At 44.7% G+C, this 115343-nt stretch carries 85 protein-coding genes and 9 pseudogenes (2 of these 94 cut by a window edge); 28 read left to right on the top strand and 66 right to left on the bottom strand.

The window, feature by feature from the left end; translation table 11 throughout:
• Nucleotides 1–585: the 5' portion of a 3-oxo-tetronate kinase gene (otnK, locus tag GKR74_RS00705; protein WP_154602099.1), read on the bottom strand. It extends 693 nt beyond the left edge of the window; the window shows 585 of its 1278 coding nt (coding positions 1–585); its start codon is at nucleotides 583–585; its stop codon lies beyond the left edge, outside the window.
• A 2-nt stretch (nucleotides 586–587) separates the two neighbouring features.
• A pseudogene (gene ltnD / locus GKR74_RS00700) lies at nucleotides 588–1490 on the bottom strand (L-threonate dehydrogenase); the annotation flags it as partial.
• 421 nt (nucleotides 1491–1911) lie between these two features.
• On the opposite strand from ltnD, the gene GKR74_RS00695 reads away from it, so the two are divergent.
• Nucleotides 1912–2301 carry a YidB family protein gene (locus GKR74_RS00695; RefSeq protein WP_154602097.1) on the top strand — a complete coding sequence of 130 codons (390 nt, stop codon included), beginning with the start codon at nucleotides 1912–1914 and terminating at the stop codon, nucleotides 2299–2301.
• A 64-nt stretch (nucleotides 2302–2365) separates the two neighbouring features.
• Here the strand turns inward: GKR74_RS00695 and metE are convergent, their stop codons facing one another.
• Nucleotides 2366–4645, bottom strand: coding sequence for a 5-methyltetrahydropteroyltriglutamate--homocysteine S-methyltransferase (gene metE, locus GKR74_RS00690; RefSeq protein WP_154602096.1), 2280 nt, complete (start codon nucleotides 4643–4645; stop codon nucleotides 2366–2368).
• A gap of 108 nt (nucleotides 4646–4753) precedes the next feature.
• Here metE and metR point away from each other — a divergent pair, with 108 nt between their 5' ends.
• Entirely contained in the window at nucleotides 4754–5710 is a 957-nt protein-coding gene (gene metR, locus GKR74_RS00685) for an HTH-type transcriptional regulator MetR (protein WP_154602095.1), read from the top strand.
• Here the strand turns inward: metR and GKR74_RS00680 are convergent.
• From GKR74_RS00680 to GKR74_RS00670, 3 genes are all read right to left on the bottom strand, one after another.
• A complete protein-coding gene (locus tag GKR74_RS00680) occupies nucleotides 5607–6494 on the bottom strand; it encodes a carboxylate/amino acid/amine transporter (protein WP_154602094.1) in 888 nt (295 codons plus the stop codon). The genes metR and GKR74_RS00680 overlap by 104 nt on opposite strands.
• Nucleotides 6495–6560: 66 nt before the next feature.
• Nucleotides 6561–8210 carry a Na+/H+ antiporter gene (locus GKR74_RS00675; protein ID WP_036955001.1) on the bottom strand — a complete coding sequence of 550 codons (1650 nt, stop codon included), beginning with the start codon at nucleotides 8208–8210 and terminating at the stop codon, nucleotides 6561–6563.
• A gap of 292 nt (nucleotides 8211–8502) precedes the next feature.
• On the bottom strand, nucleotides 8503–9849 hold the full coding sequence (locus GKR74_RS00670) for an NCS2 family permease (protein WP_154602093.1): 1347 nt from the start codon (nucleotides 9847–9849) through the stop codon (nucleotides 8503–8505).
• Nucleotides 9850–10404: 555 nt separating this feature from the next.
• Here GKR74_RS00670 and GKR74_RS00665 point away from each other — a divergent pair.
• The gene (locus GKR74_RS00665; RefSeq protein ID WP_154602092.1) at nucleotides 10405–12090 is read left to right on the top strand and encodes an ArnT family glycosyltransferase; all 1686 of its coding nucleotides are present in this window, start codon (nucleotides 10405–10407) and stop codon (nucleotides 12088–12090) included.
• 72 nt (nucleotides 12091–12162) lie between these two features.
• Here the strand turns inward: GKR74_RS00665 and GKR74_RS00660 are convergent, their stop codons facing one another.
• Nucleotides 12163–13359 carry an MFS transporter gene (locus GKR74_RS00660; RefSeq protein ID WP_154602091.1) on the bottom strand — a complete coding sequence of 399 codons (1197 nt, stop codon included), beginning with the start codon at nucleotides 13357–13359 and terminating at the stop codon, nucleotides 12163–12165.
• Nucleotides 13360–13700: 341 nt separating this feature from the next.
• Here GKR74_RS00660 and GKR74_RS00655 point away from each other — a divergent pair, with 341 nt between their 5' ends.
• Nucleotides 13701–14258, top strand: coding sequence for a helix-turn-helix domain-containing protein (locus tag GKR74_RS00655; protein WP_272522383.1), 558 nt, complete (start codon nucleotides 13701–13703; stop codon nucleotides 14256–14258).
• A gap of 45 nt (nucleotides 14259–14303) precedes the next feature.
• Here GKR74_RS00655 and ilvN read toward each other — a convergent pair whose 3' ends face one another.
• The 6 genes from ilvN to GKR74_RS00625 all read right to left on the bottom strand — a co-directional run bounded on the left by ilvN (nucleotide 14304) and on the right by GKR74_RS00625 (nucleotide 18353).
• Nucleotides 14304–14588 carry an acetolactate synthase small subunit gene (ilvN, locus tag GKR74_RS00650; RefSeq protein WP_132497153.1) on the bottom strand — a complete coding sequence of 95 codons (285 nt, stop codon included), beginning with the start codon at nucleotides 14586–14588 and terminating at the stop codon, nucleotides 14304–14306.
• Nucleotides 14589–14590: 2 nt separating this feature from the next.
• Entirely contained in the window at nucleotides 14591–16288 is a 1698-nt protein-coding gene (gene ilvB / locus GKR74_RS00645) for an acetolactate synthase large subunit (RefSeq protein ID WP_154602089.1), read from the bottom strand.
• A gap of 104 nt (nucleotides 16289–16392) precedes the next feature.
• Nucleotides 16393–16482, bottom strand: coding sequence for an ilvB operon leader peptide IvbL (ivbL, locus tag GKR74_RS00640; protein ID WP_108479355.1), 90 nt, complete (start codon nucleotides 16480–16482; stop codon nucleotides 16393–16395).
• Nucleotides 16483–16712: 230 nt separating this feature from the next.
• The gene (locus GKR74_RS00635) at nucleotides 16713–17324 is read right to left on the bottom strand and encodes a hypothetical protein (RefSeq protein WP_154602088.1); all 612 of its coding nucleotides are present in this window, start codon (nucleotides 17322–17324) and stop codon (nucleotides 16713–16715) included.
• Between the two features lie 15 nt (nucleotides 17325–17339).
• The gene (locus tag GKR74_RS00630; RefSeq protein ID WP_154602087.1) at nucleotides 17340–17630 is read right to left on the bottom strand and encodes a hypothetical protein; all 291 of its coding nucleotides are present in this window, start codon (nucleotides 17628–17630) and stop codon (nucleotides 17340–17342) included.
• Nucleotides 17631–17834: 204 nt separating this feature from the next.
• Entirely contained in the window at nucleotides 17835–18353 is a 519-nt protein-coding gene (locus GKR74_RS00625) for a single-stranded DNA-binding protein (RefSeq protein WP_036955024.1), read from the bottom strand.
• Between the two features lie 343 nt (nucleotides 18354–18696).
• Between GKR74_RS00625 and uvrA the strand changes: the two genes are divergently transcribed.
• Nucleotides 18697–21531 carry an excinuclease ABC subunit UvrA gene (uvrA, locus tag GKR74_RS00620; RefSeq protein ID WP_154602086.1) on the top strand — a complete coding sequence of 945 codons (2835 nt, stop codon included), beginning with the start codon at nucleotides 18697–18699 and terminating at the stop codon, nucleotides 21529–21531.
• Between the two features lie 60 nt (nucleotides 21532–21591).
• Here uvrA and GKR74_RS00615 read toward each other — a convergent pair whose 3' ends face one another.
• From GKR74_RS00615 to dnaB, 3 genes are all read right to left on the bottom strand, one after another.
• Nucleotides 21592–22788: an amino acid aminotransferase gene (locus tag GKR74_RS00615; RefSeq protein ID WP_036955033.1), complete on the bottom strand. Its 1197-nt coding sequence runs from the start codon at nucleotides 22786–22788 to the stop codon at nucleotides 21592–21594.
• A gap of 64 nt (nucleotides 22789–22852) precedes the next feature.
• Nucleotides 22853–23935, bottom strand: a complete 1083-nt coding sequence (gene alr, locus GKR74_RS00610; protein ID WP_154602085.1) for an alanine racemase — start codon at nucleotides 23933–23935, stop codon at nucleotides 22853–22855.
• A gap of 385 nt (nucleotides 23936–24320) precedes the next feature.
• Nucleotides 24321–25730: a replicative DNA helicase gene (dnaB, locus tag GKR74_RS00605; protein WP_036955040.1), complete on the bottom strand. Its 1410-nt coding sequence runs from the start codon at nucleotides 25728–25730 to the stop codon at nucleotides 24321–24323.
• A gap of 212 nt (nucleotides 25731–25942) precedes the next feature.
• Between dnaB and GKR74_RS00600 the strand changes: the two genes are divergently transcribed.
• On the top strand, nucleotides 25943–26926 hold the full coding sequence (locus GKR74_RS00600) for a quinone oxidoreductase (protein WP_154602084.1): 984 nt from the start codon (nucleotides 25943–25945) through the stop codon (nucleotides 26924–26926).
• A gap of 82 nt (nucleotides 26927–27008) precedes the next feature.
• Here the strand turns inward: GKR74_RS00600 and GKR74_RS17885 are convergent, their stop codons facing one another.
• The 6 genes from GKR74_RS17885 to GKR74_RS00575 all read right to left on the bottom strand — a co-directional run bounded on the left by GKR74_RS17885 (nucleotide 27009) and on the right by GKR74_RS00575 (nucleotide 33457).
• Complete coding sequence (locus tag GKR74_RS17885) at nucleotides 27009–27179, bottom strand: hypothetical protein (protein WP_195848743.1); 171 nt, start codon at nucleotides 27177–27179, stop codon at nucleotides 27009–27011.
• 97 nt (nucleotides 27180–27276) lie between these two features.
• Nucleotides 27277–28302, bottom strand: a complete 1026-nt coding sequence (dusA, locus tag GKR74_RS00595) for a tRNA dihydrouridine(20/20a) synthase DusA (protein WP_154602083.1) — start codon at nucleotides 28300–28302, stop codon at nucleotides 27277–27279.
• 184 nt (nucleotides 28303–28486) lie between these two features.
• Nucleotides 28487–28960 (bottom strand): DUF6882 domain-containing protein, encoded by a 474-nt coding sequence (locus tag GKR74_RS00590; protein WP_154602082.1) that lies wholly within the window; start codon nucleotides 28958–28960, stop codon nucleotides 28487–28489.
• A gap of 16 nt (nucleotides 28961–28976) precedes the next feature.
• Nucleotides 28977–29912 carry a uridine-preferring nucleoside hydrolase UriH gene (gene uriH / locus GKR74_RS00585; protein ID WP_154602081.1) on the bottom strand — a complete coding sequence of 312 codons (936 nt, stop codon included), beginning with the start codon at nucleotides 29910–29912 and terminating at the stop codon, nucleotides 28977–28979.
• Between the two features lie 99 nt (nucleotides 29913–30011).
• Nucleotides 30012–32171, bottom strand: a complete 2160-nt coding sequence (locus GKR74_RS00580; RefSeq protein WP_154602080.1) for an ornithine decarboxylase — start codon at nucleotides 32169–32171, stop codon at nucleotides 30012–30014.
• A gap of 272 nt (nucleotides 32172–32443) precedes the next feature.
• The gene (locus GKR74_RS00575) at nucleotides 32444–33457 is read right to left on the bottom strand and encodes a mechanosensitive ion channel family protein (protein ID WP_154602079.1); all 1014 of its coding nucleotides are present in this window, start codon (nucleotides 33455–33457) and stop codon (nucleotides 32444–32446) included.
• Nucleotides 33458–33599: 142 nt separating this feature from the next.
• On the opposite strand from GKR74_RS00575, the gene GKR74_RS00570 reads away from it, so the two are divergent.
• A complete protein-coding gene (locus tag GKR74_RS00570; RefSeq protein ID WP_154602078.1) occupies nucleotides 33600–34007 on the top strand; it encodes a DUF2750 domain-containing protein in 408 nt (135 codons plus the stop codon).
• 43 nt (nucleotides 34008–34050) lie between these two features.
• Here GKR74_RS00570 and GKR74_RS00565 read toward each other — a convergent pair whose 3' ends face one another.
• The 3 genes from GKR74_RS00565 to rbsK form a co-directional block, all read right to left on the bottom strand.
• Entirely contained in the window at nucleotides 34051–35067 is a 1017-nt protein-coding gene (locus GKR74_RS00565) for an aldose 1-epimerase family protein (protein ID WP_195848742.1), read from the bottom strand.
• Between the two features lie 63 nt (nucleotides 35068–35130).
• Nucleotides 35131–36438 carry an L-fucose:H+ symporter permease gene (gene fucP, locus GKR74_RS00560; protein ID WP_154602076.1) on the bottom strand — a complete coding sequence of 436 codons (1308 nt, stop codon included), beginning with the start codon at nucleotides 36436–36438 and terminating at the stop codon, nucleotides 35131–35133.
• A gap of 161 nt (nucleotides 36439–36599) precedes the next feature.
• Entirely contained in the window at nucleotides 36600–37520 is a 921-nt protein-coding gene (rbsK, locus tag GKR74_RS00555; protein ID WP_154601062.1) for a ribokinase, read from the bottom strand.
• A gap of 182 nt (nucleotides 37521–37702) precedes the next feature.
• On the opposite strand from rbsK, the gene deoC reads away from it, so the two are divergent.
• A complete protein-coding gene (deoC, locus tag GKR74_RS00550; RefSeq protein WP_154602075.1) occupies nucleotides 37703–38371 on the top strand; it encodes a deoxyribose-phosphate aldolase in 669 nt (222 codons plus the stop codon).
• A gap of 46 nt (nucleotides 38372–38417) precedes the next feature.
• Entirely contained in the window at nucleotides 38418–39197 is a 780-nt protein-coding gene (locus GKR74_RS00545; protein ID WP_181477949.1) for a DeoR family transcriptional regulator, read from the top strand.
• A 61-nt stretch (nucleotides 39198–39258) separates the two neighbouring features.
• Here the strand turns inward: GKR74_RS00545 and rnz are convergent, their stop codons facing one another.
• Nucleotides 39259–40173, bottom strand: coding sequence for a ribonuclease Z (rnz, locus tag GKR74_RS00540; RefSeq protein ID WP_154602073.1), 915 nt, complete (start codon nucleotides 40171–40173; stop codon nucleotides 39259–39261).
• A 257-nt stretch (nucleotides 40174–40430) separates the two neighbouring features.
• Here rnz and GKR74_RS00535 point away from each other — a divergent pair, with 257 nt between their 5' ends.
• Nucleotides 40431–48623, top strand: a complete 8193-nt coding sequence (locus GKR74_RS00535; RefSeq protein ID WP_154602072.1) for an invasin domain 3-containing protein — start codon at nucleotides 40431–40433, stop codon at nucleotides 48621–48623.
• Between the two features lie 80 nt (nucleotides 48624–48703).
• On the opposite strand, the pseudogene rtcR reads toward GKR74_RS00535, so the two are convergent.
• A pseudogene (rtcR, locus tag GKR74_RS00530) lies at nucleotides 48704–50275 on the bottom strand (RNA repair transcriptional activator RtcR); the annotation flags it as partial.
• 480 nt (nucleotides 50276–50755) lie between these two features.
• On the opposite strand from rtcR, the gene GKR74_RS00525 reads away from it, so the two are divergent.
• Genes GKR74_RS00525 through GKR74_RS00515 form a run of 3 tightly spaced genes read left to right on the top strand, consistent with a single transcriptional unit; the run spans nucleotide 50756 to nucleotide 53941 of the window.
• Nucleotides 50756–51874 carry a slipin family protein gene (locus tag GKR74_RS00525; protein WP_154602070.1) on the top strand — a complete coding sequence of 373 codons (1119 nt, stop codon included), beginning with the start codon at nucleotides 50756–50758 and terminating at the stop codon, nucleotides 51872–51874.
• Between the two features lie 2 nt (nucleotides 51875–51876).
• Nucleotides 51877–53103 (top strand): RtcB family protein, encoded by a 1227-nt coding sequence (locus GKR74_RS00520; protein WP_154602069.1) that lies wholly within the window; start codon nucleotides 51877–51879, stop codon nucleotides 53101–53103.
• Between the two features lie 22 nt (nucleotides 53104–53125).
• Nucleotides 53126–53941, top strand: a complete 816-nt coding sequence (locus GKR74_RS00515) for a nucleotidyltransferase domain-containing protein (RefSeq protein WP_442959335.1) — start codon at nucleotides 53126–53128, stop codon at nucleotides 53939–53941.
• Nucleotides 53942–54005: 64 nt separating this feature from the next.
• Here the strand turns inward: GKR74_RS00515 and GKR74_RS00510 are convergent, their stop codons facing one another.
• Nucleotides 54006–54428, bottom strand: coding sequence for a DoxX family protein (locus GKR74_RS00510; protein WP_154602068.1), 423 nt, complete (start codon nucleotides 54426–54428; stop codon nucleotides 54006–54008).
• A gap of 647 nt (nucleotides 54429–55075) precedes the next feature.
• On the opposite strand from GKR74_RS00510, the gene GKR74_RS00505 reads away from it, so the two are divergent.
• From GKR74_RS00505 to GKR74_RS00485, 5 genes are read left to right on the top strand one after another with little or no spacing between them, the layout of a single operon-like run.
• Nucleotides 55076–55669: a fimbrial protein gene (locus GKR74_RS00505; protein WP_154602067.1), complete on the top strand. Its 594-nt coding sequence runs from the start codon at nucleotides 55076–55078 to the stop codon at nucleotides 55667–55669.
• A 52-nt stretch (nucleotides 55670–55721) separates the two neighbouring features.
• Nucleotides 55722–56414 carry a fimbrial biogenesis chaperone gene (locus GKR74_RS00500; protein ID WP_154602066.1) on the top strand — a complete coding sequence of 231 codons (693 nt, stop codon included), beginning with the start codon at nucleotides 55722–55724 and terminating at the stop codon, nucleotides 56412–56414.
• A 14-nt stretch (nucleotides 56415–56428) separates the two neighbouring features.
• Nucleotides 56429–58936: a fimbria/pilus outer membrane usher protein gene (locus tag GKR74_RS00495; RefSeq protein WP_154602065.1), complete on the top strand. Its 2508-nt coding sequence runs from the start codon at nucleotides 56429–56431 to the stop codon at nucleotides 58934–58936.
• 11 nt (nucleotides 58937–58947) lie between these two features.
• Entirely contained in the window at nucleotides 58948–60024 is a 1077-nt protein-coding gene (locus GKR74_RS00490; protein ID WP_154602064.1) for a fimbrial protein, read from the top strand.
• Nucleotides 60025–60036: 12 nt separating this feature from the next.
• Entirely contained in the window at nucleotides 60037–60738 is a 702-nt protein-coding gene (locus GKR74_RS00485) for a fimbrial biogenesis chaperone (protein WP_154602063.1), read from the top strand.
• 33 nt (nucleotides 60739–60771) lie between these two features.
• On the opposite strand, the gene GKR74_RS00480 is transcribed toward GKR74_RS00485, so the two are convergent.
• From GKR74_RS00480 to GKR74_RS00470, 3 genes and pseudogenes are all read right to left on the bottom strand, one after another.
• A complete protein-coding gene (locus GKR74_RS00480) occupies nucleotides 60772–61647 on the bottom strand; it encodes a dimethyl sulfoxide reductase anchor subunit family protein (RefSeq protein ID WP_154602062.1) in 876 nt (291 codons plus the stop codon).
• Nucleotides 61626–62282: pseudogene (locus GKR74_RS00475) on the bottom strand (DMSO/selenate family reductase complex B subunit). The gene GKR74_RS00480 and the pseudogene GKR74_RS00475 overlap by 22 nt, the downstream one beginning before the upstream one ends.
• Nucleotides 62282–64690: pseudogene (locus tag GKR74_RS00470) on the bottom strand (DMSO/selenate family reductase complex A subunit); the annotation flags it as partial. The pseudogenes GKR74_RS00470 and GKR74_RS00475, both read right to left, overlap by 1 nt.
• A 205-nt stretch (nucleotides 64691–64895) precedes the next feature.
• Here GKR74_RS00470 and GKR74_RS00465 point away from each other — a divergent pair.
• Nucleotides 64896–65669 (top strand): AraC family transcriptional regulator, encoded by a 774-nt coding sequence (locus GKR74_RS00465; RefSeq protein ID WP_154602059.1) that lies wholly within the window; start codon nucleotides 64896–64898, stop codon nucleotides 65667–65669.
• A 2-nt stretch (nucleotides 65670–65671) separates the two neighbouring features.
• Here GKR74_RS00465 and GKR74_RS00460 read toward each other — a convergent pair whose 3' ends face one another.
• From GKR74_RS00460 to GKR74_RS00420, 9 genes are all read right to left on the bottom strand, one after another.
• Nucleotides 65672–66736: an adhesin gene (locus GKR74_RS00460; protein ID WP_154602058.1), complete on the bottom strand. Its 1065-nt coding sequence runs from the start codon at nucleotides 66734–66736 to the stop codon at nucleotides 65672–65674.
• 13 nt (nucleotides 66737–66749) lie between these two features.
• Nucleotides 66750–67283: a fimbrial protein gene (locus GKR74_RS00455; protein WP_336431283.1), complete on the bottom strand. Its 534-nt coding sequence runs from the start codon at nucleotides 67281–67283 to the stop codon at nucleotides 66750–66752.
• Nucleotides 67283–67813, bottom strand: coding sequence for a fimbrial protein (locus GKR74_RS00450; protein WP_154602057.1), 531 nt, complete (start codon nucleotides 67811–67813; stop codon nucleotides 67283–67285). Before GKR74_RS00450 ends, GKR74_RS00455 begins: the two co-directional genes overlap by 1 nt.
• Nucleotides 67806–68198, bottom strand: a complete 393-nt coding sequence (locus GKR74_RS00445; RefSeq protein ID WP_154602056.1) for a hypothetical protein — start codon at nucleotides 68196–68198, stop codon at nucleotides 67806–67808. The genes GKR74_RS00450 and GKR74_RS00445 overlap by 8 nt, the downstream gene beginning before the upstream one ends.
• 31 nt (nucleotides 68199–68229) lie before the next feature.
• Complete coding sequence (locus tag GKR74_RS00440; protein ID WP_154602055.1) at nucleotides 68230–68958, bottom strand: fimbria/pilus periplasmic chaperone; 729 nt, start codon at nucleotides 68956–68958, stop codon at nucleotides 68230–68232.
• A 54-nt stretch (nucleotides 68959–69012) separates the two neighbouring features.
• Nucleotides 69013–71517 carry a fimbria/pilus outer membrane usher protein gene (locus GKR74_RS00435; protein WP_154602054.1) on the bottom strand — a complete coding sequence of 835 codons (2505 nt, stop codon included), beginning with the start codon at nucleotides 71515–71517 and terminating at the stop codon, nucleotides 69013–69015.
• Nucleotides 71518–71621: 104 nt separating this feature from the next.
• Nucleotides 71622–72203 carry a fimbrial protein gene (locus GKR74_RS00430; protein ID WP_181478662.1) on the bottom strand — a complete coding sequence of 194 codons (582 nt, stop codon included), beginning with the start codon at nucleotides 72201–72203 and terminating at the stop codon, nucleotides 71622–71624.
• A gap of 74 nt (nucleotides 72204–72277) precedes the next feature.
• A complete protein-coding gene (locus tag GKR74_RS00425) occupies nucleotides 72278–72829 on the bottom strand; it encodes a fimbrial protein (protein ID WP_154602053.1) in 552 nt (183 codons plus the stop codon).
• A gap of 131 nt (nucleotides 72830–72960) precedes the next feature.
• Nucleotides 72961–73302: a helix-turn-helix domain-containing protein gene (locus tag GKR74_RS00420; protein ID WP_154602052.1), complete on the bottom strand. Its 342-nt coding sequence runs from the start codon at nucleotides 73300–73302 to the stop codon at nucleotides 72961–72963.
• A gap of 685 nt (nucleotides 73303–73987) precedes the next feature.
• Here GKR74_RS00420 and GKR74_RS00415 point away from each other — a divergent pair.
• On the top strand, nucleotides 73988–74608 hold the full coding sequence (locus GKR74_RS00415) for a flavin reductase family protein (RefSeq protein ID WP_154602051.1): 621 nt from the start codon (nucleotides 73988–73990) through the stop codon (nucleotides 74606–74608).
• A 46-nt stretch (nucleotides 74609–74654) separates the two neighbouring features.
• Here GKR74_RS00415 and GKR74_RS00410 read toward each other — a convergent pair whose 3' ends face one another.
• The 3 genes from GKR74_RS00410 to GKR74_RS00400 form a co-directional block, all read right to left on the bottom strand.
• On the bottom strand, nucleotides 74655–75212 hold the full coding sequence (locus GKR74_RS00410) for a class I SAM-dependent methyltransferase (RefSeq protein WP_154602050.1): 558 nt from the start codon (nucleotides 75210–75212) through the stop codon (nucleotides 74655–74657).
• A 36-nt stretch (nucleotides 75213–75248) separates the two neighbouring features.
• Nucleotides 75249–75536: a zinc ribbon domain-containing protein gene (locus GKR74_RS00405; protein WP_154602049.1), complete on the bottom strand. Its 288-nt coding sequence runs from the start codon at nucleotides 75534–75536 to the stop codon at nucleotides 75249–75251.
• Between the two features lie 161 nt (nucleotides 75537–75697).
• A complete protein-coding gene (locus GKR74_RS00400; protein WP_154602048.1) occupies nucleotides 75698–76114 on the bottom strand; it encodes a YybH family protein in 417 nt (138 codons plus the stop codon).
• Nucleotides 76115–76444: 330 nt separating this feature from the next.
• Here GKR74_RS00400 and GKR74_RS00395 point away from each other — a divergent pair.
• Nucleotides 76445–76936: pseudogene (locus tag GKR74_RS00395) on the top strand (helix-turn-helix domain-containing protein).
• Nucleotides 76906–77235: pseudogene (locus tag GKR74_RS18130) on the top strand (PIN domain-containing protein); the annotation flags it as partial. The pseudogenes GKR74_RS00395 and GKR74_RS18130, both read left to right, overlap by 31 nt.
• Before the next feature lie 265 nt (nucleotides 77236–77500).
• On the opposite strand, the gene GKR74_RS00385 reads toward GKR74_RS18130, so the two are convergent.
• From GKR74_RS00385 to GKR74_RS00340, 10 genes and pseudogenes are all read right to left on the bottom strand, one after another.
• Nucleotides 77501–79147: a Na+/H+ antiporter gene (locus GKR74_RS00385; protein WP_154602045.1), complete on the bottom strand. Its 1647-nt coding sequence runs from the start codon at nucleotides 79145–79147 to the stop codon at nucleotides 77501–77503.
• Between the two features lie 274 nt (nucleotides 79148–79421).
• Nucleotides 79422–79874: a MarR family winged helix-turn-helix transcriptional regulator gene (locus GKR74_RS00380; protein ID WP_036955244.1), complete on the bottom strand. Its 453-nt coding sequence runs from the start codon at nucleotides 79872–79874 to the stop codon at nucleotides 79422–79424.
• Between the two features lie 85 nt (nucleotides 79875–79959).
• On the bottom strand, nucleotides 79960–80715 hold the full coding sequence (locus tag GKR74_RS00375) for a maleate cis-trans isomerase family protein (protein ID WP_154602044.1): 756 nt from the start codon (nucleotides 80713–80715) through the stop codon (nucleotides 79960–79962).
• Nucleotides 80706–81743 (bottom strand): annotated as a pseudogene (locus GKR74_RS00370) (carbon-nitrogen hydrolase family protein). Before GKR74_RS00370 ends, GKR74_RS00375 begins: the two are co-directional and overlap by 10 nt.
• Before the next feature lie 18 nt (nucleotides 81744–81761).
• A complete protein-coding gene (locus GKR74_RS00365; RefSeq protein WP_154602042.1) occupies nucleotides 81762–82673 on the bottom strand; it encodes a fumarylacetoacetate hydrolase family protein in 912 nt (303 codons plus the stop codon).
• 110 nt (nucleotides 82674–82783) lie between these two features.
• A complete protein-coding gene (locus GKR74_RS00360; RefSeq protein WP_154602041.1) occupies nucleotides 82784–83926 on the bottom strand; it encodes a cupin domain-containing protein in 1143 nt (380 codons plus the stop codon).
• A gap of 28 nt (nucleotides 83927–83954) precedes the next feature.
• Nucleotides 83955–86270, bottom strand: coding sequence for a bifunctional salicylyl-CoA 5-hydroxylase/oxidoreductase (locus tag GKR74_RS00355; RefSeq protein ID WP_154602040.1), 2316 nt, complete (start codon nucleotides 86268–86270; stop codon nucleotides 83955–83957).
• A 28-nt stretch (nucleotides 86271–86298) separates the two neighbouring features.
• A complete protein-coding gene (locus GKR74_RS00350; RefSeq protein WP_154602039.1) occupies nucleotides 86299–86721 on the bottom strand; it encodes an acyl-CoA thioesterase in 423 nt (140 codons plus the stop codon).
• Nucleotides 86722–86731: 10 nt separating this feature from the next.
• Nucleotides 86732–88276, bottom strand: a complete 1545-nt coding sequence (locus tag GKR74_RS00345; RefSeq protein ID WP_230089105.1) for an indolepyruvate oxidoreductase subunit beta family protein — start codon at nucleotides 88274–88276, stop codon at nucleotides 86732–86734.
• An 8-nt stretch (nucleotides 88277–88284) separates the two neighbouring features.
• Nucleotides 88285–90483: a thiamine pyrophosphate-dependent enzyme gene (locus GKR74_RS00340; protein WP_154602117.1), complete on the bottom strand. Its 2199-nt coding sequence runs from the start codon at nucleotides 90481–90483 to the stop codon at nucleotides 88285–88287.
• Between the two features lie 715 nt (nucleotides 90484–91198).
• On the opposite strand from GKR74_RS00340, the gene GKR74_RS00335 reads away from it, so the two are divergent.
• Nucleotides 91199–92206 (top strand): AraC family transcriptional regulator, encoded by a 1008-nt coding sequence (locus GKR74_RS00335; RefSeq protein WP_154602038.1) that lies wholly within the window; start codon nucleotides 91199–91201, stop codon nucleotides 92204–92206.
• Between the two features lie 176 nt (nucleotides 92207–92382).
• Here the strand turns inward: GKR74_RS00335 and GKR74_RS00330 are convergent, their stop codons facing one another.
• From GKR74_RS00330 to soxR, 7 genes and pseudogenes are all read right to left on the bottom strand, one after another.
• Entirely contained in the window at nucleotides 92383–93279 is an 897-nt protein-coding gene (locus GKR74_RS00330) for a SphA family protein (protein ID WP_036955277.1), read from the bottom strand.
• A 98-nt stretch (nucleotides 93280–93377) separates the two neighbouring features.
• The gene (locus GKR74_RS00325; RefSeq protein ID WP_154602037.1) at nucleotides 93378–94991 is read right to left on the bottom strand and encodes a phytoene desaturase family protein; all 1614 of its coding nucleotides are present in this window, start codon (nucleotides 94989–94991) and stop codon (nucleotides 93378–93380) included.
• 6 nt (nucleotides 94992–94997) lie between these two features.
• Nucleotides 94998–95777 (bottom strand): annotated as a pseudogene (locus GKR74_RS00320) (cyclase family protein); the annotation flags it as partial.
• Nucleotides 95778–95791: 14 nt separating this feature from the next.
• Nucleotides 95792–96328 (bottom strand): flavin reductase family protein, encoded by a 537-nt coding sequence (locus GKR74_RS00315; protein WP_225577094.1) that lies wholly within the window; start codon nucleotides 96326–96328, stop codon nucleotides 95792–95794.
• Between the two features lie 11 nt (nucleotides 96329–96339).
• Complete coding sequence (locus tag GKR74_RS00310) at nucleotides 96340–97587, bottom strand: styrene monooxygenase/indole monooxygenase family protein (protein ID WP_154602035.1); 1248 nt, start codon at nucleotides 97585–97587, stop codon at nucleotides 96340–96342.
• A gap of 35 nt (nucleotides 97588–97622) precedes the next feature.
• Nucleotides 97623–98408, bottom strand: coding sequence for an SDR family oxidoreductase (locus GKR74_RS00305; protein ID WP_154602034.1), 786 nt, complete (start codon nucleotides 98406–98408; stop codon nucleotides 97623–97625).
• Nucleotides 98409–98602: 194 nt separating this feature from the next.
• Nucleotides 98603–99085: a redox-sensitive transcriptional activator SoxR gene (gene soxR / locus GKR74_RS00300; protein WP_181477930.1), complete on the bottom strand. Its 483-nt coding sequence runs from the start codon at nucleotides 99083–99085 to the stop codon at nucleotides 98603–98605.
• 101 nt (nucleotides 99086–99186) lie between these two features.
• Here soxR and GKR74_RS00295 point away from each other — a divergent pair, with 101 nt between their 5' ends.
• Both GKR74_RS00295 and GKR74_RS00290 read left to right on the top strand, forming a co-directional pair.
• Nucleotides 99187–100284, top strand: coding sequence for an efflux RND transporter periplasmic adaptor subunit (locus GKR74_RS00295; protein ID WP_154602032.1), 1098 nt, complete (start codon nucleotides 99187–99189; stop codon nucleotides 100282–100284).
• Between the two features lie 9 nt (nucleotides 100285–100293).
• Nucleotides 100294–103413: pseudogene (locus GKR74_RS00290) on the top strand (MexW/MexI family multidrug efflux RND transporter permease subunit).
• Nucleotides 103414–103674: 261 nt separating this feature from the next.
• Here GKR74_RS00290 and arnT read toward each other — a convergent pair.
• The 6 genes from arnT to GKR74_RS00260 form a co-directional block, all read right to left on the bottom strand.
• A complete protein-coding gene (gene arnT / locus GKR74_RS00285; RefSeq protein WP_154602030.1) occupies nucleotides 103675–105321 on the bottom strand; it encodes a lipid IV(A) 4-amino-4-deoxy-L-arabinosyltransferase in 1647 nt (548 codons plus the stop codon).
• A gap of 434 nt (nucleotides 105322–105755) precedes the next feature.
• A complete protein-coding gene (locus GKR74_RS00280; protein WP_154602029.1) occupies nucleotides 105756–107030 on the bottom strand; it encodes a bifunctional O-acetylhomoserine aminocarboxypropyltransferase/cysteine synthase in 1275 nt (424 codons plus the stop codon).
• A 234-nt stretch (nucleotides 107031–107264) separates the two neighbouring features.
• The gene (locus GKR74_RS00275) at nucleotides 107265–108524 is read right to left on the bottom strand and encodes an aromatic amino acid transport family protein (protein ID WP_036955312.1); all 1260 of its coding nucleotides are present in this window, start codon (nucleotides 108522–108524) and stop codon (nucleotides 107265–107267) included.
• Nucleotides 108525–108837: 313 nt separating this feature from the next.
• On the bottom strand, nucleotides 108838–110196 hold the full coding sequence (gene dcuC, locus GKR74_RS00270) for an anaerobic C4-dicarboxylate transporter DcuC (RefSeq protein ID WP_036955315.1): 1359 nt from the start codon (nucleotides 110194–110196) through the stop codon (nucleotides 108838–108840).
• Nucleotides 110197–110476: 280 nt separating this feature from the next.
• Complete coding sequence (locus tag GKR74_RS00265) at nucleotides 110477–110935, bottom strand: regulatory protein RecX (protein ID WP_154602028.1); 459 nt, start codon at nucleotides 110933–110935, stop codon at nucleotides 110477–110479.
• Between the two features lie 69 nt (nucleotides 110936–111004).
• Nucleotides 111005–112453, bottom strand: coding sequence for a DUF4026 domain-containing protein (locus GKR74_RS00260; protein ID WP_336431282.1), 1449 nt, complete (start codon nucleotides 112451–112453; stop codon nucleotides 111005–111007).
• A 265-nt stretch (nucleotides 112454–112718) separates the two neighbouring features.
• Between GKR74_RS00260 and GKR74_RS00255 the strand changes: the two genes are divergently transcribed.
• From GKR74_RS00255 to GKR74_RS00245, 3 genes are all read left to right on the top strand, one after another.
• Nucleotides 112719–112901: a hypothetical protein gene (locus GKR74_RS00255; RefSeq protein ID WP_154602027.1), complete on the top strand. Its 183-nt coding sequence runs from the start codon at nucleotides 112719–112721 to the stop codon at nucleotides 112899–112901.
• A gap of 266 nt (nucleotides 112902–113167) precedes the next feature.
• On the top strand, nucleotides 113168–114205 hold the full coding sequence (locus GKR74_RS00250) for a hypothetical protein (RefSeq protein WP_154602026.1): 1038 nt from the start codon (nucleotides 113168–113170) through the stop codon (nucleotides 114203–114205).
• Nucleotides 114205–115343, top strand: the 5' portion of a protein-coding gene (locus GKR74_RS00245; RefSeq protein WP_154602025.1) for a BamA/TamA family outer membrane protein. The gene runs 7 nt beyond the window's last position; the window shows 1139 of its 1146 coding nt (coding positions 1–1139); it begins with the start codon at nucleotides 114205–114207; its stop codon lies beyond the right edge, outside the window. The genes GKR74_RS00250 and GKR74_RS00245 overlap by 1 nt, the downstream gene beginning before the upstream one ends.

Genomic DNA, 115343 nt, shown 5'->3' with positions numbered 1-115343 from the left:
TTGCTGGCTTAGCTGTTCTAACTGCTCTGTGATAGCGGCGCTACCCTTTTGTACGGTTGCCAAGTTAATCAGCCCCGCTTTACCTGCGGACTGTTTTTCCATGACGCGCATCAGGTTGGCATCGGTCATTGGGGTGACTGGGTGATGCTGCATTCCACTTTCATTGAGCAATTGACCATTCACAAACAGGTGCCCATGTACCACGGTTCGACCGTTAATAGGCAATGCAGGGCACACTAATGATAATGACGTACCCAGTTGCTTCATCAGCGCATCAGTCACTGGGCCAATGTTGCCTTTCTCGGTTGAATCAAATGTGGAGCAATATTTAAAGAAAATTTGCCGGCACTGCGCCGATTCCTTCAGCCAGCGGCAGGCATTAACCGAGGCACTAATGGCTTCATCCACAGGGCAAGAACGACTTTTCAAGCTCACCACAATGGCATCCACATCTTGAGGGATTGGAGTATTTTCATTCGGCTCATTCAGTAGCTGCACCACTTTCCAGCCGTTTTGTACCATAAAGCCTGCAATATCTGTCGCGCCGGTAAAATCATCAGCAATCACGCCTAATTTCACTGTCATGCCTTTTTCTCCGGTAAAGTAATTCCCTTAAAGGTTTTGATAACGGCACTATCATCCTGTAAGCCAAAACCTTCATTACTGGCTGAGATAAACATTTGATGCGCTGTTGCCGCCAGAGGTAGCGGGAAATTCAGCGCTTTTCCGGTTTGCATCACCAAACCGAGATCTTTCACAAAAATATCGACTGACGATTTAGGGGTATAGTCTCCGTCAAGTACATGCTGCATGCGGTTCTCAAACATCCATGAGTTACCAGCCGCATGGGTGACGATGTCATACATCACATCTAAATCGATGCCCGCTTTTGCCGCCAGCGCCATACTTTCCGCAGCAACCGCAATATGCACCCCCGCCAGTAGCTGGTGGATAGTTTTCACGGTTGAGCCAAGGCCGATTTCATCCCCCACACGATAAAGGCGCTCTGAAATTGCTTCAAATACCGTCGCAAGCTGAGTGAATAGCTCGGGGGAACCCGATGCCATGACGGTCAGTTTGCCTTCTGCCGCTTTAATCGCGCCGCCAGATATCGGCGCATCGACTAATAGAAGCTGGTATTCGGCAAGGCGCTGAGCTATCTGTTTTGTCTGCTCCGCCGCCAGTGTGCTGTGCAATACAATAATCGTATTTGGACGAAGCTGCTCTACCAGTGGTTTCTCACCACCAAACAAAATCGCCTCAACCTGCTGGCCATTGACGACGACCATAAGTAGCGCATCTAGCTGTTGCGCATACTGCGCGGCATCTTGCCCTGTGGCTTGTGCCCCATATTCGAGTAGCGTCTCACACGCTTGTGGATTTAAATCAAACCCATAGGTTGGGATCTTATTTCTTATTAGTGATTGCGCGATCCCCATCCCCATCGAACCCAGACCAATAACGCCAACATGGTTAACGGTATTTTTCATCTAGCCCCCTGATGTTGTCAGTTCCAACAAATGATAAATTCTGGTTAATACGGTTAGTTTTGGTAAATACTGTGAATTCTGGTGAATGTTGTGAATTTTCACATAACCAAATTCACAAACACATGACTATCATCACACTAAAGATAATATAAATTTTAAACAATTATTGATTATTTTATTGATATTTAAGTGTTTTTATATTTGACAATCTGATACTACCCTTCACAAGAAAGTGTGATAAAAACTGTGAGTAATTTGGTTGTTTTTTAATCCATTGGTTTTTATACCGATTAAATTCCCTCTTTGTCTCTGATTTTCATTGACCTGTTGAGTAAATTCCCCAAAATAGCCGCCTATTATTTTTTGTAAAATGTTCCATACTTGGTATTGAACGCATCAATTACGTTATCGAGGAGTCAAAATGGGTCTGTTTGATCAAGTGTTAAGCATGGTTGCAGGTGATAAAATGCAACAGTTTCAATCTGTTATTGATTGGGTTGAAAAGCAAGGCGGGCTCTCCGGTGTCGTCGATAAATTTAACACTGAAGGCTTAGGCGGGATCGTTTCATCATGGATTGCTGAAGGTGAAAATTTGCCAGTTAATGCTAGCCAGCTAATGCAAGTTTTCGGTGATTCAGGGATCCAAGAACTCGCTCAACGCGTTGGTTTAGATCCACAACAAGCAACAGATATGGTCGCGAAATATTTACCGACTATCGTGGATAGCGCGAGCCCGAATGGTGTGCTGCCAGAAAATATCGATTTAGCGTCAATTGGCATGAACTTACTGAAACAAAAACTGTTCGGTTAAGTCCAGTCTTTGGCACAAATAAAAGCCCACTTTAAAGTGGGCTTTTTACTAAACTAACTTGTTACTAGCTTTGATACTCATTTCGCAGTTTTTTCGCCGCTTCCACCATGTTAGCCAGTGCTTGGCGAGTCTCGGTCCATCCGCGGGTTTTTAAACCGCAGTCTGGATTCACCCATAAACGCTCCACCGGCACGCGCTGTGCAGCCTTACGTAATAGCGCCACAATCCACTCTACATTTGGGACGTTAGGCGAGTGAATATCATAAACCCCCGGACCAATTTCATTTGGGTAATCAAAATCTTCGAATGCATCTAATAAATCCATATCCGAGCGCGAGGTTTCAATGGTGATAACATCAGCATCCAGCGCAGCAATCGAATCCATGATGTCATTGAACTCGCAATAACACATATGGGTGTGAATCTGTGTCTCATCATCGGCGATAGCGGCACTTAATTTAAAGGCATCTACCGCCCAAGTCAGATAGTCATTCCATTCATCGCGACGCAGCGGCAGCCCTTCACGTAATGCAGGCTCATCAATCTGAATGATGCCAATACCCGCTTTTTGTAAATCATCCACTTCGTCACGCAATGCCAGCGCAATTTGCTTGGCTATTGTTTCACGACTGACATCTTCCCGAGGGAATGACCAGCACAGGATTGTTACCGGGCCTGTCAGCATTCCTTTCACCGGTTTATCCGTCAACGACTGCGCATACTTGGCCCACTCCACTGTAATGGCTTCTGGGCGGCTAATATCACCGATAATCACTGGTGGCTTCACGCAGCGAGAACCGTAACTCTGTACCCAACCATTTTGCGTAAAGACATAGCCATCAAAGTGTTCACCGAAATATTCCACCATGTCATTTCGCTCAGCTTCACCATGTACGAGGACGTCAATATCCAGTAACTCCTGCTCCTTGATAGCTTGTTTGATGTGCTCACTGATACTGGTACGGTAATTCAGTTGATCCACATTGCCTTTTTTGAAATCAAGACGCAAAGAACGAATTTCACTGGTTTGCGGGAAAGAGCCAATCGTCGTGGTTGGCCACAATGGCAGATTAAATCGTTGGCGCTGAAGTTCAGCACGCTCTACATAAGGGCGAGTACGCTCGGTATCTTTCGCGTTAATTGCCGCCAAGCGCTGAGCGACCTGCGTATTATTGACTCGAGAAGAGGTGCGGCGAGCACGAATTGGCGCTCTATAGGTTTCTAGCGCTGCGATGTTTTCTGCCGTTGGTTGATTGAGTGTTTTCGTCAATAGCGCCAGTTCTTCACATTTTTGCAGCGCAAATGCAAACCAGCTTTTCACTTCGGCATCCAGACGCGTTTCATCATTTAAATCAATTGGGCTATGCAGTAACGAGCAAGATGAACCGACCCACAGAGTACGCTCCCCTAGCAGCGGTTTCACCCGTTGGAATTTCTCGCCTAAATCCCCTTTCCATACGTTGCGGCCGTTAATTAACCCTAGCGAAAGCACCCAGTCCTTAGGAAGCGCTTGATGTAGTGCCGCAATATCATCCTTGCCCGCAACCACATCCACATGCAGTCCTTGCACTGGCAGTTGTTTAATCACATCCAAGTGATGGCTAATACCGTCAAAATAGGTGGTTAACAATAAGTTAGTTTTACCTGCTAAGGATTGATACGCTTGTTGATACGCGTTCTGCCATTCGAGAGGTAAATCGAGTACCAATGCGGGCTCGTCAATTTGCAACCACTCCACGCCTTTTTCAGCCAGTCTAGTTAGAATTTCTTGGTAAACAGGCAGTAAATCTTTCAGTAACGATAGGCGATCGAAGGCAGGTCCCTTCACTTTTCCTAACCACAAATAGGTAATCGGGCCAATGACGACAGGCTTAACGTTATGACCGAGTTTTAACGCTTCGTCGACTTCGTCAAACAGTTGATTCCACGACAGTTTAAATTGTTGTCCTTGCTGAAATTCCGGCACGATATAGTGATAGTTAGTATTAAACCATTTCGTCATTTCTCCCGCTGCCGCTGGCTTGCCTGTTGGCGCACGACCCCGAGCTACACGGAATAAGGTATCTAAATCAACAGAGCCATCTTCATTTTGATGACGCGGCGGAACGTTTCCTAGTAATAAACTAGTGGTTAACACTTGGTCATACCACGCAAAGTCACCGACGGGTAGCAGGTCTACACCTGCATTTTTTTGTTGTTCCCAGTGACGAACACGTAATTGGTAACCTGTTTCAAGAAGTGCAGATTGGTCAATTTTGCCTGCCCAATAATCTTCTTGTGCACGTTTGAGTTCTCTTTTCAGACCGACACGTGGAAAACCAAGTGTATGATTTATAACAGACATATTGACCCCTTAAAATATTTAGCCGTCTAGATGTTTACACATCTATAATCAACAGGTACTGTATAAAGCACAAGCGCAAATTATTCATCGTCTACTTGAAGGTTTCTCATGATCGAATTAAAACATTTAAAAACGTTGCAGGCGCTCAGCCAATACGGATCATTAGCTGCCACTGCGACGCACCTGCACCAGACTCAGTCTGCGCTATCTCACCAATTTAGTGATTTAGAGCATCGCTTAGGCTACAAACTGTTTGTTCGTAAAACTCAGCCCGTCCATTTCACGCCGCAAGGGGAAGTTCTGCTGCAACTAGCGCAACGTATTTTGCCAATGGTGAAAGATGCCATTCGTGTCTGCAATGAACCGACGGTCAGTACTCTACGTATCGCGATTGAATGCCACAGCTGTATTCAGTGGCTAACCCCTGCATTGCAACAGTTTAGGCAAGCATGGCCACAAGTGACCGTTGATTTTAAATCTGGCGTGACCTTTGACCCGCAGCCTGAATTACTTTCGCGGGAATTAGATATCGTGATGACCTCTGATATTCTGGCGGATCAAGATTTGCACTACACGCCGATGTTTGATTATGAAGTGAAACTGGTGGTAGCGAATGACCACCCTTTAGCTAAAAAACCGTTAATTGAGCCTCATGATCTTGCCAAAGAGACATTGCTGATTTATCCAGTTCAGCGTCAACGTTTTGATATCTGGCGTCATTTTTTACAGCCAGCCGGTATTTCACCCAATATCAAAACCGTCGACAATACGCTGATTTTAATTCAGATGGTGGCAGCTAAAATGGGGATTGCGGCACTGCCACACTGGGCGGTAGATTCCTTTGAAAAGCAAGGTTTGATTACAACGAAAACTTTAGGAAGTGGGTTATGGAGCCGACTGTACGCTGCATGTCGTGAAGGGGAACAGCGCCAGCCAGCCATTGAAACATTTACCAATACCGCTACTGATCACGCGGTGGAGAATTTGTCTTACGTGAAGCCGGTGCGAGGATCCAGCGCTTATGCACCCACAGAGACGCAATTATCAGGCTCGACCCAATGGTAAAACTGAGCCAATTAGGATGTTGCTGCCAAATGGCAAAATTCACTAATAAACCTGCTGGAACCATCATGTTATTCATTATCGCGAGGGTTCCGGCATCCACTTTTGTGGCGCCATAATTCCACAGAAAATAACCAATCCCCGACGCAACCACGCCCAACCAGAGTAAAACTATCCATTGAGCTTGGCTTGTCGGCACCATCGCCTTATTTCCAAACAGTAGCCATCCCACCAAGGCAATCAACGTCGCACCGAGGTAGAACCATGAAAAGGCTTGATGCTGGGGGATCGGATGCACTTCCATTAAGCGCTTATAGCCCACTTGTCCAAGTGCAAAGAAGATGTTGGCAAGCTGCACAAACATCAATCCAATCCAGAATGATTCGCTAAGGTGATCATAACGAATAATGGCAGCACCAATCACGGCTAATATCGAGCTAAACAGGTAGCCTTTACGTAGTCGCTGGCGCTCTAAAAGATCGTAAATCAACGTGACATATAGCGGAGTTAATACCGTAAATAGCAAAAATTCTGCCACGCTCAGGTATTTATAGGCTTGGAAAACAAAGTAATACATGATCCCCAGCTGGCAAGCGCCCACTAGCATATACAGTGAGATCACTTTGGCACTGAAGTTGCGCCAACGCAGGAAAGGTAGGAATACCAAAGAGGCTAAACTCACACGGATAAGCACAGATAGCCAGCTATCCACCTGCCCTGCGAGGTATTCCCCCATTAAACTAAAAGACGCTGCCCAGAGCAGCGTCGTGAAAACGAGTAACCACATTGTTGTTCACTCTCAAGCACAATGATTTAACAAACAAGATGCCCGTAGAATACTCGTTTTTTCGTTTTAATGCTCTTTTTCGATCAGTACGGCTTCTAATAAATCCAGGTCCACCAGCAAACTTTGCAAGGTTTCATTGCTAATTTTTCGTGTTGCGCGTAAGTGATAGAGCTCACCGCGTTCTGCACGTAGCGCCGTTAAGCGAAAACGCCGTTCAAGGTCTTCAATCTGCAAGTTGTGTTCCATCTCGTCTTGGTCGGCAGTTCGACGACGTAAATGACCAATCACCCTTGTCGCGACTTCGTTGATGTCTTCCGAGTCTAATTGCTCTTCCACATCCGCCGATAAACGCTCTTGCATCTTGTTCAAGCTGACAATCGCCACTTCGGCCATTGCGGCTTTCGCCATACGGATCTCGTTGATATCCGCCTCTTTATCCCCCACTTTAAAATTGCGCAGCAGAAGCGGTAACGCCACAACGCCCGCAAAAATGGAGAATAAAATGACCCCTGCGGCGATAAACACTAGCTGGTACCTTGCAGGGAACGGAGAACCATCGGTGAGAAACAGTGGCACCGAGAGCACACCGGCTAAGGTAATTGCCCCACGAACCCCGGCAAACGACGCTAACCACAATTCACGGACGGTATAACTCGCGAACTGTAATGGGCGTTTTTTCAGGAACAGGCGGCTGAATCTCTTCATCAACCATAGCCAGCAGAAACGCAAAATCAGTAAGGCAAAATAGATAATAACGACGGCGGTAAACAACATCCAAGTTTCAACGCTTGGGTCGAGTTCTGCTTGAATAACTGACGTTTCCCAAATCCCCGGTAATTGCAAACCGAGCATAATGAACACTAAGCCGTTAAAGACAAACTCTAACATCGACCAGACGCTATCAGCACGTAAACGCATCGCCAAAGGCGCATTACGGATAACACCGGATTTGGTGATAGTCATACCCGCAGCAACCGCCGCCAGAATCCCTGAGAAACCGATATGTTCCGCAATCATGTAGGAAGCGAATGGTAACAACAGCATGAAGACGATTTGTGTTGCGGGATCATCCCCACTCCAGCGGCTCATTAAGCGCAGAGACTTACTGTATAACCACGTCACAGCAACACCTGCCAACAGGCCACCGACTGCGACTTTAAAGAATTCGATTGTAACGCCCGATACGCTGAAGACCATCGTTCCCATGGCAATCGCCACGGCGAACTTCAACGCCACCAGACCGGAAGCATCGTTCATCAACGCTTCCCCTTCGAGTACGCTCATCATGCGCTTGGGAATTCGCCCTTTCCCGACGATAGAGGACAATGCCACCGCATCTGTTGGGGAAAGTACCGCAGCCAGCGCAAAGGCGGCAATAAGTGGAATACCAGGCATCAACCAGTAAATCAGATAACCAATCCCGATAACGGTTACTAACACTAGCACTAATACCAGAATGAAAATTTCTCGTCCATTCTGGAAAAATTCACGGGTAGGGGTTTTCCAACCATCGACGAATAACAGCGGTGGAATCAAAAGAACCATAAAGAGTTCGGGGTCAAAAGAGACATGCAACCCAAATTGAGGCCACGCTAATAATGCACCGATAGCAATTTGAATAAGAGGAAGGGGAATACGGATGGGAATGACTTTCGTCACCACACCAGAAACAGAGACAGCCAAGATCAAAATCAGAATAGTAAAGAAAATTTCCATGTTGCCCTTACTTATTAACTAATGCATACCCTAAATATCGCAGCTTAAAGTATAACGGGAGAACCCAAAATTTGCCTGCCGCCGCATAGTAAGAGATAGCACCGTCCAGACCATGAGATTTTCAGTCAAGGCAGCCAGTGGTTGAAAATAGGCATTTTCACTTCATTTACCGCCTTAGCACTATTCTATCCTTAACAGGCTATCTGACGGGAAAATAATTTGGAGTTTAGAACGAATCGCAACAATCCGTTAAAGGGCGACAACAGGTGCCGCCCTATCATTAGAATTACCTTTAGATAGCGAGGTCGGCAGCATAAAACGCTACCAATAGAACCGCGATAACCACGCTACCAATATTCAGTTTACGCCATTCACCCGCACAGATACGCCCGATAACCAGTGAAGCGAAACCTAGCATGATACCGGTGACGATATTACAGGTTAATACGATGAATACCGCGCACAGTAAACCTGACATCGAATCCACAAAATCATCGAAATCTAATTTCGAGACATTGCTCAACATCAACAGACCCACATACATCAGTGCTGGCGCCGTTGCATAGGCAGGTACCAGATAAGACAATGGCGATAAGAACAAGATAAATAAGAATAAAACACCAACAACTACAGCGGTTAAACCTGTACGACCGCCTGCTGCGGTTCCTGCTGCAGATTCGATATATACCGCGGCTGGTGATGCGCCGATCGCCCCAGCAAAAATGCTGCTGACAGAGTCAGCGGTTAACGCTTTTCCACCATCGATAATCTGACCGTCTTTATCCAGCAAGTTCGCTTGACCCGCAACAGCGCGGATAGTCCCCGTTGCATCAAAAACTGCCGTCATCACTAATGCCAGAACACTTGGCAGAACCGCTGCTTGAAGGGCGCCCATGATATCCATGCTGAACATCAGCGCTAAACCATCTTCACCGAATGAAGGCAGTTTAAAGAAACCTTGGTATTTAACGGCAGGGTCGAAAATCAAACCAATAATCGAAATCGCGATAATGACTAATAACACTCCGCCCGGTACACGGCGTTTTTCTAAACCGAAAATTACAGCTAAACCAATCAGAGACATTAAAACAGGGAATGAAGTAAATTCACCCAGCGCAACGGGTAAGCCTGCATTTGGATTTTTAACCACTAAGCCAACGCCCGTTGCTGCAATCAAGAGTAAAAACAGGCCGATACCAATACCCGTACCGTGAGCCACGCCCATTGGCATGTTACGTAAAATCCAACTACGAATACCTGTTACAGAGATAATGGTGAATAAACACCCCATTAAGAACACGGCACCCAGCGCAACTGGAATACTAATGTGTTGCCCTAACACCAAACTAAAGGCGGTAAACGCCGTTAATGAGATTGCACAGCCAATTGCCATTGGCAGATTCGCCCATAACCCCATTAATAAAGAACCGAAACCCGCGACTAAACAGGTTGCGATAAATACTGCAGTAGGGGGGAAGCCTGCTTGTCCTAACATACCCGGCACCACGATGACAGAATAAACCATCGCTAAGAATATCGTTAATCCCGCAATGATTTCGCGACGCACTGATGAGCCACGCGCTGTGATCTTAAAATATGAATCCAATTTGCAATTGGATGAAGCCTGTTGGCCTGCCATGGTATACCTCTGCTATTAATTTTAGAAAATTCTATGTCACTATTTTTGCTAAGCTTTTCATAAGCATTTATTCATTTTTTGCTTGGTGACTTAGCGAATATCGCCTCAAACTGAAACTCACGTAAACGATTACCTTTTTGAAAAAATGTTTACTGAACCGAGATAACTGGTAAACAGAATGACTCTCTAGGGACAGTGCGCAAACGTTTGGCTTTCAGAACAAAGTGAGGCGAATTGTGAAGAGCGTAATTATCGTTCGAAAGGGGGGAATTGATCAAGTGTTTTATGATTGGCGGCTTTTTAGCCAAAAAACCATAAAAACTACGCCGTATTTTTACAATCCTCCATAAAAGTCAGTCATATTTCGTTCTATATACCCTTTGTTTAAATACATGCGGAAGAGTGTTGCTAAAATCCCCACTAATATTGAGTTTTTAATAAATAATCTGTTTATGAAAGTATTTATTCTCTAATACTAATTAAATAACTCATTTCTCTGGTGATTATTTTTATAAATATATTTTTTAATAATACTTAACACTCGCTATAAATATTATGTCAACCATTACAGCCTCAATTAAAACAATGCCAAAAAGTGCCTTAATACTTTTTGCTGTATTTTTACTGATTTATCTCCTTCCCGGGATTTATGGGCATAGCCCATGGAAGCAAGATGAAAACTACAGTTTCGGTATTATTCAAACCATGTATGAAACTGGAAATTGGCTGGTACCGACCAATGCGGGCGAGCCTTTTATGGAAAAACCGCCATTCTATTATTGGACGGCGACGATTTTCTCTCATTTATTATCGGGAGTGATGCCGCTATACGATGCCGCACGCAGCGCCAGTTTATTTTTCTCTATTATTAATTTTTATTTTTTTGTTTTATTAGCTCGCCGCTTTTTTAAATCTGACAGTTTTTCTGATGCCCGTATTTGGACAGCCTTTGCACTGTACGTTTGTGCGCCGGGAATATTGCGACACACCCATGAAATGTTCACGGATGTTTCGTTAATTACAGGGGCTACCATCGGCTTATATGGCTTATTAGGGTTAATTCAGCAACAGAAAATTGCTACGTCCGCCTTCTGGCTCTGCCTTGGAACCATTATCACCACCTTATCTAAAGGCGTATTTATTCCTGGCGTTCTGTGGATCAGCCTATTTTTGGCGCCTGTATTTCTTGTTCAATGCCGCTCTAAACAGTTTTGGCTACCCGCGCTATTCGCAGGCTTAGTCTCTCTCATCGCTATCCTGCCTTGGCCAATTATGCTGTATGTGCAGCATCCCGAGCTGTTCGTGACTTGGTTTTGGGAAAATAATATTGGCCGTTTCCTTGGATTTTCCGTTGAAAAGTTAGGAGCTAAAGCCAATTTCACGCGAATTCCTTCCGCTATTGCATTCTTTGCCCTTCCTGCAGGGCTACTAGCGACAACCTATTTTTTACGTCATCCACTCAAACGCCTGCGCGATCATAATGAATATTTGATTGCCATATTTCCTGTCCTTGGCGTCGCATTCTTGCAAATGTCTGCCAGTGGGCGAGCGCTCTATTTGCTGCCCTTTATTGCTCCGATGGCGATCCTCGGCGTGCAGGCTCTTGGCTGGTTTTCAGAGAAAACCTTGAACGCATTTGCACGCTTCGCTGCTTTTTTCTGGTCTGGGTTAATTCTCTTTCTGTGGGCTTGCTACGTTATCGTATTAACGGGTCATCATGCCCAATGGTTACCTGTTTTTGGTCGTTGGTTACCGCTTGATTACCAAATGCATTTTTCTGTGTTTGCGTTGATAGCGGGCATTTTTATTACCTGTTTTTGGTTCTTCCGCAATCGTCTTATTTCCTCTTCAGACAGCGCTTTCCAAGCGATAAGAAACTGGTCTCTGGGGATGGTGAGCGTGTGGAGCATTATTCTCACATTGTTTGTTGGTTGGATTGATTATTCAAAAGGCTACGAAGGCGTTTTTGTAGACCTTCGTCATCATTTAGAAGGGCAATTTACCCAGAATGACTGTATGGCTTCCGAAAACCTTGGGGAATCCGAAGCGCCGATGCTCTACTACTACACGGGTATTTTGCATCAAAGGCAGCTGGAATTTGAGAAGCCGCAACAGTGCCGCTGGCTGATTGTGTTATCCAAAGAAATTCAACCTGCGCCTGAAGGCATGAAATTGTTTTGGTCAAATCATCGTCCTGATGAATTCCGCGAGAATTTAGTGGTTTATCGAGTGACAGAATAGTTGATAGCGAATAAAAATCCCCGAGCCAGAACTGAACTCGGGGATTTTTTTATATATTGAGGATAAAAAATGTTACTGAGCTTGTTGCTCAATGGCTTGAGCGCCATATTTTTCACGGGTAAACCATAAAAATAGTCCCGCTATTCCAATCAATAATATCGGCAGACCTGATGGCGAAATCGCCGTTGCAGCGCCAGCCAACAATGGACCAGAAAGGTTACCAATTCCCCATAACATTGCCGCTGCGGCGTTGGCTATAATCAGCTCATTCCCTCTGAAGTATTGGCCAATCTGTACTAAAGCAATAGTGTAAATGGCCCCGGCCGTCGCCCCCAACACAAACAGTAAAACCCAAATAAAGTAAGTGTGCGTAATTAAGAACGGTAGCAACATACTTGCCCCTAACGTCACCACGCCGCAAATTCGGTACAGTTTTTCGCGATTCATATGGTCAGCTAACCAACCAAATGGCATTTGCATAATCGCATCTCCCGCCAAAATTGCGCTGATCATCATCGCCGCAACCGCCTCGGTATGCCCCATGCCCATCCCGTAAATTGGGAACATTGACAAGATAGTGCCATCGAAAAAAGCAAAAAATAGAATTCCGGCACAAATTCCAGGAGCAACTTTCACGAACTGCACAATTGAAAAGTTAGATTCTGACGCCGTTTCTGCGAGCCTATCTCCCACTTTTTGATCCATAAGTAGGAATAAAGCCACAGAAATTAAGTGAATCAAGGTACAAATAAACAGCGGCGATTTATCTTCCACACCATAATAGGCAATAAATGACGGACCTAATAATTGGCTAACGGTAAATACCGTCGTGTAAATCGCCAATATACGCCCTCGCTTGTTTTCAGGGGATAATTCGTTGATCCATGTTTCCCCCAAACAAATCATCACCCCGCTCGCGAGTCCCGTAATCAACCGCAAAGGGAAAAGCAGCCATAAAGGTAGGGAACTTAATAGTGGCAGTAAGCTAATAGCGGAGATCACCGTCGCGATTAACATCGCTTTGCGCTTTCCACACCACTTCACAATGCGCTGTACCACTGGGGCAATCAAAAACATCCCCAAGGCTGGAGCCGCAGAGATAATGCCAATGTACAGCTCACCCACACCAAAATTATTCAGTCGCAGCGCCACCATAGGGATGCTGAGACCAATCACAATGCCGATAACGGCGATGCTGGTTGTAATCGTAAAAATAGCAAAAGAAGCAGAACGTCGAAAATGTTGAAAACTCGAATTAGCAGGGCTCATTTTTGTATTAATCTGCTCAATTAGGATTAATTGTCAGATATAAACTCCGAAAAGATATTATTTATTTGAAATAAAACGCTGTAACATATTCAGTCATTAGAATAATACAAATTAAATTATATCATGAATTTATTCAACAAAATAACACACTGAAAGAACAATAAATCTTATTTTTATAACTGTGTATTTAAAAAATAATTTTTTAGATTATTTTTCCATTTATTCTCATTCGGCAAAATATTATTTTCATAATATCGGGTTTCTGACATTTCATATTTAAGATGTTAGAATTGGCAGCAGAAATGAGAATTTATAAAAATAATATTGTGGAAGACAGTGTCGTGGAAAATAAAATAAATATAAAAATTGGCCAGAAAGTGCGTCTGCTACGTCAGGCGAGAAACCTTTCTCTGAGTGAGCTTTCTCATTTATCAGGGATCTCTAAAGCCGCCCTCTCTAAGTTGGAATCAGGGGATTCAAATCCGCGCATCGATACTTTGGAGTCCATTGCGGCAGCTCTGCGTTTTCCGCTCAGCGATTTATTTACACGTCAAAATGAATCTTATCCCTATTTGGTGAAGGCCACGCCACTCGAAGGCGATTATTTAGAGCAATTTAAATTCCGCATCAGTATGGGTAACGTCTCTGAAATTTGGCAACTTAGTATGAAAAGAGGCGCCATTATTAATAGCCCCGCGCATATGGTCGGTACCCATGAACACATTATGGTACACGCGGGCTCCCTAATGCTACGCTTAGAAAATGAACAAAATGTCGTTCTTGAGGCTGGGGATTTTTACGCGTTCAGCGGAGACTTTCCTCATGCTTACTTATGCATTGAGGGGGATGTGCATGCCACCGTCGTGATGACCTATTCACACTTAAGTGATGGCGTGTAATTCGTCAGCCTACGCTCCTTGTAAGCCGACCTTATTTATTCAGAATTACTGCAAATAATCCTGCATGGTTTCAAACACGCGCAGGTCATCGCTAAAGCGAACTTCACGGACGTCTTCTAGTTTTTCAACTTGGTTAACCATCTGCGATAAACGCTCATCTTTCTGAACTAATAACCAAATGCGGCTTTCGTCCCTATCTTTAATTGGCATACATAGGATGCCGTCCACGTTAAATGCTCGACGCGCAAACAGCCCGCAAATATGTGACATGACGCCCGGATGGTTGCGAACAATTAATTCTAAGGCGATTGGGTGATGTTCAAATACCATAATTACGCTCCGATCATATCAATATTAGCGGCACCAGGAGGAACCATTGGATATACCTTCTGATTTACATCAATCAAGGCATGAATTAAGCAAGGTCCTTTAGTATTCATAATCGCTTCCAGCGCCATTTCAGGGTCAGCTTCATTATTTAAATCACACGTTTGGAAACCAAACCCAGAGGCAATTTTAATAAAGTCGGTCTGATAAGGATAAGCCGCAGCAAAGATACGATTCTCAAAAAATAAATCTTGCTGCTGATGCACCATGCCCAGCGCTTGGTTGTTCATTAAAATGATTTTAATGTTTAATTGATGCTCCGCCGCTGTTGCCAGTTCCTGAATATTCATCATTAAGCTGCCATCACCTGAAAAACAAACGATGGTTTTATCGGGGTGAGCCAATGCAGCGCCAATCGCTGCCGGTAAACCAAAGCCCATGGTGCCCAAACCACCGGATGTTAACCACTGGCGAGGACGTGACAATGGATAAGCTTGCGCCGCCCACATTTGATGTTGTCCAACGTCCGTTGTAACAATCGCCTCTTCCCCTGCAGCACGTGCGGTGGCTAATACCAAACCGTAGTGATCTAATGGATCATCCGCATTCGCTAAGTTCAGCGGGTAATTATTTTTCAGATCATTAACTTGCTGAACCCACTCTTGACGATCATTGCGCTCAACTAACGGTAACAGTAATTCTAAGATTTGCCCTGCATCCGCATGGATAGCAATGTCTGGACGTTTGATTTTACTGATTTCTGCTTTATCAATATCAACGTGAATGATTTTGGCATTCGGGCAGAATTTTTCCGCTTTACCAATGGCGCGGTCATCAAAGCGAGCACCAATAACAATCAGCAAATCAGACTCTTCCATGATCATGTTCGTGCTACGTGCCGCATGCATACCCAACATGCCCAAATACAGCGGATGACGCATCGGAATGGTACCCAATGCCATCAAGGTCATTGTCGTTGGTAAAGAGGCTTTTTCGGCAAAAGCGATAGCCGTCGCGGTTGAATCTGAGCTAATCACCCCGCCCCCGAAATAAAGTACTGGACGCTTCGCGCGGTTGATCATTTCCGCCGCTTGGATCACTTTTTCCATATCGAAACTTGGGGCTTTATCTTTCGGTAAAACCTCTGGCAGCGCATCTAATTCAATGGTTGCAGTCTGAACATCTTTTGGAATATCAATCCAAACAGGCCCCGGACGTCCAGATTCAGCGATACGGAATGCTTCGCAGATAACGCGAGGCAGGTCTTCAATGCTGCGTACCAAATAGTTGTGTTTCGTAATTGGAATTGAAATACCGTAAGTATCAACTTCCTGAAATGCATCGGTACCAATCATCGAAGATGGCACTTGCGCAGTGATGCATACCAGTGGAATTGAATCCAACTTAGCATCCGCAATGGCTGTCACTAAGTTAGTGGCACCGGGACCGCTCGAGGAAATACATACCGCCGCTTTGCCTGTGCTACGCGCAATTCCCTGTGCAATAAAACCCGCACCTTGCTCGTGACGCGCCAGTATGTGGCGAATTTTTTTGCTCTGTCCCAGTGCATCATAGAATGGCAATGCTGCCCCGCCCGGGATACCAGAAACGATGGTAATACCATGTTTTTCCAATAAATGGACGATTAATTCTGCACCTGTAAAACAGTTTTTTTGTGGTGATGTTGTGCCCGACTCGCTCATAATTTTTTATTCCTTCACTAGCCTGCGGATCCGAGTTTTAGGTCATAAAAAAACCCCGCTCGGTTTGCGCCGGCGGGGTTTCTAAATCGCGTGATTTGTTCCCGTTACGGCGCTAAGCCCACGACCACCACCACACGCACGACTACCGCGGCTAGTGGCGCGGTAAGTAGTAGGTTTGAACGGTTAGCGGTCATTTTCACGAGAGTTTCCTGTCATTTAATTCTGTCTGATTTAGCAAAAATCCATAATTAATGAATTTCCTGTTTAGCTAAAGTCTGTCTGATTTTTCATTTTTGTGTTTGCTGCATTTAAGAAACCATAAAATCCTAACCTTCACAACCCTTTTTTTCGTTTTTCTTAGTTGTGGATTTCAAATGAGAGGCATATCACAGAATGTTGTTGAGGCGTGATAATTCCATTCTAATCAGCACACGCACAGAGAATGGATTTTTCTGAGCTCATCAATCATAAAAGAATTTTCATTATCAATAAGATCTTTTTTTATTGAAGCGATAATGATTTTAATTGTTTCCGTTCTATTTCTATCTAGAGATTGCGTTAAATCATTAAGTTCATTTGCAAAATTTGATGAAACTTTCATTGATAATCTTTTTCTCGGCATTGATGGCATTATTGGAATTACCTTTAATAATGCTTCATAATTATCAATGTAAGTCTTTATTGATTCATCATTTTTATTATTTTGAACATACAAAAATAATAGTCGCTTATTCATATCTTGACTGCTACTCGAATCTATTTTCAAACAAGCTAAATTAAGTATTTCGATATAAATAGACGGTAGTATGGCTTCAATAGATATAACGTCCTTTTCTCTTTCTCTTTTTATCTCCAGCGTTGATTGTGCTGGTGTACTAACCGTTCTTCCACAGCAGTCACAAACCCCAACAAGGATATTTTTAACAATTTTACTGGTTTCTTTAATTTCAAGATTTCTATAATCGAATGTTGTCGTCACTAAGCCACAATCCTGACAAATCGCCTTGCTTTTATCGCCTTGAATATACAGTTTCATATTTTCCCTTATCATTTACTGATGGACGCTAATAAATATCCCCATTTCACCATCATCAATTAAATAATATTTAATATACCAGCCTTCTCTTTTTATTATATGTACATCTATTTCATTAGCTTGGTGATGTGAACTTTTTGAATAATCATTTCCTGTACTACGATGAATGATCTCTATAACCGTCTCTACGTCAATTTCACCCGTTTGCAGCTTATTTTTATCAATATAATTATTACGTACTTCGTGTTGATAACAACCATGGACTAGCGCTGTTAAAATATCCTTTTTGACTTGCTTAAATCCCATAGAACACCCTTAATTTACGAAAAATTTCGTAAATGTCAAATGTTAGATAATAAGCTCAAATTGCATTTTATTTTTATATAATCAAATTGTTACATGCACATAAAATTAATTTCATAATAATTTTATGGCTAACTAATCTCCAAAAAATTAAAGCCCTTAAAATTAAGGGCTTTAATCGATGATTTTGATTTTCTAATGTAGAAATTAGAATGGGATATCGTCATCAAAATCCATTGGTGGTTCATTGGTTTGTGGAGCTGGTGAACGCGCTGGTGCTGCGCCGCCGCCACTGAATTGTTGTGCTGCTTGTGGCTGTTGTGGTTGACCCCAACCGCCTTGCCCACCGCTTTGACCTTGTGATGGTGCATCACCGCCGCGACCACCAAGCATCTGCATTGAACCGCCGATATTTACCACAACTTCGGTGGTGTAGCGATCTTGACCGCTTTGGTCTTGCCATTTACGGGTTTGCAGTGAACCTTCGATATAAACTTGTGAACCTTTTTTCAGATATTCACCAGCAACTTCGGCTAATTTGCCGAAAATCACAACACGGTGCCATTCGGTTTTTTCACGCATTTCACCGGTTTGCTTGTCACGCCAACTTTCAGAAGTTGCCAGAGTCAGGTTAGCGACAGCTCCGCCGTTAGGCATATAACGGATTTCTGGATCTTGTCCTAAGTTACCGATAAGAATTACTTTATTTACGCCTCTGGTGGCCATTTATTACTCCTGATGCATTGAATTTTTAATCTCTGGACTGACCGTGAAGTTTACCACGACCTATCTGTATTGCACCATAAATTGAGATTGCTGATGAGAAGTTGCGAAGCGCTTTCCAAATTTAAGTGAAATCTGCATTACTGATTTTTAGTATAGACGCTAATTATTGGCGTCACAGATAAGTTGCCATCAGCCCCCTATGAAATGATATAGAAAGAGCACATATACTGTATATCCATTCAGCAAATTTTGTGCAATACTAAATCGTTTATTAGTACTGGCTCATTAATTAAGACGACCAAGTTCATTTTTGTTCACTATCAATTCATTCGGGAAGTGGTAAATGGAGAATATCGAAGTCCGCGGCGCACGCACGCATAACCTAAAAAATATCAATCTCATCATCCCCCGAGACAAGCTGATAGTTATTACAGGGCTATCTGGTTCAGGGAAATCCTCCCTCGCCTTTGATACCCTCTATGCTGAAGGTCAGCGTCGTTATGTTGAATCACTATCCGCGTATGCTCGTCAATTCCTGTCTTTAATGGAAAAACCGGATGTTGACCATATCGAAGGGCTGTCGCCTGCTATTTCCATTGAACAGAAATCCACTTCCCATAACCCGCGTTCAACGGTCGGGACCATTACCGAAATCCATGATTACCTGCGCCTATTGTTTGCCCGTGTGGGTGAGCCTCGCTGCCCTGATCATGATATTCCGCTTGCGGCACAAACCGTTAGCCAGATGGTGGATAACGTCCTCGCACAGCCGACCGATCGCCGTATGATGCTGCTGGCACCAGTCGTGAAAGAGCGTAAAGGTGAGCACGTTAAGTTACTCGATAACTTAGCGAGCCAAGGGTATATTCGCGCCCGTATTGATGGTGAAGTTTGTGATTTATCCGACCCACCAAAACTCGAATTACAGAAAAAACATACCATTGAGGTGGTGGTTGACCGCTTCAAAGTACGCGACGATATCGCCCAGCGTCTTGCTGAATCCTTTGAAACTGCACTGGAACTGTCTGGCGGCACCGCTGTTGTCGCAGATATGGATGATCCGAAAGCTGAAGAATTAGTGTTCTCCGCTAACTTTGCATGCCCCGTTTGTGGCTATAGCATGATGGAATTAGAGCCTCGCCTGTTCTCATTCAACAACCCAGCAGGGGCCTGCCCAAGCTGCGACGGCTTAGGGGTTCAGCAATTTTTTGACCCTGAGCGCGTGATTCAAAATCCCGAAATTTCCCTTGCAGGCGGAGCTATCCGCGGCTGGGATCGTCGTAATTTCTATTATTTTCAGATGTTAATGTCATTGGGCGAACACTATAAGTTTGATGTTGAAGCCCCTTATGACTCACTCAGCCCTGCCATTCAAAAAGTCATTTTGTATGGTTCTGGCAAAGAAACTATTGAATTCAAATACCGTAATGATCGCGGAGATATTACCGTACGCCACCATCCGTTCGAAGGTGTGCTTAACAATATGGAACGCCGTTATAAAGAAACGGAATCCACCGCGGTGCGCGAAGAGTTAGCAAAATACATTAGCAACCGCCCTTGCGTGACTTGCGCAGGAACCCGTCTGCGTAAAGAAGCCCGTTTTGTATTTGTGGAAAATACCACGCTGCCTGAAATTGCAGATTATAGCATCGGTCATGCGATGGAATTTTTCCAAAACTTAAAACTCAGCGGACAACGAGCCAAGATTGCCGAAAAAATCCTGAAAGAGATCAGCGACCGCCTGAAATTTTTAGTGAATGTGGGGCTGAATTACCTAAGTCTTTCACGCTCCGCAGAAACCTTATCCGGTGGTGAGGCGCAGCGTATCCGCCTAGCAAGCCAAATTGGAGCGGGTCTGGTTGGGGTAATGTATGTGTTGGATGAACCGTCTATAGGGCTCCATCAGCGCGATAATGACCGATTACTGGAAACCTTGATTCACTTACGTAATTTGGGGAACACCGTCATTGTAGTTGAGCATGATGAAGATGCGATCCGCGCAGCCGACCATGTGATTGATATTGGCCCAGGAGCCGGTGTTCACGGTGGGCAAATTGTAGCGCAAGGCACATTGGAAGATATTGTTGCTAACCCTGAATCGTTAACCGGTAAGTTCTTAAGTGGCGAGCGCAAGATTGATATTCCACAAACTCGTGTTCCGTTTAATAAAGACAAAGTACTGACTGTCTCTGGCGCAACAGGCAACAACCTGAAGAATGTTACCCTGAATATTCCGGTTGGTTTATTTACGTGTATTACCGGGGTTTCTGGTTCCGGTAAATCGACGCTTATCAACGATACGTTATTCCCAATCGCTCAGCGTCAATTAAATGGCGCTACAGTGATTAACCCTGCGCCGTATACCAATGTCGAAGGTTTAGAGCATTTCGATAAAGTGATCGATATCGACCAAAGCCCTATTGGACGTACTCCACGTTCGAACCCAGCCACTTACACGGGTATCTTTACACCAATTCGTGAGCTGTTCGCAGGTGTACCCGAGTCACGGACTCGTGGCTATAACCCAGGGCGTTTCAGTTTTAACGTGAAAGGCGGTCGTTGTGAAGCCTGCCAAGGGGATGGGGTGATTAAAGTCGAAATGCACTTCCTACCCGATGTCTATGTGCCGTGTGACCAATGTAAAGGCAAGCGCTATAACCGCGAAACCTTAGAGATCAAATACAAAGGCAAAAGCATCCATGAAGTGTTGGATATGACCATCGAAGAATCCCGTGAATTCTTTGATGCCGTGCCTGCGCTAGCGCGTAAGCTGCAAACGCTGATGGATGTGGGTCTGTCTTATATTCGCTTAGGTCAATCTGCAACAACCTTGTCAGGTGGTGAAGCTCAGCGCGTGAAATTAGCTCGCGAGTTGTCTAAACGCGGCACCGGACAAACCATCTATATCTTAGATGAACCAACCACTGGATTGCATTTTGCCGATATCCAGCAACTGCTTGTGGTCTTGCATCAGCTACGTGACCAAGGCAATACCATCGTCGTCATCGAGCATAACTTGGATGTTATCAAAACGGCAGACTGGATTGTCGACTTAGGCCCTGAAGGCGGTAGCGGTGGCGGTGAAATTTTAATTTCAGGCACCCCAGAACAAGTGGCTGAATGTAAAAAATCCCATACTGCACGTTTCTTGAAGCCTATCTTAGCGCGTGGATACTAAATGACGTTAAAGAAAAAAGGGAAGCTCAGCTTCCCTTTTTTATGCTTGAATAACAATTTGTTATTGGCTAACTGCTGCAAATGCTTCCACAATGCGCTTCACATTATGGCGGTTCACCCCTGCCATACACACACGACCTGTTCCAACTAAATAAACCGCAAACTCATCTTTCAAACGGTCAACTTGTTGTTGAGAAAATCCGGTGTAGCTGAACATACCGCGCTGTTTTAACAGGTGGTCGAAGTTTTTGTTTGGCAGCGCTTTTTTCAGCTCATCCACCAAAACAGTACGCATATCTAAAATACGCAGACGCATCTCTTCCACTTCGTCTAGCCATTTGGCTTTTTGTTGGCTATCAGTCAGTACTGCCGCAACAATTTTTGCGCCGTTAGACGGTGGGCTTGAATACAGACGGCGAACGCCCGCTTTCAATTGCCCCAGCACGCGATCGCGCTCATCTTTATCTTTACAGATAACAGATAAACCACCCGCACGTTCACCGTAGATACCAAAGATTTTCGAGAATGAATTGCTGACGAATACTGGCAGACCCGCTTTTACCATCGTGCGAATTGCATAAGCATCTTCATCGATACCTTCCGCAAAACCTTGATATGCGATATCTAAGAATGGGATCAATTTGTGTTCAAGTGCCACTTTCGTCACTTCATCCCACTGAGCTGGCGTTAAATCGGAGCCTGTTGGATTATGGCAGCATGGGTGCATTAAGATGATGCTATTTTCTGGTAACTTCTTGAAAGTTTCTAGCATTTCATCAAATTTAACCCCTTTGGTTTTTTCATCAAAATAAGGGTAATAATGCACTTTTGTGCCAGCGCCAGAGAAAATAGAAGCGTGGTTTTCCCATGTTGGGTTACTGCACCAGACTTCTGAATTCGGGAAATAGTGGTGTAAAAAATCAGCCCCAATTTTCAGTGCGCCAGAACCACCGATGGTTTGTACGGTAGCAATGCGCTCTTGAGCAATTAGCGGGCAATCTTCACCAAACACCAATTTTTGTAATTCAGTACGGTAATCTTTCAAACCTTCCATTGGCAGATAAAGCGATGCACTTGCCGGAAGTTTTCTCAGTGCAGCTTTCGCTGTGCCGACGGTTTCCAGCTCAGGGGTTTTCCCCTCTGCATCATAATAAAGACCAATACTCAGGTTAATTTTGCCTTCACGAGTATCTTTATTAAATTCATCCATCAGCGATAAAATTGGGTCGCCCGGATAAGCATCAACATGTTGGTACACAGGATATCTCCTACTTGTAGGTTTTCTTTATTACTTTTGTCTTGTGAAAATAACCCTTTAAAACCTATTCGTCTACATATTCCATTGCGACTCGTGAGGTCAATTTCGTCAAAAGCTCATAGTTAATGATGCCTGTTTGTGTGGCAATTTCTTCCACTGGCAGAGCATTTCCCCACAGAATGACGTCATCCCCCACTTTATCGGTGGCATCTGGCCCTAAATCCACGACAGTCATATCCATGGAAATTCGTCCAATAATCGGCACTTTTCGTCCATTTACTAGAACTGGCGTTCCTGATGGTACGTTACGCGGATAACCATCGCCATAACCAATCGCTACCACCCCAAGGCGGGTATTACGTTCACTGCACCATGTTTCGCCGTAGCCAACACACTGCCCTGCTGAATGTTCTCTCACCGCAATCAGGCTGGATTTTAAGGTCATGACGGGTAATAAACCGAAGCTTGCAGCGCTTTTGCCTTCCTGTGGTGAGGCGCCATACATCATAATACCGGGGCGAACCCAGTCATAATGAGCTTCTGGCCATAAGAGGATCCCCGCGGATGCTGCGATGGATTTTTCACCTGGTTTGTCAGACACAAACTGTTGGAAACATTCGATTTGTTTTTTGGTGGTTGGGAGTTCAGGCGCATCGGCCTGACAGAAGTGGCTAACAATATTGATAGGTAAATCAACGTTGCTACAGCTTTTAAGGCGTTGGTAAAAACTTTCCGCATGCTGAGGAAGTACGCCAAGGCGATGCATGCCAGTATCGAGTTTCATCCATACTTTGATTTTTTTGGCGAGTTGGACATTTTCCAGCATTTCCAGTTGTTCAATACAGTGGATCACCGTATCGATGTTGTATTCCACCATCAACTGCAAATCGGATTTTTCGAAGAAACCTTCTAATAAAACAATCGGTTTTGTCACGCCTTGATGTCGAAGCAGTAGGGCTTCATTTAAACGCGCCACCCCAAAACCGTCGACAATTCCTTGAATTTCGGTGCCAACTCCAATTAATCCATGACCATAAGCGTTTGCTTTAACAACTGCAATCAGACGGCTATTTGGCGCCAATTCTCTCACGCGTTGCAGGTTGTGTCGCAGAGCGCGGCGGTTTATTAATGCGGTTGCCGCTTTCATTTCTTCCTCTTAATTATTCATTTTAAAATTTAATTTATTTAGTCTTCAATCTTCAATTTTCTATAAGCTCAAAATATGACGAGCTTACCAATCTCTAAATAATTCGCACTGTGAAGTATGACGAGGCTTACCAATCTCTAAATAGTTTGAACTGTAGCAAGGCGGTAAACGAAGCCATCCCTAGGAGCATACACAAGTATGTGACTAGGGTGGTTGAGAGCAACCAACACAGCTACAGCTCAAAATATGACGAGCCTTACCAGCCTCTAAATAATTCGCACTGGGGCTAGGCGGCAAGAGAAGCTAAGCCTGGGGAGCATACATAAGTATGTGACTCAGGTTAGCGAACGCAGCCAACAACGCCACAGTGTGAAGTATGACGAGATTATTCGTCGTCGTAAGCTGGCCCCGCATAATTATCAAACCTCGACCACTGCCCATTAAACGTCAGCCTCACCGTCCCTATCGGGCCGTTACGCTGTTTACCTAAAATAATTTCTGCGACCCCTTTGAGGTCGCTGTTATCGTGATAAACCTCGTCACGATAGATAAACATAATTAAATCGGCGTCTTGCTCGATGGAGCCTGATTCACGTAAGTCGGAGTTGACTGGACGTTTGTCTGCACGTTGCTCCAAGCTACGGTTTAACTGGGAAAGCGCCACCACTGGCACGTTTAATTCTTTCGCTAACGCTTTAAGAGAACGAGAAATTTCAGCGATTTCCAATGTACGGTTATCGGACAACGCAGGCACGCGCATTAACTGAAGGTAGTCGATCATAATCAGGCTTAACCCGCCGTGTTCGCGATAAATTCGGCGAGCACGAGAACGGACTTCTGTTGGCGTTAACCCCGATGAGTCATCGATGTACATATTGCGTTTTTCCATCAATATGCCCATGGTGCTCGAAATTCGTGCCCAATCCTCATCATCAAGCTGCCCCGTACGGATACGGGTTTGGTCAACGCGAGACAGTGATGCAAGCATACGCATCATGATCTGGTTGCCGGGCATCTCCAAACTGAAGATAAGGACTGGTTTTTCTTCGGTCATTGCCGCATTTTCACACAAGTTCATCGCAAAGGTGGTTTTACCCATGGATGGACGCGCGGCAACAATAATTAAATCTGAGCCTTGTAACCCTGCGGTTTTCTTATCTAAATCTTGATAGCCCGTGGAAACCCCGGTGACACCATCATGAGGCTGCTGATAAAGCTGTTCAATTTTTTCAACGGTTTCCGACAAAATCGCTTCGATCCCTTTCGGACCTTCATCTTTATTTGCGCGCGATTCTGCAATTTGGAAAACTTTGGTTTCCGCGAAATCGAGGAGATCTTCACTGCTGCGGCCTTGTGGGTCATACCCAGCATCAGCAATATCATTGGCGACGGAAATCATATCTCGCACAATGGCACGTTCACGGACGATATCCGCATAAGCATTGATGTTCGCCGCACTTGGGGTGTTTTTCGATAATTCAGCTAAGTAAGCAAAGCCCCCAACACTGTCCAATTCACCTTGCTGTTCAAGGGATTCTGACAAGGTGATCAAGTCAATAGGCTTGCCCTGCTCAAGCAGGATTTGCATTTGTGCAAAGATAGTGCGGTGAGGACGACTAAAAAAATCCGCTGATGTGACACGCTCGGAGACCGTGTCCCAGCGTTCGTTGTCTAACATCAGTCCCCCCAATACAGACTGTTCCGCTTCGATAGAGTGCGGCGGAAGTTTTAAGCCTTCCATTTGCTGATCGCGCGGTGGGTTTGTCTTGTAATCTGAGGAGGGTTTTTTAGCCATACTTGAAATATCCACGTCTATAATTAACCAACAGTTAGTATACGCCAATCTTAGGTGTCATGTGGCGTCTTTATTGTTATCTGCACAAGATATTATTGCAGGCACAATCTTAACGCAGCGCACAAACCGATAATTCTTCTCATTAAAGCATCGCGTTATGATGGAGCAATTGATACTGTTAATAAAAACAAACTCACTCATTGGAGATGATCATGGCAAAACGTATTGAATTTTCGCAACATGGTGGTCCTGAAGTTCTCAATTTTGTCGACTATTCCCCGAATGCGCCGGCTGAAAATGAAATCCAAATCGAAAACCGTGCAATTGGTATTAACTTTATTGATACCTACGTACGCAGTGGACTGTATCCAGTAGCAAGTTTGCCATGTGGACTAGGCACAGAAGCGGCCGGTGTAGTGGTTAAAACTGGCTCCCAAGTCACCGGTTTCAAACCGGGTGATCGCGTCGTTTACGCACAAGGCCCTCTCGGTGCATACAGTGAAGTTCATAATGTGCCCGTCAATGCTGTGGCACACTTACCCGATGGCATCACCTTCGAACAAGCGGCAGCCTGTTCGCTTAAGGGGATGACAGTTTACTATCTGCTCAATCAAACCTACCAAGTTCAAAAAGATGAAGTTTTCTTATTCCACGCTGCAGCAGGTGGTGTTGGTCTAATTGCTTGCCAATGGGCAAAAGCGTTAGGTGCGAAAATGATTGGTACCGTTGGCTCTGAAGAGAAAGCGCAGCGTGCGAAAGCAGCAGGCGCATGGGAAGTTATCAATTACCAAACCGAAAACATCGCTGAACGCGTAAAAGAAATCACTCATGGCGAAAAAGTGAATGTGGTGTATGACTCTGTAGGTCAAGCGACTTGGCTGGCTTCTTTAGATTCACTGAAACGTCGCGGTTTAATGGTGAGCTTTGGTAACGCGTCTGGCGCCGTAACTGGGGTTAACTTAGGGATCTTAAATCAAAAAGGCTCCCTGTACGTGACCCGCCCATCATTAGGTGGCTATGTCACTAACAGACAAGAGTTAGACCAAGCCAGCAAAGCCCTGTTTGACATGATTTTAAGTGGCAAAGTGAATGTGGATGTGCCGGCATCTCAAATTTTTGCGCTAAAAGATGCCCAAAAAGCCCATCAAACACTGGAACAACGTAAAACCCAAGGCTCAAGCTTGCTCATTCCTTAATTCATAAAAAAGCGCCAGCTATCAATAACTGGCGCTTTTAAAATTCTAACAACGGCAATTTTACTCACTTCAGTTGCACTAATTAATAATGCCCTTTGCGTGCTTGCTGCTCTTTGTAGATCTGCTGGTTCTCTTTAATGGTGTTTAGCACCGTTCCTTCATAGGGATCTTGCTTTGGTGGTTCTCGCATCTGCCCACCTGACCCCGAACATCCAGCAACTAGCAGCAAAGAAGTTACTATTAATATTTTCATCTGCTTTTCCCCCATTCATTCATGAGTTTTATCATAGCATGCAGATAATCCTATTCAGCCCGCATCAACCAAAATTGCAGTTTCATTTAAGTAATGTTTACTCGCCGCGAGTTACAAACGCGAGCGCTTGTTCGACCACAGATAAGTCAGCACCTTGTTTATGGGCATTTTCGCTTAAGTGGCGACGCCATTGACGAGCCCCCGGAATTCCTTGAAAAATTCCTAACATATGACGAGTCATGTGCCCTAAATAAGCCCCGTTAGACAGCTCTTTTTCGATGTATGGATACATACTGCGAACAGCAGCAACGCTATCGACAATTGGCATTGTTTCATCAAACAATTGATTATCTACCGCGGTTAAAATTGACGGATTTTGATACGCTTCACGACCCACCATCACGCCATCTAAATATTTTAAATGCTCTTTGGCTTCTTCGAGGGTTTTAACGCCCCCATTAATCGCCATGGTGAGATGCGGAAAATCGCGTTTTAATTGGTATACGCGAGGGTAATCCAGAGGGGGAATTTCACGGTTTTCTTTTGGGCTTAATCCAGATAACCACGCTTTGCGAGCATGGATAATAAACATGTCACAGTCCCCTTTTGTGGAGACCGTATCAATGAATTCGCATAAAAATTCGTAGCTATCTTGCTCATCAATCCCAATACGCGTTTTCACCGTCACAGGGATAGATACCACATCACGCATCGCTTTGACACAATCTGCGACCAGTTGAGCATCTGCCATTAAACACGCACCAAAGCGTCCGTTCTGCACGCGGTCTGATGGGCAACCGACGTTCAGGTTGATTTCATCGTAGCCACGTTCTTGCGCTAATTTTGCACATTGCGCTAGAGCCGCAGGGTCACTGCCGCCCAATTGCAAGGAAACTGGGTGCTCTTCTTCGCTATAAGCAAGGTAGTCGCCTTTGCCATAAATGATCGCACCCGTCGTCACCATTTCGGTGTACAGCAACGTATTTTTCGTTAATAAGCGATGGAAATAACGGCAATGACGGTCGGTCCAATCAAGCATAGGCGCAACCGAGAAGCGGTTAAGATTTTTGTAACCATCTGTTGTTGATGGTGTATTTTGTTCTATCGTTTGATTTTGTTGCATGTTGGTCTTTTGGCGTTGATATCGAATTTAAGGCTTATGCTGTTGTGAAATAGCAAAAGAAAGCCGCATTTTAACAGCTGGCTTTCTTTTGTCATAATAAACTATTGCCATAATAAACTGTGCAAGTCGTTTTTGAGGAGTTAGTGACGCCCTTTTTATCAACAATAAAAAAGGCGTTTATGGCTTAGATTTTTTGAAGGGAAATTTGGCCGAATGTCATAAAAATCAGTGTACTACCTGCAACGCCACGATAAACACCTTGTTGCTCATTTAACTCACAAGCCAATGCCGCCAACTGCCATGCATCATACTCTTCGATATCACTCACTCGGGAAGTTAGCAAGCTATTATCTTGGCGCTCGCCGTAGGATTTAACCGCAATCGCATCCTGCATTAATGATGGGTCAATAGAGCTATTCGCCCAGCCCCACATCCAGCTCCCCACATTTTGGTCATAAGTACCAACGATTTGCACGGGTGCCGTCACCATTATATTGTCCGGTGCATGGAAAATAATGGTGCCTTCATCTTGATCCACTGACCAACTGGCTTCATCCAGTTTCCAATTATCGCAATGGAACTGGTTTTTCAATTGCAGGGAATTCATGCTGCGTTCAATTAATGCCTCGTAAGGCATCTGTTCTAATTCACTATTCATGTTAAATACGATTCCATTAACCAATATTCTTCAGTGCGTCGATGACCATCTGCCAAAACTTATCGCGGTCTAATTTCACGGCAACCTGCGTATGGCAATCCGCTGGGGCTGGATGGCGAAAATCGGCCACCGTCATACCGAGAGTCAACGTTCCCGTTAATTCGATGTCCACAGGGACTTTCTGGGTAGTCATCACTGACGGGTCAATCACGTAGGCAACGGCACAAGGATCATGCACCGGAGGCGCATCAAAACCCTGAGCCTGTTTATACATTTTGCCGAAGAAATCCAGCAATTCGACGACAAATTTTGAGCATTTCGTGTCTATTTCAGCAATTTTCGCCACCACATCTGGCGTTGCCAGTGCTTGGTGAGTGAGATCCAAACCGACCATGGTTAACGGCCACTTTTCATTAAAAACGATATGCGCCGCTTCTGGGTCAATCTTGATATTAAATTCCGCGACTGGGCTCCAATTTCCCACATGGTAGCCACCGCCCATCAACACCACTTCCTTCACGCGCTCCACAATCCGAGGTTCTAACCTTGCGGCTAATGCGATATTGGTCAGCGCCCCCGTAGGCACTAAGGTAACGGTTTTTGGTGGGTGGGACATGATCGTATCGATGATCAAATTCACCCCATGGCGTTCATCCAACGCTAACGTTGGTGTTGGAAGCTCAGGGCCATCCAACCCAGAATCTCCATGGATATCGGGTGCCACTTCCACTTCACGCACTAATGGGCGCGCAGAGCCTGCTGCAAAAGGAATACCGCGAATATTCGCCATTTCAGCAATGGCACGGGCATTACGGGTGACTTTTTCGAGAGTTTGGTTGCCTGCAACCGTGGTGACGGCGAGTAAATCGATGTCTGGATTACCGTAAGCCAGTAGCATAGCGATGGCATCGTCATGCCCTGGGTCACAGTCTAAAATAATCTTTTTCGTCATAGGGTTGCCTTATCGTCAATCGGGATCCACATTTCGCGGATCCCAATTTAGCTATCTCATTCGGCAAAATCTATGCTTGATGTCTGAATACGAGGAAATTTATTTCAAAACATGCGCATACACGCGTTTTGGCCCATTTTCATTTTTCGAAATATAGACCCCTTGCAGCTCAGGTGCAAAACCCGGCAAGGCATTAATTCCCGCTTCCAGCGCTTTAAAATACTGAAGAACAGGCCCTGACCACACTTCACCCGGCACCACACACAGCACGCCCGGCGGATAAGGCAACGCCCCTTCTGCGGCAATACGCCCTTCTAGTTCATCCAGCGGCAGTAACTCTACATTGCCACGAATAAACTCTAGGTGTGCCTGTTGTGGATTCATTTTCACCACAGGGAAATGTGCCTTTCGGAACATCTCTTTTTGCAGCTGTTTAATATTAAAATCCACGCTTAATTGATGCATTTCTTGGCATAATCGACGCAGAGTATACCCTTGATACTGTTCCTGATAACGCTGATACACTGACGGCAATACGTCTTCAAATAACGCATCTTCATCCAGAAGCTGCTCGAAACGCACTAAATGAGAAACCAGCAGTTCGAGCTTTTCACGTGATTCCGCTGGGGTTAACAAGAACAAGATGGAGTTCAAATCGCATTTTTCTGGGATCACGCCGTGCTCACGCAGAAAATGCGCCAAAATCGTGGCAGGAACCCCGAAAGACTCATACTCCCCGCTTTCAACATCAATCCCCGGCGTCGTCAACATCAGCTTGCAAGGGTCAACGAAATATTGATCCTGCGCGTAGCCATCAAACGCATGCCAACGCTCTTTCGGAATAAAATTAAAGAAACGCTGTTCCGACGCAATTTGCTCGGTTGGGTATTCATGCCACGGCTTGCCATCCACTAACTCTGGCACAAACGGTCTAAAGTGACGGCAGTGTTTAATAATGGATTTTCTAACTTCAATCCCTTGCCTCACACACTCCATCCACATCATTTCCCCCGCTTCCCCTTGGTGCATACGCGCATTCACATCCAATGAAGCAAACAGCGGGTAAAACGGGCTGGTAGAGGCGTGCATCATAAACGCATTATTCAGTTTCTTATGGGAAACAAAGCGCTCTTGGCCTTTGATATGATTATCTTTTTTATGGATCTGTGACGCTTGGGAAAAGCCCGCTAACTGTTTGTGAACCGATTGAGTCACCATAATACCGGGGTCATTCTCGTTCAGTTCCAGCAGTAACGGCGAGCATTGGCGCATCATCGGAATAAACTGTTCGTAACCCACCCACGCGGAATCAAACAGAATGTATTCGCAAAGATGCCCTATCTTATCCACCACTTGTCTCGCGTTGTAGACCGTGCCGTCATATGTCCCGAGCTGGATCACAGCAAGGCGGAACGGTTTTTCTGCCTGTGCTTTTTCAGGCATCACTTCGCTCACCGCGTTTCTTAAGTATTCTTCAGTAAAACAGTGGGCATCAATCCCGCCAATAAAACCAAATGGGTTACGTGCCGTTTCTAGATAAACGGGTGTTGCCCCCGCTTGGATCAGGGCGCCATGATGGTTAGATTTATGATTATTGCGGTCAAACAACACTAAATCACCGGGTGTTAATAAGGCATTCAGCACCACTTTATTGGATGACGACGTACCATTAAGCACAAAGTAGGTTTTATCTGCATTGAACACTTTCGCCGCAAATTTTTGCGCTTCTTTGGCTGCCCCTTCGTGGATCAGCAAATCCCCCATCGCCACATCGGCGTTACACAAATCGGTGCGAAAGAGGTTTTCACCGTAGAATTGGTAGAACTGTTCGCCCGTTGGATGACGACGGAAAAATTGTCCGCCTTGGTGCCCGGGGCAGGCAAACGTCACATTATGACCCGCAGCATAATCCATCATTCGCGCAAAGAATGGCGGTAATAACTGTTCAAGGTATTGGTTTGCAGCATCCCGTAATTGGCGGCTATTCTCTTCACGCGCAGCAGGCGCTGGCGGTAATAATGCGGTCAAATAGTCAGGCGTTGGTGCATTGTCTGGTAGCTGCTTGTCACTAATGACAAACAGCGGAATATTGAGTTTACTGTCTGCAACTCTCTTCCACAGCCCTTGGTTGGCATCTTGTTCTGAGAGCACAACCGCAGCGATATTATTTAACTGTGCATCGCGAATATCTACCCACTGGAATTGACCCGTAAAATAGATAGCGACCCCCTGGCTACATGCCACATTGATTTTCTTCATAGCAGTCTGGCTCTTGGTTAGCTGAGGTAAAGAGGGGCTCAATATACTTGATAGATACTGAGATTGAAATAGTCAGAATTAATGCAAAATTATTCAGTTTTGCCTAGGGTGAATATTTTTTATAACTCACTGGTTAATAGTATAAAAATTTCCGGATAACCTCACCGGCTTTTTAGTCATAAACCATAAAAAATAGATTATTTGCAGATTAACCGACCGAAACAGACAATAATGACAGTGGATCAGTCGGTTAATTTTCGAGGACGACGAGGTTACTTGTTTCTTTCCACATACAGGGTTTGAGATGGATATGCAAAGTCCGCATTGTGACGCTTAACTATCTCAATAATTTTCAAATAGACCGCTTGCTGTGCATCCAGCCATTCAGCCCATACGGTGGTTTTCGTAAAGCAGTACACCATAATATTCAGGGAGGAATCCGCAAACGCATCGAAATAGACCAGCAAGGTTTGCCCTGTATCGATATTTTCATCTTGCTTCAGCATGGTGCGAATATCTTCCACAATCGCGCTAACTTTGTCGGAATCTTCATAGCGTAAACCGATTTCCGTTTTAATTCGTCGGTTGGTCATGCGCCCTGGATTTTCAACGCTAATGGAAGAAAACAGTGAGTTAGGAATATAGAGCGGGCGATGGTCAAACGTGACAATCTTGGTGATCCGCCAGCCAATCTCGACGACTGTCCCTTCAATATTTCTATCTGGCGAACTGACCCAATCTCCAATATTAAACGGGCGGTCGAAATAGAGCATGATCCCTGAGAAAAAGTTACTCAGAATATCTTTACCCGCCATACCGATGGCGATACCGCCAATGCCGCCAAAGGCCATTAAACCTGACAAACTCATGCCAAAATGTTCGCCAAATAACAGCATAATGATGACGATGACCGCGGTCTTAAATACGCGAGCAATAATCCTAGCAGAAGTTGGATCGCTGCCTTTTTTAATCTGTTTCTTCTCTAGGCGGTTAACCAATTGGAAGAATTTTCGCGTGATGATCAATGCGATCACCGATATGGCGACTAAATTAATCAGTGGTGTTGAAATAAAGGTTAAATCAAAGTCACTGGCTGCCATATCCACCGATTGAGCCGCCACTAACACCATCACGCACAGCACCATGGTTTGGATCACATGCACCAAAATGCTTTTTCGCTTATGTTTATGCCGCTTGTGTAAAACTTCAAAAAGCAAATACAACGCTAAACAGACGGCAATGATGGTCATGCCAATGGCATATTTTTCAAGTAATGCTTCTATCATGTCTATTGCCCTAAACTGACATTGAAAACTAATTTGCTGTGTAAAATATAACACTCTAAATAGTGAGTGAATAACTGCTAAGATATCAATTATTCATTTAATTTTCTCAATAATTATCAATTACTTTTCAGGTAGTCTAATAATGAACAGTGTCTATTTCTCACCTAAAAAACAAGAAATCCAAAATGTTCTACTACTGAATCCTCATCAACGATATGACTATTTTATCGGCAAGGTTGCGGATTGGGAGCAAGTATGGACATTGGGTAATCATGAGGGTTTAGTCACGGCTCAAGATGATAGCCCGTGTTTGTTTTTACCGTTATGGGTCGCAAAAGAGTATGCCGAATTATGCTTAACCGATGAATGGGCCGGATGTTCCCCGCTTCCTATGACATTGGAACATTTAATGACGGAAATATTACCTGACATGGCGAGCGCCAATATTAAAACGGCCATTATGATGCTACCCAATGGCAAGGGTACCCCAATATTTGATGCTCAGAGCGTGCTCGATGACCTACAAGAAGAGTGCCAGCAATATGAATAAAAGGCTGCACATTGGCAGCCTCATAAAAACTCAAAAACAAAATTTACTGTTCGACGCCTGTCGTCACAGTAAATTGGCGATTTTCTCCCGCCGCCAACCAAATCAGTGTTTGGTTATTTTTAGCAGCAATAAACCCTTCTGGGCGGCAGGTTGCTGGTAACACAAATGCCCCCACTTTTTGATCGCCATTATATAAAATCCAGCGAGTCGCATAATTCAGCTCATTGGCTTTAAAACGAGTCACAAAGGTATTACCTGCTGGTGAAGTCATCTTAAATTCAGGATTTGCAGTATATTGGCTCAGATTGTCCATAAAGAAGACAATTTCAGGGTCACACATTTGCGGTTGATTTAGCTGATTCAGCGTCACCTCGCCTGACTTGAGCGCTTGATTAAAATCGAGCCATTTTTGGGTTGGATGCACATGCCCAGGAATGGATTCACGCAGCTTAATCGCCTGCTCTGGGATATTCTGCGTTAACGTGGTGTCGTCCACATAGGCGTAGTTCATGTGGCACATATATTGAAGCGGCATTGGTACGGATGCCAAGTTAGTGACGGACATATGGATATCAAACAGTGCACTATCCGCATTTAATTGTACTGATGGCGCGGCACGATAATGGTGGCCAAAGCCCATCACATACTCATATTCACCGCACACTTTAAGGCTAGTTTCAGTCAATTCAAGCCATGCGCTATCCATTGGTGCGCAGGGCATTTCCCCGTGTAATGGGTGATTATCTTCTGGCGATGGGCAACCATTACTGATTATTCCAGAATGGAAGGCGAAGCAACCATAGGTTTCTATCACGGTTGGAACAGGCTTAGGTTCTGAAAACATATTTTCCATTTTCAGATTTTGCCCGCAAAACTCAGCATCCCAAATCATCTGCCCTAAAAATGGCAAAATGGTTAAATGCCCCTGCGAGTTTTCAATACGCAGCCCTTGCACGCCTGATTGATAGACAAATGCGGAAACGGAAAACTGGCTATTTTTCAAAACTAAGGTCGGTTTTTCCGTAAATAAGCGTTTATGTAACGGGATAATTGTGTTCATTGTCATACTCACGGTTTGAGGTAAAGAGGGGTAGGCGTAGCGCCTACCCTGAATTGCAATCTATTATTTGGCTTCTTGTTTCGCTTTAAAGCGACGTTCGCCAACGAAGTAAATGCCTACGTACACAAAGCACAGCATGGAAACTAAGAAAGAGAGTTGCAGGGAGTGAGTGATATCCGCGACATAGCCTTGGATTGCAGGTACAACAGCCGCACCAACAATCGCCATGACAATCACCGCACCCGCCATTTCAGTATGCTCGTTGTCGACGGTTTCCAAAGTGCCCGCATAGATAGTTGCCCAGCATGGTCCAAACAGAATACTGACTAATACTGCCGCATACACTGCGGTGAAGCTTGGCATAAAAGCCACATACACTAAGAACAGCACACCGATAATGGAATAGATAATCAGGACTTTATCGGCGTTAAAACGGGTCATTAAGATGTTGGCAATAAATTTACCGATAAAGAAACAAGCAAAGCTGTACACCATGAAGTTAGAGGCATCACGCTCGTTGATATCCCCCATTTCCAGTGCTAAACGGATGGTGAACGACCAAACGGCAACCTGCATTCCCACATAGAGGAACTGAGCGATGATCCCTTTTCTAAAGCGGCTGTTTTTAGCTAAGTATTTTAAGGTATCCAGTGCAGAAGGACGTTTATGATCCACCGTTTCTGCCACTTTACATTTCGGGAATTTAGTCAGTAAAAACAGGATCATCACAACAACCAATACCATGATCATATAACGGTAGGGTTCAAGAGTGTTTTCCAGCATCGCTAAACGGAATTCATGGATTTGAGTCGCATCCATAGTCGCCATTTGGTTTTGCAGGCTTTCCCCTTCGGAGAAGACCAAATATTTACCTAATAAGATCCCGCCAGCGGCACCGATTGGGTAGAAGGTTTGGCTGATGTTTAGGCGCAGAGTCGCGTACTGTTTTGGACCAATCATCGAACTGTAGGTATTGGCTGCGGTTTCAAGGAAGCTTAAACCAATCGCGATAGCAAAAATCGCCGCCAAGAACATGGTGTAAGTCGCCATATGAGACGCAGGGAAGAACATAGAACAACCCGCGATATACAAAATAAGCCCGATCATAATCGCGTATTTATAACTGGTTTTTTTGATAACCAAAGAAGCAGGAATGGCAATCAAGAAGTAACCACCGTAGAACGCACTTTGCACTAATGCAGAAGCAAAGTTACTGAGTTCAAAAACGCTTTTAAACTGTGTGATTAAAATATCGTTCAATGCTGCTGCGCATCCCCAAAGCGGGAATAAGCAGGAAAGTAGGATAAATTGGAATATAGGTGTCTTATTCAGGTACCCATCAGGTAACTGAGTTATATTTTTGATGTTCATATTAACCCTTAATAGTTTTTATAATATTTTTAACCGGTTAAACGGGCTTTTTTGCTCTAATGGCAACCTTCATTTCAACCGGTCATGCTCAACATCGTTCAAATTCAGAGCAAATATTGTGGGTACAGGTAATGCTTCTGGCGCTTGAAAGATGGTTAATACTAATTATTCAACTGCACAAACTCACTGAACTGCTCGATACTTGGGTAAGAAGATTGTGTGCCTTTTCCGGTAACGCTAAAGGCTGAAAACAGAACGGCTTTTTTCATCGCCTCTTCAATATTGCCGGTGTGAACATAGTAATGAGAGAAGCAACCAATAAACGCATCGCCAGCCCCGCTGGTATCAATCGCGTTCACTTTGATAGCAGGAATGAACAGTTCGCTTTCACGAGTCATCCATAACGCACCTTTATCACCTAAAGTCACAATCAGGTTTTTCAGGCCTTTGTCTAACAGGGATTGTGCAGCACGACGCACGTTATCCATGGTATCTACTGGCATATTGGTCAGAATTTCTAACTCAGTTTCATTCGGTACAAAGAAATCACAGCGGCATGCGTAATCTAAATCCAGTGCGCGTTGTGCTGGCGCTGGATTAAGTAACACAGGAATGTTGTGCTTATTACCAAAGGCAATCGCGTGGTAAACCGTTTCCAGCTGCACTTCCAGCTGCAATACGATCAATTTGCACTTTTTCAGATCTTCCGCGGCGCGGTCGATATCTTCAGGGGATAAAAACTTATTCGCCCCTTTGACAATCAAAATGCTGTTCGATGAGTTTTGATTCACAAAAATCGGCGCAACACCACTGGAGGTACACGGTACCTTTTCCACATAGCGAGTATTGATGCCATAAGACTCAAGATTACGAATGGTGTTATCCGCAAAAATATCGTCGCCTACTTTAGTGAGCATAATGACTTTGGAGTTTAATTTTGCTGCGGCAACAGCTTGGTTTGCCCCTTTACCGCCACAACCGATTTTGAAGGCTGGGGCTTCGAGGGTTTCCCCTTCTTTAGGCATTTGATCAATGTAGGTGATCAAATCGACCATGTTTGAACCGATAACTGCTATATCCATAATGTCCCTCGTGTTAAATAAATCACATAATGATATAATCCTAACATTATCATGTTGCAAAAATATCATTTGTGATTAGGATCTCGAATAACGAATGATCAAGTGTTATATCTGCCACATTTCCTCATTCTTTGTTACCTATTCCACATCTATTCTGAAAAACTTCATATAGGAAGGTTTAAATGCAAGATTTAGCGAAATATATTGATCACACTTTATTGGCTGCCAACGCAACAGTTAACGATATCAAAACGTTATGTGCAGAAGCGGCTCAACATCACTTTGCTTCAGTGTGTGTTAACACTGGTTATGTCCCATTGGCAAGCGAATGTTTAAAAGATAGCGATGTGATGGTGTGCTGTGTTGTTGGTTTCCCATTAGGCGCATGTTTAACAGAGGCTAAAGCGTTTGAAGCCGCTGAAGCTGTTCGCCGTGGTGCCGATGAAGTGGATATGGTCATCAACGTAGGTATGCTGAAAAGCGGTGATTTAGACTTCGTTCGTCAAGATATCGAAGCCGTTTTTGCGGCCTGTGGTAAAGCAACACTGAAGGTGATCCTCGAAACTTGCCTGTTAACTGATGAAGAAATTACACAGGTTTGTGAAATTTGCCGCACAATTAACGTTGGATTTGTGAAAACTTCAACAGGATTCAGTACAATGGGTGCCACTGAGCATCATGTGGCATTAATGCGTAAAGTGGTTGGTAATGAAATTGGCGTCAAAGCATCCGGTGGCGTACGTACGCGTGAAACCGCAATTAAGATGATTGAAGCGGGTGCTAACCGCGTTGGTGCAAGCGCGAGTGTCGCTATTGTGACTGGAGAAAATACCACTCCAAGTGACTACTAAACAACGGGGCGCGGTTCGTCCGCGCCATTATAAAAAGGATTGCAGGGTGATAGAAACTAAACAAAAAGAACGCCTTCGCCGATTAAGTGAATGTATTAAACGTTCAGGACGCATTCATCTTAAAGAAGCCGCGAGAATACTTGAAGTCTCTGAAATGACCATTCGCCGAGATCTCAATGCGGACACCGAAGGCCCTATCCCCATGTCACTGCTTGGTGGCTATATTGTTTCTGTCACTCAACCTACTGCTTTAGCTCCGCACGAACCCCATGCCGATGTTTTCACACCCGATCAAACTGAAGAGCTGTATATCCCTAATTTAGCCGCCAGTATGGTCAGTGAAGATGATGTAATCTTTTTCGACAATGGCATCGAAATGGCCACCTTGATAGCGTTGATCCCTGAAGAAATCAGCTTTACTGGCATTTGTTATTCCCATAACGTTTTTCTCGCCTTGAGCCAGAAAAAAAATGCCACAGCGCTACTGTGTGGTGGGGAATATCGCCCCAAAAGTGATTCGTTTTACAGCCCTACGCTGCCTTCATTATTAGATTCCATTAACCCCAAAAAAGCGTTTATGTCCGCCACTGGCGTTCACAGTGCGTATGGGGTGACTTGCTATAATCTCGATGATTTACCGATGAAAAAGAAAGGTATGGAAAAATCTATCCGTAAGATTTTATTAGCGCCTTATAACCTGTTTGATGAAGTGGCGACCGCCAATATGGGCGAATTGTCTCAGTTTGATGTGATTGTGACAAACCGACAGCTAAGTGATGAATACGAAGCTTACTGCCGCAATGGGTTTGTGAAAGTGATTTACTAACCTGATACTATTCATTCGAACAAAATCGACACGTTTGAAATCGTGTCGATTTGTTTTCTCACTAAATTTTAACCGTCAAATAATCTTCCGCTATCTGCGTTTCAAGAAATTCGGCTTGGCACTCCGCCAATAAACGAGGAATATCCTCTGCGCCATAGCGCCCGCTGAGATGCGTCGCGATAAATCGTTTTACCCCCGCTTGCTTGGCAAGCTGCGCCGCTTGGCGAGTTGAAGAGTGCCCGTGCTCATTAGCTTTCGCTTCTAGCGCCACTTCTAACGTAGTTTCGTGCACCATGACATCGGCATTTTTAGCCAACAACAACGCTTCTGGTGTTGGGATAGTATCCCCAAAAATCGCGACCACTTTACCTGTAACTGGCTCACCAAGGTAGTCGGCTCCATTCACGGTGCGACCATCTTCTAACTCAATAACTTCGCCCTTCTTCAGCGCCTGCATCCAAGGCCCACGAGGGATCCCATCTTGCTCCAGTTTTTGCACATTTAGCGACCCCGGTTTTGGATGTTCTTCAATACGATAGCCATAACATTCTACGCGGTGATCCAACCGATACGCAGTGACAATTAGCTCCCCATCATCAAATAACTTACCCGCTTCAATTTCTACAATTTCAAGAGGATAGGTCATGTAGGAGTCGCTCACTGATAAAACAGTTTCCACATACTGCTTCAGCCCCTTTGGCCCATATAACGTCAAGGGATCCATCGTTCCCCCCATAGAGCGGCTACAGAGCAATCCCGGTAACCCAAAAATATGGTCACCGTGTAAATGGGTAATAAAAATCTTCTCGATTTTGGGTGTTTTAAAGGGGCTATTTAAAATTCGGTGCTGAGTCCCTTCGCCACAGTCAAAGAGCCAGTAGCTTTTACGGATACCGACTAAATTTAATATCATGCTGGTGACATTGCGATCTTTTGTTGGCACACCTGCACTAGTTCCGAGAAAAGTCAGTTCCATCCCATTTTTTCCTATCTTTTTGTTTTTAATTGATTAAACCGAAATTCCAAACTTTTCCAAAATCGCTAACCTTCATTTTTACGTCACGATTTTTATCTTGTAATTTTCGTCGCTGAAATTTCCGTTCTATTAATGGAATTCTCAGCTTTTCCAACAGGCAAATCCGGCTTCACTTTAAGTCCAATTAATTCACAAGCGCTTACTTTCTCACATCTCCAGAATAGCCGCGTTAATTTTTACTATTAGGAATAGATTGAATGAGCTCCGCGTCTTTAACGGTTAAAAAAAAGCTAGCTAACGGTTTTGTTATCTTCACGGCTATCTGGTCATCAGCCATTATGCCTGTTATCCCAAGTTATGCAAAAATGTTGGATAACAACGACCTACCATCATTGGCCAGTGAAAATAACGTCACAGAAGATAATACTGAACGTTTGGTCGCCGAATACAGTAAGACACTTGGTTCATTCCTATCCCAAAACAAAAACGAGCAAAACTTGTCGGATAAAGCGCAAAACTATGTTCGCAATAAAGTGGCGAGTGAAGCTACTAAAGAAATTGAAAATTGGTTATCCAAAGCGGGTAATGCCAGGCTCAATATTAATATAGATAAAAATTTCTCCATTAAGAATTCAAAGCTAGACTGGCTGATCCCTTGGTATGACCATCCCAAAGCCCTGCTATTTACCCAGCACAGTATTCACCGTAGTGATGAGCGATTGCATACAAACAATGGGATCGGTCTACGCCACTTCGATGAAAAAAATACCATTGGAATTAACGCTTTTATCGACCACGACATCTCACACGCACACACTCGCGCGGGATTAGGCGTGGAATACTGGCAAGACTACCTAAAATTTAATGCCAATGGCTATTTGGGCTTAACCTCGTGGAAAAGCGCTCCAGAACTCAACCATGATTATAACGCGAAACCCGCTCATGGCTGGGATGTCCAAATCGAAAGCTGGCTTCCTGCTTATCCACAACTGGGCGGAAACCTAAAATATGAACAATATTATGGTGATAGCGTTGCTCTATTTGGAAAAAATCAACGCCAGAAAAACCCGAGCGCTGCAACTATCGGCGCTCACTGGACACCATTCCCATTATTCACATTGAATGCTAATCATAAGTTTGGCAGTAAAAACCGATCCGAAACTCAAGCCAAACTTCAATTTACGTGGATTTTTGGTAAGAGCCTAGCCCATCATGTAGATCCAACCAAAGTAGCAGAAGCGCGTCGCCTCTCGGGGAATCGTTATGACTTTGTGGAGCGTAATAACAGCATTATTCTTGATTACCAAAAGAAAACGCTGCTGAGCCTGTCATTACCAACCAAAATTCAAGGTGAAACCGGGCAATCTATCCCATTGGTCAAATCCTTCACCAGCCAATATCCACTCAAACATATTGAATGGAACGCCCCTGAACTTCTGGCTTCGGGAGGTTCAATTAGCTCAACCGATCACACTGCAGTTCTGATCTTACCGTCCTATAAGACCGCCAAAACCACACAAGATGCCCAAAAAGCAAACCGCTATCGCTTGCGTGCAATAGCCTATGACGTAAACGGAAATGCCTCTCCAGTGGCTGAAACATTGGTTGAAGTAACCGATTCTGGCGTCCTCAGCATTAACCCTCGCGATATCACATTTTATGGAAAAGGCTTAGCCAATGGTAATGACATCAACGGTCTCACCGCCATTGTCAGAGATTCCCACGGTAATACCGCACCCAACGCAAAAGTCGTCTTTGTCTTACCCAACACACTCGCGCTAATTGCTCAAAAAGCCAATACAGCAGCCCATCCAGACATCCAACGCGAACTGCGTAAAAAAATGCAGGCGATGAAAGTGGCTAAACCGGTGGAATACACCACAACAACCAATGCGAAAGGCGAAGCACAGGTGCAATTTACCTCACAAATTGCAGGCGCCTATGAAATCGCTGTCTACACAGGCAATCATCCGCCAGTGAAAACCCAAGTCACTTTCATACCAGATGTAGCGGAGGCCTATATCCATAATTTTACCGTCTCCCGTCCCGCGGTAATTGCAGATGGTATCTCGGCCCATTCAGTAAAAGCGCTGATTACAGATAAGAATAAAAATCCTATCCCCAACCACGAAGTCAATTTTTCTGCCACAAATGCAAAAATCGTCGATAAAGCCACAACAAACGAAAACGGCCTTGTGGAAGTCACATTAACCAGCGTAAAAGCGGGAGCCAGTGAAGTGACTCTCTCTATCAACGGTCACAGTGAAACAAAAGTTGTTGAGTTTATAAGTGGCAAAGCGCATCAAATCGCCATTTTAGAAATACCTGAAGTGTACGCAGGCAGAGAAAGCCAAGTGGTCTTCCAGATACGTGATAATCAAGGCAATCCGATTATTGATGCCAATAATGACGCAACCATCACCATCGATCAAAAGGTGAGTTCAACACCAATTTGGGGCATTGATGTCGATAACGGTACCTATGCTGCGAAAGTTTATGGACTGCAATCCGGCGAGCACACTATCCAAGTCGCGATGGACAATATCGTCTCCCTTGAACGAAACTTCACGACACGCGAAGCGGGTACCATACAATCAAGTTCGACAGATGGCAGCGGCCCTGATGGTGCTTTAGGTGTTATTGCCAGCATTGACATAGACATCAATCCTAACCGTACGAACTTTAAATCTGGCGACAATCCACTCATTATCGTCACGTTAAAAGATAGCTTTGGTAACGCAATTGAGAATGTGGATTTCAACCATCTTCATCTTGGCAATATGAAAGGAAAAGATCTGGCTTGGCGCGATGAAGGGCACAGTGACTATATGGTCAACCTCCCCTTAACCACCATTGGCGATCTTGATATCACCGCAAATATTAACGGTATATATAGCCCTAAAACCGTTTTGACTGTCTCTCACAATAGCGGTATTTCAAAAATTGACCACGTGGCGTTAAGCGTCATCAATCCGACATTAAATGCCGGCGATAAGCCAACACTAAAAGTGGAACTGGCCGACGGAAACGGTAATACCGTCACTGGCGTTCAACAACTTGATATTACTATCGATAATCAAACGCATACCCTGCCAGTGACACAAAATCTGGATGGCAGCTACACGGTCGAACTTCCCGCGCAGCATAGCGGCAGCAAAAATATTCAGGTGACTGCCAACGGTAAAGACTCCAACCAAGCGACCTTAACCGTCCAAGCACCAACGCCGATGCCAACGAATATCCATGGCAATGCGGGTGAGCAAGGGGTGCTGGCAACGGTCGAACTGACAACGAGCTCGCAGGCCGACCTTAAATCCGGTGACACACTGGCATTAACCGTCACTGCACAAGATACCTTTAAAAACCCATTAACTGGTCTGGTGTCGGCGATCGCACTCACCCACGCTCAAACGGGCAAAGTGACATGGGTCGATAACCAAGACGGCACATATTCTGGAACATTAGCGTTCTCGAAACTGGGTATTGATACCCTGACAGCCTCCGTCAATACCGTGAGCAGCAAGGCGATCTCCGTTAACGTCGCGAACCTAACGGGTCACTCGGGCGTGCAAAACGTGGTGATCACCCCAATCAATACAACCCCGAATGCCGGCGATAAGCCAACACTAAAAGTGGAACTGACCGATGGCAACGGCAATACCATCACTGGCGTTCAACAACTTGATATTACTATCGATAATCAAACGCATACCCTGCCAGTGACTCAAAATCCGAATGGCAGCTACACAGTCGAACTTCCCGCGCAGCATAGCGGCAGCAAAAATATTCAGGTCACCGTCAACGGTAAAGATTCCAACCAAGCGACCTTAACCGTCCAAGCACCAACGCCGATTCCAACGAATATCCATGGCAACGCAGGTGAGCAAGGGGTGCTGGCAACGGTCGAACTGACAACGGGCTCGCTGGTCAACCTTAAATCTGGCGATACCTTGGCATTAACCGTCACCGCCAAAGATAGCTTTAAAAACCCATTAACTGGTCTGGCTTCGGCAATCACATTGGGCCATAACCAAGCGGGCGCTGTAGCCTGGACTGATAACCAAGACGGGACTTATTCGGCGTCGCTTCCGCTAACCAAATTAGGCAGTGATACCCTGAATGCCGCCGTCAACACTATCACTAGCCAAGCTATTTCAATCACAGTAGCACCACAGCAGAACAGAGCATCAATCACCATCGTTGAGTTGCAAACTCAGCATCCTCAAGTATCTGCGGGGCAAAGCACAACGCTCACACTGATTTTACGTGATAAGTACAATAATGGCGTCGTGCAACTCTCTTCAAACGATATCAAGCTAGAAAATAACAAATTGGCGCTGTCGAATATTCAATGGCAAGAGCAAGGCAATGGCGTTTACACCACAGAGCTTCCATTCAATCAATTAGGTCGCCATAAGCTCATTAGCACGGTTAATTTTATTGATAGCCCTACCGTTGATGTTGATGTCACAGCATTAAAAGGGGCGATTCGTGTTCATCAAGTCCGCCTCAATGCTACCCCTAAACAATTTGTTGTGGGTGAACAAATCCAATTAACCCTCACCTTGCTCGACCAATTTGATAATGGGGTGTTAGACGTATTAGCCAGCGACATCAATATCAATGATGATAATACACGAAACTCACTGAATGGCTTGCAATGGCACCATCAACAAAATGGTGTTTACATCGCCGATACCATCATCACTAAAGGGGGTGTTCACTCATTAAAAGCCACCGTTAACCATAAACAACATAGTGTGCTGGTTCATGCCATTACCTCTGTTGGCCATAACCAAGTGAGTGATGCGCAGCTCACCACCAACACCGCAAGTCTTACTGCAGGTTCATCTGCCACACTGACCTTAGAGCTGAAAGACCAGCATGGTAATCCTGTCTCTCAAGTCGATAACGCCGATATTGCCTTAACTGATAATTCCGGCGCATCCATTCCAGCCACTTGGGTTGAAATGAGTAACTTGGGTGTTTATACCGCACAAGTTCAATTAAATACCGTCGGGGATCACGCACTCACCATGGCGGTCAATTCTATTTCTCGCCATATTGATTTTCACGTCACACCGCCTCATGGAGCATCCTCGGTGACGCAATTGGAGATCTCCCCAATAACGACTGTCGAAGCGGGGCAGGCCTCGTCTCTTATCGTTGCCATGAAAGATCGGTACGGAAATGTCGTGAATAATGTGCTTAATCGCGATATTGCCATTGAAATTGATGGTGTGGCTCACCCGATTCAATTAACTGAACTCGGTGATACTGGCCAATATGCAGGGCAACTTCCTGCCCAGTCAAAAGGTCTGCATACGGTTAAAATCACCGTAAATGGCCAAGTTGAAACCTCAAATTGGATTATTAATAATCCGATAGCAATTTCGCTGAGTTCCTTTGATAGAACGGGGCAACGAGGCGCATTAGAAAAAATGACGCTACACAGCAGTAAAAAATCAGTGAGATCAGGAGATAGTGTGACCTTAACACTGAATTTAATGGATAAATTTGACAACCCACTCACAGGGGCTGGCTCCCATTTAAGCTTATTAACGGACTTAAAAGAGCTGTCTAACTGGCAGGATAACCGTGATGGAAGCTATTCCATTGAATTACTGATGAACCGATTAGGTTCACAAGCCGCGCAAGCGATTGTGAAAAATGTACTGAGTAATGACGTGGATCTTGATATTTCAGCTTTGAGTGGAGCTAGCAGCGTCAATACCGCCGCACTGACGATCAAAGATGCCGTCATCGAAGCTGGAGATACCACCGAGTTAACATTATCGCTAAAAGACTTGGTCGATAATGGCGTCATCAATATTCAAGATAACGATATTCACTTAGCACAGCAAAATGCCAAACTTGATAAAGCCTGGTCATCAGCCATCGATGGCCTCTATACCACGCAATTGCAAATTAATCAGGTTGGTGTTTACCCGCTACGCGCAACCGTCAACCAGCAAAATAGCCGCATTGAAACCATTGAGGTCACCGCACCCACGGGTCACACTAAGGTCGCTCACGCCCAATTAACCACGAATACCACCGCGTTAGAAGCTGGTGAGAGCATTGAACTAACCTTAGAACTCAAAGACCAATACGGTAACCTCGTTACAGGTGTCAATGGCGCCAACATTTCATTGAATGATAGCCATACCGCTGAAACCATTGATAACCGCCGGATAGCTTGGCGCATGGATACTGTCGGTATTTATAAAGCGTCCCTGCCGTTGTCACGCATAGGAAAACATACGTTAAGAGCCGTGGTGAACCAGCAGCAGGCCCAAGCGCCTGAAATGACTGTCAATGCCCTCAAAGGTGCGGCTAATGTCAGCAAAATCATCCTAACGTCGTCAAAAAATATAGTTTCTGCTGGAGAAACAACTGCACTGACCTTAAAAGTGCAAGATCGCTTTGGTAACGAAGTCGATAATATATCCGTCTCAGATATTGAACTAACGAATACTGATACACAAATCCCAACCCAAGCAACATGGGTAAAAGTACCAACAACATTAGGTACCTACGTCACGGATATACAGCTCAATAATGTGAAACCACACACCTTAGTCGCCAAGGTCAATGGACAAACTCAAACGGCACAAATTAACGTAACCCCGCTGAAAGGGTATTTCCATGTGGCCTCCGTTACACTGCAAGCTCCAGCAACATCTGAAGTGGCAGAACAAACCAAATTAGTTCTAGCTCTCGTGGATCAATTTGGGAATAACGTCATGGCAGTTGAAAATCAACATATTGAGTTAATGCTAGGTTCAACACGTCAAACTGTCACTTGGATTGAGAACCAAGATGGAACATATCAAACCAACCTCACATTAAACCAGGTTGGGGACTACACCATGACTGTCAACGTGAATACCATTATTGGAACGAAAAGCCTTCGTGTGAATTCACCAAGTGGTAAAGATAACGTCGCATCCATTCAACTTTCAGCCAGTGCAAACCAATTCTTACCTAATGAATCAACCACACTGACACTAATACTGAAAGACACCTATGGGAACGCCGTGAAAGACATTCGCAATACCGATATTTCATTGTCTGATAGCCATTCACCTGAAAACTTTGTCTCTCCAAATTGGGCTGAAGACGGTAGCCAAACGGGTGTATATACCGCGTTGGTTAACTTGAAAAAAGTTGCCGAGCATACACTAACGGCAAACGTGAATAGCATTGATAACGCTATAAAAGTTACCGTTCAACCCTTCACAGAGATACAGCACATTAATAGCGTTGAGTTATCTGTTGATAACAATGATATCTCGATGGATGAACAAGTGAATTTTACATTGGCGGCTAAAGATATTTATGGAAACAACGTCATCATAAACTCGGCGGATATCTCTATGCAGAATGCTAATGGTGCTTTGAGTCAACCGACATGGCAATTACAAGGTGCGCAACACAAAGGAGCGCTCACCTTATCTGCTAGCGGTAATTATGTCATTACAGCAAAAGTCGGCACAAAAACCAGCTCACCAATTAGCATCTCTGTACAAAGCGGTATCCCTGTTTTTGCCACAGGAAAGAGTGAATTCTCGGTTAACTCTGATCAAATCGATGAAGGCAGTAATGCCAACGTTGTTGTTAAATTAGTCTTAAAAGATGCTAATGGAAACCCAATTAAAGGGAAAAAACCGCAGGTTTCTGCGAGTGCGGGAACGGTTACAGCTGCCATGAATGAAACCCATGATGGTGTGTATGTCAGTAACTTTAATAATCCACAGGTGGGCAAATCAACCATTACCCTTGATAGCCAGTCCATTGATTATGCAGGAGCAGTACCACCTATCACTGTGATTACCTATGGTCAAATTGAAGTAAAAACCATTGATAATCCTAAGAAATTCCCTATTAATGAAGGATTCCCTAATACTGGATTTGAAGGCGCTAGATTCCAAATCACCGTGCCTATTGGCCAGCAGGAGGATTACGACTGGAGTGTGGACATTGATTGGCTATCTATTGATGAAAAAGGTGTTGTCACTATGCACCGCCAACCAACAGCAATCGCACAAGGTAATGCAATGATCCCAATATTTAAAGGCGCTCCTAAAGCTCATACAGGATATAAACGTACTGTTGATTACCGTTTTACACTGAAAAAGTGGTATTCCCTTCAGGGTAAAATCAGTGCATACGGTTCAAAATCGATTTGCCAAGCTCCAAGTCGATTAATTAAATATAAGGATCTCCAAACTGTTGGTATGCACCAACGCCTAGTTGGAGAAGCCCTTATCCATGAATGGGGAAGCCAATATATTTCTGGTAAATTTGGCTTTGGGGAATTCCTCTGGTTGGCTGATAATCAAACCTCTACGCACAATAGCATCTACAACCCATTTGGTGGACTCATTGTTGATGTAGAGATTAAAAATCAAATACTTAATGCCGTCTGTGTTGAAGACCTTAACTAAGCAAGGAAAGTTTCTTTAAAGCGTTTATTTTCACCATTGATAACCCCACGCTTTAGCGTGGGGTTTTTATTTCATCACTCCTTCACCCCATCCCAATCCAACCCAAATTTGGCTAAATACTTTCGCAGCCTATCTGCATCATTCGGTTGCTTTTTCTGTTGGCGAGAAACCGCAAATAGTGTGCGTCCCGCTTCAGACAAGGAAGAAGATTTCCTGCACACATCCAGTACTGTGGCCAACTGCTGCTGCTCAAATAGGTCGATTTCCCCCACTTGTTCAGGAAGTTGTAGCTTAGATTTTGGCTGCCACTGCTGGCTTAAGCGCTGAATTTCTTCCTCTACCACTGACTGGGTGATACGCCCATGTTCCGCGAAGGTTGCCATACGGGAAATTGAAGCACCTAATTCACGGAAATTACCACGCCATGCGGCTTGAGGGGAGCAAGCAAACTGAACATAGTGTTGACGAGCTTCTCTATCAAAGCGGATTTGGCTCTGCTCCGCTTGGCAGAATTTTGCCAATTCATAATCGATATTCGGCTCAATATCTTCACGGCGATCCGCCAGCCCCGGCAACGCAAATGTCCACATATTAATACGGGCGAATAAATCTTCGCGGAATTTCCCCTCTTCCACCCACTCGGCAAGGTTGCGATGGGTTCCTGCAATCAACTGGAAATCGCTTTGAATTTCACTGTCTGACCCGAACGGAAAAAAGCTTTTTTCTTCAATGGCTTTCAATAGCATTGCTTGCTCATCAAGACCCAATTCGGCAATTTCATCCAAAAATAAAATGCCGCCGTCGGCCTCTTTTAGTAGCCCTTGACGCGGATTAAGTGCCCCTGTAAATGCGCCCTTCACATGCCCAAATAACGTAGACATTGCATTATCACCACGCAAAGTGGCGCAGTTGATCTCCACAAAACGCCCTTTAACTTGGTGGCGTCCTTGGCGCAATTGATAAATTCGCCGAGCGAGAAAAGATTTCCCTGCACCCGTAGGGCCATTGAGCAAAATCGGTGCTTTAGAACGCAGTGCCACGCGCTCAATCTGCTCAATCATGGTATTAAACGCCCGATTACGGGTGGCGATACCCGCCTTTAAGAACGCCAACTGAGTCTGTTGCTGGCTTTCAAAGCGGCTGGTGATCTGCGCATAACGGCTTAAATCGAGGTCAATTTCCGCATACATACCCACCGGATCGGTTTCCCGTTCCCCGCGAGTTGGTGAAGTTTGGATCAGTTTTGCGGGCAAATAGTGGGCTTCCGTCAGCAAGAACCAACAGATTTGTACCACGTGGGTGCCCGTGGTGATATGCACCAAATACTCTTCGTTTTCTGTATCGAAAGGATATTCCGCAGAAAAATCCAGCAGTGAAGTGTAGACCTCTTCAAAATCCCATGGATCCGCAATATCCACTTCACGCAGCACCACCTCCGTTTTCGGCGATACCTGCTCAATATCTTCTTTCACCCGGCACGCGAGCGAGTAGTCGTTCACCTGATGAATTAGCTCAAAACGGTGAATATCTAGATCTGCTTGCTGGCACAGTCCCACAGTAGGGCGCCATTTTTTCCAGCGATTGGCTTTTTTACCGCGTCTATCAAGCACAGTACCCAATACGCCAATAACCACTTTTCTTTTTTGATTCATATTTATAAATATTTATAAAAGGCGATATGAAAATATATAAAAAAGAATAAATCATTAAGCCACAAAATGGCATCAGAAAAACCATAAAAATAATTATCTTTTTAATATCAAGTAATTATAAATATTTTTAATTATCTTTCAAAAGTTGGCACGCATCTGGCAATAGTCTAATCGTCCACTACCGGAATTTGTCAGAACTTCAGTTCTACCGGTGCAGACATGGTGGCTAGCCCCACTTCATGGTCTGTATTCCGCCGTTGGTAAGACCTATCTGGTAATAGCATGCGCTATCGGGTTCGAGTCCCGACATTCAAAACCAAATGAATAAAACGTGGTTGCCGTTTCGCCACACAGTGTTATCCGAGTCATCGCACCGGGCATTGAGCAAAACAGTAGACAGCCGTATGGCGCTCGATTGTTTCCCTCCTCGCTTCGTCAATGATTTCGATAACACCTCAATAAATAAAAAGGAAAATAACAATGACAAAAATTAACGTGGCACAGGGATACATTGCACTGACTTCAAATAAAGGCGATTTCAAGCAACTGTTCGTGGCTGGCGAACATCGCCTCAATGATTGGTTTAATAAACTGACGGTTTCTATGTTTGAACTGAATAATGACCCAATTGAAGAGAAACTTGCTGAGCATTTACGCCAGTTTCATCCTGATTGGGTTGAAGAATACTGCGTGAACATCACTCTCGCAGATGATGAAATGGGCTTTGTTTATTTGCATAACAGCCTGACGGAAATTTTAGCGCCCGCAACGCGCCGCCTGTACTGGAAAACTGGCAATACGTTACGCATCGAAACCCAATTAACTGACGATGTCGTTATCAACCCAACATTGCTGGCGCGTTTGTCAGGTAAAAAACGCATCAAAGGCACTGATCTGGCCTTAATCAGCCAAATCCCTGCATGGCATGTCGGTATCTTTAAGTTGGATGGCGAGATCCAGTCAATTTTACAACCCGGCACTTACGGTTACTGGAAGATTTGTCGTAAGCCTGAAGTGGACGTGATTGATACGCGATTACAGGCCTTGGAAGTCAGCGGTCAGGAAATCTTGACCAAAGATAAAGTCACTTTGCGTGTTAACTTATCGGCAAACTGGCGCTATGCCGACATTTTGTTGGCGTTATCCAAATTAAGCCAACCAGTGGATTATTTATATCGCGAGCTGCAATTTGCCCTGCGTGAAATTATCGGCACACGTACCTTAGATGAACTGTTGGAAAACAAGCAGTTAATCGACCAGCTGATGATGGAGCATGTGGTACAAACCGCCCTCACCTTCGGTTTAGAAATCGATAGCATTGGCGTAAAAGACATTATTTTACCAGGAGACATGCGCACCATCTTGTCTCAGGTTGTAGAAGCCGAAAAATCGGCGCAAGCCAACGTGATCCGTCGCCGCGAAGAAACCGCTGCCACACGCTCACTGTTAAATACCGCCAAAGTGATGGAAAACAATCCCGTTGCCTTGCGTTTAAAAGAGCTCGAAACCTTAGAAAGTATTGCACATCGAATCGACCAAATTTCCGTTTATGGTGGATTGGATCAAGTATTAAACGGATTGGTAAAAATTAAGGAATAACAATGAATAACAATAACTTTAACCAAATCATGCAACCCAATAGTGCGCCAGTAAAAATGTGGACTCACGGAGTTCCAGTTGATCCTGCGGCAGTGACCCAGTTGCAAAACACCGCAAAAATGCCGTTTATCTTTAAACACCTAACAGTGATGCCAGATGTGCATGTCGGTAAAGGCTCCACCATTGGGAGCGTGATCCCAACTAAAGGAGCGATTATCCCTGCGGCGGTTGGTGTGGATATCGGGTGTGGGATGATTGCGGTGCGTACATCATTAACTGCATCGGATTTGCCAGATAGCCTGCAAAATATCCGTTTTGCCATTGAAGCGGCGGTACCTCACGGACGAACCACCCATCGACATGGTCGAGATAAAGGCGCTTGGCATCGCGCCCCTGATATTGTGGATACCCACTGGGCGCAACTGGATGAAGAGTTCAAACGCATCTGCGATAAATACCCAAAACTGCGTGGAACTAACCATTACAATCACTTAGGAACGTTGGGAACGGGAAACCACTTTATTGAGCTGTGTTTGGATGAGCAAGACCGCGTTTGGGTGATGCTACATAGCGGGTCTCGCGGTGTGGGAAATGCGATTGGTAACTTGTTTATTACCTTAGCGCAAAAAGATATGCAGCAGCATATCGCCAACTTACCAGACCGTGATTTGGCGTACTTCCAAGAAGGAAGCCAATATTTTAACGACTATATGGAAGCCGTAGGTTGGGCGCAGGATTTTGCTCGCCATAACCGTGAAGTGATGATGCACCGCGTACTGGAAGCGCTATCGAAAGAAATCACCAAACCGTTTATGACCCAGCAAGAAGCGGTAAACTGCCACCATAACTATGTGCAGAAAGAGCAACATTTTGGTGAAGAGATCCTAGTAACCCGAAAAGGGGCGGTATCTGCCCAAAAAGGACAAATGGGGATCATTCCAGGTTCAATGGGAGCTAAAAGCTTTATTGTTCGCGGTCTTGGAAATGAAGAGAGTTTTTGTTCCTGTAGTCATGGCGCAGGACGTGTAATGAGCCGAACAGAGGCTAAAAAACGTTTTTCAGTGAGCGACCAAAAGATAGCGACGGCGCATGTTGAATGCCGAAAAGATAGCGATGTGATTGATGAAATTCCAATGGCTTATAAAGACATTGATGCAGTTATGGCAGCCCAATCGTCGCTAGTAGAAATTGTGCATACGCTACGCCAAGTGGTGTGTGTGAAGGGGTAATTTTCCCCAATTAGGAATTCAAATGGAAAATAGCAGCATGGAAAAAATAAGTGATGGCGTATCCATGCTTATGCAAGAAAGGATACGTGAAACATTAAGCGAGATAGAACGCACTCACCAAGTCAAAATATTATTTGCCTGTGAATCTGGTAGCCGCGGCTGGGGATTCGCCTCACAAGACAGTGATTATGATGTGCGCTTTATCTATGTGCATTCCCTTGATTGGTATTTAACACTAGATAGAAAGCGTGATGTGATAGAGAAGCCGATTGACGATGAACTGGATGTATCGGGTTGGGAATTATCAAAAGCCTTAAAACTGATGCGTAATTCCAATCCCGCATTAATTGAATGGTTACAATCACCGATTGTTTATCATAAAGATGAGGGCTTCTTTGCTCAGTTAGAATCACTAGCTGAACAATTTTACTCGCCGTTAAAAGCGCGTTATCACTACCTTTCTATCAGTAAAAGAAACTTACACACTGATTTTAAGGGCGAAGAAGTGAGATTAAAAAAATACTTTTATATCTTACGATCCGTATTAGCCTTGCGATGGATAGAGAACCATAAAAATATGCCACCGATGGCTTTTAGTGATTTAGTCGCGGCATGTGTTAGCCAAAAGGATGTATTAGCAGAAATTAATACGCTGCTAGAGATAAAAGGTCGAGGCAAAGAAAGCCTTTATGGTACGCGCAGACCCGCTATTGATGCATTAATCCAGGAAACGATAGACAACATGGAACGCTACCAATTTCCAGAGCCGTCTTGTAGAGATAGTCGCCTGTTAGATACGTTCTTACAGAAAACCATCTTAGAATTTAGTGCTAAATAGCAGTTTTCGTTATCAAACAAAGGGCATCGATTTCGATGCCCTTTTCACTATTCCACACTATTTATTATCGCCAATTTTCGCTTTTCACCACGGAATATTTCCCGGCACCCAGCAAAGCAATCGCCAGTGCACTCACAAAGAAATAAGCGATACTCTCAATCGCCCATGCCCCTGTTTTATCCAGTAAAAACGTTTTATCTAATCCCACCATTAACCATGCAACAACCATAGTGAACGCCACTAACAACGCAGATGGTCGGGTTAAAATACCCAACACAATGAAAATAGGGGCAACCACTTCACCCAAAATTGTGCCGTAAGCAATAAATTCAGGTAAACCATAAGAGGCTAACAACCCTTTGATGCCACTCGCACCTGTTAGCAACTTGCTCATTCCGTGAAATAGCATTAACCCACCCACCGCTAAGCGCAACAGCAATTTTCCTGCGTCTTCATGTGACAAACAACGATTGAAAAGTCCGACCATTTTGCACCCCATCTCTCTACGTTATGTTACTTATCATTATGGTTCAAAAATCAGAAATGAGAATTGTTTTAATTTTCATTTTATTCATCTATATCAAGGTAATTTTAGTTATTTTTAATGCACTATTTCTTATTCAAAAATAGCGTTTATGCTCTCTTTTTTTGAACTAATTTTTTGAACCCCGCTACTCAATGTGCAGTTAAATTGAAAAGTACCCCATCAAAAATTAACCACATAATTAACAAGACTAATTACTCAATAAATTTTTAATTAATTAAACAAAAATATTAGAAAATAATAATACTCCTTTTACTTGTTTAAATGTTGAGAAGAAATAAAAACAAAAAATGCCAGAATAAAAATAAAATAGGAAAAAACCAAGAAATAAAATCTTTCTTATATTATCTATACTTAACTAAGTAACATCACTCATTACAAGCAAAAAAATAGTACATAAGATAATTAAAAACAAAAAATGCAGATTTTTAATCTGAAAATTTAAAATCATTGGTTTTATAAACCTAAGAATTCCACTTTACATATCTTGAAGATCTTTAAACCTTGTCTAAGCTTAAAAAGCTAGTCAATTCTGGTTAGCGAAAAAAATCACTTATTTTAATTAATCGAGAACCTCGATGGGGTTAATTATGCCTAGACATATACTTTCTCTATCAATACTGTCCTTATCCGTGTTATCTGGCTCAGTAATTGCTGCCACAAATAGCCCTGGAGGTATTATTTCTTTCTCCGGTGCAATTAGTGATACTACCTGTACGATTAATGGTAATAACAGCGCTGATATGTCGATTGCTTTAGATCCGATTATATCTTCTGATGCAGGAACAACGGCAAGTACAGTTATTACAAAAAACCAAAAAGCCTTTGGGCTTACCTTTTCAAACTGTGCAATTGTTGGTGGAGGTACACCAGCAGGAACATTAAAACTTCACTTCTCTTCAAGTAATATTTCGCCTTCAGGCCTGTATTTAATGAATACAACAGTGAACGAAAATGACCCGACCGTTGCTCGCAACGTAGGTTTCAGCTTATCACAAACTGGATCACCAACTGTTGCTATTCCATTAAATACGACCTTTGATACTCAGCTAACTGCAGCCAATACCACTTCAGCTGCGGGTGCAACATTGAACTTAATTGCGAGTTACTACAAAACAAATGCGACTGCCGCATCTGTCGGTGCGCTGCAATCAAACGTTATTTATACCGTTTCATATCTATAACAATAAACTCAAGCTAGGTTCCTCTGAGCCTAGCTTTTAGTGAGAATTTATTATGAAAATAAAATTATTATTCTTACTTCTTTTATTATTTTCTAAAGAAACATTTTCAAACGTTATTATTACAGGAACAAGGATTATATATCCAGAAGCTGCACAAAGCATGTCCATTCAATTAACTAATAACAGTAAAACACCATCATTAGTTCAATCTTGGATTGATGATGGAAATATAAACTCAACGCCTGAAAATTCAGACGCACCTTTTTATCTTTATCCTCCCATTATCAAAATAGAGGGTTTACAAGGGCAACAATTAAAAATCAAAAAAACAGATAAAAAACTTCCAGATAATGTTGAAAGTGTTTTTTATTTAAATGTCCTAGATATTCCTAAAGCACCTGATTCAATGAAAGGTAAAAATGGAATTCAATTAGCGGCACGTTCAAGAATAAAATTATTTTATCGACCTACGGGATTAACTGAATCACCTGAAAATATCACGGACAATATTAGTTACCAGCTAAATAATAACGGTATTGTCGTGAATAATAACTCCCAATACCACTTTACAATCGCTGCTATTACAACGCCTGAAGATAAAAAAACAGCGCTTGTTGATTCCGAGATGGTTCCACCACACACATCCAAAACGCTGCCGTTAAAAAAGCAGTTAAAAGGTAGCAATCTTATTCTGACTTATGTTGATGATTATGGTGTTTTCAAATCTAAAAACCTTCAGCTTTAACAGAAGAAACCATCATGAAAAAAGAAAATTATCTCTACATCCTTATTTTAATAGGGCTACAGACTTATCTAAAAAATGCATTTGCAGATGAATTTGATACCTCCCTTTTGGTGGGTGAATCTGCAAAAGGAGATATTTCTCGTTTCTATTCTGATGGACAAATTCCAGCTGGCAAACAGCTTGCGGACATCTATGTTAATCAGGTTTGGAAAGGACAGTTTGACATCAATGTTGAAGATAATGGTAAGCAAATCAGCATTGCGCAAAGTGATGTCCCTAAGCTCGGCTTAAAAACCACACCTAACCAAACAGATCAGACTGAAGATAACGCATATGTTCAACTCAGCTCACTGGCACCCAACCTACATTACCAATTTAAAATCAGTGATTTGCGACTAAACATTACTGTTCCACAAGTGTCGATTAAACAATCTGAATCTGGTTATGTCGATCCCAGCTTGTGGCAACATGGCGTGCCAGCCATTATTTTTGCTTATAATACAAACTATTACAGTTATAAAGAGAAGAAACACGAGAAGAGAAATAATGAGAATTTCTATGCCACCCTCAACTCGGGTGTCAATTTAGGTGCATGGCAATTCCGTGATGAATCAAGCTATCGCTATTCATCCCATGGCTCGCAAAAATGGCGCAATAACACCCGCTATGTATACCGCCCAATCAGCCAGATTAATTCAGGGCTGAAGGCTGGCGATTTTTATACACCAACGGCGCTATTTAATAGCATCCGTATGCGAGGAATAATGCTCGCAACGGAAGTGGGTATGTTGCCGAACTCAAGCCAAAACTTTGTGCCGATTATTCGAGGCGTCGCACAAACCAACGCCTTAGTCACCGTTTATCAAAATGGGTATTTGGTCTATCAAGAAAACGTGCCGCCAGGTGAATTCGCATTTAATGATATTCAGCCTAGCGCGGGAAGCGGTGATTTATTGGTGGTAATACAAGAAGCGGATGGCCGAAAAGAATCATTCTCTGTTCCCTACTCCGCCGTACCCGATATGCTTAAAGAGGGTGTTTCCAACTATAACGTTCTTGCTGGGCAAGCAAAAATCGACAATACCTCATACCAACCTAAATTTATTCAAGGTGAATATCATTACGGCTTGAATAACTTAGTAACACTCTATTCCGGCGCTCTGCTCAGTGAGAAATATTACTCCGCCGTCATTGGGAGTGGTTGGAACTTTCGCTTTGGTGCTATCTCCGCAGACATCACTCATGCCAAAACTAAACTGGATAGCGGAGATAAGAGTGGCCAAAGCTATCGTTTAACCTACAGTAAATTTATTGACGCCACCTCGACCAGTTTAACTCTTGCCACATACCGCTATTCCACTAGCGGCTACTATAGCTTTGTCGATTCAATTTATTCTCATGATAACTATAAAGCCTGGCAGCGATATCAAGACGAAAATGCCAACCAAATTGGCAATAATAATAGCAATTCCGATCTCTCGCTAAGTAACTTCGATGCCTTACGAGGCTCACGGGCGAAAAATACCTTCACCGTTAACTTGAATCAGCAACTTGGCGACGATTATGGCTCTGTTTTTGTTTCTGGAACCCATCGTGATTACTGGAACACTCACGGCAGTAGCCGAGAATACCAAGTCGGTTATGCCAACAACTACAACGATATCTCCTACAGCGTATCCGTATCACGGATGCGTAATTATGATAATAAAGAAGAAACTCGCGTTTATATGAACATCAGCGTTCCTATTAACCTATTCGAAAAACGCGCTAACGTGAGCTTAGGCAGCTATTTTACTGATTCTCACTATGAACAAACTGCCATGAGTGTCAGTGGCATCGCGGGGAAAGATAACCAAGTTAATTACACCGTGACAGGCACGAATCAGTCTGGGGGTAACAATGTCCTCGGTGGAAATATTACCTATAAGCACCCTTACACCACATTATCCGGCTCTTATACCGAAGCGAATGATTATCGTCAGGCAGGGTTAGGTGCCCGAGGTACCTTGGTTGCTATTCCTAACCATATCGCCTTATCGGGTGATACCGGGGATACCTATACCATCATTGATGCCCCAATGGCCGATAATATGATGGTTAATGACGATAAAACCACGCTAACCAATCAGCGCGGTGTGGTGCTCGTGACCAACAGTACCCCTTATCGCGCTAACTCTTATACCCTTTCTGATACCGAAAACACGGCTGGCGCTGAAGTGCTCGGAAATATGGCAAACATCAGCCCGTACCAAGGCGCGGTTAACTACATCAAGTTAGAAACAGATACTCGACAAACCTTTATTTTACGCGGTGAATTAGCCGATGGTCACAGCCTGCCATTCGGTACTGAAGTCGTCGATCCACAGCAGCAAAATATTGGCTATGTAGGGCAATCTGGCGTGCTGTACCTTAAGAGTGAACAGCTACCTTCAGCCTTACACATCAAGCTGAAAGGGGAGAGAGAGTGCGTGATCCATCAACCAGTTAGCACGATGGATAAAGGTAAAAACCGCTGTCAATAAAGGAAAATCCAATGAAAAAAACCACATTGGCACTATTATTTTCAAGTTTACTTGCCGTCAGCCAGTATGCCTCTGCTAACTGTCGACAAGCGTCAACCGTCACGGCATCCCCTATTACTTTTGATTTATCAAACGATTTAACCAGCTCATCGACTGTCGTAACCAAAGACTCTCGAACCATATTTTCCGGTACATTTACTTGTACCAATAATGGATTACTCCCTAATGTCGTAGGTATTGCCTCACCATTTCAAGGTCGAAAAGCGACCGTGGGATTCAATGGAGGTAAGCAATTAGTAGAAGTCACCGTCACCCAATTAGAAAAAAACAATGTGTCAAACTTGTCCCCTGGTTCCCATAACGCCAATGAACTCAATGTAAATTTCACCATGCAATTTACACTGGTGACCGTCAAACCGAGCTCGAACTATATTGAAATTGCAGGAAGCACAGCAACGATTAACCCCGTTGTTTTTGCTTCGGATGCATCCACTTTAGGTCTTGTACAATGGCTTATTGATGTGGTGGCTAGACTCTTAGCATTTTTACTGGGATTTGTATGGACAACTCAGCCCGATGATATCTATTTACAACCCGTTCAAGTGACTTATAGCCCTATTACCACCACCTGTAACTTTGCAAACCAAGGTTTAGTAGTGACCCTGCCCCCCGTCAGCATCAGTACCGTCAAATCAGCAACACGTGCAGGCTATACTCCCTTTAATCTCAACTTCACTTGCAGTGATTTTCTTGCAGGAGGCAATGCATCAAGAGATATCAATATCTTTTTATCCAGCAGCAGCTTACTCGCGACAGATAAAACCACCATGAATAATACTGCCAGCCAAGGCGCCGCAGGTGTAGGTTTTCGCTTGGTCGCTGCAAGTAATCCCACCAGCCCAATTACCCTCTCCGATAGCGTGGCTGCACAAAATACCGCAACCTCTATTTTCACGGTAACAAAAGGGAGCCCGATATCCCCATCATTTACCCTCAATATGGGGGCTTACTATTACCCTTATACCCCTGCCATCGTGACGCAAGGCCCTGTATCCAGCACCGCAACTGTGGTCATGTCTTATAATTAGAAGGATGAAAAAATGCGGTATATTCAAGGGATTATTTACAGTTTTATGTTGCTCCTTCTCAGCTCACAGACGCACGCGAGCTTAATACTCAAAAAAACGCGTCTGATTTACTTAAGCGACCAAAAATCTGCCAATATTCAAACCATTAACGACAGTGAACAAGCAAGCTTAGTCCAGAGTTGGGTTGATGAGGGCAATATCCATTCCACCCCTGAAACAACAGAGGCGCCGTTTATTGTGACGCCGCCTGTGACCAAAATCGCCGCTCATGATGGCGCGCAATTACGGATTCGATTTATTGGAGGGGATTTACCGCAAGATAGAGAATCTGTTTTTTACCTGAATGTACTTGATATCTCGCCAAAACCTCAAAATAAAGAAGGGATGAATATTATTCAGTTAGCGCTACAAATTCGTATCAAAGTTTTTTATCGACCCGCAGCACTTGCCAGTGGCGTAGAATCATTTATCAATAACGTGAGTGCCTTACATTCCGAGAATCAGCTTTCAATTAAAAACCCTACCCCTTATTTTTTGAATATTTCACAGCTCTATTATGAAAATAGCCAAAATACCCCCATCGCGAAAAGCGTTATGATCCCACCGTATTCAACCGAAAAGCTAGAAGGGAGTCATCGGCAAAATGGTAAACTTATTGCGGTGTATATCAATGATCAAGGTAGCTTAGTCACCCATGCTTTAAGCGTAAATTAGATAACCGAACCTATCTGGCTCGGTTATTCATTTTTAAATATGGATCGTATAAAAACAGTAACGCAGCATCAATTCCGCAATCAGCGCACAAACACAGCCCACCACAAGAACATAGTGGCTACGCCCAACCAGAACGCCCTGTGCTTCGCCTTTAATGCGATAAAATGCCCCCATACCAATAGCCACAATGGCAATAAACCCAACCCCCCAACTGGCTAAACGCAGTGACCAAATCTGTTGATAAGCATTAATTGAATCAATGGGAAAAGTGACGGATTCATTGGTGTAAGCGGTTTCCAGCAAATAGTTTTCGTAGAATGGTTGATAAATCAAACGAACCACTAAGCTCACGCCCACCACCATCAATAATGCAAGCGCCCTATTTTGACCTCGATCTTTCAGTAGAAGGCTAACCAGTAAATAGTAGCCTGCCGCCCCTAGGGTCAACATCGCCCCATAAAACATCAGGTAGGTATTGTCATTCATCCACACTAACATGGAGGTATAACGGTAAATCGACCCCATCGCATACACATCACACAGTCCCGCGATAATCGCCAACCCCAATAACCCGTAAGACAGTCGTTTTTTAAACCACATCCACAAAAAAGTGAGGCCCAAGAACGTAAAGTAAGTCGCCGTAAAAACCACTTCACGACTGAGCCAAGAGGAGAAAATGTTTAATAACGAATTGGGTGCATTAAGCGGCACCCCCAAGTGTGTAATGGAGGAGAGCAAACCCATACCCGCCAGCACACAAGCGATAAACAAATAGCGCAACAGAAAGCTCGAAGGAATATTTCCACCAAGAGTCGTCGCCAATCTTTTTGCACAAATCCCCAGCATCACACTTAACCCGATAGAGGCTTGCATCAGCAAGGTAAATATTAATAGTGGCCATTCATTCATTTTTTCGCTCCTTGGATCGCGGTATGACGCCCCGCCCCTTGGTGCGGGTGGATCACTAAATTGGGGTGAGTAATGGATGAGTCTGGCAGCCCTTTCACATCCGCTTGCGAGCCAAAGCGCTCGCGCAGCTCATCAATAGGGCCAAACTGAATTGCACCGAGTGGGCACGTCGCCACACATACGGGAGTTTGCCCTTGCAGTTGTAAATCAATACAGAAATCGCACTTGGACATTTGCTTGGTTTCGGGATTCATCTGCGGCGCACCATAGGGGCACGACCACGCACAAGTTCCGCAACCCACACATTTATCCGTATTGACCATCACGATGCCATCCCCTTCACGCTTGTGCATGGCAGTAGTTGGGCAATTTTTTACGCACATTGGGTCGGCGCAGTGGTTACACGAGATAGACAGGGTGTAGGCGAACACGTTGTTCTCCCAACTGCCGCAGCCATTTTCGATAAATTCTCCGCCCGTGATCTCATAAACCCGACGAAATTTACGTCCAACTTCGAGATTATTTTTATCTTTGCAGGAAACCTGACACGCTTTGCATCCTGAGCAGCGCGCCGAATCAATATAAAACCCGAGTTGTTTGTCACTCACTGCGGGATAAACGTGGAATTTACTCATGCTTTTGCTACCTCCACCAATAAGGTTTGATGGGCATTACCGTGCGCCATTGCCGTACTGCGTGCAGATGTTAAAACGTTGGCACATCCCCCTTGATCGACACCATTTTCATCTGGCTGCCACCATGCTCCCGCTTGCAATGCCACTACTCCCGGCATAATCCGCGACGTGATTTTGACAGGTACCATCGTGATACCTCGATCGTTATGTACTTTCACGCGATCGTCCTCTGTAATGTGGCGACGTTTCGCGTCGATCGGGTTGATCCACAACTCTTGGCGCTGCACTTCTTGCAACCATGGGTTCGCAAACTGGGTGGAGTTCGCGCGGTTGCGCCCTTTCCACGTAATCAATTGCAGCGGATATTGCTGCGTTAGAGCATCTTCAGGGCCTTCAATCGCAGGCACATAATGGGAGAGCGCCGGAATATCGCGGTCATTACGGTCATACAGACGTTTCGAGAAAATCTCGATTTTGCCCGATGGGGTTTCAAACGGGTTATTGGCTAAGTCTTTAATATTTCTCTCAAATGCTACATGCCCCGTATGGGGTTTATGTTTCAAAAGATGGCGGCGTTTAACCAACAATTCATCAAAAGTGGGAATTCCATCTTCAGGACGTTTTTCATGAGCATCATTGACCAGATGTTCAATCCACTGCTTTTCCGTGCGCCCTTCACTGAATTTTTCACCCACACCCAATTTGTTTGCCACATCCCAGAGCCACTCATAATCACTGCGACGTTCAAATTCAGGCTCCGCGACCTTTTCAGACAGAATAATGTAATTCCCTGTACCCCACGTCCCGCCAACATTCCAACGTTCTAAAAAGCTGGTTTCAGGCAGTAAAATGTCGGCATATTTGGCGCTTGGGGTCATATACAGGTCGCTGTAGACGATAAACTCAACCTTGTTTTCATCCTCCAGCACTTTGGCGGCATGGCGAATATCGGGGTTCTGGTTCGTCATGTAATTTCCCGCAAGGGAAAAAATCATTTTGATTTCGGTATCCAGTTTTTCCGCATTTTTTAAGCCGTTATCCGGTGTAACTAGGCTGGCATCTTCACAGGCTTGTACCCAGTTGGTGATATTAATTTTCGCTTTAACTGGGTTTTCAAACAGGCTGGGACCCGCCAGTGTTTTACGAAGATCTGGCGTCACGGCCATGCCATAACCAGCAGCCCAACCCCCTTTCACACCGACGTTTCCCGTAATGGTTGCCAGCAATGTCGCACCACGCGCAGAGCGCTCCCCACAAATATGACGCTGCGGTCCCCACCCTTGCATCAAAGCGGCGGGTTTGGTTGTGGCATATTCACGGGCAAGCTGGCGAATGGTTTGTGCAGGCACTTTGGTTATCGGCGCCGCCCATTCAGGGGTTTTCACCACGCCATCTTTTTTCCCCATCAAGTAGGAGACTAAGGATTCATGCTCCGGTACTCCATCAGGCATTTGGTGCTCATCAAAGCCAACAGTGTAGGTATCGATAAATGCCTGATCATGCAGACCTTCGCTGATGATCACGTACATCATGGCATCCATCATCGCGTTATCGGTGGTCGGTAAAATCGGGATCCACTGATCCGCCAGCGAAGAGGCAGTATCGGAATAGCGCGGATCCACCACAATAAACTTAGTGCCATTTTTCTTCATTTTTTGGAAGTAATGGTTGGTGTGCCCGAAAATAGTCTCATTCGGGTTATGCCCCCATAAAATCACCAATGGGGTCTCTTCCAATGTATCTAATGTACTGCCGCTCGCCGAGGTACCATAAGTGTAGGGCGTCACTGCCATAGTGTTACCGTTACTGACGGAGTGGTAATTTTCCAGAAATCCCCCCGTCAAATTAAACAGGCGGCGTAGCATATTCGCCCCTGAAAAAATGCCGCCCGTCACCCCAGTACTTAAGCTCACAAAGCGTGATGCAGGGCCATATTGCTGGTTAATTCGCTGCATATTTTCAGCGATAAGCGTGGTGGCTTCTTCCCAGCTAATTCGCTCGAAATGCCCTTCACCACGTTTGCCCACGCGCTTCATTGGGTATTTTAAGCGGTTCGGATGGTAGACAAATTTGCGATAGCTGCGCCCACGCACACAGGCACGCATAATCGGCATCTCTTCATCAAGATCGCCATCGGGACGTGTGCTGATGCGCGTAACAACGCCCTGTTTAACGTGGGCGCGAATATCACATTTTCCGCCGCAGTCAAAACTGCTGCATGTGGAAACCACTCGCTCACCGTCATTTGGCAAGGTGGTCGTCGGAATAATATTGGGGTTTTCTGGTGTTGAAGCGGCCGTGTTCGTGGCAATAAATGGGACAGCCATGAGTGCAGAGCTGCCTTGAATAAACCGACGACGGGTTAATGATTCAATCAGATGTTCACTCTGATCATTATAATTTTTCATGATAACTCTACCTCTGGCGTACATTAGGTTGCCGCGATAGCGTAAACATTTCCCACTGAGCCAACTTTTGAAAAACCGCCAAAGGCATTGGAATTTCAGCCAACCGCGTGAAACATGTGGTTATATCAATAAATTTTGCCTATATTCAGAAAATAATTCGTTATGTTTGAATTTCAGCCAATGAACGACGGTAACCAAAATTACGATGAGAAATATTCCACTAAGTACCATTGATAGTGTCGCCCGGGATGTTATCGCACTTGCGACGGATTACTTACCCAACGTACTGTTGGATTCGCATAAGCACCGCCGCGCTCAATTCTTATATGGTGCAACGGGGCTAATTGAGGTGAGTACTGAAGATGGTGAGTGGGTTATTCCCCCTGACAGTGGCGTGTGGATCCCGGAGAATACGGCTCATGAAACACGGATGCTGAATGTCAGCACCCGCAGTTTATATATCGAACCTGCGGCAGCGCCCCGCCAAGGCAATCGATGCGAAGTTTTGCGCGTCACGCCTTTACTTCGCCAATTGTTATTAGAAGCGGTTGATGTGCCGCTGGAATATGATCTTAACGGACGCGATGGATCATTGATGCAGTTGATCCTCTATGAAGTGGTGCGAGCCGAGCCGCTGCCGTTTTTTGCGCCGATCCCGCGAGATGAAAGCCTCGCTGCCCTGTGCCGCGAATTTTTAAAATCACCGCAAATTACCTCGTTTCCCCAAGAATGGGCTGCAAAGTTGCACAAAAGCGACCGCTCATTTAGCCGCTTTTTTGGGGCGCAAACGGGGTTGTCATTTTCAGATTGGCGACAACAAGCCTGCTTACTGAGTGCCATTAGCCAGATTTCAGCAGGCAAGTCGATCACGGAAGTGGCGTTTGATCTTGGTTACAGCAATGTGGGTTCGTTCTCAACCATGTTTAAAAAATGGCTTGGACAAACCCCATCGAGCTTTATTCAACGTATTGAATCCTAGCCTTAATCCAATGTGGCAATCAGCCATGCAGAACCGCGATAGTCACCCGCTTGGGCATTTTCCCCTTGTAGGTGGCTACTGATTTCGAACTCTTTCAGGCTGTGAATTTCCGCGTTGATCTCTTTGCCAGATTGCCCCGTTTCAAGATCGGTGATCACCAAATCGCTGTAAATCGTATCGTTCGCTTCATTTTTCATCGGTAAGCGCTTTTGAGGGTCATCATCCGGCGTGTAGTCCAATCGTAACCGCACTTTGGTCGCTGATTGGAAGAGGCAACTGTAAGTAACTTGGCCGCTAGCACGGTTGTCATAATACAAGCTGTTTAACTGCCCATGGCGTAGATTTAATATCCCTTGCTCCCCGCTACTGGTACTGGATGTGCATTTTGCACCGATATTAATTTGCGAAGCCGCCAAGCGTAATGGCACAGAAGATTCGTGAAGTGGCCAGCTATCATAAGGGGGTGCCACGCTGGGATTGGTAAATGCACGCACGTAACCCGCTAATGGCATTTCACTAATAATCAACTGCCCATCGATAATTTGCTCTTTGATATAAAACGTCATGGTGATAGGAAAATGGTTATTAAATCGAGGAACCTCAAATTTTGTATCCGCATAAGACATTGAGCACACACCGGAGCTGCGGTTCGTCCATTCCATCATGTCGGATTGCACCGTCATCACAAGGTTGGCGTTCAATCGATACGCTTTGAGTCCTGCAATCGAAAATCCTGTTTCAGGCACATACATAAATAATCGATGAAACGCATTTGCTGGCAAAATTTGCGTACTTGTACTTCCCCAGCGGCGCCCGACACACTTCACCATACCAGTCGGTTCCGCAAGGTTACTATCCACCACAAAAGGCTCCCCAACTTGATAGTAATTTTGACCGTCAGACCCCCTATCAGGATGATCCGCCAGCGTACTGCTGTTATTCACGCGTATGGTGTAACCCGTATTAGGATCGATAATTTGCGCCGCATAATCCGCATGAGCCATCGCTGCCGATAGCATTCCGCCCACCAAACAACCTGCTCGCACGATGGATTTTATTTTCAACATATTAGTATTTCCATTAATGATAAGTGATTGAGATCATCATTGCCGACGTGAATCTTCCTGCGGGTAATTGGCTGAGTGGTCGTGTATTCACCAACTTTGCTTGAAGATTAATACGGTGCTCCGTCGCACTGATAGGCTGTGGCGTGATAGTTTGTAATTGATTGAGTTCTAAAGGAAAGATTAATCCATCAGTGATATCAGAAAAATCGATTCCCAACCCTTTTGCACTAGTGGATAAAACTTGCCGACCTTGGTACTCCTCTGTTCCATAGCCTTTTGGGTTGAGTAGAACCGATAACGTTTTTCTTCCTGAGCACCCACTGATATACACCGGAAAATCTTTGGTTAACGAAACCCCTGGCGCACCATTAATTTCGACCACCCCAAAATTAATTTGCAGTGGTGAATCGTTATTTTCACTGCGTACGTGGCAAGCAGGGTCGACCATTGTTGCCACGACATCCACAAACACATCCCCATAAACCACCGGTGAGATAAATAACAGTAAACCCCACCAATACTTTCTGATTTTATTGATTTGCTTCACTATTTATACTCCACGGAAAACGTAGCCCAACCGGAGAACTGCCCTGTGCTGACGTAGCCATAAGGGGGCTTGCGCGCCACCACCCCAAAGGATAAAGATTGCTCATCATTCACCATCGCAACGCTGCCTACATCAATCGGCTCATCCCAAGCAATGGGTTTATCTTCACTATCCATAATTCCCAGCACCACGCCGCTATCGCCTTGAGTAATAAGGTAGTTATCCCCATCGATATTCACTAACTGCGTCCCATGCCACGTCATCTTGATAAGTTTCCCCAGCTCTGCACGCTGGCAATGGTCGATCTCAATAGAAAATGGCGTGATAGGGCTGATCTCCCCCAGATTAAGAGACTCCATGCGTAACTCGTCTAATTGGATCTCTTTTTTGACAGAACCGGCACTCACTTTGCAGGATAAATGCACTAACTCCCCGCTAAACTCCACATCCAGAAATTGCGCATTACCTTGAGTCGAAAAGCTCCAAAAAAGGGGCGCCATCAGCCACCAAAACAGGGTTAGCTTACTCATAACTCACCTCCAGTCGCAGTGGGTGTGCTTTATCAATCACAGAAGGGAGCTGAACGGGGTTATTTCCATCAATAAGTACCACGGGGTAACGCACCGTTTCTTCCCCCGTTAAGGCATCCACCACCCGCAAAAGTGCGGGAGTTTTTGCTCCATTCTTGTTTTCACTAAATACAACCCCAGCACCGCAATGGGTCAATTTCAGCGTTTTCCCTACCTCTAAACTGCATGGTGCATTGAACAACGTGGCATTCACCAAAAACCACCCCGCATGGGAAGATTCATAATGGGATTCAGTAGGTGGCACGCTGCCTAAAAATTCCTCGCCTTGCCCCCAAGCACTTACGGTCATTGTGATAATCCCGATGGCTAACCGGATAATATTCATCCACATTCTCCCTTTTTATGCCTTGGTTTCATTACTGTTCCCCAGAGACCGTGCAGGTGTCTCCTTGGCAACGAAATACCAGTGTTGGCTTGCCACCATAGTCATTGATGTAGGTTAAATACGGCGTTGTCAGTGTGTGGCTGTTAATATCGAATGTGGATTTTGGGGCGACCATCACGACTTCGAAAGTGCTCTCTTCCGACTGTTTTTTGCTATTGCCCACCCCAATCACCGTTAAATTAAACGGCGTGGTGTTATTCAAACGGTAGCCTTTGGCCGTTTTTTGCAACGTAATGTTGTGCGCCCATTTAGTTTGGGAAGCTTCGAGGATTTTTTCAGGGCGATAAAACAGTTTGACGCGGGATTGCAGGGCGATTTGCAGTGTATTTTCTTCCGTGGATTTCGGCGGAACTTCACGCAAATTGAAATAGAAAACGGACTCTCTATCATCAGGTAATTGACTTAATAACGGTGTTTTGCTCAAACGCACTAAACTGTGACTATTGGCTTCTACCCGCTGTAATGGTGGTGTGGCAAGGATTGCGCCTTGAGTCAGTTTTTTACCTTGAAGATCTTCAATCCAACTTTGTGCTAAATAGGCTTCTTCAGGATTATCATTCGCGATGCGCACATTAATAGAGTTTTCATTGCCCGGAAAAACAATTCGCGTTCTATCCAGAGTCACCGCGCTATAGGAAAATTGTGGTATCCCAATAAACAGACTTATCAATGCTGCGGAAATAAGTTTAAAATTCAGCATAATCAACCTCATAGATTAAAGATAATAAAAATTTCGTTATTTTTGGCATGCCGATTATTTCTGACATGGCAGTAACAGCATTGAAGAAGGGCTACTTAATGAGTCAGGCAAAGTTAACTGGCACTGTTTTTGGTTGCGCCAATAGACCCATAACGCCGCATTTTTCTCGATACCCACCAACCAAGTCACCCCGTCTTCTCCAACTATCCCTAGCTCTTGATTCGCTTCATTACGTACACTGGCGCCAAACGGTGGTTTTTTGCCATTTTGTAAGGTAATCACCGAGAAGAGTTTTTCCCCTTTCATCACGGGGAAGCTTCGATAGCCAATAGCGCCTTTTGTGAGCGTGATATCGCTGGTGGCACTGAGTGCTTCAATGTTGTCCGGTAATTTACTGGTATTAATGGAAGCCGAGGATTTACGGTAACTATTCACATTAGGGATCACCGCCAAACCAAAGCGGTTAGTTTTTGTGATGCCATTATTCAGCGGAACTCCGCCAATATCTGAGGTTTCCACCATTAAGCGAGTATCACCGTGGGCTGAGCGATGCAGCGCGGCTCCCTTGGTCGTTATCGTGATCCCGCTATTAATCGATGCCCCGATACTGCGGTATTGATGAGGGACATAGCTGCCATTGACGGACACGTTGGCATCCGAGAGATCACGGGAATAAAAGCCGCTCAAGCTCGTTTGGCTATCCACATCTTGTCCGTGGTTATACCCCATCGTTAGGCTGTAATTATCCCTATCCCCATAACCGCTATATCCCACATTATGGTTATATTGATTCTTTTTATTGGAACGAGAGTACAGCTCAGAAAATGTTAGGCTATGCCCGCTGTACAGCGGGATCGTCAAGTAGAGGTTAATGGCATCATCTTCATAACCATTACTCCGCTCCGTTCGTGTCGCAGAGAGTGCAATATTGCCACTATATTGGGAAAGAGAAGGAAAATTCAGGCTCGTATTGGCGTATAAACCGTACTGGGTTTGCGGGTCATCCTGCCAATAGGTGCTGTACTGGTAATTTAACGAGAGGTTAAAATCATCAAAATATTTATTTAAGTAGACTTGGTAGTTTTCCTTGGTGGCTCGCGGTGAGTGCCCAGTTCTGTCTTCATCCATATATTGCATCAGCGTTCGATACTCTTTATCAGCGAAACGGTAGCCCGCAAAGGTAATATCGGTACGGAGATCCTCGAATGACTTCGCATAATTAAAACGGTAAGAGCGCCCTTGCAAGTGTCCTTTATCGTCATCTGAATAATCAGCAAAAGATTGGGTAATATCCACCGCGACCGCCCCGAAAGAGAACAAGTCACGCCCAATCCCTAAAGCCGCACTTTGGTAATAGGCATTAAGCTGAGTTCCTCCATACAGCGACCAAGCATTTGATACACCGTATGACAATTCACCACTAATGACGGGTTCCCCCGTTAAATGTCGATTGTCATAACGTGTTTTCCCCACTGCCGCTTTATAGTTTATCCGGCCGGGACGGGTTAAGTAGGGTAGCGATACGGTACTGAGGCTAAATTTATTCTCTTCCCCATTTTCTTCGCGCACCGTCACATCCAGCACACCGCGGATCCCGCTATCCAGTGTTTGAATACGAAAAGGCCCTGGTGGTACAGAGGTTTCTGAAATGACCCGATCCTGACTACGGACGATCACAATGGCGTTGGTTTTTGCTACCCCAATAATTTCAGGGGCATATCCCACCAATTTTGGCGGTAGCATACGATCATCACTTTCAACGGAAATCCCTGTATATTGCCAAGAATCAAACACGTCCGAATAAAAGTTACTTTCCCCGAACGTAAGTAGTGCAGCTACTTCTTTCAATGAGCGAAACGCATATAACCGACTGAAATCAAAGTTATGTTTTTCTTGCGAATAACTGCCACCATGCTGCTTTTGATAAGTTCCATTGAAATCGCCGCGCAACCGCCAAGCCCCAATGTTAATGCCCGATGTACCATTACCGGATAAGTAAACACGCTTATCACCATCGGTTTCTTTTGTAGCAGAAATATTCGCGCTGTAGTCCACAAATAGACCATTGCTCCCCTCTTCCCATAATTTTGGGGGAACCCAATAAGGATCCCGATATTCCATCCACATTTGGGGAATGGTCATTTTTAGGGACATTGAAGGCAAATCCACTTTGGTTTGCACCCCAGCCAGAGCTGAAAAATTCAAACATTTTTCGTCATGAAATAATGTGACTTTTTCCTCTGCAGATTTTTTTAGCCCCATAAAATCCAGCAACTGAGGTGCCAGACACACTTGCTGAGAACCTACACTTTTTGCACTTTTATCATCAAAAACAGCGATATCTCGTGGCTCACCTAAACGCAGACCATTGACAAAAACCGTCAAAATATAGTCTCCAGGTGGAACATATCCCGCAACAGAGAATTGGCTCATATCAATGTTATTCATATCTTCGGCATCTAACACATCGGTATTAAATTCAGCAGCGTAGCTATTGCCAATCCCCATACTTAGCGCCAATAAAATCGTCTGTCTTAGTTTGCTATGTTTGAACATCATGCTCTATACCATCCCAAATGCGACGAGTGTGCCCCTCTCGAAAATGATTTCGAGATCATGTTTATCTACAAGTTATTGATAATCGACGTTATTGATAATCTATGTTATTGATAATCGATAAAAAAACGGATTAACCCTTGATAGTTACCCGCTTGAATAGGTTGCCCAGTTAGCTCTAGACGTAAAAAGTACTGTAGATAGAGCGCTTTTCCTGATTTGTCTTGCCGTAATACATTATTTGCTAAAGGGTAATATTGCCCTGGAATCAATGTGTTCAAACGGCTATCAAGGACAGAAACCCCGAGACCTTGTGACGCGCCTCGTAGTACAAATGTATCAATGTGTTCCGCTGTTTCCCCTGCAAATCGAATGAACCATGTTTTACTGTCGAGTGAAGAATAAAGGCTTCCACAGTCTCGTAACTCAATAATAAAAGGTTGGTTATGCTGCTCACGCTGCAACTTCGTACCCAGCAGAGGGATTGCCAAAGGTGAAAAATCAATCGTTTGAAATCTATTTTCCATGACAACCGAACACGGTGTCGCGATGACAATACCTTTCAGCGTTGCGCTGCCATTAAGCTCTATTTTTTTATTCACTGCAGCCCCTGAAGTTATCGGGCATACCAGAATGGTCATCGTCATCAGTTGAGCTAATTGGCGAGTTACCCATTGATAAACAATCACAATTGTCTCCCTCAACGTTCTCCTTCAATCCAGTCCTGATACCGCCAGTATTCACTGGCGGTAGACTCATATGCTTACTGATAGGTAATTCGGAAGTTAGTCACTGCGCTGAATTTACCTTCAGCGACATCTTTTGTGGTATCAACTGCTTTCGCTAATGCTTTGAAGGTTAAGGTGTTATCCCCTTTCTTATTGATAATCCGCGATAAAATATCTTTGGCTTTACCAAATTCAAAACCATCAATACCAATACCCACGTTGTTTGCATTGCCCGGAGAAGTTGAAAGCAAAGTATTACCCGCATCAGCGTAGTTTTGCCCCGTAAAGACCAGCTCCATGTTTTTCACTGCCGCTGCCGCCCCTGTACCATCTTTGGTGTAATCTGAAAAATCACACCCTGTTAATTCAATATTAAAATCCACTTCAGCCGTTCGGCCATTCTCTAAACCTCTGCGAGAAAGCTGACCAAAATCAATAGTTTGTTTTAATGATGGTTGAGCAATATTGCAGGGTGAAGTCACCACTGTACCGATAAAATTCACTGTACCTGTGTTCTCCGCCATAACACTAAAAGAAGTCGCTGATGTTGCCAGCAGTGTAATGATTGCTAACTGATTAAGTTTCATATAATGACTTTCCTTTCGTTTAAAAATTAAAGAAACGCAATACACCATTAAATAATTAATGGAACAAAAAAACATTAAATAACAATTAATTACACACTTAATGAAGAATGTTTGAATTTGATTATTCGTTATTAAAGATCATGTAAGGCTTTGAACTTTAATTTATCGTAATAGGAATATTTTGATTTTTTATCTTGAAATAAAAAATTATCTTGTAGTTTTATCTCTGCTATTTCATCTGAATAGTTAGCAATAACCTTGAAAAAGAATTCAGACCAATCCTTGCCTAGTTCCTTTAATATAGCATCAAGCGTCTCTATATTTATGCTTGTAATTCCACGTTCATAGCGAGATATTTGTTGCTGACTAATATGAAGCATACGCCCTAATTCCTCACCAGTTAATGAACAATTAAGCCGTGCTTCTCTGATAAATGAACCAACTTCTTCACGTAATCGATATTTGTTTTTCATAATATTAAAACCAATTTAAATAGCTTTAATTTTATTTACTCAAAGTTAGCCAATTCATTGAGCAAATAGCGCAATAAAAAATGGATATATCCAAAGTGCAGGAGATTTAATTTATTAAAATATAGATACAGTAAATAAATCTGTAAATACGTTTATATCGATCGAAATTATATCATTCAATAGTTAATACCTATCAAATTAACTTTATTGATCGTTTAAATATCATGATCAAATTTATATAACATTAATTATCAATGAATTAAATAACCAAATTCATATAATATAATTAGCTAATAATTTAAAAATCCGCCTTCTTTCATCATTATAAATTATTAAAAATAATATTATTTAAAATTAAAAAAAGAGAAGGCAATCCAATTATAAACACTGCAAATAATAACTTAATAAAATCTACTCCAGATTAAAAACAAACAATATAAAACATAAAATCTTAATGTTTTCATAAAATATGAAAATAAACTTAAATAACTCATTTTTTGTGTTTTATAAATTCAATTAATAAAAATTTAAATATAATTTAAATTCATTAATCTCAGCCATGTTCATCATGACAATTTTTCCATTATCCATATCATGCTTAAACTATGCATATCGTGCACTTTTCATTTTCTAATATTAACTAGAATAAATTAATCCGTTAGGATAACGAAAAAAGGAGCCAATAATGAAAACTCAGTTTTACAGCTACCAACCTCAACAAGGTCATGGGCTTCCCCATGATCCTATTCCCTCATTAATTGGTCCGCGCCCTATTGGTTGGATCTCCACATGTGATAAGCGAGGCAACACCAACCTTGCGCCTTATAGCTTCTTCAATATTTTTAACTACTCCCCCCCTATTTTGGTCTTTTCAAGTGTTGGAAAAAAAGATTCCGTCACCAATGCTATCGAAACAGGTGAGTTCGTTTATAACCTTGCGACTCTTGAACTTGGGCAGCAGGTCAATTCAAGCAGTGCGATGTTACCTCACGGAGAAAGTGAGTTTGACCTAACTGGGCTTTCCACCTTACCGTCTACATTAATTACTCCTCCACGCATCGCCCAAACGCCTGTTTCCATGGAGTGTGTGGTCACTGAATATCAACAATTAAAGCGTGCAGACGGCAGCCTACTGGATACGTGGATGGTCATGGGGGAAGTGGTGATGGTGCATATCGATGAAGCCACCTTAGAGCAAGGCTTATATAACAGTGCCCGCCAAAAACCTCTGATGCGGGCGGGGGGACCTGCGGATTATTACTGGATTGAAGAGCAACAAAAACTCGAAATGTATCGCCCTAAATAACGTAAAAAGCCTTAGGCCAGTTTCTATCACGCTGGCCTAAGATGCGTTATTTGGGGACACAGGTATACACCCAAGCAGGTGGAAAGTTGCGATATACGCGTTCCTTTGTAAATGAAAAATAACGCGAAAATAACGCCTCACAGCCTTGAGTATACTGAAATAACACCAATTTACCCTGATGCTTTATCAGGCTCTGACGCACCTGTTTTAATATCCGCATACTGGTTTTTTTATTCAGGGAAAGAAAAGGAATTCCTGAAATAATCAAATCATAATCACCCAATAAATATTCTGCAGAGCAGGGATTAACCGCCACTCTCGGGTCATCAATCTGATTTAAAATATCAAGAAAATCACGATTAATTTCATAGAGATCTAAACGTGTTTGCGCCGTAATTTTATTCACAATATAGCGAGTCATCACGCCATTACCCGCGCCAATTTCCGCTATCTGGTTGCACTGCGCCCAATCGATATTATCGACCATGGTATTGCATAACCAACGAGATGATGGGAATACCGTTCCCATCGAAGCTGGTGATGCAATGAAATTCTTAACATAGAGCTGGTAATGATTTTTATGAGAAAAAAATGATTCCGCCATGCTTCCTCCTGAATCAGAAGTACCTTTTCTATTTCCTTAAGTTGATGCTCCACATTCACCGCAAAAATTGGCATTTGGGTCTACGGCTCTTTGGCATTGTCGGCATCTTATCTTTTGAAGATTTTGCCCCTGTGAAAAATAATTATCTTCGCTTCGACCATCATTGTATTGATAACCCCCGCCGTGTTTACCTCGAGAGTCATGTTGACTTCTAGAACCATGCTTAGAACTACTGCCATGTCCTGAATGACCTCGATATTGACTATCGCGTTTCGAGTCATAGCGATTTCTACCGAGATTAAATAACCAGCTGAAAATTGACATAATAAATATCCTCCACCGTTATTCTTGTCTCGAGTATAAACCTTAGACTTAACTCCAAAGACAACAGTAAAGCTTAATAATTACAATAAAAAACCATTTATTACGTAAACTGAATTTCGCTGTTTTTTCATGAAACAAATGGTGAAGAGCAAAAGCTTTTCTTAGAATTTCAGCAATGAAGTTCCATAGGAATTATCAATCACACATAGCCACCTACCGTCGATCAGTTTAAAAACGTAGGTGGCATCTCGCACTGTGTTAAATGACGTACCGTCTTGCATTTGCGCACTCAAAATGGTTTCAGCCAAGACTAAGGCACAATCTTCACCAAAAATAACTTTCACCGCACCTTGAGACACTTGCAAGCTGTGATTAAAAAATTCAGCGATGGCTGAAAACGCTTTTTTTAGGCTCTCTTTTCCATGGACATGTAAACCGTCTTTCACCACTAATGAGCCATTCTCAGAATAAAAATTCATTAAATAGCTGAAATTTTCTTCTGTGATAGCTCGATCCGCGTTAGCAATTAGGGCTTCAAGTTCTTGCGTATGTTTTTGAGTATTTTCGAAAAGATTCATAGAGGGCTCCTTGTTGAATGCTAACCAGACAAGGACAAAAAACCCGCCTTATCTGGCGGGTTGAGGATGCAGCAAACTCCCACCAGTTAAGTGATGGTCATCATAATAATGAGGTGAGCTACATGCTGTGACATAATTTTTTCCTGAATATAATTAGAGATTACATTATCAGCTATCTATCTACAGTCAAGTCAGGATGCTCATAATTTATTCACCTCCAGCATCATTTCGTTTATTGCGATTTTCGTTTATTTCGATTATGCTCTGATCGGTTTTTAAACATTTTTTCTAAGCAATTGATAGCAATTAACCTTATAAGTAGGAATAGCAATGACACACTCAATTCTTAATAGTATGAGCCTCCCGGCTCCAAAGGAGATTGAGGCGGCAGTGCGCGGACAAAGAGAGCTTGCAACTTATCTCTCCACTAAGTTAGAAACCCAGCAAATATCCATTAAAGATGCTGATGACAATATTCATCAAATTGAGTTACCAACATCAGCACTCACATTGTTAATGGCTATTTTGGGTGAGCTAGCAGCAGGTAATGCAGTACAAGTTGTTCCCGTACATGCAGAGCTAACAACGCAGGAAGCGGCTAATATTCTTAATGTTTCTCGCCCACATATGGTGAAACTGCTAGAAGAAGGTAGACTTCCTTTTCATAAAACAGGTCGTCATCGCCGTATTCTTTTTGCAGATTTAATGCAATTCAAAGCTCAACGAGAGAAAGAGAGCTTACAGGCAATGCAAGCGCTGGTAGACCAAAGTCAGGAGCTTGGTCTTTACTGATGATCCATTCCCCTTTTCCTGTTGTACTAGATGCATGTGTTTTATATCCATCCCTTTTACGGGATTTACTCATGCATCTAGCCATTACAGGCCTGTATCAAGCAAAATGGACCGATACTATTCAAGACGAATGGCAACGGAATCTACTCAGTAACCGTCCTGATTTAGCCCAAAAACAGTTAATCAGAACCGCCTCACTAATGAATAATGCGCTACCAGACGCTAGAGTCAGTCAATATGAACCATTAATTGAAGGTATTGAATTGCCCGACCTTAATGACCGGCATGTTGTTGCTGCAGCCATAAAATGCCATGCAAAAATCATTGTGACGCTCAATCTAAAAGATTTTCCAAAAGAATCTATGGATCAATTAGAAATAGAAGCCTTGCATCCAGATGAGTTTATTTCAGACTTATTTGATTTAAACCATGCTCTGGCTTTATCCGCTGTGCGCCGACAACGACTCAGCTTAACAAAGCCAGAAATAAATATTAACGAGTACTTTGCCGCCTTGTTACGCCAAGGATTGCCGATGACAGTCAAAGCACTCGAAAAATACCAGAGCATGATTTGATATACAAAAATCACAAAAACTAGTGTTTTGAACTCTTATGGTGATTTAATGTTTCTTCTTTTAAATCAAGCTCATCACGTAAGCGATGATACACACGCTCATTGATGTTTTTCCCTTTACGCATTTGGTATAGCGCTTCACGCTTCGCTTTCAGAGCAGAATCTGACATCGAACGTTCCATTTCGATCATTCTATGTAAATCAAACACATCCGATTCCGTTTCATCCGTATTATCCAAACGGCGACCATAGATTTCTAACAGTTGAGCCCCCACTTCGGTACGCATCGCAATTTCATCCATATCGTCAGAAGGGTGATTCATTAATTCGCGAATATGCGCCATTGCGGCTTCATTTAATGCCAAACGTGCACGAATTTCATCGTTATCGTAAGGTAAATCTTGCACCAAACCTTTGGTTAAAATCGGCAATGCGATACTAGCAATTAACAACGAACACAGGATCACGCCCATCGAAAGGAAGATAGCCACATCACGGTTAGGGAATAATGACCCATCTGGCATTAAGAATGGCAATGTTAAAATACCTGCTAAGGTAATTGCCCCGCGAACCCCAGCTGTTGCCATCACTGCCATCATACGGATACGCACTTCATCTGCCTGCTTTCCACGACGACGATTGTGGAAAACGGTCAAGGTCATTGATATCCATACCCAAGCAAAACGCAGCGCACCTAATGCAAGGGTGATAACCGCAACATACACAAACAACATCCAAGGATGGCTAGCACCTGCGGCTTCGGCTACCTGCGGTAGGTTCGTCCACATACCCGGTAGCTGCTCACCCAGCAGAATAAAGATCATGCCGTTTAAGCCTGTCTGTACCGTGTCCCAAACGGCCTTACTTTGCATACGAGTCGCTGCTTGCATACGCCCTGCGATTTTTTCGTAGTGCATCGCAATACCCGCAACAACGGCGGCAAGGATCCCAGAAACATGCAGATGCTCAGCCAGCAGATACGCTGTAAATGGCATCAATAGGCTAATCATAATTTGGATAGCCGGCTCTTCACCCGTACGCTTGACCAAGAATTGGTTTAACCAGCCGATTGCCCATGCGACTAATAAACCAATCGCTATCCCGCCAAATGCCACCAGCACAAATTGGCCCGCAGCAGATGCCAGAGAGAACTCCCCCGTCAGCGCAGCCACAACCGCAAAGCTAAAGCATACTAAGCCCGTCGCATCATTGAGTAGAGATTCTCCTTCAAGAATGTGCGCCATACGCGATGGCAGTGGCGAATTCACTGTCATTGCAGATACCGACACTGGGTCAGTTGGGGAAAGGATAGCCGCCAGTGCAAAGGCAACCGCCAGTGAAATCGTTGGGATCAGCCAATGGATAAAGAACCCCATCCCAATAACGGTGACGACCACCAAGCCAATCGCCAATGACATAATTGGCTTAATTTCTTGGAATAAGGCTTCTTTTGGAATTCGCCATCCATCAAGAAATAGCAATGGAGGAATAAATAAAAATAGAAAAAGATGCGGTTCGAATTCCACTGTAAATCCGTATAACGACAAGGCAGCCCCTAGCGCTATCTGGATAATGGGTAATGGAATGATGTCTTTAAGTAATCGAGAAACAAATACGCTCACGATGACTGCAAGTAAAAAAACGAGTACAAGTGTCACTACTGACATTGAGTGCTCCATAATGGTTTATCTTAGTTATCTGCCTTGCAGTAAATAGATAAATCAAATCAATGTAAAGCATCAATTTATTACCGAATAAAAAAATAAAACAAATCAAAAACTACGATAGCAATCATTGTGTTACAGGATATTACTTAATTTCCAATACATTACATTTCTATTCAATACACTAGTGTTTTATAAGGATTTAATCTGTTCTTCTGTTATAAATCCTTATCACTCATCAAAAACGGATAATTCCGAGTATTTCAATGTAACTTATCTATTTGATTTCTGGGCTATGTCTATCAATCAATTCTTGTAAAACTTGCTTGAGCATTTTGCTTTTACGAACACCAAGAGGAGCCAAAACCTGCCTTTCGTGTTCTTCCGCAGCAATCAATAACCCTTCGACTAGCTCGACACCACTCGACGTCACACTCACGAGAGTCACACGGCGGTCACTTCCCGTATGGTTATTGTGGCGGATCACATGCCCTTGCTGCTCTAATCGTTGTAATACCCGCGTGATTGTTGGTTGCTTACTGACAGTTTTTTGCGACAGCTCGGTGATCCCCATCGAACCATTATTCGCTAATGTGGAAAGCACCCGCCATTCTAAAACCGATAGCCCATTAGCTTCCACAACTGCATGAAATTCAGATGAAACTAGCATCCATGCCTGCCCCAAAAGAGCAGGCAGGTAATTATCAACGAAGACTTTCGATTCAGGCATCAATTCCTCTTTTCTCGCTTCTGGTTTTATGACATTAGAAGCTAGCAGAGTAGCAGAAGGAAACCGAACTCTTAACATAATTTAACTAAAATCTTCCGCTAAGTAGCGAGCCAAAACCATCCACTCGCGTATCTAGCCCCAATTTTTTTAGCATCATGTAGGTTGTTGCCACAGACGATGACAACACTGGTAAACCCACCCTATTTTCAATCAGTTGAATCGATGGTAATGATGGCATTTGCACACAAGCCGATGCCACAATCGCATCCACATTGGTGTTCAGCTTTTTGGTGATTTCCACTGGCGCTAATGGGTTTTGTCTGCCCACTTCGAGGTTGTCAGGGATCTCCAACGAAATGCTATCCACCACTTCAATACCTTCATGTTCAATATAGTCGATGACCATTTGCGTTAATGGCTTCATGTACGGCGTCAAAATCGACACTTTTTTTGCGCCAATGGCATGTAACCCTTCGACTAATGCGCCTGCACTGGTGACTACTGGTGCTGGATGCCCGTTATCGATAGTGCACTGATGAAGGCGTTTTTGCGAAACACGATGGTAGCCCTTCCCCATGCTCATAATAGCAACCAAGCAGGCATACCCTAATACATCAACATCGGCATCTGAAAGCTCAATGGCACAACGGTCACTGTCTGAATCCATCTTTGCTAATTCATCTTTGGTGACTTTCTGCATACGCATACGGCTAGAGTGGAACGTAAAACGCTCGGCAAACATCGCTTCACGGGCGCGCAATATGGCCGGAATTTCAGTTTCCATCGTGGTATTTGATGAAGGCACAATCTGACCAATACGAAATGTACGTGCTAAGCTCATAGTCCTTTCTCCACTGAAGAGTCATCCGATTCAGCAAACTGATTAAGTTCATCAACATCTTGTCCACTATGATGGAAACGAGCTGCCGTTAATGGGCGTCTATTGACCTGTAAGTCAAAGATATCAAAGCGATTATAGTGTCCTGTAATATCATGCATTTGGCGAGGTTGAATACAGCGATTCAAATCAATTTCAGCGTATACAATGCCTTCTTTATCAATCAATGGTTCCCCAATCACTCGACCATCGGGGCCAATAATGCCGGAGAATGCACTATTTGGACGCGCGAGCAGCTCACGGGATTCTGGATGCGACGCAGCCATCGCTTCAACGATTTCTTCAGAAACTGTTGAACACGAAATGATGGTAAACACTTTACCTTCAAAGCAGTGAGCTGAAGCACGTAAACGAATCGCATCCGCCATGTCATAATCTTTTGGTGCCACTGGCAATGCAATATAACTGGCAATATGAACCAATTCGCCTTGAGCCAATAACGAGAAGCGCGCCAACGTATTGGTATTTTCGCCACATGCCAGCGCCCCTAAAGGCCCAATACTGGTTTGGTGAACTTTCAGCGAGGAGGCATCCCCATTTGCCCACGTCAATTTTTCCGCCCACGTTGGGACTAATTTACGGTGACGCCCTAAAATTTTACCTTCATCAGAAATCGTTACTAAAGTGTTGTATAGCGTGGCAATCCCGTTCGGATTACGCTCATTCACCCCCACCACCACGTTGATATGGTGACGAGCAGCGGCTTGGGCGATTCGTTTAATTTCAGGCCCCGGAACTTCAATGGCAGATTTGCACAGTTTCTCAAACCAAGGGCTGCCATCAATTGGGTTCATCACCCAGCTCCAATACGGGTAGCCAGAGACAAACACTTCAGGAAATGCCACTAATTTGGCACCATTATCAGCCGCTTCTTCAATCAACCGACACACTTTATCAACTGTCGCATCAGTATCGAGGAATACAGGGGCGGCCTGTACTGCCGCCGCTTTAAATTGAGGTAGATTCAACATGTTGCTATCTCCCTTGGGTTATACCGCAACCACTGGATGGCGTAATTCACCGATTTTTTCGACATACGCTTCAATCACATCACCCGGCCATACCCACTCTTGTGGAGAACGACCCGCACCAACCCCTTCAGGAGTACCCGTTGCGATAATATCCCCCGGCTCTAAGGTAATGCCTTTGCTGATATCAGCAATTAACGCATTCACGTTAAACAGCATGTGGCGAGTATTGGAATCTTGCTTGGTTACGCCGTTAACTTTCAAACTCAGATTCAGTGAGTGAGGATCAGGAATTTCATCAGCCGTTACGATGCACGGGCCAAATGGTGCGTAAGTATCCTGACCTTTTGAGTAGATCCATTGACCCGCACGACGGCAATCACGCGCACTCATATCAATCATTAAGCTATAACCGAACACATAATTCAGAGCGTCTACTTCAGAGACCCCTTTAGCACGCGTCCCCATAATCACCGCCAATTCCACTTCCCAATCCAGCTGCTGAGTGATTTTACTGTTGTGCTCAATCGCATCACCTGGGCCAATCACCGTTGTTGGCGGTTTAGAAAAGATAACTGGCTCTTTTGGTAGCTCTTTAGAAGTGTCCAGCGTACGGCTTGATTCCGCAACGTGTTCAACATAGTTCAAGCCGATCCCAAAAATGTTTTTTCTTGGACGTGGAATTGGCGCTAGAATTTTTACGTTTTGTACTGGCCATGCCGTTCCCGCAGGAAATTGGCCTTTATGTGCATTTAATAATTCAGTACCTGCACGGGTCCCTTGAGGGCCTAAATCAATAAAATCCAGCATATTATCAGGGAGATATTGGCCGTTCTCTTCCGCTAATCTCGCTAAATCCACGACTTGCTCGTTAACAATAGCCCCTAAACGTGCTGCTGCGGTAACATCTGAACGGTAAGTAATAAGACGCATAATTTTTCTCCTTGAGTCAGGTCTTAAGACCTAACTGAAATCTTCACGTAAATAATTAAAATCAATAATTGGAATAAATAGCTAAAAAAATAAATAGTTAGAATAAAAACTTAGCTAATCACTTTTTGGTGCCCGTCATTGTCCACAAGCGCCTCTTCATAATAGAGACCAAGGGAGTGCATCACTGGCAAGTCGTTAAAACAGAACAGGCACGCATCTTCGCTCTGGGATGTATTCACATGTTCGTGGAACATCCATGATGGCACACAGAAAATATCTCGCTCTTGCCAGTCAAAGCGCTGCCCATTAATAATCGAATACCCTTTTCCTTTCGCCACTTGGTAAATAAAACTGCCCGTATGACGATGAGCTTTACCGACAAACCCAGGGCGTAATAACTGCATACTAGCCCCAATCGTTGGCATCACAGGCCCGCCCGTTAATGGGTTGGTGTAGTTCATTAAAACATCATCAAACACCGAGCCATCCGTCACTTTTGCAGCGCGTTGCAATGCTTCATAAGTTGGCCCCCACTGATATTTGAATAATGGCGAATACGGCTTATCCCATCCCACATGGTGTGGGCGCAATGCTGTCGCTCCCCACATACCAACGGGATAATCAATTGGGCGAGTTTGCGCTTGATGTAAATCAGGGTGAACCTTGTAGAAACCCGCTTCCATCGCATTGACTAATGGAATATCGAGACCATCCTGCCAAATACACGGTAGTCCGCCTTCTTCCACCCCATGTTCATGCCAAGTACCGTTAGGCGTTAGTACAAAATCATTGGCTTCTAGAATCATTTTTTGCCCTTCCACAATGGTGTAGGCGCCACGCCCTTCCATAATGAAACGCAATGCTGATGATGAATGAGCATGAGCAGAAGCCGCTTCCCCCGGATGCATCACCTGTAAACCGGAATACAACCACCCCACTGCCGCGGCCACATCTTGACGACCAGGGTTGTTTAAGTAGATCACACGGCGCCCCGCTTTTTCTGGAGTCACCAAATCCACCGAACGCAAAACATGCTCACGTAAATCTTGGTAGCGCCATAACACAGGCACAGATTGAGATTTTGGCTGCCACGGCTCAATTTTGTTGGCAACCGTCCACAATGCACCCGTTTTGAGTTCATCTAACTGCTTGTAATACGCCAACAACTCTGGTGTATCTTCCACATCTGCGCGTCCTGCGACATTTTCTCTGTATTGGTCATGGGACTGAATTTCATGGGAGTGGGCTGTCATGGTGTTTCCTCCTCTCGCATTTGCGCCATTAACGGCTTTTCGATTGTTGGATTAATTGTTGGCGACCATACTCATAAGGCGCTGGCCACGTGACTGAATTCCACCCAAAGCGAGCACACTCATGGAGTAACCAAGCAGGGTCGGCAAGGAGTGGTCGAGAAAGCGCACAAAGATCTGCTCGCCCTGACGCGATAATGCTATTCACTTGATCCGCATCAGTGATCGCTCCGACGGCAATTACCGGCACCGATCCTTCGTTGCGAATACGATCCGCCATTGGGGTTTGATACATACGCCCATAAACTGGCTGCTGAAGAGGAGAAACTTCACCCGATGAGCAGTCGATAATATCCGCGCCAGCTTGATGGAGAGCTTGCCCAATCAGTACAGCCTCATCGACTGTTGTGCCGCCTTCAACCCAATCTGTCGCAGAGATACGCACAGACAGTGGCTTATCGTCAGACCATACTTTTCTGACCGCGCTCACTACCGCTAGCGGGAAACGCAGACGATTTTCTAACGACCCACCAAACCCATCGGTACGCTGGTTAGTTAACGGAGAAATAAAGCTTGATAGCAGATAACCATGCCCAGCTTGCAACTCTAACCAATCAAAACCGGCTTGATCCGCGCGTTTTGCGGCCGCCACAAACTGATCGATAATCGTCGCCATTTGGGCTTCAGTTAGCTCAGTGGGTGTCTGTGAAATTGAAGGTAAATAAGGTAATGGTGATGCGGAAACTAATGGCCAATTACCTTGTTTCATTGGGTGGTTTTCTTGCTCCCAGCCGCGCTGTGTTGAACCACGACGCCCAGCATGTCCTAGTTGGATCCCAATTTTCGCATCCGTTTTTTGGTGTACAAATTGCGTTACATTTTTCCATGCCGCCACTTGCGCATCATTCCAAATTCCTGGGCAGCCTGTCGTGACTCGTGCTTCAGGAGAAATCGCCGTCATTTCCGTCATAATCAGGCTAGCCCCACCTAATGCGCGACTACCGATATGTACCAGATGGAAATCACTGACTAACCCATCCGTTGCGCAATACAGCAACGTTGGAGACGCTATCACACGGTTTTTCAGTTCCACATTACGCAAGCGAAATGGCGTCAACATTGGAGCGACTTTTTGACTAGCTACCTGCGTTGGTAAACCCGATTTTTCGGCAAACCAGTTTTCATAATGGGTTAACCAGTTACTATCACGCACACGTAAATTTTCATGAGAAATGCGCTGAGAACGGGTTAATAAAGAGTAAGCAAACTGCTCAGGATCGAGGTTTTCATACCGCTGCACGTTTTCAAACCACTCGGTTGAGTTACGCGCCGCATTCTGGATTTTCAGCACTTCGACACTGCGAACTTTTTGGTAATGCTCAAGTCCTTTGCGCAAATCTCCTTGAGTCGCTTTCAAACTTTCGCACAGCTCAATCGCATCTTCCAGAGCCAGTTTTGTGCCTGAACCAATAGAGAAGTGAGCGGTATGAGCGGCATCCCCCATCAGCACTACAGGAACTTCCTTGCTGCTTGTTGGCTGAGTCCAGTGCACCCAGTTATCACAGATCACGCGAGGGAAGCGGATCCAAATCGCGGCACCACGTAAGTGCGCTGCATTGGCAATCAGTTTTTCACCATCCAGCCACGGGGCGAACAGCTTCTCACAGTAGGCAATTCCATCTTCTTGGGACATTTGGTCAATACCCGCTTTCAACCAAGTTTCTTCGGTGGTTTCTACGATAAATGTGGATAAGCCTTCTTGGAATTGATAAGCGTGAACTTGGAACCAACCGTGTTCATTTTCCGCGAACAAGAAGGTAAATGCGTCGAAAATCTTTTTCGTTCCTAGCCAAACAAAACGGCAACGGCGTTGATCAATATCGGGTTTGAAGATATTTTCATAGCGAGTACGGACTGCGCTGTTGATCCCGTCAGATGCAATCACCAGATCCGCATCATATTGACGTGCAATTTCTTGGTCATCCGCCACTTGGGTTTCAAATACCAACTCCACACCCACTTCAAGGCAGCGATCTTGCAAGATATTGAGAAGCTTTTTACGCCCAATACCGATAAACCCATGCCCACCGCTGCGATTACAGCTGCCTTTAAAGTGAATGTCGATATCATCCCAATGGCTAAATTCAGCACTGATCGTTTCTGCTGAGACTGGATCTGCTTTGCGCAAATTACTTAATGTGGCATCAGAAAATACTACGCCCCAACCAAAGGTGTCATAAGGGCGGTTACGTTCAACCACCACCACACGGTTACTTGGGTTTTGTAGTTTCATCAGCAACCCGAAATAAAGCCCTGCGGGACCGCCGCCGATACAAACGATATTCATGGAGTTTCTCCTTTATTACGTTGTGCCATTACACCGGTTGCTGCTGGGTTAAGGCGCTATACAGTGCTTCAGGAATTGGAATAGCCTGATGCGTAATCAGTGATGTAGTGACATAAGTTTGCGTCACTTCCATGCGCAACTCGCCATCAAGGCTGATACAGCGTTGACGTAAAGTCAGTGATTTACCGCCTATGCGTTCGACATGCAGCTCAAGCTGAACATCATCCCCCATACGGCTAATCGCTTTAAAATCCGCCTCTAAATGCACCGTGGGCAAACCAAAGCGCTGATCGAGGATGTACCCCGCAAATCCTTCAGGGAGTAGTTCATCAAACCAACGCTCAATGAGGTTGTTAAACATCACGAAGTATTGCGGGTAAAACACGATCCCTGCGGGATCACACTCTGAAAAATTGATCCGATGGTTTCGAGAAAATGTCAGTAAACTCATGATGCTATCCTTATTCCATCGCCAAACGCTGACGGCATTTTTTCAACTCATTACCATGTTCATCCGCCAGCGCCGCTTCACGTAATTCACGTAAATTAATCGGTGCTAGCTGGCTACCATGACGTTCAACAATCTCCATCAAAACTTGGAAATTGCGCAATCCACGAGCATGAGTGTCGCTATACCCCTTCACCACTCTCTGACATTGTGCAATTTCGGTTGCCAAAGCAGGGTTACTTTTTGCGGCTTGCACGACGGTGGCTAGCCATTTTTCAATGCGATTATTTTCAAGCTGATAACGCAGCGTTGAGCGACGCCCTCTGCGCCATGCGGCTAGCACGTACAACTGTAAGAATCCCCACAAGGAACTGGTAGTGATTGTTCGTCCCCTTTGCGTCAATTTGCGAACGGCTTTGTGTACCCAATGTGGTTTCATCAACCAGTTGCCTAAACTTTTGGGAAGCGTTTCGCAAATCTCTTCGATTCTTGGATGCATAAATTCATTGATGTCGAGCAATTGGTTATCTTTCGCTTGGACTTCACTGCGTACTCGGGCAAAGCGGCTATCGCGAATTTTTAAGTCCGCAACGCGAATGGTGTCTTCATAAGACATCCACAGCGCTAAGTGGCGCACTAGCGCACGTTGTAAACGCGGGTCATCACCGCCTTTTTGCGCAAACAGCCCTTGTAATCGGTTGAGATACGTTTCGGCATACGCAGGGTCTTGATAATCAACCAGCCGACGAACACCTTCGGTCGCAAGGTAGTGAACATGGTCAGGAAACTGACTTTCAATCCGAGAAAGGAGAGCAGCTACATGCTTGTTTTTTGGCGTTTTTTCTACCGTTTTTGCAGATTCTGCTTGATAAGCTTCTTCAGGCTGAGCCGCTTTTTCAGCACCCAATGCAAATGCCCGCAAGCTCGGTTTCACACCAACGCCACCACGAACGATGGTTTCTTCAAATTGTTCACGGCTAAAGGGCAGAACCCCCGAACCAAACAGTGCACCGAACAATACGGCGCTGATCACGCTGCCACTCTCTTGCGCCGCTTGCGCCATATCAAAATGTACAAACTGACGGGCGGCTTGCCCCGCATGGCGGATCAACGCTTGGCTATCCACTCGCCCATCCCCCATAGCCGATTTTTCTGCGATGGAATAAACCCGATGGGTCGAACTAATCAGCGTGGTACGCTCCGCAGTCACAAAACCACGTTGTACAGCGCGGCCTGCTTCCATCAGCTCTGAAGCCAACACCACATCCACATCACCGGGCATGGGCATTAACGCTAAAACAGGTGAAGGAGTTTGCGGGTTATCAGCACCAGGGAATAATTCAACATAATAAATTGTTGCCCCAGTACGCTGCGCCACGCCTGGAACAGAAGTGGTTTGCGCAAAATAACCGTTATCTTCGCCAAGATTGACAATCCAATCGGCGAGAACGCCACCACCTTCACCGCCCATCGCGAGGATGGCGATTTTGATCGGCTGCAAAGCCATTAGCGGTTGAGAAGTCATTAACGGTTTAGAAGTCATTAAAGATTGAGTCATGTGCCCCCCTAAAAACTCAGTTGTTCACGGCGGCGTGCATCACGACGCTGCAAGAAGCCAATAAACCAGCCGCGAACACGGTGGCGCAGTTTGTCCCAACCATTTGGATTGGTAATAATCTGAGCTTTAAAGAATGAAGGACACAGCACTGCTGCATGGGAGACTTCACCGCACAGCCCACAGCCTACGCAACTATCCATCACTGTCGCGACTGGATCTGTCCGTAAAGGATCTGGGTTAGGTTTGATTGATAAAGATGGACAACCCGATAAACGAATACAGGAGTGGTCTCCCGTGCAAGTATCTGAATCAACACCAAAACGTTCACGGACAACTCGCTTGCCTGCTGAAACATCTTCACGGACTTTTTTCTTTTCGCGACGCTGCTTGTTCAACATACATTCGCTTTGCGCAATTAACACTTTAGGACCGCTTTCTGTCGTCGTCAGTGCCTCACGCAAGGTGTTCGTCATGGCTTTTAAATCGTAGGTACGGGTGATGGTTTTCACCCAGTTCACCCCAACACCTTTAACGGCTTTTTCAATCTCATGACCAGTACTGCGAGTAGGATTTAGCGCCGTTGACGACAAAATATCTTGTCCACCCGTTGCTGAGGTATAACTGTTATCAACAACAATGGTTAAGTTATCGCTACGGTTAAATACGCTGTTAGCAATACCGCTGGTTAACCCGTTATGCCAAAAACCGCCATCTCCCATCACAGAAATCGCCCGTTTACCCGCCTTCGCGTTGAGTGCAGCAGCACCTGCGCCACCCAGCCCGTAACCCATTGTGGTGTTACCGAGGTTAAATGGCGGCAGAATCGAGAATAAATGGCAGCCAATATCCGCACTCACATGGTGTTCGCCTAATTCACGCTCAATTAGCTTCATTGCAGTAAAAATGGGTCGTTCAGGGCAGCCAGTACAGAACCCTGGTGGGCGCGCATGTACCGTTTCATTCAAAGTAGGTTCCGCAGCGTTCACATATTCAGGCAGGTCATCGTCGGCTTTCACGGCCGCGACATTAATGGTTGGAATACGAATCTGATTTGCAGCCGCTTTCACTTGTGGCTCGATTTTGCCATAACGTTCGAAAAATGAACGCAGCCCCGCCAATACCGTCGCGGTGTTATATTCTCCCGCCATTGGCAGCATATCCTTGCCATGCAGCGCCACATCAATATTGCGTTGACGTAAAATATTCGCCACGTTTTGCTCAACAAAGTTGGGTTGCCCTTCCTCTAAAACCAAAATGGCTTTTTTATTGCGGCAAAAGCGTTCAAATTCATCATCAATCAGCGGGTACGCTACATTCATGACATACAACGGGATTTTGCTATTACCAAAAACGTCGGCGAGACCAATCTGGTTTAATGCGCGGATCAGCGTGTTGTAGTTGCCACCTTGTAAGGCGATCCCCACATCTTCGGCATCTTCCGCAAAAAATTCGTTGAGTTCACGTTGCTGAATAAATTTGATGGCAGCAGGCCAGCGAGCCTCAATTTTCTCTTTTTCATGTAAAAAACTGGCTGGCGGTAACACGATGCGGCTCACGTCACGAGTTGGGTTTTCTAACGCATCTTTGACCGTAAATTTAGGGTGTTGGTTATCAGAGCATGTGAACTGTCCATGAACATGGCAAGAGCGAATGCGCATTTGCAGCATAACTGGGGTGTTACTGGCTTCGGAAAGATCAAAACCATCTTTAACTGCTTGAACAATACAAGGTAAATTAGGCCGAGGGTCGAGTAGCCACATTTGGGATTTCATAGCAAATGCGTGGCTACGTTCCTGCATGATGGAGGAACCTTCGCCGTAATCTTCGCCGACGATGATCAACGCACCACCCAGTACTCCGCCAGAGGCTAAGTTTGCTAATGCATCGGAAGCCACGTTAGTACCCACGGTTGCTTTGAATGTCACTGCACCACGTAAAGGGTAATTAACCGATGCGGCTAAAGTCGCGGCGGCAGTGGCTTCACTGGCGCTATTTTCGAAACGAATACCGTAGTCCGATAGGATATCCTGCGCATCTGCCAGCACATCCATCAAGTGGGAAATGGGTGCTCCCTGATATCCTGCCACATAGGAAACCCCTGATTCGAGTAATGCTTTCGTAACGGCGAGGATCCCTTCACCGCTGAAGACTTCGCCTTCACCCTGCCGTAATTTTTGAACTTCTTGAACAAACGAGCGCTCAGCCATTTTAACCTCACCAGTCAACGTCAGCACGTTGTTATCTTTTTTGTGTTTCTTTCTTGTATCTCATTTGTTAATAAACGGTCAATCCATGATTAATCATGTATATTAGATTTTTGCAGAGAGTGGATAAGGGGTGCATAGAGCGGACAAAATCATTGTAAAATAATGAAAAAATGTCAGGGAAAGGGACGACTGATAAGAATCACCACCAAAGAAAGTCATGGCTAATTTCCCTAATTAATCAACTAATAATCCTAATTATCCCTTACAAATATAAGGGCATTAGAGTATTCCTCTAATAAAAAATGAAATTCCACCATAGATAACTTTTTGCTTAACTAATAGGTAGAGAAATATATAAAAAAATATGAATAATCATATATTTAAAACTAACATTTAATAAAAATAACTTTATTTTTTAGTTTGTTATAGAAATCACAATCAGTGAATTCTCTCTATTTTTTTGCAGTATTCGGATAGTTTTTGCACAAATATGGCTAGGTAAGCAAATTCCTTTATGCTATGTTCGAAGCACAATTGGTTAAAAATTGTTTAATGAAATGTTAAAAAATCGACCTGCGTGATAAGTCGAAGATAATAAAAAAATAACAATGAGATATCGAAATATCCCATAGTGCCCCTCGAGGATTCTAGCTTATCGCGAAACTCGCTAGGCAACCTATCAAGGGCACAGTGTTTACTTTGGAGGCACCTCCTTATGTTGAGCAATTCATGGCCTTACGCACCTGCACCTCAGATAGAGAACCAACTCTGTTCTTCTGAGCGATTATTATTCAGTTCAGCTGATCCTGAAGAGATCAAATCCATGGTGGGTCGCGTGATGAAGCCCCATCAATTTCAGTTACTTAATCCGCATCAACGTCTTGATGCTCGAATGCATTACATTCCAATGGGGGATATTTCCCTCAGCCGCCTACGCTATGGGGCAGATGTGGCTATCACTCCCGGGCAACTGGAAGATTTTTTTCTGGTGCAAATGCCATTGTCAGGTAGTGCAATGATCGAAAGCGGCGGGAAAACCTTAGAATCCACACCGCAGATGGCTTCTTTACTTAGCCCAGAAGAGTCTACGGTGATGCGTTGGAACAGTGATAATGACCAATTTATGCTGAGAATTTCTCGTTCTTTATTAGAGCGTACGTTGGTTGGGCAACTTGGGCATACCTTAGAGAAACCGTTAGTTTTTGAATTAGGGTTTGCTTGGCAGTCTTGTATTGCATGGCGTACGTTGATGAATTATTTGGTTGAATGCGCTACGCGCACGCCTGATTTACTGCAACATAAGCTGATAACCACCCAAGTAGAACAATTGGTTTCTGTCACTCTACTTTCCACCCACCAACATAATTATTTAGAAGATTCCGGTATGCGCCGTGCCACCATTCGCCCGCGTCATGTGCGCCGCGTTCAAGAGTATCTCGAAGCACACGCCCACGAGCCAATTACCGTTGAACAACTCGCCCATATTGCTGGCGTCAGTTTGCGCAGCTTATATGCTGGTTTTAAAGAGTTTTTAGATATTAGCCCAATGCAATATTTACGTGATTTGCGTATGGAGCGAGTTAGAGCCGAATTGATGTCAGGGGAAGCCACCAGCGTGACTGGCGTAGCATTGCGTTGGGGATTCGCCCATATGGGACGGTTTAGCGCAGAATATAAGCAACGCTATGGAGAGAGTCCAAGCCAAAGTATGAAAAAAGCGTAAATTCATGTAGTAAAATCAGTCTAAATTAAAATGACCGTATGGCTGATTAGCGAGCTGTACGGTCATTTTTTCATATATGGAAGACTCGACTACCACCTGAAAATGAAAATAGGTAATAGGAATTATGTACTTCAATATCAGCAGCCTTTCGGCTGCCAATATTGAAGAGGAAGGAATTAAAACGGAATAGATGCTTTGAGGTAAATTTGTGAACCTTCTGGGCGATTTTTCACAGAAAAATCCTTCTCCCACTTTGCCGTAAATAGCCAACCTTGTGGGTTTGCATAACGGATTGAAGGCCCTACCGCGAAGGCTTGAGCCTTACCTTGCGCTGAGTTTGGACCACTGTCATTGGTGGTTTGCATAAATCCATAGCCCCCAACACCCGCGACCCAGCCATTACCAAAGCCCCAGCCTAATGCATAATCGGCGTGGAATGCTTGCCCTGAACGCGTGTCCGTATCATTGTTGCGGAAGTTAAAGTCATACATCATTTTTAAATCCGCATTCACCCCGACAGGTGGAATGTAGCTGATTGCCCACACTGGCTGTAATACCCAGTAATTTTTCCCTAAACTTGATGGGTCGGTTTTACTGTATTTTCCGGTTGGCGCGTAAGCATCCAGCCCTAAGACATAATGTAAGTCAGCGGAAGGATGGAAACCGAGTGCGGGGCCGAAAGTAATATCCCCAAGTCCACGACTGGTTTCTTTATTCCCTGCTGCCTTTGCCGTCACATCCAACAAAGGAAGAATGGTGTGAAACGCTAAATCGCCACCAAACACTTTTTGGTCAGTCACCCAGATAAAGCGTGGTGCGAGTACGTTCACATTCACACTAAAACCAGGGATCGGAATTTTATCGCCTTTATTGTCACGAACACTGTCATAGTGGGCATTTCCACCATAAACCAGCACATGAACACCTTGCGGTGGCAATGCGCCAGACATAAAGTTTTCTAGCCCATCAGGGTAGATCCCAAGACCGCCCCCTTCTGTTGCGACAGCACCAAATGACAGTGCACCCAAGCACGAGCCGACGAGCAGCTTATTCACCATTTCTTTATTCATCATTTACCTGCCGCTGTAGTGGTTTTATGATATTTTTTATATGTTTACTTTTATGTTTGCTGTGTTTGTCTTGCCTTGAATCGACTAAAGCCCATTCTCTATTACCGCTTTTTCTTCGCTGCTAATTTCTCAGCAACTAAATACCCAGAGCCCCCGCCAAGACCGGGACCCGGATGAGTTGATGCCCCAATATGGAACAGATTTTTGACTGCCGTTTGATGCGCTTTGGTCTGCCCTGAAGCGGCAAACGGTCGCAACCAAAAGAATTGATCTGGCGAACAGGTTCCTGAATACGGATCTCCACCCACCAGATTGCAGTTATAACGTTCGAGATCGGCGGGGGAAATCGCCTTGCGGCCGACGATCAAATCAGACACACCGGGCATCACCATTTCCAAACGCTGTTGAATGCGATCAGCGACTGCTTCACGCACCTCATCATTCCAGCGTCCATCTTTAGGGATCGCAATTTCTCCCGCCGCATCCCCTTTAAGATGGCGAGGTAATTCTTGCATTTGGATCCACAAGATCCACCCGCCTTCAGGAGCACGGCTTGGGTCTAATGTGGTGGGTTGACCGATCCCAAACGTCGGGCGATCCGGCAGATAGCCATTATTGGCTTGCGTAACCGACATGCACACTTGTTCCATACTCTCCGTGAAATGAACCAATGGCACATTGAGTAGTTCAGGGTTGCACCAAGGCGGTGGCGCACTTAGCGCAAAGTGGATTTGCATCCCACCGCGACCATAACGATAGCCTTTCGCCCGCTGCTTCACTTGTGGCGAAACCTCATCAAGCAAGCCGCCATATAGCTGAGTTGGCGTCACGTTACACACCACACTTTCGCTCGCAGGGATAAACTGCCCATTCACACGAACCCCTGTGGCACGGCTATTTTTACCGCTGCCTTGTGTGATGATCTTCTCCACATGGGCGTTGGTACGTAACTCGCCACCATGTTGCTCAATCACTTTGGCGAACGCGTCAACAATTCGGTAGCTGCCGCCTTTAACAACGGGCATGCCACCCGCCACTACTGCGGCAAACGTCAGTTTGCCAATCAGCGCCGAGCTGGCTTCATCAGGCCCTAACCCTGTATGCAGCACCCACGGTGCCATCAACGCACGGCTGAAATCATGCTGTAATTCCCGCTCAGACCAGCGACGAAAACTTTCCACGCCGGATTTAGCGAAATCCAGCAAGCCATCAACCCCGCGTTTGCGCCACTCGGAAAACAGTAATTTGAACATGCCACCACTGTAAGGATTTTGCCCTAATAGACCAAATGTCAGTGCAGCATCTTCGCTAAACAGTTTTTCGGCCATTTGACGAAATGCTAAACCGTCACCGGGGGCGAGAGCATCCAGCTGTTTGGCGGCCTCAGCAATATCTCGCTTTAATGCCACTGATTTTCCATTTGGCTGCACCAATCCAGTGGAATAGTCGCATTGCGCGAATTCCAAACCCTGTTTTTGAAGCAATGGCGCTAACTCTTGGTAGCCAGGGCTACCAACGAACAGTGAATACCAGCAAGAAAGTAGGTCGTGAGTGTAGCCTTCAAATAACGCTTCGGTACGAATACAACCGCCAAGGCGATCGTTACGTTCTAGAACCAAGACCGATTTCCCACGCACCGCCAATAAGGCGGCGCACATCAGCGAGTTCATCCCGCTGCCGACCACGATCACTTGGGGGTTGGATAAGGTCGCCATACCTCACCCCACCAGCGCAAGCACGCGTAATGGGCTGCCCGAGCCGCCTTCAATTTTTAGGGGCGCTGCGACGATCACCACTCCAGTAGCCGGTAGTTGGTCGAGGTTTTTCAAGCATTGCAGGCCGTATTTATTGTTGCCGTGCATTAGCGTGTGGCACGGGTATGGCACAGGCCAGCTGTAAGATTGCCCTGCATCGGTATTGATGGTTTCAACCCCAAAGCCTTTAACGTCACGTTGGTGGATAAGCCATTCAACCGCTTCTTGAGAAGGCCCCGGCGTATGAGCGCCATCTTCGCGCATATTCACATACGCTTCTGGGTTATCGGACTTTTTCGACCAATCTGTACGGAGTAAAACCCATGCCGCTTTTGGAATTTTGCCGTGTTTCTCTTCCCATTTTTGCAGGAAGTCCACAGTTAAGACCCAATCGGGGTTTTGCGCGACTTCTTTACTTGCATCAACCACTACCGCTGGGGCAATAAAGTGGTGGAGCGGGATAGTATCAACGGTGTTTTTTGGCTGATCTTTACCGCTGATCCAGTGAACGGGAGCGTCAAAGTGGGTACCCGTGTGTTCGCCGCAGCTAAAATTATTCCAATACCAAGCGGGGCCGTTTTCATCATAACGGGAGATTTGCTCCATTTTGAATGACCACACTTGCCCAAACTCAGCTGGCAGTTGCAATGCTGGAAATGAAGGCGATAAAGTTTGTGTCAGGTCGATAATCTGAATATTGCCTTTTTGTAACTCGCTGGCGAATGACATCAAAGTTTGCTGTTCCATACTATCTCCTGCGCCTATTGCGCTTCATGTAAGGCGGTAAATGTGCCGCCGTGGAAAACTAAAGGCTTGCCCGTTTCACTACCAATACGGCGCACATGCCCCACCATCAATAAGTGATCGCCAATATGATCCTGCTTGTGGTTTTCACACACTAACGTCACGATCGCGCCGTGTAAGGCGGGGATCCCTTCTGGCGTGATGTGCACGGCGACATCTTCGAATTTATTTTCGACTCGAGGATTAGCAAAACGCATCGCCAACTCTTGGTGATCTTTGCCTAAGATATTGATCGTGAAATGTTGGCAATCACGAAATACCGCGAGGTTGGGTGAATGATTCACTAAACTCCACAACACTAAAGGCGGATCTAACGACAGTGATGCAAATGAGTTGATGGTCAACCCAACGTCACGTCCATCAGGGGTGCGGGTGGTCACAACCGCTACCCCAGTGGGGTAGCAGCCTAGTAAATTGCGTAAAGTTTTCGATTCAAACTCGGTATGACCCCATTCGCTTTCGCACATAAGCGTGTCCTCTGCAATCATCGACATACTGATTTCTCCTACGAAGCGCGAACTTCTTCTTGCATCAGCGATTGAATATACGCATCGCAGGCATGGGCATCGTGCCACCATGGTGCAAGAACCGGTGGATAGTTAAAGGCATTCGCGATGGTGTGCGCTAAGGTTGGCAGCTGTTGCGCTGCGCCTAATGCATTAAGAATGTGTGGCTGTGGCGGCGCTAATAGAGCGTTCGTCCACTCAACAACATGGCGACCGTATTTCCAGAATTGTTCAAACGTCTCATTCATCCATTCCGCGGTATACGGCTTGTCACCACGGGCTAAAATCGCGTCGTAATAGACTTTGCTGGCTTTCGTGGCGTTATTCGATCCTTGTCCAGTGAGTGGATCGTTGGTGACTAATGCATCCCCTAAACCGAAGATAATTTTCCCTGATGGCAGCGTGAGAACTGGCTTACGAACTGTTGGCGCAAAGCGCCCTGCCAGAATACCGTTTTCATCCGTTAGTTCCACATGGCGGCAGCGCTCTGCTTCCCAAGGTAAATAGGTATCGATGATTTTTTTGCTGTAGGCCAAATGCTCTTGTGGCGTACGCGCTTCTCCCCATTGATCCATCGGCCCACCTGGCACACCTTCAAAAACCATGATGTGGCAGTCGCCACTGTTGGTGAGGGATGGGAACACAAAATACTCCCCCACACCCGGTATCAGGTTGAATGAAACTTGTGAAAATTCAGGGGTTGGCAGCATGCCGTGAACATAAGTAAGCGCTAGCGCACGCTGAGGTTTATCGTACGGTGAGCGAGTCGGGTCACGTTCTAGCAGCTTAACGATTTCCCCTTTCCCCCCCGCTAAGATCACTAAATCGTGGGTTTCGGCAAGTTTCTCTAACTCTGCGACGCCCACATCTTCAATCATCAAGTTGCCGCCACGCGCTGCGAATAACTCTAGCCAGTAAGGCATTTTGATGCGCTGATCAACGGCTTGGGCATAGTTATCAATACGTGAGCGCCAGCTAATGGCTTTTTCACCCGCTTTTTCAGGATGCGGGACGGTAAAGCCAATGCCTTCAACGGGTGGGCATTTGTCTTCCCAGAAGTTGATCCCTAAGTCACGCTCAAATTGCAGTGAAATATCGAACATACATTGGCTAGACATTACACGGCCATTTTTCACATCATCTGGGGTACGGTTGGTGGCAACCGTCACGTCATAACCTTTGTCCAGCAGCCCTAATGCCAATGGCATACCCGCCTGACCACCACCTACGATTGCAATACGACGCATAGTGAATTCCTCGATAAAATTAAAATCAGGGTGTCTTATTCTGCAAGACGGGGAATGGCGGGTTTCGCCTGTTCAGGCCCCATGGCGGAGTATCCACCATCGACCGCGTAATCTGCGCCAGTGACAAAACTCGCCAGCTCAGACAATAGGAATGCCACAACTTGAGCCACCTCTTCAGGGTCTCCAACACGTTGTAAAAGGTGATAATCCGCCGCGACGCGGTCGGTTTTTTGGCGGTCGCCGCCAGTCAGTTCGTCCATCACCCGAGACCATGTCCAACCAGGGGAAACGGAATTGACGCGAATGCCGTCGGGGGCATAATCCATCGCTTGGCTACGCGTTACTTCTAGCATGGCGGCTTTCGATGCGGGATAAAGCCAGCGACCTGTTTGCGCCACCGAAGAGGAGATACTGGTGAAGTTAACAATTGCCCCTTTACCCGCTTTGGCTAAATGGGGCTTGGCAAATTGCGCAGCCATCACGGCGCTCACCACGTTGATATTTAATGCCGTTAGCCAGTCTTGACGTGAAGAGGCTTGGCCATCATCCAGATAGGTGGCGGCCAGATTAACCAAAAAATCGAGTTGCCCATATTTTTGCGCAACGCGATCAATGCCTTGCTTTAATTGTTGGTCATCGGTGATATCCACGGGCAGAAAGTCAATATTGGGCTCCGATTGCGCCACACTTTCCCCGTTGGTTTTGTCGATATCGAAAATAGTGACTTTGACCCCATAGGAACATAAGATTTTTGCTACGGTTGCGCCTATTTTGGTTGCACCACCCGTCACGATGGCAATTTTGTTATTCAGACCTTTCATCACTGTGCCCTCTTTGCTCTCATTCGTTCACAAAAAATTAACATGACGAATCATTACGCAAAAAAGGCAAAAATCGGTAGCCCATATGCGCAAAGATTATCCACACAGCGCGGCTATTTGATTAATAACATGATGATAATAATGGATAAATAGCCACATTTTGCAGTGGCTATCCAGATAGTGAAAAGTGTGATTTAAGGACGTTCGAGGATTTGGGCGCCGGAACCTTGGTTGCCTAAGATATCTTCAGGGTTGCGCAAAGGGCAATCTTTGAGAGACAAACAACCACAACCAATACAGTGATCCAATTCATTGCGCAATCGAGTTAACTGTTTGATTCGTCTATCTAATGAGCTTTTCCATTCCGTTGACATCCCTTTCCATTCTTCCGCCGTCAATTTGCTGTTTGCCGGAAACTGACCCAATGCATCTTGGATCTCTTTGAGGGGAATACCGGTACTTTGTGCCACTTTGATAATGGCAATGTAGCGTAAAACCACCGGTGGAAAACGCCGCTGATTTCCTTGTGTTCGGGTACTTTGAATCAGCCCTTTCGCTTCATAAAAATGCACCGTAGAGACCGGAACGCCTGCACGTTTCGCCACTTCCCCTACCGTCAGAGCCCGTGAAAAATCTACCTTTTCAGCGGCAATTTCCCGCTTTTTTATCGTATTCATGGTTTTGCCCACCATTTTTGCTCACCTCCTATTGACCTCAACTTAACTTAAGGTTTTATAGTGCCAGCCTCTTTAATTGTCAATTTAAGATGCCAATCATAATGAATAAAAAAACGCTAACGTTGCTATGTGCAGGGCTTCTCTCCGTAGGTGGGGGAGCCGCCATTTACTCGACTTACGCCAGCTCAGACGATAAGCCGCAAGCGGCTTATCAATATCCTCCAGTGAAAGTGGCTCTTGCTCCCGTCACCTTGGCTAATGCTCCACGCACTTTTTACGGTGTGGGGGAATTAGAAGCAGGTAGTCAGGTGTTTGTGGCCGCAGAAACCAGTGGGCGTATCACCAAAATTGGGTTTGAATCCGGTCAACAGGTCAAAAAAGGGCAATTACTGGTGCAGCTCAATGATGCGGTGGAACGTGCAGATTTAGCCCGCTATCAAGCACAATACCGCAATGCCGCCCGTCTATATGACAGAACCCGTTCTCTGTCTGCGCAACATTTAGTGGCGGAAGCGCAGGTGGATAGCACCCGTGCCGAGCGCGATATGGCGCAGGGGCTGATTCAGCAAACCCAAGCATTGATTGCGCAAAAAGCCATTCATGCCCCATTCGATGGCACCATTGGTATTCGCCAAGTCCATGAAGGGCAATATCTTAGCCCCGGCGAAGCGATAGCCAGCCTTGTGGATACCCAAACGCTGAAGCTGAATTTCTCCTTAGACGAGCAAGCCTCTCCCGAATTGCACCAAGGGCAAGTGGTGGACATCACTGTCGATGCTTACCCCGAAACACCATTTCCTGCCAAAGTGACGGCGATTGATCCATTGATTGGTAAGTCCCGAACGATTGCGTTGCAAGCCACTCTGGATAACAGCAATGGGAAGTTAAAAGCGGGGATGTACGCCAATGTCACGGTAGTGCGACAAGCCAACAATGCGGTACTGACCGTTCCTGAAACCGCAGTCACTTACACCGCTTACGGGGATACCGTGTTTATCGCCGAAGGTACCGGTGATGCCATGACGGTCAAGCGCGTTTCCGTGAAAACGGGGCAGCGTTTTGATGGCAATATTGAAATTGAGCACGGACTTGCGGAAGGCGACCAAGTGGTCAGTTCTGGGCAGCTACGTCTGAATAATGGCTCTGCCATTACCCCTGTTGCTCAAAATACATTATCTGAAACCCCGCAAGGCTCATAAGGACGAACGATGAAATTTACGGACTTGTTTGTGCGCCGACCGGTATTAGCGTTAGTGGTCAGTGCCTTAATTGTGTTGATGGGGCTGTTTGCGCTAAGCAAATTACCCATTCGCCAATATCCTCAGTTAGAAAGCTCGACAATTACTATTACCACCCAATATCCGGGCGCCTCGGCAAAATTAATGCAGGGGTTTGTGACTCAGCCGATTGCCCAAGCGGTCTCTTCCGTTGAAGGGGTCGATTACTTATCATCATCCTCCGTTCAAGGCAGCAGCCTTGTGACCGTGCGCATGGAGCTAAACCGCGATTCCACTCAAGCCCTCACCCAAGTGATGGCAAAAGTCAACCAAGTGCGTTATAAGCTGCCAAAAGAGGCGTATGACCCTGTGATTGAGCTCTCTTCTGGGGAGTCTACCGCCGTCGCTTATATTGGTTTTTCCAGTACCGAACTTTCGATTCCTGCGCTAACCGATTATCTTTCCCGCGTAGTGGAACCGATGTATTCCGCTATTGATGGAGTGGCGAAAGTGCAAGTATTTGGCGGGCAGCAGCTGGCGATGCGTTTATGGTTGGATGCGGATAAACTCGCTGGTCGCGGTATTTCAGCGGCTGAAGTCGCCCAAGCGGTACGCCAAAATAACTATCAAGCGGCTCCCGGTAAAGTGAAGGGAGAGTTTGTCATTTCCAACGTATATGTGAATACCGATTTAACCAATGTGGATGAATTTCGTGATTTGGTGATCCGCAATGATGGTAACGGATTGGTGCGCTTAAAAGATGTGGGCACCATTGAGCTGGGGGCGGCATCTACAGAAACCAGTGGCTTAATGAACGGGGAACCTGCCATTTACTTAGGTTTATTTGCCACCCCAACGGGTAACCCGCTAGTGATTGTAGATGGCATGAATAAGTTAATGCCAGATATCATCAAAACCCTGCCGCCGGGGGTAAAAGTGGAAATGGCCTTTGAAACTTCACGGTTTATTAAGGCCTCCATCGACCAAGTGATCCACACCCTCGTGGAAGCCTTGCTGATTGTTATCGCGGTAATTTATCTGTGCCTAGGTTCGATTCGCAGCGTGATTATTCCCATTCTTGCCATTCCACTATCCATGCTAGGTGCGGCGGCATTGATGATGGCGTTCGGCTTTAGTATTAACTTGCTAACCTTACTGGCGATGGTGCTGGCGATTGGGTTGGTGGTGGATGATGCCATTGTGGTGGTGGAAAACGTGCATCGCCATATTGAAGAGGGAAAATCCCCCGTTCTGGCGGCGTTGATTGGCGCACGTGAGGTAGCAGGTCCCGTTATCGCGATGACTATTACCCTCGCCGCAGTGTATGCGCCGATTGGCTTAATGTCTGGATTAACAGGGGCATTGTTTAAAGAGTTTGCGCTCACGTTAGCGGGCGCGGTGATTGTATCTGGCATCGTGGCGTTAACCCTCTCCCCTGTCATGAGTTCGTTTATGTTGAACTCGAAACAGAATGAAGGGCGCATGGCGCGAATGGCAGAAACCTTCTTCGAAACCCTTGCCCATTACTATACAGCGGTACTGAATTTCTCATTGAAGAACCGCTGGATCACCGGAATTTTAGCTGTCGGTGTCGTGATCAGCCTACCAATGTTGTATCAATCCGCACCGCGAGAGCTGGCGCCAGTTGAAGACCAATCTAGCGTCTTAACGGCGATTAAGTCTCCGCAACATGCCAACCTTGAGTATGTGGAGCGTTTCTCCCGCAAATTACACGATGTGTTTATGGAGCTGCCCGAAACTGAAAGTACGTGGATTATTAACGGCACCGATGGCCCTTCCGCCAGCTTCGGGGGAACAAACTTAACCTCTTGGGAGCAACGGGAGCGCCCTGCGTCAGCGATCCAATCGGATTTACAAAATCGTGTTGGCGATGTGGAAGGTAACAGTATCTTTGTATTCCAGTTACCTGCATTACCCGGCTCTACGGGCGGTTTGCCTATTCAAATGGTACTAAAAAGCCCGCAAGATTATCCGGTACTGTATCGCACCATGGAAGAGATTAAACAGCAAGCTCGTGAAAGTGGCCTGTTTATGGTGGTCGATAGCGACCTCGACTATAACAACCCTGTGGTTGAAGTTCGCATTAATCGTTCAAAAGCCAACAGTTTAGGCATTCGTATGCAGGATATTGGTGAGTCCTTAACGTTGCTAGTGGGTGAGAATTATATCAACCGCTTTGGCATGGATGGACGCTCTTATGATGTGATCCCCCAAAGCCTACGCAGCCAGCGACTGACACCTGAAGCGTTATCCCGCCATTATGTTAAGTCCGAAGATGGCAGCATGATCCCGCTGTCGACGGTGGTGGATATTTCCACGCAAGTAGAGCCGAATAAACTGTCTCAGTTTAATCAGCAAAATGCGGCCATTTTCCAAGCGATCCCTGCTCCGGGCGTCACCTTAGGGCAAGCGGTGGCGTATCTCGATGAGGTAGCCAGCGAACTACCCGCCGGTTTTAGCCATGATTGGCAATCCGATTCGCGCCAATATAAACAAGAAGGAAACACCCTCGCCTTCGCGTTTATGGCGGCGCTGATCATTATCTATCTGGTGCTCGCGGCGCAGTATGAAAGTTTAGTGGATCCGTTGATTATCTTAATTACCGTTCCGCTGTCTATCTGTGGCGCGCTGATCCCGCTGGCGCTGGGTTATGCCACCCTCAATATTTATACCCAAATTGGCTTAGTTACCTTGATAGGGCTTATCAGTAAACACGGGATCTTAATGGTGGAGTTTGCCAATGAGCTGCAAGCTAACGAAGGGTTAGATAAACGCCACGCCATTTTAAAAGCAGCACAAATCCGTTTACGCCCGATTTTGATGACAACGGCGGCAATGGTTATCGGTTTAGTTCCTCTTCTGTTCGCGACTGGCGCCGGAGCAAATAGCCGCTTTGGGCTAGGTCTGGTGATTGTCACTGGCATGCTGGTGGGGACGCTTTTTACCCTGTTTGTGTTGCCAACTATCTATTCCGTTCTGGCACGTAATCACAGTGCGACAGCGTTAACCCCAAGACGTTATGAGCTGGCTGAAGCTAACCGTTTAATTAAACACTCTGAGGAAACGGCACCATGAATTTATCATCGTTAAACCATCTTTCGCTTGTTCCCGTTCGCAAGGAAAAGCGAACAGGTCATGACAGCAAATCAACGGATTTTTCGACTAATCCTATGAGCAACAGTGTGGCAATGATGATGATTTATCATCCTTATCCATCAAGGAATACGCACTCCGACGTCACAAACCGATGGCGTAAATAGTCTCTTAGTTCCCAATACAAAAGAGCCGCATACTTTCGTAGTGCGGCTCTTTTTCAATAGGTTCTCAAGAATAGATCATCAGGCTATTAATTTACTGACCTTCATAGAAAGCCATCACTAACTTGCCTTCTTTAATGATTATCGGGGTACCCGGTAAAGCATCAATGACTTCATTTTGCGAAGCATCCACTACCACCGCGACGTTGCGGTTATTTTGGCTCGCCAGCAAGCTTGGAAGCTGCTCTAAACGGTAAAAACGATTTTCTGCATCAGGGTAATTCAACCCGTAACCTAGCTCACCTGTTTGATACAGCATGGTAATGTCATCGCGTTTTAGTACCCAAGCCAACGCAGTGCCTAATCCCACATTATTGGTTAAGAGTATCGCGCGGTTTTGTAGCTGATCTTGGTATTTAGTTAGCACGCCTTGCGGGGTGTTATTGCTCTCAATGTATTTAGGGATCACATGCCCAATACTGAGGCTGAGCACTAACGTACAGGCAGCGGCCAATGACCAGAATTTACGGTTAAATGACACCACACCCATCACAGCCCAAAATAGAAATGCTCCTGCGGCAATCCACATTTTGTAGCTTTCATCCCCTTGATATAAATTCATTTTAGGGAAGTAAGGGTAGGCAATAAATGCCCCTGCCGCCGCGATACCCAGCGTAATGTTTATCAGCGCATTCAGACGAATGGTAGCCACTTTATTCTGGGTTAAAATCTGCTGCAAATAGGATGCCATCAAAATCGCGATAGGTGCGATGCACGGCAGAATATAGGTGAGTAGCTTCCCTTTAGTGACACTAAAAAATAGGAAAGGTAGCGCCGCCCACAATAAGAAATAAAGGTTCATGCCTCTCGCGCGAACTGCATGTGCAAGGGATGAGAAGAGGTAACCTAACCACGGAAGCACTGCCGCCAATAAAATCGGCATATAGAACCAGAACGGAGATTTGTTTTGTGCGTTATCCGCCATAAAACGCTGAATATGCTCAACCCAGAAAAAGTAGCTCCAGAAATCTGGCTCTAGGCTGGCAATCGTGAGCGCCCACGGTAAGCAAACTAACACGGCGACAAGAATCGAAATTAATGCGTACAGGCAGACGTCTTTGAGCTTTCTGAAGTAAATTGCGCTAACGGAACACACTAAAACGGGAAGCACTAAGACTAAAAAGCCTTTTGTCATGACCCCTAAGCCGCATGCCACGCCAATCAGAATATAGGCATACAATTTATGAGTGCGTTGTGTCGTGGTTATCCCCCATTGGAAAAAGAAGATAATCATCGTAATAAAGGCGGTCACAATTGGGTCAAGGATATTGTATGTCCCAATGGTCAAAATCATAAACATGGAAAGATAAATAAGCACCGCATTAAACGCGAGGTCTTTATTTTTCCATGCCATCTTTGCGCTGAGATAAACAAATAACCCGCTGATCAGGGTGCTAAACACCACGCCTAATCGAACCGAGACATTGTTTTCACCAAATAGCATTTGGAAGAAAGAACCGACCCAATAACCAAAAATCGGTTTTTCAAAATAGCGGATACCAAGCAGCTCAGGTACGCTCCAATGGCTACTTAATATCAGCTCACGGCTGATTTCTGCATAGCGTAGCTCATCGGGTTGCCATAGCATTCGTCCATTGAGAGGAAGAAAATAGGTTATGAGTACAAAACCGAATAATAGGCACCACTTAAAGTAGGCAACTTTATTATTTGCCATCATCATTTAATCTCAACCATTATTGTCATAAATATTTAATAATTATTATTTTCGCCGAAGCTTCAGGCGCTTTTGATTAATCAAATCAGGGTTCTATTATCGTTAGTTCGACTAAACCCAGTATAAACCAATAAACATTTTCGTATTTCATACGCCCATATGAGATAAACAATCAATAAATGAATATTTTATTTCAACATTAAGATAACAGGATGAGCTGCTTGTTAAGACTCGATTAAAAAACAATAGTTCAGCAATTTCCATTTATTTTTAACAGAATGAAAAATAAATTAAAAAACAGTGCTGATTGCGAATAGTTATTAATCCTAGAAAGAAGAATAAACCTCAATAGTTAATCACGTAGGAAACAATAAAGGCAGTTATTGCAATATATTCTTCACAATAACCACCTTTATTTATCGGTAGCTGCTTAACAAGATTTACTTAGCTGCATCCAAGGCTTGAATTAAGTCAGCAAGAATGTCATCGATATGTTCAATACCAATGGATAAACGGATCATATCGCGCGATACCCCTGCACGTGCTAGCTCCGCATCATTTAATTGACGATGGGTGGTAGATGCTGGATGGCACGCTAATGATTTTGCATCTCCAATATTGACCAAACGAACAATCAGGTTCAGTGCATCAATAAAACGCGCACCGGCTTCCTGCCCGCCTTTGATCCCAAAAGACATGATACTGGCAGGTTTACCTTGCATATATTTTTGCGCAAGTGCGTGCTCAGGGTTGCTTGGCAGACCCGCATATTTTACCCATGCCACTTGAGGATGATTTTCGAGGAATTGAGCCACTTTCAATGCGTTTTCAGTATGGCGTTCCATTCTTAATGCGAGTGTTTCCAGACCTTGTAAGATCAAGAAGGCGTTAAATGGCGATAATGCTGCTCCCGTCCCACGCAGCGGTGCTACGCGACAACGGGCAATAAAAGCCGCCGCACCGAAGTGCTCAGTATAACTGACGCCGTGATAGGCGATATCAGGCTCAACTAGCAGAGAAAAACGCTCTGCGTGCTCCGCCCACGGGAATTTACCTGAATCAATCACCATTCCGCCGATTGAGGTGCCGTGACCACCAATATATTTAGTTAACGAGTGCACCACGATGTCCGCACCGTGTTCAAATGGGCGGCATAAATACGGGGTCGCTACGGTATTGTCGACAATCAGAGGTACGCCATGGCGATGCGCAACCTCTGCCAGCGCCGCAAGGTCAACAATAAAGCCCGCAGGGTTAGAGATAGATTCACAGAAAACGGCTTTTGTTTTCTCATCAATCAGGGCTTCTAGTGCAGTTAAATCATCGTGTTCAGCAAAACGGGTTTCGATACCAAGGCGCGGCAGAGTATGCGCCAGCAAGTTATACGTACCGCCATACAGTTTTGCCACAGAAACAATGTTATCGCCGACTTGGGCAATAGTTTGAATTGCATAGGTGATAGCCGCCATTCCAGACGCCACCGCCAGTCCGGCAATACCCCCTTCAAGAGCAGCAACACGCTTTTCGAGCACATCATTGGTCGGGTTCATAATGCGGGTATAGATATTACCTGCAACTTTTAAGTCGAACAGATCCGCGCCGTGTTGTGTATCGTCAAATGCATAAGAGGTGGTTTGATAAATAGGCACCGCGACAGACTTGGTTGTAGGGTCTGGAGAATAGCCTGCGTGGATTGATAATGTTTCTAATTTCATTGCGTTATCCTTGTTATACCCGCACTGCCAATTGAATGGGTTCTTGTTTTTATTTCACGGTACTTATTATTTCACGGCAGTCCTTTCCAATATCCCCCAAGTAGATCCCTCACACAACCATCTAGACTTGAAATAATTTCATCTATAGTTATTCACAAAATAAATAAGCCCACTTTAGAAACAAAAAAACCCATATTGCCGAAGCAATATGGGTCTCGGTACAACTGAATTTAATTACGCGAACGCGCCATAAATCACAGAGGTAATTGATGCTAAACCGCATAGCAGCGTAAAGATTTGCGCTGGCTTAGAGGTACTGAACGGCTTCATTGCAGGAACAATACGCATCGCCACAACTGGCAGAATGAACAGGATTGCCGCAATCATTGGAGCACCCATGGTTTCAATCATACCTAAGATACTTGGGTTGATAATCGCGACGATCCACGTGGTGATCACGATGAACAGTAAAGAGATTAATTCAATTTTCTTCACAGAAACTGAAGAGCGTGATTTCACTAAACCAACCAGACCTTCGTGCGCACCTAAGAAGTGACCAAAGTAACTAGAAACGATAGCGGCGAATGCCACGATAGGCCCTAAGTAAGACAGGATTGGTGATGGGTTAATGTTCGCAATATGGGATAACACGCTGATGTTTTCTTTCTTCGCGATTTCTAACTCAGCTGGGCTCAGTGACAGTACTACAGAGAATACGAAGAACATCACGAAGCCAGTTAGCATAAATGCTGCACCGCCAGTGATCATGTCAGTTTTAATCACGGCTTGGTCACCAAATTGCTGACGTTGGTCTTTTGCAAATTGGCTGATGATTGGGCTGTGGTTAAAAGAGAATACGATGATAGGAATTGCCATCCAGACAACAATCGGCATTGCGCTCCAATCTGGTGCGACTTCTAACATCGACGTATTCCACTCAGGGATCAGGTACAGAGACAATGCTAATAAGATGAAGACTAATGGATAAACCATCATAGAAGTGAGTTTCAGCATTAAATCACGACCGAATACCACACCTGCGGTCATTGCTGCAATTAACACTCCAGACAGCAACCAACGTGGCAGTGGGTCCATACCAATTTGGTTCACTAAGAATGAGTCTACTGTGTTAGTGATACCCACGCCGTAAATTAATACGATTGGGTAAATCGCAAAGAAATAAGCAAAAGTGATGATATTCGCGCCTGTTTTACCGAAATGTTCTTCCACAGTATCGGTGATATCAGCATCGTGTTTCTTAGCCGATAAAACAAAACGCGCTAACCCTTTATGAGCTAACCAAATCATTGGTGTTGCAATTAAAGCTAATACAACTAATGGCCAGAAACCACCCGCGCCAGCTTTAATTGGCAGAAAAAGAACCCCCGCACCAACGGCGGTACCAAAAAGAGATAATACCCAAGTGAAGTCTTTATACGTCCACTTACTAGCAGGTTTGTCTGTCGTGTTTACTGCGGTTTTTATTGTGCTCATACCGTCACTTCATCGTTTTAAAATGGATAAAAAAAGATGCGCGAATTTTGCATTAAATGCGTTAGAGCAACTAGCTTATTTTGATTAATCTTTCTGGCTTTTTGGTGTAGATCTCATATCTGAATCTAAAAAAATGACAATTTGTTAATAATCGCAAATAAATTTTTATCATTTGATTGAAAATACCCAAACACCACATCAAAAAAGCGTAGAGTTTTTTTCTTTTAAACCTAAGTATTAACCGAAATAAATATCGATAAAAAAATGGCTAGAATAATTTCTAGCCATTTTAGATGGAGAAATACCTATTTTGTTACAAATAAACAGGCACTAAAATCTCGGTAGCAATCACAACAACGATAAGCCCAACTAATACAGGAACCGAGGTTCTTTTCACCACTTCAAACGGTGAAATCTTCGCCATCCCCGATACCGCAACCACCACCCCAGAAACCGGTGATAATGTACGACCTAAGTTAGATGCCTGTAACATTGGGATGACAAGGTAAGCTGGGTTGACGCCCATTTGCTTCGCTAAGTGAGGGATCAATTCAACGAATGCGTAGAATGGTGCGTTACCAGAACCTGTCGTCATCGCCGCTAACATGGTGATCACCACCAGCGCAATCATCATCACAATCGCGCCTGAACCAAAGGATTGTGCTAAGTCGATCAAACCTTTAATAAAGCCTATGGTGCTTAGACCCTGCGCGAAGACGCCGGCTGCCACTAACAGCATCACGACGGTTGCAAACGCATCCGCCATGCCTCTATAGCAAACTTCTAATCCGCCATAAACATGTTTTGCACTGAAGCTACGAATAAATTCAATGATTGCAGCCATGATAATACAGCCAACAATAATGGTGACGATATGTAGTTCAGGTGCCCATTTACCATCAAACACTAATACACCGATGATTGGGGTAAACGGTAAAATCGCGTAGAAACCCGGTGCGTGGGTTTTGATTTCATTCACATCCAGCATTTCGGTTTTAACGTGCTCTTTTCTATCCAGAAAACGCTGCCAGAAGAAGTGAGCCACTGACATCGCAACAATGGCAGCGATGGAGATAGGCAGTGTGGTTTTGAATGCGAAATCAATCAGAGGCATTTCCGCTGCTTTCGCCGCTAAGATAACGTCTCCAGACGTTGGTGCCAGAATGATAGCGGCGGGTGACGCACAGATAGCCGCTGCTGCGCCACGGCTGATCCCGACGTTAACCATCACAGGGAACAGGGTTGCCATCAATAACACCCCTAAACCTGTTGCCGATGAAACTGCCAGTGACATCAAGCAAGCAACAATATACGCCGCAACCATCAATAAGTATGGGGAGTTGATCATTTTCAATGGCTTGGAGGCAATTTTAACCACCACGTCATTCGCACCAATGTGAGTCATATAAGACGCAAACCCACACAGCACCATGATCATCATACCGAGGTCACCACCTCGGCTCATTAATAAGAACTTGATGTATTCCAGAATATCAGTAACGCGCCATCCCGTTGCTTTCACTGATTCTGGTAAAATGCTTTTACCCATTAACGCGGTAATAATCAGGAGTAAAATACCCCCCGTCATTAATACCCCTGTTGCAGAGTAACCCTTTATTATATAGCGCCCAACTCCAACGGCGACCAATACGCCTATTAAGAGCTCAATCATGTGTTTCTCCTGCCCGTCTCATTTTGTAATTATTGGAGGTACTCTGCCTAAAAAAAAAGCGAAATACACTGATAATGATCATAGTGGACAATATTTTTAATCTAGAAATAGATAAAAACACAAGTCAAAAAAATATTATTTTTTGACTAAGCAAAAGAAATGAAACTCAGGGGCGTTAATCATTTAAACTAAAGTCAAATAATAGTCATTTGAACGATATTAAATGGCGTGATTATTCACATAATGACAATCATAAATAATGTAGGATTAACTGCAAAAATTAGCGCGAGAATAACTCAAATATCATGTCACCAAAAAAACCTCGGTATTGCAGATAACGAATTTGTTTACCCTTCTCTTTAAAGTCAGTTGGGATTTCATCACCAAATTTTTTACTACGCACCTCTGATGCCTTTTCAAACCAATCCACATCAAGCTCGGCAAAATGGTGTTCGACTAATGTCTCGGAAAATCCTTTTTGGCGCATTTCTTGTTTGATCCGCAAAGGTCCATAACCTTTACGCGCATACCCCTGCAATAACAGCGACACCACGCGGTCATCATCCAGAAAATGCTGCTCACTCAGTTTGTCTAACACCCCTTCAATCAACTGCTCATCGATAATGCCTTCATTTTTCTCATACATACGGCGCTTCATACGGGCAAATAACTCCGCTTTGCCATAATCGCGTCTGGAAAGTAAAAATAGGGCGTATTGGTACAGTTCAGGTTGGGTCATTGTCGCATTTAACTCATTAAAAAGGGCACTGAATTCAGTGCCCTATTTGCATTAGTCAATCAAGATAGATTAATGCACTTGAGCACCACTAAGAAGTTTATAGATTGTATCAGGAGTATAGCTACCGTCCTGATAATAAATAGTCCAATCCGTGATATGGTCACGCGTTAGCGGATAAACGCCTCCCTCTTCCATGGTTTCTACGTAAAATGGGTGGTTAATCAAGCGGCCTTCAAATTGGTCACCGTTCCATGTCAACGGCTCAAACCACATATGTTCGTGTCCCTCGTCGCCATCTTCATCTTGATAACTAATGCCGCATTTGACTAGGAAGCGCCACTCTGATTCTTCCTCTTCTTCCGATTTTCCGAGTAGCTTCGCAAATAACCCTTTTTTCGGTGTGACCGGTTTTGGACCATAGTTATCTAACATATGGGTGAAATATTCCCAACGCAGTCTGGCTTTGCTGGACATATCCGCCGTTTCTTCATCGGTACGCATAAACATCATCGCATTTTGGTCTTCAAACCCTTCGAAGAAACTTTCCAATGTTGGGTTTTCTTGAGTAACACGGAATAACATTACGGACGGATGCTGGTGAGATTCGTCACGATCGTGCCAATCCCCCATAAAGCGCTCAGAGCTCATATCACCAAACTCGAAGTTCATCTCTTCCAGTGGTTTTAAATTATCAATCGGTGTAGAGGTTCCTACATGAAGGAGACCTTCTTCAAAAGGCACCGCCACTAAATACTCATAGCCGGTTTGTGTTTGCCCAATGAAAATCGGTTCATTAAAGTCGATTTTTCCGTTAGTAATGCTGTTGTTCACAAAGCTCCAGAACAACTCAGGGATCCCATAATAAGACGCAATCGGGTGTGGAATAATAATTTCCGCTTCCGATAAACCGCAACGTGCTAAACCATGAGTATGGAACCAATATTTGGTTGGCGCGGAATCTTCTGAGTTTTCATCGTGATCGTAAATGGCATGTACCACATACAGAGAATCAATGCTTGGCATTAAATCGTCGATTAACTGGAAGTTAAGCCATTCACGGGTAAAGACTTTACCTGCGGCAGAAATATCCAAGCCCAGTAATAAATCAGGTACTAAAATTTGGATAATTTTAAGCTGCTGTAAGTAGCTCACCAAAGGCTTTTCTTGGAATAGGCATTCAACCACCACCGCTTGAGGCGCATTGCTCGCTTCGGCATACAGCTCTTGGCTAATAGGATCTGTCGCGAAATACGGGTTGATGGTGTATTCCGGGTCGCTTTCCACAAGCGAAACGTAAAAACGTAACTCTTCTTCACCACGTTTGCAGGTAAAGAAGAAACCACCGCCTTCTTCATCAGGCAGGTAGTCGATTTCCCCTTCAGTAAAATAGGTTTGCTCTTCCAGACGCTGTTCAAGTTGTAGGGAGGTCAGCTCTGACGCAGGGATTGCCACCATCATCGAGGCTTCTTTTTCCCCGTTTCCAGCAGCAATATCAAGGTATTGTTGTTTATTGTTCACTATTTTGCCCTGTTATTTATTATCTTACCGGAGGATATCAGCTTATATTCGGTAAGAATATTGTGATTATTCTTAACCCAATCAGATAGGCGTTTAATCTCTCATATTTAAACTAGGAGCACCAATCATCATTATTTGATGCGACGTAATTCCACTTTTCATCCCGTATTCACTAGGGCACAATGAGAATCAGCATCACCCATATAGTTGGTGGGTGAAATAATCCTTTCTTATATATAGGTTTTGAAAATAGAGGTTTTACAACATGGCTGATTTATCTGAGAAGCAAAAAGAATATATTGATGACCTCGCGATGCAGCGCGTTTTTGATATGAATAATGATGATGTCTTAATTAATGCGCTGGAACAAAAAATCCACAACATGGAAGCGCATTTAAAAGACTACTTCCATGAGCGTGTTCAGTTTCATCAGAAAAACAGCAAATAATACTGTTCTTATTCTAATGTGTGCTGAAATACCCAGAGTTTCAGCACTCTCTTTAGCACTTCAATAGCATCTTCCTAATATTTTAATCACATCCATCATATTGATAATAATACGCATTCATTGGTAGCGAAATATCATTAAAATAGCACCATGAGCCATATTATCAATTACAATATATGCTAAGCTTCCATCGATAATTGTAAGCCAATTAAATTAAGATAATTTATTATTTCCTTCATTCTATTCTACTAATCATTGAGTCCATTATGACACGCATTCAATATAGCGCAGCGCTGCTACTTTCCTCTTGTCTGGTTGCCCCCGCCAGCTTTGCCGATAGTGATACACCACTATTTTCATTAAGCATGAGCGAATCTGGCGTTCCTAAAGCGAATAACGAAGGCGGAGTGACTCGTTCATCGACGACTGAATCCCGTATTTTACCTTTTTGGGGAGATGAAGCACGCGCTCAGGGCTATGACTTACCGCAGCCTTTTGGGGTCAGTTATGGCTATATGAATCTGCGTCAGGATGTTGTAGTGGATAAGATTGGATTTAAATCAGATTCACTTATCGAGATTGGCAAATTTGCTCAGTTTGATCTCAATCGAGACTTAGATATTCAAACGGGACATACTCGCAGTAAAAGTGAATCCCAAATGTTGAAATTAGATGCGTGGGTCTTCCCCTTTATGAACGTCTATGGGGTATACGGAAAAACCAAGGGCAACTCCAATACGAATCTAACCAATATTGATGCTAATGTAAAAATATTGGGTAAATACAGGAAGATACATGTTGGCAGCGATATTCCTTTTGAACTCAAATATGACGGAAAATCCTACGGTGGAGGGGTGACCTTCGCCGGGGCTTATAACCAATTTTTCTCAACCTTGGATCTTAACTATACACAAACCAACTTAGACATTATTGATGGGGATATTAAAGCATTAGTCATTACCCCGCGTATTGGATATGAATTTGTTTTTGAACCATTATTTGCAGGTCAAGGCAATACTAAAGTCCAAGTTTGGACAGGAGCAATGTATCAAGATATCACTCAACGTTTTAAAGGTGATATAAGTAAACTAGATTTACCACCAGAACTTGCCAAAATGTTTAATAATCCATTAGTGAAAGATCAACTCTCTGGTGCAAAATTCGATGTTGAACAACACCTTGCCCATAAATGGAACAATACCGTCGGTGCTCGCGTTGAGTTAACTCGTAACTTTAACGTCCTTACCGAAATTGGTTTTAATAACCGTAACAGCTTCTTTATTTCAGGCGAGTTCCGTTTTTAATGTTACAACAGAAATACCTGCGTAGGCTGACACTCCTCAGCCTTATCTTTGCCTTCTCCTCGCAAGCACAAATCCTTCCTGAACGGGAAAAAATTGATGGTTGGCTCAGCGAACTTGGGGGCGAAAACAGCTTTGATGAATCCAAAACTATCGACTGGGGCGTTTTACCGGGGCCTTTTTATACCCCTGAAATGGGATTAGGTGTCGGAACCGCTTTAGTGGGCTTGTATCGTCTCGACAAACAAGACACTAAAACTCAGCCCTCTTCGATTGGGTTAAGTGGTTTTGCATCATCCACAGGTGCTTTTGGACTCAACTTCACTAACTACAACTTTGTAGATAGTGACCAATGGCGACTGTTTGTCTCCGGCACCATTAATAATGTTCCGACGTATTATTGGGGCAAAGGATACGCAGCGGGTAAAAAAGAGAGTAATAAAGAAAAATATCATTCTCAAGAGTTCAAAATCACCCCAAGGGCTTTATACAAGCTAACCGATGCCACCTATGTGGGACTGGGATGGAATTTTTCGTCGATCAATGCCAGCGACCCCGATGAAGGCGCAAAAGCTTACTTCTCGCAGTCAGTTGGCGGTCGTTCGGTTATTAGCTCAGGCATCAGCGCCTATTATAGCTATGACACCCGAGACTTTTTACCCAACGCACACCATGGGCAAACACTCGAGGTCATCTATACTTATTTTTCACCAAACTTCGGTAGTGATACCCGTTTTCAAGCGACCCAGTTGCAATATGCCTATTACCATGAGCTCACAGAAAAAACTGTCGTAGCCGTTGATAACTATGCCCGTTTTACCACGGGAGATGTGCCATGGAACCAGCTTTCTTTATTAGGTAACAGTAACCGCATGCGGGGTTACTATGAAGGGCGCTATCGGGACAACAATATTTTTACGAGTCAAATCGAGTTGCGCCATAAATTAGACTGGCGGCACGGGGTTGTTGGCTGGTTAGGCACAGGAACCATGAGCGACTCTCCCTCAGAGTTAGGTGCTGGACACTGGCTACCAAGTGCCGGAGTGGGTTATCGTTTTGAATTTAAGCCTCGGATGAATGTGAGACTGGATTTTGGTGTTGGTCGCAACAGTACGGGGGTCTATTTCCAAGTTGGTGAGTC

Source organism: Providencia sp. wls1914 (assembly GCF_009706645.1).
In the GTDB taxonomy this organism is placed as follows: domain Bacteria; phylum Pseudomonadota; class Gammaproteobacteria; order Enterobacterales; family Enterobacteriaceae; genus Providencia; species Providencia zhijiangensis.
Note: the sequence above shows the minus strand (reverse complement) of the source record. Positions and strands in the feature narration are given on the sequence as shown.

Coding starts and splice junctions, on each gene's coding strand:
- rbsK (WP_154601062.1), bottom strand. CDS start 37,520: ATGGATATAGCAGTTATCGGTTCAAACATGGTCGATTTGATCACCTAC.
- GKR74_RS00505 (WP_154602067.1), top strand. CDS start 55,076: ATGCCTAGACATATACTTTCTCTATCAATACTGTCCTTATCCGTGTTA.
- GKR74_RS00405 (WP_154602049.1), bottom strand. CDS start 75,536: ATGTCAATTTTCAGCTGGTTATTTAATCTCGGTAGAAATCGCTATGAC.
- GKR74_RS00490 (WP_154602064.1), top strand. CDS start 58,948: ATGAAAAAAACCACATTGGCACTATTATTTTCAAGTTTACTTGCCGTC.
- GKR74_RS00435 (WP_154602054.1), bottom strand. CDS start 71,517: ATGATGTTCAAACATAGCAAACTAAGACAGACGATTTTATTGGCGCTA.
- GKR74_RS00510 (WP_154602068.1), bottom strand. CDS start 54,428: ATGGTCGGACTTTTCAATCGTTGTTTGTCACATGAAGACGCAGGAAAA.
- GKR74_RS00445 (WP_154602056.1), bottom strand. CDS start 68,198: ATGAATATTATCCGGTTAGCCATCGGGATTATCACAATGACCGTAAGT.
- GKR74_RS00385 (WP_154602045.1), bottom strand. CDS start 79,147: ATGTCAGTAGTGACACTTGTACTCGTTTTTTTACTTGCAGTCATCGTG.
- GKR74_RS00680 (WP_154602094.1), bottom strand. CDS start 6,494: ATGTGGTTACTCGTTTTCACGACGCTGCTCTGGGCAGCGTCTTTTAGT.
- GKR74_RS00255 (WP_154602027.1), top strand. CDS start 112,719: ATGGCTGATTTATCTGAGAAGCAAAAAGAATATATTGATGACCTCGCG.
- GKR74_RS00575 (WP_154602079.1), bottom strand. CDS start 33,457: ATGATAGAAGCATTACTTGAAAAATATGCCATTGGCATGACCATCATT.
- GKR74_RS00465 (WP_154602059.1), top strand. CDS start 64,896: ATGAGAAATATTCCACTAAGTACCATTGATAGTGTCGCCCGGGATGTT.
- GKR74_RS00565 (WP_195848742.1), bottom strand. CDS start 35,067: ATGAACACAATTATCCCGTTACATAAACGCTTATTTACGGAAAAACCG.
- deoC (WP_154602075.1), top strand. CDS start 37,703: ATGCAAGATTTAGCGAAATATATTGATCACACTTTATTGGCTGCCAAC.
- GKR74_RS00460 (WP_154602058.1), bottom strand. CDS start 66,736: ATGTTGAAAATAAAATCCATCGTGCGAGCAGGTTGTTTGGTGGGCGGA.
- GKR74_RS17885 (WP_195848743.1), bottom strand. CDS start 27,179: ATGAAAATATTAATAGTAACTTCTTTGCTGCTAGTTGCTGGATGTTCG.
- GKR74_RS00415 (WP_154602051.1), top strand. CDS start 73,988: ATGAAAACTCAGTTTTACAGCTACCAACCTCAACAAGGTCATGGGCTT.
- metR (WP_154602095.1), top strand. CDS start 4,754: ATGATCGAATTAAAACATTTAAAAACGTTGCAGGCGCTCAGCCAATAC.
- soxR (WP_181477930.1), bottom strand. CDS start 99,085: ATGAATACGATAAAAAAGCGGGAAATTGCCGCTGAAAAGGTAGATTTT.
- GKR74_RS00695 (WP_154602097.1), top strand. CDS start 1,912: ATGGGTCTGTTTGATCAAGTGTTAAGCATGGTTGCAGGTGATAAAATG.
- GKR74_RS00335 (WP_154602038.1), top strand. CDS start 91,199: ATGTTGAGCAATTCATGGCCTTACGCACCTGCACCTCAGATAGAGAAC.
- GKR74_RS00325 (WP_154602037.1), bottom strand. CDS start 94,991: ATGGCGACCTTATCCAACCCCCAAGTGATCGTGGTCGGCAGCGGGATG.
- GKR74_RS00280 (WP_154602029.1), bottom strand. CDS start 107,030: ATGAAATTAGAAACATTATCAATCCACGCAGGCTATTCTCCAGACCCT.
- fucP (WP_154602076.1), bottom strand. CDS start 36,438: ATGAACATCAAAAATATAACTCAGTTACCTGATGGGTACCTGAATAAG.
- GKR74_RS00660 (WP_154602091.1), bottom strand. CDS start 13,359: ATGAGCCCTGCTAATTCGAGTTTTCAACATTTTCGACGTTCTGCTTCT.
- GKR74_RS00450 (WP_154602057.1), bottom strand. CDS start 67,813: ATGAGTAAGCTAACCCTGTTTTGGTGGCTGATGGCGCCCCTTTTTTGG.
- ivbL (WP_108479355.1), bottom strand. CDS start 16,482: ATGACCGCTAACCGTTCAAACCTACTACTTACCGCGCCACTAGCCGCG.
- GKR74_RS00400 (WP_154602048.1), bottom strand. CDS start 76,114: ATGAATCTTTTCGAAAATACTCAAAAACATACGCAAGAACTTGAAGCC.
- ilvN (WP_132497153.1), bottom strand. CDS start 14,588: ATGGTATTTGAACATCACCCAATCGCCTTAGAATTAATTGTTCGCAAC.
- GKR74_RS00600 (WP_154602084.1), top strand. CDS start 25,943: ATGGCAAAACGTATTGAATTTTCGCAACATGGTGGTCCTGAAGTTCTC.
- GKR74_RS00420 (WP_154602052.1), bottom strand. CDS start 73,302: ATGAAAAACAAATATCGATTACGTGAAGAAGTTGGTTCATTTATCAGA.
- dcuC (WP_036955315.1), bottom strand. CDS start 110,196: ATGATTGAGCTCTTAATAGGCGTATTGGTCGCCGTTGGAGTTGGGCGC.
- metE (WP_154602096.1), bottom strand. CDS start 4,645: ATGTCTGTTATAAATCATACACTTGGTTTTCCACGTGTCGGTCTGAAA.
- GKR74_RS00525 (WP_154602070.1), top strand. CDS start 50,756: ATGACAAAAATTAACGTGGCACAGGGATACATTGCACTGACTTCAAAT.
- rnz (WP_154602073.1), bottom strand. CDS start 40,173: ATGGAACTGACTTTTCTCGGAACTAGTGCAGGTGTGCCAACAAAAGAT.
- GKR74_RS00440 (WP_154602055.1), bottom strand. CDS start 68,958: ATGCTGAATTTTAAACTTATTTCCGCAGCATTGATAAGTCTGTTTATT.
- GKR74_RS00670 (WP_154602093.1), bottom strand. CDS start 9,849: ATGGCAGGCCAACAGGCTTCATCCAATTGCAAATTGGATTCATATTTT.
- uriH (WP_154602081.1), bottom strand. CDS start 29,912: ATGACGAAAAAGATTATTTTAGACTGTGACCCAGGGCATGACGATGCC.
- GKR74_RS00570 (WP_154602078.1), top strand. CDS start 33,600: ATGAACAGTGTCTATTTCTCACCTAAAAAACAAGAAATCCAAAATGTT.
- dusA (WP_154602083.1), bottom strand. CDS start 28,302: ATGCAACAAAATCAAACGATAGAACAAAATACACCATCAACAACAGAT.
- GKR74_RS00305 (WP_154602034.1), bottom strand. CDS start 98,408: ATGAAAGGTCTGAATAACAAAATTGCCATCGTGACGGGTGGTGCAACC.
- GKR74_RS00590 (WP_154602082.1), bottom strand. CDS start 28,960: ATGAATAGTGAATTAGAACAGATGCCTTACGAGGCATTAATTGAACGC.
- GKR74_RS00535 (WP_154602072.1), top strand. CDS start 40,431: ATGAGCTCCGCGTCTTTAACGGTTAAAAAAAAGCTAGCTAACGGTTTT.
- GKR74_RS00375 (WP_154602044.1), bottom strand. CDS start 80,715: ATGAGCTTAGCACGTACATTTCGTATTGGTCAGATTGTGCCTTCATCA.
- arnT (WP_154602030.1), bottom strand. CDS start 105,321: ATGATGATGGCAAATAATAAAGTTGCCTACTTTAAGTGGTGCCTATTA.
- GKR74_RS00635 (WP_154602088.1), bottom strand. CDS start 17,324: ATGAAACTGTATATTCAAGGCGATAAAAGCAAGGCGATTTGTCAGGAT.
- GKR74_RS00480 (WP_154602062.1), bottom strand. CDS start 61,647: ATGAATGAATGGCCACTATTAATATTTACCTTGCTGATGCAAGCCTCT.
- GKR74_RS00250 (WP_154602026.1), top strand. CDS start 113,168: ATGACACGCATTCAATATAGCGCAGCGCTGCTACTTTCCTCTTGTCTG.
- GKR74_RS00675 (WP_036955001.1), bottom strand. CDS start 8,210: ATGGAAATTTTCTTTACTATTCTGATTTTGATCTTGGCTGTCTCTGTT.
- GKR74_RS00630 (WP_154602087.1), bottom strand. CDS start 17,630: ATGGGATTTAAGCAAGTCAAAAAGGATATTTTAACAGCGCTAGTCCAT.
- GKR74_RS00310 (WP_154602035.1), bottom strand. CDS start 97,587: ATGCGTCGTATTGCAATCGTAGGTGGTGGTCAGGCGGGTATGCCATTG.
- alr (WP_154602085.1), bottom strand. CDS start 23,935: ATGAAAGCGGCAACCGCATTAATAAACCGCCGCGCTCTGCGACACAAC.
- GKR74_RS00380 (WP_036955244.1), bottom strand. CDS start 79,874: ATGCCTGAATCGAAAGTCTTCGTTGATAATTACCTGCCTGCTCTTTTG.
- dnaB (WP_036955040.1), bottom strand. CDS start 25,730: ATGGCTAAAAAACCCTCCTCAGATTACAAGACAAACCCACCGCGCGAT.
- GKR74_RS00580 (WP_154602080.1), bottom strand. CDS start 32,171: ATGAAGAAAATCAATGTGGCATGTAGCCAGGGGGTCGCTATCTATTTT.
- GKR74_RS00520 (WP_154602069.1), top strand. CDS start 51,877: ATGAATAACAATAACTTTAACCAAATCATGCAACCCAATAGTGCGCCA.
- GKR74_RS00625 (WP_036955024.1), bottom strand. CDS start 18,353: ATGGCCACCAGAGGCGTAAATAAAGTAATTCTTATCGGTAACTTAGGA.
- GKR74_RS00410 (WP_154602050.1), bottom strand. CDS start 75,212: ATGGCGGAATCATTTTTTTCTCATAAAAATCATTACCAGCTCTATGTT.
- GKR74_RS00275 (WP_036955312.1), bottom strand. CDS start 108,524: ATGAGCACAATAAAAACCGCAGTAAACACGACAGACAAACCTGCTAGT.
- GKR74_RS00495 (WP_154602065.1), top strand. CDS start 56,429: ATGAAAAAAGAAAATTATCTCTACATCCTTATTTTAATAGGGCTACAG.
- GKR74_RS00485 (WP_154602063.1), top strand. CDS start 60,037: ATGCGGTATATTCAAGGGATTATTTACAGTTTTATGTTGCTCCTTCTC.
- GKR74_RS00265 (WP_154602028.1), bottom strand. CDS start 110,935: ATGACCCAACCTGAACTGTACCAATACGCCCTATTTTTACTTTCCAGA.
- GKR74_RS00315 (WP_225577094.1), bottom strand. CDS start 96,328: ATGTCGATGATTGCAGAGGACACGCTTATGTGCGAAAGCGAATGGGGT.
- GKR74_RS00355 (WP_154602040.1), bottom strand. CDS start 86,270: ATGAATATCGTTTGTATCGGCGGCGGTCCCGCAGGGCTTTATTTCGGG.
- GKR74_RS00295 (WP_154602032.1), top strand. CDS start 99,187: ATGAATAAAAAAACGCTAACGTTGCTATGTGCAGGGCTTCTCTCCGTA.
- GKR74_RS00340 (WP_154602117.1), bottom strand. CDS start 90,483: ATGGCTGAGCGCTCGTTTGTTCAAGAAGTTCAAAAATTACGGCAGGGT.
- ilvB (WP_154602089.1), bottom strand. CDS start 16,288: ATGAGCGAGTCGGGCACAACATCACCACAAAAAAACTGTTTTACAGGT.
- uvrA (WP_154602086.1), top strand. CDS start 18,697: ATGGAGAATATCGAAGTCCGCGGCGCACGCACGCATAACCTAAAAAAT.
- GKR74_RS00360 (WP_154602041.1), bottom strand. CDS start 83,926: ATGACAGCCCACTCCCATGAAATTCAGTCCCATGACCAATACAGAGAA.
- GKR74_RS00350 (WP_154602039.1), bottom strand. CDS start 86,721: ATGAGTTTACTGACATTTTCTCGAAACCATCGGATCAATTTTTCAGAG.
- GKR74_RS00665 (WP_154602092.1), top strand. CDS start 10,405: ATGTCAACCATTACAGCCTCAATTAAAACAATGCCAAAAAGTGCCTTA.
- GKR74_RS00330 (WP_036955277.1), bottom strand. CDS start 93,279: ATGATGAATAAAGAAATGGTGAATAAGCTGCTCGTCGGCTCGTGCTTG.
- GKR74_RS00425 (WP_154602053.1), bottom strand. CDS start 72,829: ATGAAACTTAATCAGTTAGCAATCATTACACTGCTGGCAACATCAGCG.
- GKR74_RS00345 (WP_230089105.1), bottom strand. CDS start 88,276: ATGACTCAATCTTTAATGACTTCTAAACCGTTAATGACTTCTCAACCG.
- GKR74_RS00500 (WP_154602066.1), top strand. CDS start 55,722: ATGAAAATAAAATTATTATTCTTACTTCTTTTATTATTTTCTAAAGAA.
- GKR74_RS00365 (WP_154602042.1), bottom strand. CDS start 82,673: ATGCGTCTTATTACTTACCGTTCAGATGTTACCGCAGCAGCACGTTTA.
- GKR74_RS00515 (WP_442959335.1), top strand. CDS start 53,126: ATGGAAAATAGCAGCATGGAAAAAATAAGTGATGGCGTATCCATGCTT.